This window comes from Pseudomonas sp. WP18, assembly GCF_036689585.1.
Lineage (GTDB): Bacteria > Pseudomonadota > Gammaproteobacteria > Pseudomonadales > Pseudomonadaceae > Aquipseudomonas > Aquipseudomonas chlororaphis_E.
On record NZ_CP144758.1, the window covers coordinates 6,039,553 to 6,152,618 of the forward strand.

The 113,066-nt window shown below is 63.5% G+C and carries 104 protein-coding genes and 3 pseudogenes (2 of these 107 only partly in view); 51 read left to right on the forward strand and 56 right to left on the reverse strand.

Translation table 11 applies throughout. From position 1 onward, the window contains the following. Positions 1-1,890 carry the 5' portion of a cytochrome c/FTR1 family iron permease gene (locus V5F23_RS27025; protein ID WP_047735795.1) on the reverse strand. 9 nt of this gene lie to the left of the window's left edge, so only the first 1,890 of its 1,899 coding nucleotides appear in the window; the start codon lies at positions 1,888-1,890; its stop codon lies off the left edge, out of view. Positions 1,891-2,206: 316 nt separating this feature from the next. On the opposite strand from V5F23_RS27025, the gene V5F23_RS27030 reads away from it, so the two are divergent. The 4 genes from V5F23_RS27030 to V5F23_RS27045 all read left to right on the forward strand — a co-directional run bounded on the left by V5F23_RS27030 (position 2,207) and on the right by V5F23_RS27045 (position 5,531). Then, positions 2,207-3,604 carry a lipoprotein gene (locus V5F23_RS27030; RefSeq protein ID WP_042731156.1) on the forward strand — a complete coding sequence of 466 codons (1,398 nt, stop codon included), beginning with the start codon at positions 2,207-2,209 and terminating at the stop codon, positions 3,602-3,604. Positions 3,605-3,623: 19 nt separating this feature from the next. Then, positions 3,624-3,995 (forward strand): YcfL family protein, encoded by a 372-nt coding sequence (locus V5F23_RS27035; RefSeq protein WP_042731148.1) that lies wholly within the window; start codon positions 3,624-3,626, stop codon positions 3,993-3,995. 201 nt (positions 3,996-4,196) lie between these two features. Further along, a complete protein-coding gene (gene lpoB / locus V5F23_RS27040) occupies positions 4,197-4,784 on the forward strand; it encodes a penicillin-binding protein activator LpoB (protein WP_042731147.1) in 588 nt (195 codons plus the stop codon). A gap of 3 nt (positions 4,785-4,787) precedes the next feature. Continuing rightward, the gene (locus V5F23_RS27045) at positions 4,788-5,531 is read left to right on the forward strand and encodes a hypothetical protein (protein ID WP_042731146.1); all 744 of its coding nucleotides are present in this window, start codon (positions 4,788-4,790) and stop codon (positions 5,529-5,531) included. A 173-nt stretch (positions 5,532-5,704) separates the two neighbouring features. On the opposite strand, the gene rhtB is transcribed toward V5F23_RS27045, so the two are convergent. The 3 genes from rhtB to V5F23_RS27060 form a co-directional block, all read right to left on the reverse strand. Beyond that, on the reverse strand, positions 5,705-6,337 hold the full coding sequence (rhtB, locus tag V5F23_RS27050; RefSeq protein WP_042732880.1) for a homoserine/homoserine lactone efflux protein: 633 nt from the start codon (positions 6,335-6,337) through the stop codon (positions 5,705-5,707). A 106-nt stretch (positions 6,338-6,443) separates the two neighbouring features. After that, positions 6,444-7,025, reverse strand: a complete 582-nt coding sequence (locus V5F23_RS27055) for a mechanosensitive ion channel family protein (protein ID WP_042732879.1) — start codon at positions 7,023-7,025, stop codon at positions 6,444-6,446. Beyond that, positions 7,025-8,935: an ATP-binding cassette domain-containing protein gene (locus V5F23_RS27060; protein ID WP_047735794.1), complete on the reverse strand. Its 1,911-nt coding sequence runs from the start codon at positions 8,933-8,935 to the stop codon at positions 7,025-7,027. Before V5F23_RS27060 ends, V5F23_RS27055 begins: the two co-directional genes overlap by 1 nt. Before the next feature lie 50 nt (positions 8,936-8,985). Here V5F23_RS27060 and V5F23_RS27065 point away from each other — a divergent pair, with 50 nt between their 5' ends. After that, entirely contained in the window at positions 8,986-9,450 is a 465-nt protein-coding gene (locus V5F23_RS27065; protein ID WP_042730377.1) for a TIGR02444 family protein, read from the forward strand. On the opposite strand, the gene V5F23_RS27070 is transcribed toward V5F23_RS27065, so the two are convergent. After that, a complete protein-coding gene (locus V5F23_RS27070) occupies positions 9,447-10,604 on the reverse strand; it encodes an AlgP family protein (protein ID WP_042730378.1) in 1,158 nt (385 codons plus the stop codon). The genes V5F23_RS27065 and V5F23_RS27070 overlap by 4 nt on opposite strands. A gap of 191 nt (positions 10,605-10,795) precedes the next feature. Here V5F23_RS27070 and V5F23_RS27075 point away from each other — a divergent pair, with 191 nt between their 5' ends. After that, the gene (locus V5F23_RS27075) at positions 10,796-11,461 is read left to right on the forward strand and encodes an FKBP-type peptidyl-prolyl cis-trans isomerase (protein ID WP_042730379.1); all 666 of its coding nucleotides are present in this window, start codon (positions 10,796-10,798) and stop codon (positions 11,459-11,461) included. A 58-nt stretch (positions 11,462-11,519) separates the two neighbouring features. Here V5F23_RS27075 and V5F23_RS27080 read toward each other — a convergent pair whose 3' ends face one another. The 8 genes and pseudogenes from V5F23_RS27080 to V5F23_RS27115 all read right to left on the reverse strand — a co-directional run. Then, positions 11,520-11,978, reverse strand: coding sequence for an Rsd/AlgQ family anti-sigma factor (locus tag V5F23_RS27080; protein ID WP_042730380.1), 459 nt, complete (start codon positions 11,976-11,978; stop codon positions 11,520-11,522). A gap of 175 nt (positions 11,979-12,153) precedes the next feature. Next, on the reverse strand, positions 12,154-12,696 hold the full coding sequence (locus V5F23_RS27085; RefSeq protein ID WP_042730381.1) for a disulfide bond formation protein B: 543 nt from the start codon (positions 12,694-12,696) through the stop codon (positions 12,154-12,156). Positions 12,697-12,952: 256 nt separating this feature from the next. Then, positions 12,953-14,200, reverse strand: a complete 1,248-nt coding sequence (locus V5F23_RS27090; RefSeq protein WP_042730382.1) for a heme biosynthesis protein HemY — start codon at positions 14,198-14,200, stop codon at positions 12,953-12,955. Continuing rightward, positions 14,197-15,330, reverse strand: a complete 1,134-nt coding sequence (locus V5F23_RS27095) for a uroporphyrinogen-III C-methyltransferase (protein WP_042730389.1) — start codon at positions 15,328-15,330, stop codon at positions 14,197-14,199. Before V5F23_RS27095 ends, V5F23_RS27090 begins: the two co-directional genes overlap by 4 nt. A gap of 84 nt (positions 15,331-15,414) precedes the next feature. Further along, a pseudogene (locus V5F23_RS27100) lies at positions 15,415-16,113 on the reverse strand (uroporphyrinogen-III synthase); the annotation flags it as partial. Then, positions 16,110-17,051, reverse strand: a complete 942-nt coding sequence (gene hemC / locus V5F23_RS27105; RefSeq protein WP_047735789.1) for a hydroxymethylbilane synthase — start codon at positions 17,049-17,051, stop codon at positions 16,110-16,112. The gene hemC and the pseudogene V5F23_RS27100, both read right to left, overlap by 4 nt. 138 nt (positions 17,052-17,189) lie before the next feature. Next, entirely contained in the window at positions 17,190-17,936 is a 747-nt protein-coding gene (locus V5F23_RS27110; protein ID WP_042730384.1) for a LytTR family DNA-binding domain-containing protein, read from the reverse strand. After that, positions 17,933-18,127, reverse strand: a pseudogene (locus V5F23_RS27115) (sensor histidine kinase); the annotation flags it as partial. The pseudogene V5F23_RS27115 and the gene V5F23_RS27110, both read right to left, overlap by 4 nt. A gap of 273 nt (positions 18,128-18,400) precedes the next feature. Here V5F23_RS27115 and argH point away from each other — a divergent pair. Then, entirely contained in the window at positions 18,401-19,795 is a 1,395-nt protein-coding gene (gene argH / locus V5F23_RS27120) for an argininosuccinate lyase (protein WP_042730385.1), read from the forward strand. A 130-nt stretch (positions 19,796-19,925) separates the two neighbouring features. On the opposite strand, the gene V5F23_RS27125 is transcribed toward argH, so the two are convergent. Continuing rightward, the gene (locus V5F23_RS27125; RefSeq protein WP_042730386.1) at positions 19,926-20,585 is read right to left on the reverse strand and encodes a glutathione S-transferase; all 660 of its coding nucleotides are present in this window, start codon (positions 20,583-20,585) and stop codon (positions 19,926-19,928) included. A 125-nt stretch (positions 20,586-20,710) separates the two neighbouring features. Between V5F23_RS27125 and V5F23_RS27130 the strand changes: the two genes are divergently transcribed. The 3 genes from V5F23_RS27130 (at position 20,711) to V5F23_RS27140 (ending at position 24,425) form a co-directional block, all read left to right on the forward strand. Next, positions 20,711-20,995: a hypothetical protein gene (locus V5F23_RS27130; protein ID WP_042730387.1), complete on the forward strand. Its 285-nt coding sequence runs from the start codon at positions 20,711-20,713 to the stop codon at positions 20,993-20,995. A gap of 163 nt (positions 20,996-21,158) precedes the next feature. Then, positions 21,159-21,404 carry a TIGR02647 family protein gene (locus V5F23_RS27135; RefSeq protein ID WP_041022651.1) on the forward strand — a complete coding sequence of 82 codons (246 nt, stop codon included), beginning with the start codon at positions 21,159-21,161 and terminating at the stop codon, positions 21,402-21,404. 177 nt (positions 21,405-21,581) lie between these two features. Next, a complete protein-coding gene (locus V5F23_RS27140; RefSeq protein ID WP_042730388.1) occupies positions 21,582-24,425 on the forward strand; it encodes a class I adenylate cyclase in 2,844 nt (947 codons plus the stop codon). 9 nt (positions 24,426-24,434) lie between these two features. Here V5F23_RS27140 and rnk read toward each other — a convergent pair whose 3' ends face one another. From rnk to cyaY, 3 genes are all read right to left on the reverse strand, one after another. Further along, on the reverse strand, positions 24,435-24,845 hold the full coding sequence (rnk, locus tag V5F23_RS27145) for a nucleoside diphosphate kinase regulator (RefSeq protein ID WP_047735787.1): 411 nt from the start codon (positions 24,843-24,845) through the stop codon (positions 24,435-24,437). Between the two features lie 294 nt (positions 24,846-25,139). Continuing rightward, a complete protein-coding gene (locus V5F23_RS27150) occupies positions 25,140-25,358 on the reverse strand; it encodes a DUF1289 domain-containing protein (protein WP_042731449.1) in 219 nt (72 codons plus the stop codon). Positions 25,359-25,362: 4 nt separating this feature from the next. Next, entirely contained in the window at positions 25,363-25,695 is a 333-nt protein-coding gene (gene cyaY, locus V5F23_RS27155; RefSeq protein ID WP_042731448.1) for an iron donor protein CyaY, read from the reverse strand. Between the two features lie 184 nt (positions 25,696-25,879). On the opposite strand from cyaY, the gene V5F23_RS27160 reads away from it, so the two are divergent. Genes V5F23_RS27160 through V5F23_RS27185 form a run of 6 tightly spaced genes read left to right on the forward strand, consistent with a single transcriptional unit; the run spans position 25,880 to position 30,487 of the window. Further along, positions 25,880-26,053: a lipoprotein gene (locus tag V5F23_RS27160; protein ID WP_042731447.1), complete on the forward strand. Its 174-nt coding sequence runs from the start codon at positions 25,880-25,882 to the stop codon at positions 26,051-26,053. A 9-nt stretch (positions 26,054-26,062) separates the two neighbouring features. Then, positions 26,063-27,310, forward strand: a complete 1,248-nt coding sequence (gene lysA, locus V5F23_RS27165) for a diaminopimelate decarboxylase (protein WP_042731446.1) — start codon at positions 26,063-26,065, stop codon at positions 27,308-27,310. Positions 27,311-27,314: 4 nt separating this feature from the next. Then, positions 27,315-28,145 carry a diaminopimelate epimerase gene (gene dapF, locus V5F23_RS27170; RefSeq protein WP_042731445.1) on the forward strand — a complete coding sequence of 277 codons (831 nt, stop codon included), beginning with the start codon at positions 27,315-27,317 and terminating at the stop codon, positions 28,143-28,145. A 13-nt stretch (positions 28,146-28,158) separates the two neighbouring features. After that, positions 28,159-28,884 carry a DUF484 family protein gene (locus V5F23_RS27175; RefSeq protein WP_042731444.1) on the forward strand — a complete coding sequence of 242 codons (726 nt, stop codon included), beginning with the start codon at positions 28,159-28,161 and terminating at the stop codon, positions 28,882-28,884. Positions 28,885-28,886: 2 nt separating this feature from the next. Beyond that, the gene (gene xerC, locus V5F23_RS27180) at positions 28,887-29,786 is read left to right on the forward strand and encodes a tyrosine recombinase XerC (RefSeq protein ID WP_042731443.1); all 900 of its coding nucleotides are present in this window, start codon (positions 28,887-28,889) and stop codon (positions 29,784-29,786) included. Then, positions 29,783-30,487 (forward strand): HAD-IA family hydrolase, encoded by a 705-nt coding sequence (locus V5F23_RS27185; protein ID WP_042731442.1) that lies wholly within the window; start codon positions 29,783-29,785, stop codon positions 30,485-30,487. The genes xerC and V5F23_RS27185 overlap by 4 nt, the downstream gene beginning before the upstream one ends. A 249-nt stretch (positions 30,488-30,736) precedes the next feature. Here V5F23_RS27185 and sutA read toward each other — a convergent pair whose 3' ends face one another. The 4 genes from sutA to glnK form a co-directional block, all read right to left on the reverse strand. Then, the gene (gene sutA, locus V5F23_RS27190) at positions 30,737-31,060 is read right to left on the reverse strand and encodes a transcriptional regulator SutA (protein WP_014340827.1); all 324 of its coding nucleotides are present in this window, start codon (positions 31,058-31,060) and stop codon (positions 30,737-30,739) included. Positions 31,061-31,162: 102 nt separating this feature from the next. Next, entirely contained in the window at positions 31,163-31,585 is a 423-nt protein-coding gene (locus tag V5F23_RS27195) for a secondary thiamine-phosphate synthase enzyme YjbQ (RefSeq protein WP_338497053.1), read from the reverse strand. A 212-nt stretch (positions 31,586-31,797) separates the two neighbouring features. Continuing rightward, the gene (locus V5F23_RS27200) at positions 31,798-33,132 is read right to left on the reverse strand and encodes an ammonium transporter (RefSeq protein ID WP_042731440.1); all 1,335 of its coding nucleotides are present in this window, start codon (positions 33,130-33,132) and stop codon (positions 31,798-31,800) included. Between the two features lie 33 nt (positions 33,133-33,165). Further along, positions 33,166-33,504: a P-II family nitrogen regulator gene (gene glnK, locus V5F23_RS27205; RefSeq protein WP_002555808.1), complete on the reverse strand. Its 339-nt coding sequence runs from the start codon at positions 33,502-33,504 to the stop codon at positions 33,166-33,168. A gap of 415 nt (positions 33,505-33,919) precedes the next feature. On the opposite strand from glnK, the gene V5F23_RS27210 reads away from it, so the two are divergent. Further along, a complete protein-coding gene (locus V5F23_RS27210) occupies positions 33,920-34,180 on the forward strand; it encodes an accessory factor UbiK family protein (protein ID WP_042731439.1) in 261 nt (86 codons plus the stop codon). Between the two features lie 39 nt (positions 34,181-34,219). On the opposite strand, the gene V5F23_RS27215 is transcribed toward V5F23_RS27210, so the two are convergent. Continuing rightward, on the reverse strand, positions 34,220-35,860 hold the full coding sequence (locus V5F23_RS27215) for a methyl-accepting chemotaxis protein (RefSeq protein WP_338497056.1): 1,641 nt from the start codon (positions 35,858-35,860) through the stop codon (positions 34,220-34,222). A gap of 353 nt (positions 35,861-36,213) precedes the next feature. On the opposite strand from V5F23_RS27215, the gene V5F23_RS27220 reads away from it, so the two are divergent. Beyond that, positions 36,214-37,707: a YifB family Mg chelatase-like AAA ATPase gene (locus V5F23_RS27220; RefSeq protein WP_123579226.1), complete on the forward strand. Its 1,494-nt coding sequence runs from the start codon at positions 36,214-36,216 to the stop codon at positions 37,705-37,707. Between the two features lie 6 nt (positions 37,708-37,713). Here the strand turns inward: V5F23_RS27220 and V5F23_RS27225 are convergent, their stop codons facing one another. The 3 genes from V5F23_RS27225 to V5F23_RS27235 all read right to left on the reverse strand — a co-directional run bounded on the left by V5F23_RS27225 (position 37,714) and on the right by V5F23_RS27235 (position 42,256). Next, entirely contained in the window at positions 37,714-38,928 is a 1,215-nt protein-coding gene (locus V5F23_RS27225; RefSeq protein WP_047735770.1) for an aldose 1-epimerase family protein, read from the reverse strand. A gap of 243 nt (positions 38,929-39,171) precedes the next feature. Beyond that, complete coding sequence (locus tag V5F23_RS27230) at positions 39,172-41,148, reverse strand: methyl-accepting chemotaxis protein (protein ID WP_338497062.1); 1,977 nt, start codon at positions 41,146-41,148, stop codon at positions 39,172-39,174. Between the two features lie 187 nt (positions 41,149-41,335). After that, entirely contained in the window at positions 41,336-42,256 is a 921-nt protein-coding gene (locus V5F23_RS27235; protein WP_042729000.1) for a LysR substrate-binding domain-containing protein, read from the reverse strand. 156 nt (positions 42,257-42,412) lie between these two features. Between V5F23_RS27235 and V5F23_RS27240 the strand changes: the two genes are divergently transcribed. Further along, positions 42,413-43,807, forward strand: a complete 1,395-nt coding sequence (locus tag V5F23_RS27240; RefSeq protein WP_042729003.1) for a NorM family multidrug efflux MATE transporter — start codon at positions 42,413-42,415, stop codon at positions 43,805-43,807. 106 nt (positions 43,808-43,913) lie between these two features. On the opposite strand, the gene V5F23_RS27245 is transcribed toward V5F23_RS27240, so the two are convergent. After that, positions 43,914-45,578, reverse strand: a complete 1,665-nt coding sequence (locus V5F23_RS27245; protein WP_042728999.1) for a bifunctional diguanylate cyclase/phosphodiesterase — start codon at positions 45,576-45,578, stop codon at positions 43,914-43,916. A gap of 275 nt (positions 45,579-45,853) precedes the next feature. Here V5F23_RS27245 and rep point away from each other — a divergent pair, with 275 nt between their 5' ends. Both rep and V5F23_RS27255 read left to right on the forward strand, forming a co-directional pair. Next, positions 45,854-47,863 (forward strand): DNA helicase Rep, encoded by a 2,010-nt coding sequence (gene rep / locus V5F23_RS27250; protein WP_042728998.1) that lies wholly within the window; start codon positions 45,854-45,856, stop codon positions 47,861-47,863. 55 nt (positions 47,864-47,918) lie between these two features. Next, complete coding sequence (locus V5F23_RS27255) at positions 47,919-48,491, forward strand: xanthine phosphoribosyltransferase (protein ID WP_042728997.1); 573 nt, start codon at positions 47,919-47,921, stop codon at positions 48,489-48,491. Positions 48,492-48,618: 127 nt separating this feature from the next. Here V5F23_RS27255 and V5F23_RS27260 read toward each other — a convergent pair whose 3' ends face one another. The 6 genes from V5F23_RS27260 to dadA form a co-directional block, all read right to left on the reverse strand. Further along, positions 48,619-50,541 (reverse strand): acetyl-CoA hydrolase/transferase C-terminal domain-containing protein, encoded by a 1,923-nt coding sequence (locus tag V5F23_RS27260; RefSeq protein WP_338497064.1) that lies wholly within the window; start codon positions 50,539-50,541, stop codon positions 48,619-48,621. Positions 50,542-50,681: 140 nt separating this feature from the next. Continuing rightward, positions 50,682-51,095: a c-type cytochrome gene (locus tag V5F23_RS27265; RefSeq protein ID WP_042728995.1), complete on the reverse strand. Its 414-nt coding sequence runs from the start codon at positions 51,093-51,095 to the stop codon at positions 50,682-50,684. A 184-nt stretch (positions 51,096-51,279) separates the two neighbouring features. Continuing rightward, a complete protein-coding gene (locus V5F23_RS27270; RefSeq protein ID WP_007932420.1) occupies positions 51,280-51,828 on the reverse strand; it encodes a cupin domain-containing protein in 549 nt (182 codons plus the stop codon). A gap of 128 nt (positions 51,829-51,956) precedes the next feature. Further along, entirely contained in the window at positions 51,957-53,030 is a 1,074-nt protein-coding gene (gene alr, locus V5F23_RS27275; RefSeq protein WP_047735766.1) for an alanine racemase, read from the reverse strand. A gap of 97 nt (positions 53,031-53,127) precedes the next feature. Next, complete coding sequence (locus V5F23_RS27280; protein WP_042728993.1) at positions 53,128-53,481, reverse strand: RidA family protein; 354 nt, start codon at positions 53,479-53,481, stop codon at positions 53,128-53,130. Then, positions 53,453-54,757, reverse strand: coding sequence for a D-amino acid dehydrogenase (dadA, locus tag V5F23_RS27285; protein WP_338497067.1), 1,305 nt, complete (start codon positions 54,755-54,757; stop codon positions 53,453-53,455). The genes V5F23_RS27280 and dadA overlap by 29 nt, the downstream gene beginning before the upstream one ends. A 156-nt stretch (positions 54,758-54,913) precedes the next feature. On the opposite strand from dadA, the gene V5F23_RS27290 reads away from it, so the two are divergent. Beyond that, positions 54,914-55,402, forward strand: a complete 489-nt coding sequence (locus V5F23_RS27290; RefSeq protein ID WP_003177284.1) for an Lrp/AsnC ligand binding domain-containing protein — start codon at positions 54,914-54,916, stop codon at positions 55,400-55,402. A gap of 50 nt (positions 55,403-55,452) precedes the next feature. On the opposite strand, the gene V5F23_RS27295 is transcribed toward V5F23_RS27290, so the two are convergent. After that, complete coding sequence (locus V5F23_RS27295) at positions 55,453-55,806, reverse strand: YkgJ family cysteine cluster protein (protein WP_338497070.1); 354 nt, start codon at positions 55,804-55,806, stop codon at positions 55,453-55,455. A 145-nt stretch (positions 55,807-55,951) separates the two neighbouring features. On the opposite strand from V5F23_RS27295, the gene V5F23_RS27300 reads away from it, so the two are divergent. Continuing rightward, complete coding sequence (locus V5F23_RS27300; protein ID WP_123579229.1) at positions 55,952-57,265, forward strand: FAD-binding oxidoreductase; 1,314 nt, start codon at positions 55,952-55,954, stop codon at positions 57,263-57,265. Between the two features lie 118 nt (positions 57,266-57,383). Here the strand turns inward: V5F23_RS27300 and V5F23_RS27305 are convergent, their stop codons facing one another. Continuing rightward, the gene (locus tag V5F23_RS27305) at positions 57,384-57,629 is read right to left on the reverse strand and encodes a DUF1127 domain-containing protein (protein ID WP_042728990.1); all 246 of its coding nucleotides are present in this window, start codon (positions 57,627-57,629) and stop codon (positions 57,384-57,386) included. Positions 57,630-57,805: 176 nt separating this feature from the next. On the opposite strand from V5F23_RS27305, the gene V5F23_RS27310 reads away from it, so the two are divergent. Next, positions 57,806-59,239, forward strand: coding sequence for a PLP-dependent aminotransferase family protein (locus tag V5F23_RS27310; protein ID WP_042728989.1), 1,434 nt, complete (start codon positions 57,806-57,808; stop codon positions 59,237-59,239). Positions 59,240-59,300: 61 nt separating this feature from the next. Beyond that, positions 59,301-60,866 (forward strand): phospholipase D family protein, encoded by a 1,566-nt coding sequence (locus tag V5F23_RS27315; RefSeq protein WP_042728988.1) that lies wholly within the window; start codon positions 59,301-59,303, stop codon positions 60,864-60,866. 27 nt (positions 60,867-60,893) lie between these two features. On the opposite strand, the gene V5F23_RS27320 is transcribed toward V5F23_RS27315, so the two are convergent. Continuing rightward, positions 60,894-62,036, reverse strand: a complete 1,143-nt coding sequence (locus tag V5F23_RS27320) for an MFS transporter (protein WP_123579231.1) — start codon at positions 62,034-62,036, stop codon at positions 60,894-60,896. A gap of 274 nt (positions 62,037-62,310) precedes the next feature. Then, on the reverse strand, positions 62,311-63,804 hold the full coding sequence (locus V5F23_RS27325) for an aldehyde dehydrogenase (RefSeq protein ID WP_042728986.1): 1,494 nt from the start codon (positions 63,802-63,804) through the stop codon (positions 62,311-62,313). Positions 63,805-64,043: 239 nt separating this feature from the next. Here V5F23_RS27325 and V5F23_RS27330 point away from each other — a divergent pair, with 239 nt between their 5' ends. Next, positions 64,044-64,406 carry a cupin domain-containing protein gene (locus tag V5F23_RS27330; RefSeq protein ID WP_042728985.1) on the forward strand — a complete coding sequence of 121 codons (363 nt, stop codon included), beginning with the start codon at positions 64,044-64,046 and terminating at the stop codon, positions 64,404-64,406. Between the two features lie 154 nt (positions 64,407-64,560). Here V5F23_RS27330 and rpmG read toward each other — a convergent pair whose 3' ends face one another. Together rpmG and rpmB are read right to left on the reverse strand one after the other, a co-directional pair. After that, entirely contained in the window at positions 64,561-64,716 is a 156-nt protein-coding gene (gene rpmG, locus V5F23_RS27335) for a 50S ribosomal protein L33 (protein ID WP_003177274.1), read from the reverse strand. 11 nt (positions 64,717-64,727) lie between these two features. Beyond that, on the reverse strand, positions 64,728-64,961 hold the full coding sequence (gene rpmB / locus V5F23_RS27340) for a 50S ribosomal protein L28 (RefSeq protein WP_007921114.1): 234 nt from the start codon (positions 64,959-64,961) through the stop codon (positions 64,728-64,730). A 437-nt stretch (positions 64,962-65,398) separates the two neighbouring features. Here rpmB and V5F23_RS27345 point away from each other — a divergent pair, with 437 nt between their 5' ends. Then, positions 65,399-66,985 carry an ABC transporter substrate-binding protein gene (locus V5F23_RS27345; RefSeq protein ID WP_123579232.1) on the forward strand — a complete coding sequence of 529 codons (1,587 nt, stop codon included), beginning with the start codon at positions 65,399-65,401 and terminating at the stop codon, positions 66,983-66,985. Between the two features lie 135 nt (positions 66,986-67,120). Here V5F23_RS27345 and radC read toward each other — a convergent pair whose 3' ends face one another. Beyond that, positions 67,121-67,795: a DNA repair protein RadC gene (gene radC / locus V5F23_RS27350; RefSeq protein WP_042728983.1), complete on the reverse strand. Its 675-nt coding sequence runs from the start codon at positions 67,793-67,795 to the stop codon at positions 67,121-67,123. A gap of 146 nt (positions 67,796-67,941) precedes the next feature. On the opposite strand from radC, the gene coaBC reads away from it, so the two are divergent. From coaBC to argB, 4 genes and pseudogenes are all read left to right on the forward strand, one after another. Then, positions 67,942-69,150 (forward strand): bifunctional phosphopantothenoylcysteine decarboxylase/phosphopantothenate--cysteine ligase CoaBC, encoded by a 1,209-nt coding sequence (gene coaBC, locus V5F23_RS27355; RefSeq protein ID WP_047735761.1) that lies wholly within the window; start codon positions 67,942-67,944, stop codon positions 69,148-69,150. Between the two features lie 6 nt (positions 69,151-69,156). Continuing rightward, positions 69,157-69,612 carry a dUTP diphosphatase gene (gene dut, locus V5F23_RS27360; RefSeq protein ID WP_047735760.1) on the forward strand — a complete coding sequence of 152 codons (456 nt, stop codon included), beginning with the start codon at positions 69,157-69,159 and terminating at the stop codon, positions 69,610-69,612. A 296-nt stretch (positions 69,613-69,908) separates the two neighbouring features. Continuing rightward, positions 69,909-71,267, forward strand: a pseudogene (locus tag V5F23_RS27365) (phosphomannomutase/phosphoglucomutase); the annotation flags it as partial. 26 nt (positions 71,268-71,293) lie between these two features. Continuing rightward, a complete protein-coding gene (gene argB / locus V5F23_RS27370; protein ID WP_053150277.1) occupies positions 71,294-72,199 on the forward strand; it encodes an acetylglutamate kinase in 906 nt (301 codons plus the stop codon). A gap of 188 nt (positions 72,200-72,387) precedes the next feature. On the opposite strand, the gene pyrE is transcribed toward argB, so the two are convergent. Beyond that, a complete protein-coding gene (pyrE, locus tag V5F23_RS27375; RefSeq protein WP_047735758.1) occupies positions 72,388-73,032 on the reverse strand; it encodes an orotate phosphoribosyltransferase in 645 nt (214 codons plus the stop codon). 82 nt (positions 73,033-73,114) lie between these two features. On the opposite strand from pyrE, the gene V5F23_RS27380 reads away from it, so the two are divergent. Beyond that, on the forward strand, positions 73,115-73,894 hold the full coding sequence (locus V5F23_RS27380; RefSeq protein ID WP_042731262.1) for an exodeoxyribonuclease III: 780 nt from the start codon (positions 73,115-73,117) through the stop codon (positions 73,892-73,894). A gap of 179 nt (positions 73,895-74,073) precedes the next feature. On the opposite strand, the gene V5F23_RS27385 is transcribed toward V5F23_RS27380, so the two are convergent. Further along, positions 74,074-74,442 (reverse strand): DUF4870 domain-containing protein, encoded by a 369-nt coding sequence (locus V5F23_RS27385; protein ID WP_042731263.1) that lies wholly within the window; start codon positions 74,440-74,442, stop codon positions 74,074-74,076. Between the two features lie 30 nt (positions 74,443-74,472). Continuing rightward, the gene (rph, locus tag V5F23_RS27390; protein WP_042731264.1) at positions 74,473-75,195 is read right to left on the reverse strand and encodes a ribonuclease PH; all 723 of its coding nucleotides are present in this window, start codon (positions 75,193-75,195) and stop codon (positions 74,473-74,475) included. Positions 75,196-75,444: 249 nt separating this feature from the next. Between rph and V5F23_RS27395 the strand changes: the two genes are divergently transcribed. From V5F23_RS27395 to V5F23_RS27420, 6 genes are all read left to right on the forward strand, one after another. Next, on the forward strand, positions 75,445-76,308 hold the full coding sequence (locus V5F23_RS27395; protein WP_053150284.1) for a YicC/YloC family endoribonuclease: 864 nt from the start codon (positions 75,445-75,447) through the stop codon (positions 76,306-76,308). Positions 76,309-76,320: 12 nt separating this feature from the next. Further along, positions 76,321-76,941, forward strand: a complete 621-nt coding sequence (gene gmk, locus V5F23_RS27400; RefSeq protein WP_047735756.1) for a guanylate kinase — start codon at positions 76,321-76,323, stop codon at positions 76,939-76,941. 166 nt (positions 76,942-77,107) lie between these two features. After that, complete coding sequence (gene rpoZ, locus V5F23_RS27405; protein WP_003177259.1) at positions 77,108-77,371, forward strand: DNA-directed RNA polymerase subunit omega; 264 nt, start codon at positions 77,108-77,110, stop codon at positions 77,369-77,371. A 60-nt stretch (positions 77,372-77,431) separates the two neighbouring features. Next, the gene (gene spoT / locus V5F23_RS27410; protein WP_042731267.1) at positions 77,432-79,537 is read left to right on the forward strand and encodes a bifunctional GTP diphosphokinase/guanosine-3',5'-bis pyrophosphate 3'-pyrophosphohydrolase; all 2,106 of its coding nucleotides are present in this window, start codon (positions 77,432-77,434) and stop codon (positions 79,535-79,537) included. A 24-nt stretch (positions 79,538-79,561) separates the two neighbouring features. Further along, positions 79,562-79,942 carry a RidA family protein gene (locus V5F23_RS27415; protein ID WP_014340863.1) on the forward strand — a complete coding sequence of 127 codons (381 nt, stop codon included), beginning with the start codon at positions 79,562-79,564 and terminating at the stop codon, positions 79,940-79,942. A gap of 55 nt (positions 79,943-79,997) precedes the next feature. Beyond that, complete coding sequence (locus V5F23_RS27420; protein ID WP_042731268.1) at positions 79,998-80,738, forward strand: hypothetical protein; 741 nt, start codon at positions 79,998-80,000, stop codon at positions 80,736-80,738. A gap of 33 nt (positions 80,739-80,771) precedes the next feature. Here V5F23_RS27420 and V5F23_RS27425 read toward each other — a convergent pair whose 3' ends face one another. Continuing rightward, positions 80,772-81,629 carry an NAD-dependent epimerase/dehydratase family protein gene (locus tag V5F23_RS27425; protein WP_042731269.1) on the reverse strand — a complete coding sequence of 286 codons (858 nt, stop codon included), beginning with the start codon at positions 81,627-81,629 and terminating at the stop codon, positions 80,772-80,774. Positions 81,630-81,816: 187 nt separating this feature from the next. Between V5F23_RS27425 and exbB the strand changes: the two genes are divergently transcribed. From exbB to V5F23_RS27455, 6 genes are all read left to right on the forward strand, one after another. Beyond that, positions 81,817-82,812, forward strand: coding sequence for a tonB-system energizer ExbB (gene exbB / locus V5F23_RS27430; RefSeq protein WP_042731270.1), 996 nt, complete (start codon positions 81,817-81,819; stop codon positions 82,810-82,812). A gap of 6 nt (positions 82,813-82,818) precedes the next feature. Beyond that, entirely contained in the window at positions 82,819-83,247 is a 429-nt protein-coding gene (gene exbD, locus V5F23_RS27435) for a TonB system transport protein ExbD (RefSeq protein ID WP_042731271.1), read from the forward strand. Next, on the forward strand, positions 83,244-84,002 hold the full coding sequence (locus V5F23_RS27440; RefSeq protein ID WP_042731272.1) for a TonB family protein: 759 nt from the start codon (positions 83,244-83,246) through the stop codon (positions 84,000-84,002). The genes exbD and V5F23_RS27440 overlap by 4 nt, the downstream gene beginning before the upstream one ends. A 267-nt stretch (positions 84,003-84,269) precedes the next feature. After that, positions 84,270-85,190, forward strand: a complete 921-nt coding sequence (locus tag V5F23_RS27445; protein WP_042732563.1) for a hydrogen peroxide-inducible genes activator — start codon at positions 84,270-84,272, stop codon at positions 85,188-85,190. A gap of 8 nt (positions 85,191-85,198) precedes the next feature. Then, positions 85,199-87,274, forward strand: coding sequence for an ATP-dependent DNA helicase RecG (gene recG, locus V5F23_RS27450; RefSeq protein WP_042732565.1), 2,076 nt, complete (start codon positions 85,199-85,201; stop codon positions 87,272-87,274). Positions 87,275-87,352: 78 nt separating this feature from the next. Then, positions 87,353-88,750, forward strand: coding sequence for an aminoacyl-tRNA deacylase and HDOD domain-containing protein (locus V5F23_RS27455; RefSeq protein ID WP_042732564.1), 1,398 nt, complete (start codon positions 87,353-87,355; stop codon positions 88,748-88,750). Positions 88,751-88,934: 184 nt separating this feature from the next. On the opposite strand, the gene V5F23_RS27460 is transcribed toward V5F23_RS27455, so the two are convergent. Next, entirely contained in the window at positions 88,935-89,312 is a 378-nt protein-coding gene (locus V5F23_RS27460; protein ID WP_042731541.1) for a hypothetical protein, read from the reverse strand. A gap of 501 nt (positions 89,313-89,813) precedes the next feature. On the opposite strand from V5F23_RS27460, the gene V5F23_RS27465 reads away from it, so the two are divergent. Further along, a complete protein-coding gene (locus V5F23_RS27465) occupies positions 89,814-90,191 on the forward strand; it encodes a DUF6124 family protein (RefSeq protein WP_042731540.1) in 378 nt (125 codons plus the stop codon). 558 nt (positions 90,192-90,749) lie between these two features. Here the strand turns inward: V5F23_RS27465 and tagQ are convergent. The 12 genes from tagQ to tagH form a co-directional block, all read right to left on the reverse strand. After that, positions 90,750-91,688, reverse strand: a complete 939-nt coding sequence (gene tagQ / locus V5F23_RS27470) for a type VI secretion system-associated lipoprotein TagQ (RefSeq protein WP_042731539.1) — start codon at positions 91,686-91,688, stop codon at positions 90,750-90,752. Between the two features lie 85 nt (positions 91,689-91,773). Further along, on the reverse strand, positions 91,774-93,519 hold the full coding sequence (locus V5F23_RS27475) for an SUMF1/EgtB/PvdO family nonheme iron enzyme (RefSeq protein ID WP_042731538.1): 1,746 nt from the start codon (positions 93,517-93,519) through the stop codon (positions 91,774-91,776). Then, positions 93,512-94,708: an FtsX-like permease family protein gene (locus V5F23_RS27480; RefSeq protein WP_042731537.1), complete on the reverse strand. Its 1,197-nt coding sequence runs from the start codon at positions 94,706-94,708 to the stop codon at positions 93,512-93,514. Before V5F23_RS27480 ends, V5F23_RS27475 begins: the two co-directional genes overlap by 8 nt. Then, complete coding sequence (locus tag V5F23_RS27485; protein WP_042731536.1) at positions 94,708-95,424, reverse strand: ABC transporter ATP-binding protein; 717 nt, start codon at positions 95,422-95,424, stop codon at positions 94,708-94,710. Before V5F23_RS27485 ends, V5F23_RS27480 begins: the two co-directional genes overlap by 1 nt. Then, the gene (locus V5F23_RS27490; RefSeq protein ID WP_338497082.1) at positions 95,424-98,516 is read right to left on the reverse strand and encodes a serine/threonine-protein kinase; all 3,093 of its coding nucleotides are present in this window, start codon (positions 98,514-98,516) and stop codon (positions 95,424-95,426) included. The genes V5F23_RS27485 and V5F23_RS27490 overlap by 1 nt, the downstream gene beginning before the upstream one ends. Then, on the reverse strand, positions 98,513-99,244 hold the full coding sequence (locus V5F23_RS27495; RefSeq protein ID WP_042731534.1) for a protein phosphatase 2C domain-containing protein: 732 nt from the start codon (positions 99,242-99,244) through the stop codon (positions 98,513-98,515). The genes V5F23_RS27490 and V5F23_RS27495 overlap by 4 nt, the downstream gene beginning before the upstream one ends. Then, positions 99,245-99,898 (reverse strand): type VI secretion system-associated protein TagF, encoded by a 654-nt coding sequence (gene tagF, locus V5F23_RS27500; RefSeq protein WP_047735748.1) that lies wholly within the window; start codon positions 99,896-99,898, stop codon positions 99,245-99,247. Further along, on the reverse strand, positions 99,895-103,395 hold the full coding sequence (gene tssM / locus V5F23_RS27505) for a type VI secretion system membrane subunit TssM (RefSeq protein WP_338497084.1): 3,501 nt from the start codon (positions 103,393-103,395) through the stop codon (positions 99,895-99,897). The genes tagF and tssM overlap by 4 nt, the downstream gene beginning before the upstream one ends. After that, the gene (locus V5F23_RS27510) at positions 103,392-104,696 is read right to left on the reverse strand and encodes a DotU family type VI secretion system protein (RefSeq protein WP_042731476.1); all 1,305 of its coding nucleotides are present in this window, start codon (positions 104,694-104,696) and stop codon (positions 103,392-103,394) included. The genes tssM and V5F23_RS27510 overlap by 4 nt, the downstream gene beginning before the upstream one ends. A gap of 6 nt (positions 104,697-104,702) precedes the next feature. Further along, positions 104,703-106,037 carry a type VI secretion system baseplate subunit TssK gene (gene tssK / locus V5F23_RS27515; protein ID WP_042731475.1) on the reverse strand — a complete coding sequence of 445 codons (1,335 nt, stop codon included), beginning with the start codon at positions 106,035-106,037 and terminating at the stop codon, positions 104,703-104,705. Positions 106,038-106,052: 15 nt separating this feature from the next. Next, entirely contained in the window at positions 106,053-106,559 is a 507-nt protein-coding gene (tssJ, locus tag V5F23_RS27520; RefSeq protein ID WP_042731474.1) for a type VI secretion system lipoprotein TssJ, read from the reverse strand. A gap of 68 nt (positions 106,560-106,627) precedes the next feature. Beyond that, positions 106,628-108,097 (reverse strand): type VI secretion system-associated FHA domain protein TagH, encoded by a 1,470-nt coding sequence (gene tagH / locus V5F23_RS27525; RefSeq protein ID WP_042731473.1) that lies wholly within the window; start codon positions 108,095-108,097, stop codon positions 106,628-106,630. A gap of 416 nt (positions 108,098-108,513) precedes the next feature. Here tagH and tssA point away from each other — a divergent pair, with 416 nt between their 5' ends. From tssA to V5F23_RS27555, 6 genes are all read left to right on the forward strand, one after another. Beyond that, positions 108,514-109,551, forward strand: coding sequence for a type VI secretion system protein TssA (tssA, locus tag V5F23_RS27530; protein ID WP_042731472.1), 1,038 nt, complete (start codon positions 108,514-108,516; stop codon positions 109,549-109,551). Between the two features lie 80 nt (positions 109,552-109,631). Beyond that, positions 109,632-110,138 (forward strand): type VI secretion system contractile sheath small subunit, encoded by a 507-nt coding sequence (gene tssB / locus V5F23_RS27535; RefSeq protein ID WP_003177230.1) that lies wholly within the window; start codon positions 109,632-109,634, stop codon positions 110,136-110,138. A 2-nt stretch (positions 110,139-110,140) separates the two neighbouring features. Next, entirely contained in the window at positions 110,141-111,637 is a 1,497-nt protein-coding gene (gene tssC / locus V5F23_RS27540; RefSeq protein ID WP_047735743.1) for a type VI secretion system contractile sheath large subunit, read from the forward strand. 208 nt (positions 111,638-111,845) lie between these two features. Beyond that, positions 111,846-112,334, forward strand: coding sequence for a type VI secretion system tube protein Hcp (locus V5F23_RS27545; RefSeq protein WP_042732852.1), 489 nt, complete (start codon positions 111,846-111,848; stop codon positions 112,332-112,334). An 81-nt stretch (positions 112,335-112,415) separates the two neighbouring features. Beyond that, positions 112,416-112,853, forward strand: coding sequence for a type VI secretion system amidase effector protein Tae4 (locus tag V5F23_RS27550; RefSeq protein ID WP_042732851.1), 438 nt, complete (start codon positions 112,416-112,418; stop codon positions 112,851-112,853). Next, positions 112,850-113,066, forward strand: the 5' portion of a protein-coding gene (locus V5F23_RS27555) for a hypothetical protein (RefSeq protein WP_042732850.1). The gene runs 230 nt beyond the window's last position; only the first 217 of its 447 coding nucleotides appear in the window; its start codon is at positions 112,850-112,852; its stop codon lies off the right edge, out of view. The genes V5F23_RS27550 and V5F23_RS27555 overlap by 4 nt, the downstream gene beginning before the upstream one ends.

Here is a 113,066-nt window from a genome sequence, read left to right on the forward strand (position 1 = left end):
CTGCACCTTGCGCTTCTCCGCCACCCAGCTACGGCCATACAGCACGACGATCGCCAGGATCGCCACCACTTGTGCGGCCAGCGAATAGGCATCGGCATGAATACCCAGCCAGTCGAAGTCGAAGAAGGCCACCGGACGGGTACCGAAGATCCCAGCCTCCTGCAACGCCTTCACGCCATGGCCGGCGAACACCACCGACAGCGCGCACAGCAACGCGGCGTTGATGCTGAAGAACAGCGCCAGCGGCAACTTCGCCGAGCCGCGCAGGATCACCCAGGCCAACCCGACCAGCAGGACCAGCGCTGTCGCGCCACCCGCTAACACCGCGTTGTGCCCGGCGGGACCTGCCTGCAACCACAGGGTTTCGTAGAACAGGATCACTTCGAACAGTTCGCGATAGACCGAGAAGAACGCCAGGATCGCGAAACCGAACCGGCCGCCGCCCCCCACCAGACTGCTTTTGATGTAGTCCTGCCAGGCCGCCGCGTGGCGCCGGTCGTGCATCCACACCCCCAGCCACAACACCATCACACTGGCGAACAACGCGGTGGCGCCTTCGAGCAACTCACGCTGGGCGCCGCTGACGTCGATCACATAGGCGGCCAGCCCCCAGGTTGCCAGGCCGGCCAGCAACGCCAGGCCCCAGCCGATGTTGACGCTGCGCACCGCCGATTGCTGGCCGGTGTTACGCAGGAACGCGAGGATCGCCGCCAGTACCAGAATCGCTTCCAGGCCTTCACGCAGCAGGATCAACAGCCCGGAGATATAGCTCAGCGACCAACTCAAGCCATCGCCGCCCAACAGGTCGGCGGACGCCTTGAGTTTCGCCTTGGCCGCATCCAGGCGCTGGGCAGCCTGCTCCACCGGCAAACCGTCCTGCAGCGACTGACGGTAGGCCATCAGGGCTTTCTCGGTGTCTTTGCGCACATTGGCGTCGACGTTATCCAGCGAGCTCTCCACCAGCTCGAAACCTTCCAGGTAGGCCGCTACCGACAGGTCATAGGCCTGGTCATGGTCACCGGCACGATAAGCCGCGATGCTTTTGTCCAGGGTCGCCGCGGTGTAGTCGAGCAACTGCGCCGGGCCGCGTTGCACCTGCGGGGGCTGCGCACGCTGGGCTCGGAAGGTGGCCGCCGCTGCTGGGCCCTGGGCGGCGAGGACTTCGGCCGGGGTCTGGCGGGCGAGGTCGGCCAGGTTGTAGGTCTGCTCGCCCTTGGCAGCGGCCGGGTCGGCGCTGAAGCTGGCGATGTAGGTGGCCAGGTCCCAGCGTTGACGGTCGTCGAGCTGATCGGCGAAGGCCGGCATGTCGGTGCCTTCGATGCCCATGCCGAGGGTGTTGTAGATCGCATAGAGGCTCAGGCGATCCAGGCGCTGGCCATCGCGCAGGTTGGCCGGCGGTGGCTCGAGGCCGACGCCGGCCGGGCCATCGCCGGCGCCGTTGGCACCGTGGCACACCGAGCAATTCTGGGCATACAGCGGCGCGCCACGGCTCGGGTCCGGGGTGATCACCGGCGCCTGGCTGACCTCATACGCCACCGCCAGCCGCGCGCCCAACTGCCGCGCCTGGCGGGCGACTTCGGCGCCCTCCTGGCGCTGGGTGATTGCACTGCGCAGGGCGCCGATGCCCTGGGTCAGCTCAGCCTTCTGCGGCTTGGCCGGCAGCCCGGCGATCAGCCCTTCCAGCGCCTGGGTGAATTCCAGCTGTTCACGGTACTCGGCCTCGTCGATGACCTTGCCTGCCTCGACCGTCGCCGGATAATCCGCCCCGATGTAATCCAGCAGATGCAGCGCCTGGGGGGCGCCTTCGACGGTGTCGGCCAACAGATAGGGGCTGCACAGGGCAAGCAACGGCAGTGCGAGCCAGGCCAGGAAACGAAGCGGGGCAGTCATGAATGACTCTCGATTGGTAATAAGAAGTAACACATTGTTCACTTCCAATGCCTTCGGCTCAAGGGCCGATGTGATTTAGGGGCATATTTTCATCGGATATTCACCCTTTGGAGGTGATGTCACAAAAACGGCATTTCGAAATTGAAAAGCCATTACATAGCCAAGCGCCACGTTTATAATCCCGCCGCCTTCTTATCGTTGGATGGCATAAGAGCTCCTCGCTTGATGAGGAACCGACAGCGCAGCGACGCCTGTCCGTGGGATCGTTCCAGCCCGACCCGCACACCCCCGGCTGCTATTCAGGGAAGAAATGTTCATGGCATCCCGTGCCGTTTTTTCGATCGCCCTCGGGGCGGTGACCTTGTTGTCCGGCTGCTCGGCCTTTCGCAACTACGATGGCGAACTGGCCCAGACCAACCAGCAGTTGGCTTCCGGCAATGTCGACGCAGCGCTGACCCTGCTGGAAAAGAACAACAGCAGCCAAGACAAAGACCTGCTGTATTACTTCGAGAAAGGTGAGCTGCTGCGGGCCAAGGGCGACCTGTCCGGCAGCCAGACCGCCTGGAACAGTGCCGACCAGCAGGTTGGCCAGTGGGAAGACGCGGTCAAACTCGACACGGCCAAGTACGTGGCGCAGTTCGGCAGTTTCCTGGTCAACGACAAAGTCCGCCGCTATGAAGGCTACGACTACGAAAAAGTCATGCTCACCACGCAGATGGCCCTGAACCTGCTGGCCGTGAACGACTTCGACGGCGCACGGACCCAGATCAAGAAAACCCACGAGCGCGAAGCGGTGATCGCCGACCTGCGGGACAAGGAGTACCTCAAGCGCGAGGAAGAAGCCGAGCAGCAAGGGGTCAAGACCGAGTACAAGGATCTCAAGGGCTACCCGGTGGCCAGCCTCGACGCCCCGGAAGTGGTCAGCTTGAAAAACAGCTACCAGAGCGCCTTCAGCCATTACCTGGCCGGTTTCGTCTACGAAGCCCTGGGGGAAAAGGACCTGGCTGCGCCGGGCTATCGCAAGGCCGCCGAACTGCGCCCGAACACGCCGCTGCTGGAGCAGGCCCTGCTCAATCTTGACAAGCCCGCCGCCAAGACCGACGACAGCGACGTCCTGATCGTGGTGCAGAGCGGCCTGGCGCCGTCCCGGGACTCGGTGCGCATTCCCCTGCCCCTGCCCATCAGCGGCAACCTGGTGATCACGCCGTTGTCGTTCCCGGTGATCAAGCCCGATACCTCCACGGCGACGTTCGCCCAGATCGGCGTCGACGGCCGCCAGATGGACCTGACTCAACTCAACAGCACCACCGCCATGTCCCGCCGCGCCCTGCGCGACGATATGCCCGGCATCATCCTGCGCACCACCGTGCGTGCGATCACCAAAGGCGTGGCGCAAAAGCAGATCAACGACACCAACCCCCTGGCCGGCCTGGCCGTGGGCCTCACCTCGGCGATCCTCGAGGGCGCCGACACCCGTACCTGGCGCACCCTGCCGGACTACACCCAGGTGGTACGCCTGCGCCTGAAGAAGGGCGAGCACCAGGTCACCCTGCCAAGTGCGGTGGGCGGCTCGGTGGTCAAGGTCAACGTGGATCAGCGCTACCAGGTCATCAGCCTGCGGGCGGTGGGCAACCAGGTTTTCGCCGGCGGCCTGGCGGCCCAGGTGATCCCGACTGCCACCCCGAGCGCGGTCGCCAGCCTCAAACAACCTTAAGAACGGAGTCTTTGTTCACATGCGTCTAAAACTGATCGCCGTCGGCGCCCTGGCCTTGCTGGCTGGTTGCGCCACCCCGCCGCCACCGGAGCCGGGCACCGCTGCCAGCAAGGTCGTGGCCATGGGCAAGACCAAGAACATCGTGGTCGGCGCCATGCGCGTGGCCCGGGAAAACGGCTACATGACCGTCAATGTGCAGCTGAGCAACACCAGCTACAACAACAAGACGATGTACTACCGCTTTGCCTGGCTGGGGCCGGAAGGCTTTCCGATTGCCGAGGAAGAAACCTGGAAGACCCTGACGCTGTATGGCGAGCAGACCAAGTTCCTCCCGGCCATCGCGCCAACGCCCAAGGCGGTGGACTTCCGGTTGGAAATCAATACGCCTTGAGGCCGGTTTCTGTCAGTCGAGCCAATGCCGATTCTGTGGCGAGGGGATTTATCCCCGTCGGGCTGCGAAGCAGCCCCCACCGCTCGCATCGGTAAGCCTGTCAGAGGGTGTCCAGCTGTTTATTTCGGGCTGCTGCGCAGCCAGCGGGGATAAATCCCCTCGCCACAAAAACCATTACGCCGACATTTGAGAGCACACCACATGTTCCTACGCATTTCCTCCCTCGCCCTCGCCGTCCTGCTGGTCAGCGGCTGCGCCAACAACTCGCCGGTACTGGGCAACAAGAACATCAGCTATGGCGACACCAAGGCCGTGGAAACCGTCACCAACGAGTTCGGCTCCACCGACCTGCAGATGATCGCCGAGTCCATGACCCGCTCCCTGGCCCAATCCGGTGTCCTGCAGGGCCGTCCGGTGGTTCAGGTCTACGACGTGAAGAACAAGACCAGCGAATACATCGACACGCGGGAAATCACCACCAGCATCAAGACCCAGCTGATGAAGACCGGGGCCGCGCGTTTCGCCAGCGACAACAACGCCATGGACAGCCAGGTCGACCAGCTCAAGCTGCAGAACCAGAGCGGTCTCTACAAGAAGAGCACCGTGGCCAAGACCGGCAACATGATCGCCGCCAAGTACCGCATCGAAGGCTCCATCAGCTCGATCGTCAAGCGCAGCAGCGACTACAAGGACGTTTTCTACAAGTTCAGCCTGCAATTGATCGACGTCGAGAGCGGTCTGGCCGAGTGGATGGACGAGAAAGAAATCCGCAAGACCACGGAGCGTTAAGCCATGCGCACATGGATTGGCATCATGGCCCTGGCCTGCGCGTTCACCGCGCAGGCGGCCCCGAAAGTCGCCGTCACCGACCTGGCGTACCAGGAGCGGGTGGAGGAATACATCCACACCGTTTCGGCCCAGAGCAACTTCCAGGCGAACGCCTACAGCGCCAGCGCTTCGTCGAGCTACGACGAAATGGAAGCCACCAGCAGCTACATCGAGCAGGGTGAATTGCGCAAGTTCACCGGCGACATCAAGGGCGAGATCCTGCGCAGCGGGATGTTCCAGCTGGTGCAGGGCACGCCGTACACCGCCTCGTCCAAGGGCGACGTCTATGACGTCATCAAGCGAATCAAGGCCGGGAACTTCAAGGGGGCCGACTACGTATTGTTCGGCACGGTGTCGGACATCGACTTCACCCGCGACATCAACGAGCTGGCGAACACCAACAGTTACTCGGCGGTGCTGGCGTTGACCCTGGTGGCGGACTTCAGCCTGATCAACACCAAGACGTTCGAAATCACCTCGGCGTTCACCGCCATGGGCGAAGGCCAGGACACCAAGCTGCTGAACCACCGGGACGTGCACATCAGCCTCAACCGCCCGCGGGTCGTGCGTGAAGTGTCCAAGGCCCTGGGGGAAGACGTGGCGCGGCAAATGAGCGAACAGCTCGGCGGCCCGAGCTACGAACAACCCCGCGAGCCCGCGCAGCGTAACAACCTGCCACGGGATACGGCGCCGGTGATCCTGCGCTAAGTCTTAGCGCCAATGGATGATGTTTCTGTGGCGAGGGAGCTTGCTCCCGCTCGGTCGTCCGACGCCTCGGGCGTAGCGACCGCAGGCTTTTGGGGCTGCTGCGCAGCCCAGCGGGAGCAAGCTCCCTCGCCACAGGTCCGCCGTGTCTCCAGTGCCTTTTCCGATAGAACGGATTACACCGCCGCCTTGCGAATCGTCGCCAGCAACCCTGCCGCGCCAATGAACAGCCCGGCAAACGTACGGTTCATCCGCCGTTGCTGTTTCGGGGTGCGCAACAGACGCAAGACCTTCGACGCCAACCCGGTGTAGCCGGCCATGACGATCAGGTCGACGCAGATCATGGTCGTGCCCAGGATCAGGTATTGCTGGATCAGGGGTGCGTGGGGGTCGATGAACTGCGGCAGTACCGCCAGCATGAACACCAGCGCCTTGGGGTTGCTGATGTTGACCAGGAAACCGCGAAACACCAGCGCCATGGGTTTGCCGATCGGCCGCACGGCCGCGTCATCGCTGATGTCGCTGGGAATGGCCCGCCACTGCTTGATGCCCAGGTAGACCAGGTACGCCACGCCAAACCATTTGATCGCATAGAACGCCGTGGCCGAGGCGGTGAGGATCGCCCCCACGCCGGCGGCAACGATGGCGATCTGCAGTGCCAGGCCCAGTTGCAGGCCCAGGGCATTCCAGTAGCCACGCCAGAAACCGTATTGCAGGCCGCTGGACATCGATGCAATGGCACCGGCACCCGGCGAAAGACTGATCACCCAGCAGGCGGCGAAAAACGCCAACCATGTTTCCAGCACCATTGCACACCTCGGCTCGAATTCGTCGAAACGAATACGCTAATGCGCCGCTGCACGGTTGACCACTGTTTTTTTCTGCTCGGGTTGAAGGGGGACTGCGAAGACCGCCCTACTCGACGAAACCGCCGACCGGGAATGCCTCGCTGCCACGCCAGCGCCGGACCGAACGCTGGAAGAACAGACTGTTGGGCACTTGCACCATGGAGCTGCCGGTGCCGAGCTCCTCAGGCTCGATCAGCGTGGTGTAGAGCAGGTTGATCGCCACCACCCGCCCCTTGATGCCGGGCTTGTCGGTGGCCTCCACCAACTCCACCACGTCCCCCAGGCGAAACGGGCCGACGGTGTAGATCAGCACGGCGCAGAGCAGGTTCGACAGCACACTCCAGATGGCGAAGAACGCCACCGCCGCCACCGCGACGAAGCCCGACAGGGCGGTCCACAGCACCGTGGCCGAAACACCCAGGCGCTCCAGCACGATCAACACCGCACTGCCCATGATCAGCCAGCGCAGCACACCCCGCAGGATGATCAGCAACTGCGGCGGGAAGGGATAGCGCTCGCCCAGGCGCGTGAGGGCGCGCGCCACGAAGCGCTGGGCAAAGTAACCGACCAGCAGGATCAGCAGGACTTGCACACCGAGCCAGATCGGCTCGATCCACATCACGGGAACAGGCAACGCCAGGGCTTCCATCAGGACAACGCCTCCAGCTCCGCTTGCAGGTTTTCCAGCACTTCCAGGGCTTGCATCCAGGCTTCCTCCAGCTCCGCTTCTCGAACTTTCAGCTTGGCCTGTTCGGCCAGCAGGTCACGCAACTCATCTTTGCGCGCCGCCTCGTAGAGACCGCTGTCACCCAGGCTGGTTTCGATTTTCTGCAGCTTTTCATGCAGCTTGCCCAGTTCGGCCTCGAGCTTGTCGGCCTCGCGCTTGTGGGGCGCCAATTGCTGGCGCAAGGCGGCTGCGGCCTGGCGCTGGGCTTTTTTGTCGGTCTTGTCCGGGTTGACCGGCGTGGTGCTGACCGGTGCGTTGCGCTGGCGATAGTCCACCAGCCAACGTGCGTAATCCTCCAGATCGCCGTCGAATTCCTCGACCTTGCCGTCGGCCACCAGGAAGAAGTTGTCTGTGGTGCTCTTGAGCAGATGTCGGTCGTGGGACACCACCAGCACGGCGCCACTGAATTCCTGCAAGGCCATGGTCAGGGCCAGGCGCATTTCCAAGTCCAGGTGGTTGGTCGGTTCGTCGAGCAGCAACAGGTTGGGCCGGCCCCAGGCGATCAGCGCCAACGCCAGGCGAGCCTTTTCACCACCGGAGAAATTCAGCACCGGCTCATCGATGCGCGCGCCACGGAAATCGAAGCCACCGAGGAAATCGCGCAGGGTCTGCTCGCGCTCGGTCGGCGCCAGGCGTTGCAGGTGCAGCAGCGGGCTGGCCTTGGCATCGAGAGAATCGAGCTGATGCTGGGCGAAGTAGCCGACCACGGTGTTCTCGCCACGGGTCAGGCGACCGCCCAACGGCTGGAGTTCACCGGAGAGGTTCTTGATCAGGGTCGACTTGCCGGCGCCGTTAGGCCCCAGCAGGCCAATCCGCGCACCGGGGGTCAGTTGCAGCTTGACCTTCTCCAGCACGGTCTTGTCGCCGTAGCCCAGGCGTGCGTCGGACAGGTCGATCAGCGGGCTGGAGATTTTTGTCGACTCGCGGAAGACAAAGTCGAACGGCGAATCCACGTGGGCCGCCGACAGCTCCTCCATCCGTTCCAGCGCCTTGATCCGGCTCTGGGCCTGGCGGGCCTTGGTGGCCTGGGCCTTGAAGCGGGCGATGTAGCTTTCCATGTGCGCACGCTGCGCCTGCTGCTTCTCATAGGCCTGCTGTTGCTGGGCCAGGCGCTCGGCGCGGGCGCGCTCGAAGGCGCTGTAGCCGCCACGGTACAAGGTCAGCTTGCGCTGATCGACATGGGCGACGTGATCGACCACGGCATCGAGGAAATCGCGGTCGTGGGAAATCAGCAGCAGCGTGCCCGGATAACCCTTGAGCCAGTCTTCGAGCCAGATGATGGCGTCGAGGTCCAAGTGGTTGGTCGGTTCATCGAGCAACAAAAGATCCGAGGGGCACATCAGGGCCTGGGCCAGGTTGAGGCGCATCCGCCAACCGCCGGAGAAATCGCCGACCTGGCGGTCCATCTGCTCATTGGTGAACCCCAGCCCGGCGAGCAATTTGCGCGCGCGAGCGTCGGCGGTGTAGCCGTCGGCGCTGTCGAGTTCCGAGTGCAGGCGGGCCTGGGCGGCGCCGTCGTGGGCCGCCTCCGCCGCCGCCAGGTCGCGTTGAACCTGACGCAGGCGCAGGTCGCCATCGAGCACGTAGTCCACCGCCAGCCGCTCGAGGGTATCGACCTCCTGGCGCATGTGGGCGATACGCCAATCGGCCGGCAGCATGCAATCGCCCGAGTCCGGGTGCAGCTCGCCGCGCAGCAAGGCGAACAGGCTCGATTTGCCGGCGCCGTTGGCACCGATGAGGCCGGCTTTGTGGCCGGCGTGCAGGGTCAGCTCGGCGTCTTCTAGCAGACGTTGCGGGCCACGCTGTAAAGTCAGGTTCTGAAGTCGGATCATAATGGCGGCGGAGTCTACCAGCTTCGCTCGCAACTGGCGCGAGTAGCACGATGTCCCCTGACCTTTGGCGTTTCTCCCTGGACCTCTATGCCAAGCCCGGCGTGGAAGCCGCCTGCCTGGCATCGCAAGAGGCCGGCATCAACGTGTGCCTGCTGCTGTGCAGCCTGTGGCTGGACCAGCGCGGCGTGCCCTGCAGCGAACCCCGACTGCACACGCTTAGACCGTTGGCCGAGGCCTGGGACGCCGAGGTGGTCAGGCCCCTTCGCAGCCTTCGCCGGCAATGGAAAACCATGGCCCAGCAAGACCCGGCGCTCGACAACCTGCGCGAACAGGTCAAGCGGCTGGAGCTGGAGGCCGAGCGGCGGTTATTGGAACGATTGGAAGCGGCGGCCAAGGATTGGCCACCGGCACAGCACGAGGGTTCAGCCCAATGGCTGCAAGCGCTGGCGGCGAGTGTCGAACCCGCGCACCACGACGCGCTGCATCAGCTGCGCGTCGTGGTGTCCGGCACTTAGGAAGCGCTGGTTGGGGTGCTGGTGCTCGGCGCCACGGAAGCGGACGGGCTGACTGCCGGCGCTGGAGTGCTGGCGGTTGGCGCAGGGGACGCTGCCGGAGCAGGCGCGGCGGTGGCCGGTTTGGCGGCAGGCGCAGCCGACGGTTTCGCGGCCGCTGGTTTTTTCACGGTGGGTTTGGCTGCTGGCTTGGCAGCAGTAGGCTTCGCAGCAGCTGGCTTGGCGGCCGCTGGCTTGGCAGCAGGTTTGGCCGCCGCTTTGGCAGGTGCCTTGGTCGCGGCAGGCTTGGCGGCGGGTTTTACGGCCGGCTTGGCTGCAGCGGGTTTGGCCGCCACTGTTTTGGTGGCTGCTGGTTTGGCGGCGGGTTTCGCGGCGGCTGTTTTGGCAGCGGGTTTTGCCGCCGGCTTGGCGACAGGTTTAGCGGCCGGTTTTGCAGCGGTGGTTTTCGTCGCAGCGGGTTTGGCAGCTGCGGTTTTTGCGGCAGGCTTGGCAGCCGGTTTAGCCGCCGGTTTTACCGCAGGCTTGGCCGCGACAGGCTTGGCGGCCGCGGTTTTTGCAGCCGGTTTGGCGGCCGCTTTAACGACTGGCTTTTTGGCCGCAGGTTTTGCAGCGCTGGCAGCGACGGGTTTGGCCGCTGGCTTGCTCGCGGTCTTGGCGGGTGCTTTCACAGCAGGCTTGGCCGCTACCTTGGCGGGCGTTTTTGCCGCGGCAGGTTTAGCCGCCGGCTTCTTGGCCGATACAGCAGCAGGCTTGGCGGCACGCAGTGTCAGCGCCTTGCCCGCAGCCTCTTGCACGCGACCTACGCCCTGGGCCAGTTTCAGGCTTTCCTGGGCATCGCGTTTGAGTTGGAGAATGTAGGCGCGGGTTTCGGACTGACGATCCTTCAAGGCGTCGAGCAGGTCTTCGAGTTCTTTCACGCCGTCCTTGGCCTTGGCTTGTGCCTTGGCCTTGCCGGCGGTGGCGGCGTCTTGCAGTTTGGTGCGCGACTTGTGCAGTTTTTCCTGCGCCTTGCCGCGTTGTTTTTCCAATTTGGCGAGCAGTTTTTCAGCATCAGCCATCGCTTGGGAGCAGGCATTTTCCAGATGCTCGAGCAAGCTGCCCGAGAGTTGTTGGAGCAAGTGCAACGGAGTGTTTACAGGCTTCTTGGTGGCCGACATGGTTTACCTCCTGACTGACGTGAGTGCGGCTCATACTAGACCTCTGCTGCAACCGCCGCTAGGGCATGTTGACAGTACACAAGAGGTTGCGTTGCAAGGTACGAAAAATCTTCTTCATCCGCGCCAGGGCAACCCACCTCTGCACCTGTCGGCACTGGCATAATCCCTCGATTCGAGGCCGGAGATCCCCCATGTTGCGTCACCTGTTCCTGTCCCTGTGCATGCTTGGCTCCATGGCCCAGGCCGCTGACAAAACCAACGCAAACGATGCCCACGACCTGGCCTACAGCCTGGGCGCGAGCCTGGGTGAACGCCTTCGCCAGGACGTGCCCGACCTGCAGATCCAGGCCTTGGTCGAAGGCCTGCAACAGGCTTACCTGGGCAAGCCGCTGGCCCTCAGGGATGAACGCATCGAACAGATCCTGGCCGCGCATCAAGCGCAACTGACAGCGCAGTCGCTGCCACCTCAGGACGCGAAGGCGTTGAAGACGGAGCAGACATTTCTCAACGAAGAAAAGAACCGACCCGGCGTCCAGCAACTCGCGGACGGCATCCTGCTGACGGAGCTCAAGCCAGGCAAAGGTGCGAAGGCAGGCCCCCATGGCAAGGTCCAGGTGTTGTACATCGGGCGGTTGCCGGACGGCACCGTATTCGACGCCAATCACCAGGCCCAGTGGTTCAATCTCGACAGTGTGATTGACGGCTGGCGCAGCGCATTGCCGCAGATGCCGGTCGGCGCGAAGTGGCGCCTGGTGATTCCTTCGACCCTGGCCTATGGCGCCGAAGGTGCCGGGGATGTGATCCCGCCGTTCACGCCGCTGGTGTTTGAAATCGAACTGCTCGGCGCGACGGGCTAAGGTCGCCCAAACGAAAAACGGTGCGCCACGCGCACCGTTTTTTCATGCCTGCAAACCTTCAGGCCTGGACTGCGGCTTCTTCCTTGTGTGCGTTGTGCAGCACTTCGATCAGGCAGTCTTCCAGCTCGAAACGCTCGTGCAGCAAGCCGCCCAACTCCTTGAATTTCTCAGCCACGCACTTGCCTTCATCGCACAGGTCGTTGAACGCCAGCAGCTTCTCGGTGATGACGTCGATGCGCGGGTAGATCTGCTCGGCGAGCTCCAGGCCACGCTTGTCGTTGAAGGCCTTGGCCTCGCCCGTCAGTTGTTCGTAGATCTCGAAATGACCGGCCGATACATAGTCGACCAGCACACCGCAGAACTCCTGCAAGGGCTTGCGGCTTTCGCTCAGCGCTTCAGGCTTGTCGCCGAGGACGTCATAGGCCCGCACCAGTTCGTGACGCTCCTGCAACCAGCGATCGATCAGCAGATGCACCCCACCCCAGCGTTCCTGAGCATTCTGACAACTTTCGAGCATGGTGATTTCTTCCCTTGTGAGTCATGCCCCTCGCAGCCTGCGCACACCTGGATAACCAGGGACAAGCCAGACACAACATGTTCGAGTGACACGATTCCGATGACACGTGCGGGCCAGATTATGCCCGCACGACTACCGCTTCAAGGTACGCAGGCGATAAAGTTCATACAAGTGTTTAATCCAGCACCCGGGCCCACTGCGACGTATCGCCGCCGAGTGGTCGTGCCAGAGCACTCCAGGCAAGGCGCAGCAGCAGATAGGTCATTGCGACGGACACGGCGAGAAAGAACAGCAAGCTCCATTCGGGGATGCTCAGGTCGAACAGCGTCCAGGTGATGTTCGCGCAATCGACCACCCCATCGAGCACCCGGCGCAACGCACACCACCAGGATTGCACCCCGGTCATGGGGGTGACGCAATCAGCCACCGACTGGACCGAACGACTCTGCATCAGGACCTGATGCCAGGCCAGCGTCATCCCCCCCGACGCGAACACCCACCCCAACGCCCCATAGACGATGCTGCCCGAACGCCCCGGGCCGTGCACGCAGGCCACGAGGCTGTTCACCAGCAACAACAGCAGGCACACCCGCTGCAAGACACACAGGCTGCACGGCGTCAGGCCGACCGAATATTCCAGGTAACTGGCAATGCCCAGCGCCAGGGCCGCGGCGATGGAAGCCATGAGAAACAAGAAGCGCGAGCAAGCCAAAAACATGGCGGTTCCGTAGCAGAAGAGACAAGTCGTTACGGTAGAGGAAAGCCCTCGGGCCTTTCAAGGCAGGCTCGCGCAGACACTTCACCAGGGATGTAGGGAATTCCCGACAGAGACAAAGGGACTTATTACAGCTCGCTGTAGGACTTTGCTAAGGGCACTGACAAAAGCCCTCCAAGCGATGGCTGATCATCGCTTGTAACGCAATAAAAGCCGTGGCGAGGGAGCGGCGCCCTCGCCACGATGACTCAGGCCATGCTCACGTCGACAGCACCTGCGCCGACACCGGCAGCGGCGCCGCCAGCAGGCGCTCATCGAGCAAGCCCAGTCCTTCCTGGAACAACTGATTGCTGCGCTCGGCGTCGCCCAACTGCGCCAACAGGCGCGCCAACTCTGCGCAGGCTTCGGGATTGCGCTGGATCCGCAGGCTGCTTTCCAGGTAATCCCGGGCCTTGCCCCACAAGCTGTTCTGCAGGCAGAGACGCCCCAGGGTCAGCAGCAGGCTCGGATCGGCCGGATGGTCCTTGAGCCAGCCTTCGGCCGTTTGCAGTTGCCGGACCGGATCACTGCCGCGGACCAGCCCGTACAGGCGCGCGAGATGGCTGTCGTAGTGGCGCTTGAGCGCGATGCGCAGCGCCTCTTCGGCTTCGATCTGCGCTCCCAATTGCCGCAACTGCTCGGCATACGCCAGCACCAGCGCCGGCTCCTGGCGCTGGGCGGAGGTCAATTGTTGCCAGGCCCGGTTCAACGATTGCAAGCCGACGCTGCCATCCTCTTCGCGGTGGGCCGCCAGGGTGAGGTTCTCGCCCCACGCCCGACGCTCCAGCTCAGCCAGTTCGGCGGCAGGCAAGACCTTGTCCTTGCGCAGCTCGGGCAGCAGCCGGATCACCGCCGACCAGTCGCCGCGCTGCTGATGCAGCCGTTGCAACTGGCGCAGCACCTGGATGTTATGTGGATGGCGTTCGTGCATGGCTTGCAGCGTCTCCAGCGCCCCCTCGGTGTCGCCCCGGTCGGTCTGCAACTGCGCGTGAGTCAGGGCAATGGCCAGTTCCGCCTGGGGCTGGCGCTCCAGGGCGCGCTCCAGCAGGCTGTCGCTCTGCTCGTAAAGCCCTTGTTCATTGGCCGCGCGGGCCGCACCGAGGTAATACAACAGGGGTTGGCGCTCGGCTTCGGCGGCGCGGTGCAAGTGCCGTTGGGCACTGGCCCAGCGACCTTCGGCCAGGTCCAACTGGCCGTGCTCGATCGCCACTTGCACACGTCGGCTGCGGTTGCGGCGCGACCACGGGTTGACCACGCCGCTGGAGGTGGTCACCAGCCCGATCAACGCAACCACCGCGCGCCACAGCAGCCAGAACACCGCCACCAGCGCCAGGGTGACCCACAGGCCGGCTTCGTAACGGAAGTTTTTGTACGCCACCAGTACGTAACCCGAATGCTCCGCGATGGCCACGCCCAGCAAAGCGGCGACGGCGATGACCACGAACACAATCACGTAGAGGCGCTTCATGGCGTGGCCTCCTGGGCGCCCGCCTTGGGCAGCGGCTTGACCGACTCTTCGGCATTGAGGTTGCGCCGCTCAAGATAGGCCTGGACGCTGCTCAGGGTACCCGTCAGGTCCGGCGTGACCACGGTCACCGGCTGGTTGGACAGCTCGGCCACGCGTTCGAGCATGATCTTGATCTGGGGGTTGTCCTGGTTGAAGTTGTTTTTCAGCACGTCCCGCGCCTCGGTCAGGGCCTGGGTGTACACCGGCGCCTGCCCATTGAGGGCCGCCCATTGGGCCTGCTCCAGCGCCAGGCTCAAGGCCAGGCGCACCTGCATCAGGCTTTGCCCGGCCAGGAGCGGACGGACGTTCTCATCGGCGTTGAAGTCGATGCGGATGTAACGCGAGATCTGGTCCCACCACTGTGCCCAGCGGCTGGCACCATCACCATCGGCCGTCAGGCCCAGCAGGGACTCGCCGCGATCCTTGTATTCCGGCGCCAGCTCGCTGAGCTGCAGCACCTGGTCTCGCAGGGCGCCCAGTTGCAGGAACAGTCCGGTGCGATCCGGCTGCTCGGTGCTGCGCAACGCGGCCAAGGTCTTGGCCAGTTGTTCGCGGGCGGCGAACGAACCGGGGTCATCCTGTTCGCGCAGGATTTCGTCGGCGCCCTGGACCAGCGCCTGGGCGCTGCTGATGTCCTGCAAGGCGGAAAGACGCAAGCTGGCCAGGCGCAGCAAATGCTCGGCCTCGGCCAGGCGCCAGTCCTTGCGGCTGGCACCGAGCACGGTTTCCAGGCGCTGGCTCAGGTGCTGCTGGTCACCTTGCAGCTGGGCTACCAGGCGACGACGTTCCTCCAGCTCTTCGGCGCCAGGCAACTGGGCCAGGCGCTCGGTCAGGCGCTGCTCATTGAGCTTGAGGGTCTGGGCCTGGTCGTTCAGCGCCTGGACCTGGGCGGACTGTTGCTGGTTGTTGGTTTGCAGGTGACGCACCTGCCACACACCCCAGCCGCCAACCGCTACGCCGGCGGCCCCGAGCAACAAGGCAAAAATAGCCAGCCCGTTGCCGCGACGCGGCGCCACCGGGGCCGGGGTTTCAACCGGCGCGTCGAGCACCGGCTGGTCTTGATCTGCTTTTGGCAAGGCTGTTTCGCTCACGTATCCATCCTTCGCATTAGAAAACGGCACGGAGTGTTCCCGTAACGCCGCCAGCAAAGCCGCGGCGCTGGCGCCACGGCAATCCACAACTGTTCGGGTCCCGGCGGCACGCGCCATCTCGGCAACCCTTGGGCTTGGCACAAACAACGGTAGCCGCGCCAGCGTCGGCCAGGCATCGCCGGCCAACCGCTGCAGATGCTCCAGGCCCTGCCCACTGCTGACCACCAGTGCGTTCAAGCGTTCCGCTTCAACCCGCGCCGACAGCTCACCTTCGGCGTAATGAGGAATGTCGCGTCGGTACAACTCCAGGTAATCGACACTAGCACCTTGCTCGCGCAAACGCTCTGCCAGCAAGCCGCGCCCGCCTTCGCCACGCACGATCAAGACCCGCGGATCGGGCCGGCTGACAGCCTGGCGCAACGCGGGAAGTTCGAGCAAGGCTTCGCTGTCGTCACCGTTGTCGGGATAAAACACCGTGAGGCCGGCGTCGGCGAGAATCTGCCCGGTGGCCGCCCCCACGCTGAACCACGGCTGATCGGGCGGCTCGGGCCAGAGCAGGCGCAGTTGTTCGATGCACAGGCGGGCGGCGGGCTTGCTGACCACGATCACGGCACAGTATTGGTCCAGGGATTGGAGCATCGCCCGCCCCGCATCCGACAGCGGGATCGGCTCGATCGCCAGCAACGGCAGGCTGCTGCTGAAGATACCGGCATCAGCCAGGACAGCCGCCAAGGCCGACGACTCATCCTGCGGCCGTGTGAGCAGCAGCCGCCACCCCGTCACGCGTGGCCCGCCTCGCCGTAGACCGCCTTGAGAATGTCGGCGGCGCCCTGGCTCAGCAGGTCTTCGGCCACGCGCACGCCCAGCGCCTCGGCATCGCGATGCGGCGCCCGGGCCTCGGCACTGAGCAACCGGCCGCCATTGGGATCGCCCACCAGGCCACGCAACCAGACCTGCTCGCCTTCCAACACGGCGTAACAAGCGATCGGCACCTGGCAACCGCCGTTCAGATGCTTGTTGAGGGCGCGCTCGGCGAATACCCGGGTGGCGGTGTCTTCATGGTGCAACGGCGCCAGCAAGGCATGGATGTCGCTGTCGGCGCTGCGGCACTCGATGCCCACGGCGCCCTGCCCACCTGCTGGCAGGCTGTCGTCGACGCTGATGGCCGAGGTGATACGGTCTTCGAAACCCAGGCGGATCAGGCCGGCGGCGGCGAGGATGATCGCGTCGTACTCGCCGGCGTCGAGCTTGGCCAGACGCGTGTTCACGTTGCCACGCAGGAAACGGATCTGCAGGTCCGGGCGGCGCGTCAGCAATTGTGCCTGGCGACGCAGGCTGGAGGTGCCCACCACACTGCCGGCAGGCAATGCCTCGAGGCTGGCGAACGTGTTGGAAACGAATGCATCGCGCGGGTCTTCCCGCTCGCAGATGCAAAACAGGCCCAGGCCTTCGGGGAAGTCCATGGGCACGTCTTTCATCGAGTGCACGGCGATGTCGGCTTCGTTGTCCAGCAACGCGGTTTCCAGTTCCTTGACGAACAGGCCCTTGCCGCCAATCTTCGACAGGGGGGAGTCGAGCAGCTTGTCGCCGCGACTGACCATGGGCACCAGGGTCACGACCAGCCCGGGATGGGCGGCTTCCAGGCGGGCTTTGACGTATTCGGCCTGCCAGAGGGCCAGGGCACTTTTACGGGTGGCGATGCGGATCTCGCGAGGGGACATGGATCAATCCGTACTTAAAAGATACGGCAGATAATAACAGTTCAGCCAGAACCGCTTTGATTTGAATCACGACCCCAAGGCCTCCCTGGCCGTCATTGTCCTGGGAAAGGAATGTCTGGAACGCCCCCGCGAACCGGGCTAAAGCTGCTGCATCATCTTGCGCACGCCGGCCACGTGTCGTCGGCTGACGATCAGCGCATCACCGTTGAGGCCTTTGAGGAAAAGCTGGAAATGCCCCAGGGGCGTGCGTTGCAAACGCTCGATCCGCTCGCGGGCCACCAGGGCATTGCGGTGGATACGAACAAAGCGTTCGCCGAACTCGTCCTCAAGGGCCTTGAGTGGCTCGTCCAGCAACACCTCGCCACTCTCGTGGCGCAAGGTCACGTACTTGTGATCGGCAATGAAGTAGACCACCTGGTTCAACGGGATCAACTCAATGCCTTTGCGGGTGCGCGCGCTGATGTGGCTGCGCGGGCCGCTGCCACTTTCCGCTGCCGGGCGGGTCAGCGCCGCCAGTTGCACCCGGTTGGGTCGCTCGGCCTTGCGCAAGGCATCGGGCAAGGCCTCGGACGCCACCGGCTTGACCAGATGGCCGACGGCGCTGGCCTGCAGGACCTCGGGCGGAAAATCGTCCCGGGTGCTGCAGAACACCACCGCAGGCGGCGACTCTCGTTCGCACAACTTCGCCGCGACCTGCAGGCCATCCAGGCCAGGCATGCGAATGTCGAGCAGCACGATATCCGGCTTGTGGCTGTCGATAAGGGCCAATGCCTCTTCGCCATTGGTGGCGCTCGGCTCCAGGACACTGTAACCCTCGAGCTCGCCAACCATTCGGCTCAGGCGCTCGCGGGCCAGTGGTTCGTCATCAACGATCAGGACATTCATATTGCGCTGGATTCCTGCGTGAGTCTCGCACAAGGATAGCGTAGACAGGGGAAGTGACATCCGTCACCGCGATCCACGCTAAGACTCGCCCGAGGGCCAAAAAGTGCCGCGAGGCGGTCGCCTATCTTTACCAGCGCTTGCCTACCGATGCTCGAGGCCTGTTGTCGCACGGCGTCGCCGTAGGGATTGTTCGTTTTCGATTTGACCAATATTGAGCACCCCCTGGTTGATTCGGCAGATTCGCCATGAATGAAAAAAAGCAAACACCTATCGTCCACTGTAGACGGTTGCCACGACGATATTGCTCAATCGGAAAATATCGTTGCGCGCAAAACCGGGTCCGAACGCCCGGCCCACGGGTAAAAAACCTGCCGACCAGTGTCAGCGCCAGCCCTGGCAACCCTGTTATCATCCGCCGCAGCCTTCAACCGCTACTTTTTCCACAGCCGATCACGAGCGAATTCATGAGCACTGACAAGACCAATCAGTCCTGGGGCGGCCGCTTCAGTGAACCCGTCGACGCCTTCGTCGCCCGCTTCACCGCCTCCGTCAACTTCGACCAGCGCCTGTATCGCCACGACATCATGGGCTCGATCGCCCACGCCACCATGCTGGCCAAGGTCGGCGTGCTGACCGATGCCGAGCGCGACAGCATCATCGACGGCCTCAAGACCATCCAGGCTGAAATCGAGGCCGGCCAGTTCGACTGGCGCGTCGACCTCGAAGACGTGCACATGAACATCGAAGCGCGCCTGACCGATCGCATCGGCGTGACCGGCAAGAAGCTGCACACCGGCCGCAGCCGCAACGACCAGGTCGCCACCGACATCCGCCTGTGGCTGCGCGACGAGATCGACCTGATCCTGGCCGAAATCACCCGCCTGCAAAAAGGCTTGCTGGAGCAGGCCGAACGCGAGGCCGAAAGCATCATGCCGGGCTTCACGCACCTGCAGACCGCGCAACCGGTGACCTTCGGGCACCACATGCTGGCCTGGTTCGAAATGCTCAGCCGCGATTACGAACGCCTGGTCGACTGCCGCAAGCGCACCAACCGCATGCCCCTGGGCAGCGCCGCGCTGGCCGGTACCACCTACCCGATCGACCGCGCCTACACCGCCCAACTGCTGGGCTTCGACGCCGTGGGCGGCAACTCGCTGGATAACGTCTCGGACCGCGATTTCGCCATCGAATTCTGCGCCGCCGCGAGCATCGCGATGATGCACCTGTCGCGTTTCTCCGAAGAGCTGGTGCTGTGGACCAGCGCGCAGTTCCAGTTCATCGACCTGCCCGACCGCTTCTGCACCGGCAGCTCGATCATGCCGCAAAAGAAAAACCCCGACGTCCCGGAGCTGGTGCGGGGCAAGAGCGGTCGGGTCTTCGGCGCGCTGATGGGCCTGTTGACCCTGATGAAAGGCCAACCACTGGCCTACAACAAGGACAACCAGGAAGACAAGGAACCGCTGTTCGACGCCGCCGATACCCTGCGCGACTCGTTGCGGGCCTTCGCCGACATGATCCCGGCCATCAAGCCCAAGCATGCGGTGATGCGCGAAGCGGCCCTGCGTGGTTTCTCCACCGCCACCGACTTGGCCGACTACCTGGTGCGCCGTGGCCTGCCCTTCCGCGACTGCCATGAAATCGTCGGTCACGCCGTCAAGTACGGGGTGGACAGCGGCAAGGACCTGGCGGAGATGAGCCTGGACGAACTGCGCCGCTTCAGCGACCAGATCGAACAGGACGTGTTCGCGGTGCTGACCCTCGAAGGCTCGGTCAATGCCCGGGACCACATCGGCGGCACCGCGCCGGCGCAGGTCAAGGCAGCGGTCGTGCGCGGCCAGGCGTTGCTCGCCAGCCGCTAAAAGACGAAAAGCTTCGCGAGCAAGCCCGCTCCCACAGTCGATCTCCAGTGAACGCAGGCTCTATGAGCTGATGGAGATCCAATGTGGGAGCGGGCTTGCTCGCGAAGGCATCCGCTCAGACGCTACACATTCACTTCTTGGCGGCGACCTTCGCCAAAAACTCCGGCATCCCCGCGTCCCTGTCCGCGGCGATGCGCTGCACGTGCGGATTTTGCCCCAAGCGCTCCATCAACGCCTGGGCCGCGGGCAGTTCGGCCAGCAGGTCAATATCGAACAACTTTTTGCCCACCTGTAAGGCGGGCGAAACACTGTAGAGAAAATACAGGTCGGCAATGCTCAGGCTGTCGCCCGCGACATAGGGCGAGAATTTGCCGTGCCTGCCCAGCGAAGCGAACCCCAGCAGCAGTTCGGCCTTGGCCTTTTCCTTGACCGCATCGGCCACCGACATGCCGAAGAAGGCCTCGGCATAGCAGGCCCGAGCGGGCAGTTCGATGTACAGCTCGATCTCCCTGCACAGGGCCAGTATCTGGGCGCGCTCGTACGGATCGCTGGGCAGCAGGGCCTTGCCCTGCTGGGTTTGCTCGATGTATTCGAGGATCACGCTGGTTTCGCTGATGAAACCTCGCTCGGTCTTGAGCACCGGCACCTTGCCGCGCGGGCTGATGGCAACCACTTCGGGGGCCTGACTGCCGTAGAACGACACTTCCTGGAAGGGCACGCCCTTCTCCAGCAGTGCCAGCTTGACCATGTTGTAGTAATTGCTGACGCAGAAACCATAAAGCTCGAGCATTACAGATGCCTCCAGGCCGGTGGGGGTTGGCAGCCTAGCGTTATAGACTGCGCGGACGTTTCTCGCCAGGCGCATCACGGCGCTGAATGCAGGTAAACTGGCGACCTTTCTGACAGGAGCCGGCCATGAGCGAGCCAACCGATATCGATAACGACGAAGAAGAATTCGTTGAAAACACGCTGATCCAGGCCATCGAAAACCAGATCGAAAGTGACAATCCGCCTGCGGCCAAAGCCACTTTCAACAAGTTGACCCTGGTCGGTTATGAGCGCGAAGACATCCTCAACCTGATGGCCCATGTGCTGGCAGTGGAGATCGATGCGATCCTGGAAGAAGACCGCCCGTTCGATACCCAATGGTACGAAGCCGCACTGCGCGCCCTGCCTGAGCTGCCGCCGGAAAAGAACTGAACGACAGGTGCAGATGCTCCTGTGGCGAGGGGATTTAGCCTGACAGAACACTGGCCCCCCTCCCCAAAACAAAAAAAGCATGACCCTGGCACTGGACAGCTCGGCCGAGTGCGCTCACCTTAGTGACGCTGTCGACCCAATTCCTAGAAAGTCTGGAGTCCTTATGTCGCTTACCCCTGAGTTGGTTGCCGAACTGGAAATCCTTGCACTCTTCAACCTGGACAGTTCCCAGGAAGGCCTGAAAATTCATCAGACCGCTGCCCCCAAGGCCATTGCCGCCGCCCAACGCCTGTATGAAAAAGAACTGATCACCCAACCCGACGGTGGTTACCTGACCAGCCTGGGTCGGGACGCCGCGCAGAATGTCCAAACCGTCCTGACGATTCTCAGCGTCCAAGAAGCCGCCTGATTCGCCCCTGTCGCCCACGGAAATCTGCCTGGCCGGATTTCCGCAGGCGCAGGCGTCTTGCGTGAAAAATCTGACATCCCAATCGACTTTCAGCTTAAGAATTCCCGAGCCCGGACGCTAAACTGCCATCACCCCCTGATTTCCCACGTTCGACGCCGCGAGCCGGTTTGAGCCGACATGACCCGCAACCATGAAATACGCCCTGATCTGGACGAGGGAATCGACCGCAAGGTCCTGAGCCAGTTGCGCGCACGTTTTCTCAAGCTCAACAGCGTCCGGATGGAGCGCGCCCTGGAAGGCCTGTCCCCGCGCCAGCAAGGCGTGCTGACGCTGTTGCCACTGTTCTTCCACGTCAACCATCCGCTGCTGCCTGGCTACGTCTCCGGCAGCACGCCCGCGGGGCTGTCGAACTACGAACCCGATGCCAACGTGCTTGCAGAGGCCCAGCGCCTGACCCGTTCGTTTTCCTACAAGCCGCGCCACGGCAGCAATCCGCCGCGACCGATCCATGGATTGTTCCTGATGGGCAGCCTGGGCACCCTGGCCCAGGCCGACCAGAGCGACATGGACGTGTGGGTCTGCCACGGCCCGGACTTGAGCGACGACGAACTGGCCGAGCTGCGCAAGAAATGCCAGTTGCTGGAAACCTGGGCCGCGACCCAGGGCGCCGAGGCGCACTTTTTCCTGATCGACCCGGTGCGCTTCGTGCGCGGCGAGCGCGACAACCAGCTCAGCTCCGACGACTGCGGCACGACCCAGCATTACCTGCTGCTGGACGAGTTCTACCGCACCGCGATCTGGCTGGCCGGGCGCACGCCTATCTGGTGGCTGGTGCCGGTCTACGAGGAAGACAACTATGAGCAATACACCCATACGTTGCTTTCCAAGCGTTTCATTCGCGCCGACGAGACCCTGGACCTGGGCCATATGGCCTACATCCCACCGGGAGAGTTCATCGGGGCCGGGCTCTGGCAGTTGTTCAAGGGCATCGAATCACCCTACAAGTCTGTGCTCAAGCTGCTGCTGACCGAGGTGTACGCCAGCGAACACCCGGATGTGCGCTGCCTGAGCCTGCGCTTCAAGCAGGCGGTGTTTGCCAACCGCCTGGACCTGGAAGAGCTGGACCCCTACATGGTGGTCTACCGCCGCCTCGAGGAATACCTCAATGCCCGTGGCGAACCCGAACGCCTGGAGCTGATCCGCCGGGCGTTGTACCTGAAGGTCAATCGCAAACTCACCGGCCAGGTACGCAGCGGCGGCTGGCAACGGGTGCTGCTCGAGCGCCTGGCTCGGGAATGGGGCTGGGACCAGCGGCAACTGGCGCTGCTGGACAGCCGCAGCCAATGGAAAGTGCGCCAGGTCAGCCATGAGCGGCGGGCCCTGGTCAACGAGCTGACCCACAGCTACCGCTTCCTGTCCCAGTTCGCCCGCACCGAAAAGACCGTCAGCCTGATCAACAAGCGCGATCTCAATGTCCTTGGACGACGGCTGTACGCGGCGTTCGAGCGCAAGGCCGACAAGGTCGAGTTCATCAACCCCGGCATCGCCCCGGACCTGGCCGAAGACACCCTGACGCTGGTCCAGTCGCCGAACAAGAAAGAGCCTGGGCAAAACCAGTGGGGCTTGTACAACGGCAGCCTCAACGCCCTGGAGTGGGAGAACTTCGCGCCGATCAAGCGCAGCCGCGAGCTGCTGGAGCTGTTGACCTGGTGCCATCGCAACGGCGTGATCGACAGCAGCACGCGCCTGGCCTTGCACCCCGGTAGCAGCGACCTGAGCGAGTTCGAGCTGTTCAACTTGCTGGGCAGCCTGCAACAGTCCATCGCCCTGCCTCTGGCCACGGTCGACGAAGAGCGACTGCTGCGCGCCAGCGTACCCAGCGAAGTGCTGATCCTGGTAAACGTCGGCGTCGATCCGCTCAAGCACCACCGCGACCTGAATATCCTGATGACCACCGAGCGCACCGACTCCCTGAGTTACGCCGGGGTCCGGGAAAACCTGGTGCTGACCCTCGACCAGGTCACGCTCAACAGCTGGAATGAAGTGCTGGTCAACCGTTTCGACGGAGAGCATGCGTTGCTCGATTGCTTGCGCGACTACCTCAACGACCTGCCCGCCACGCAAAACCAGCCGCGCTTGCAGGTGCGCTGCTTCTGCCACAACCGTGCCCAGTTCATTGCCCGCCGGGTCGAAGAGGTCTTCGAAACCGCGCAGACCCTGCTGCTGAGCCGGCTCAACTACCGCTACCTGCTTCAGGTCCAGCAGCACTATCACGTGCTGGAATTGCTGCCCGGCCAGGTCAATCACGTGGCGCTGGGCAGCCAGTCGGCGCTGATGGATTACCTGGGCGAGGAACTGAGCGCCTACAGTCCGCTGCACCTGGACTCGATGGCCCTGGAAGACCACGACCTGGCGCTGGTCCTGCCCATGGGGCAGCCCGAGTGCATCCAGGTGTTCTACCGGGTCAACGACGACGATGCCGATCTGTACGTGCTCGATGAGCTCAATGCCCTGTGGCAGCAACGCTTGCCGTATCACGATGAGCACAGCCTGCTGGTGCCTTTGCAGCGCTTCCTGCAATCGGTGCTGTACCGCCGCGACGCGCTGCTGCCGATCGAGGCCGCCCAACCGCTGCCCCTGGAAACCCTGTACTACCAGCTCCTGCCGTCAGGCCCAGGCCGGGCGCGGCGGATCGAATCGCGGCAAGCGCCGCAGACACCGCAGAACAAACCGTTCTATGATGTGCAGGCAATCATCGGCAAGGCGACCCACGGGCAGGTGCACGTGACGCTGTATTGCGACCAGCAGGAGTTTTCCGAATTGGAGCATGGCGACCAGCTGTTTCGCGTGGTCGCCCGGGAGATCGTCGAGCAGCGCCGCGAGGCCCAGCGCTATCGCTGCTACATCACCGACCTGGACCTCTCGGGGCTGGTGGGTGACGGCGCCTGTTCAAGCAATCTGTACCTGCGCTACAAGGCCGACCTCGAACGCGCGCTGAACGAGGCGCTGGCCCTGGTCTGAGGGCTCGCCTCAGAGGTGGAAGTCACCGCCGGCCTCGGGCTGGTATTCGACGTCCAGCAAGGTCAACTTCAGCGTCTTGCCACCCGGCGCCGGCCAGTCGATGTGCTGGCCGACCTTCAGGCCCAGCAAGGCGCTGCCCACGGGCGCCAGGATCGAGATCTTGCCTTCGTCGGCATTGGCGTCCTGTGGGTAGACCAGCGTCAGGTGATAGTCCTTGCCACTGCTCTCTTCACGGCAGTGCACCCGCGAATTCATGGTCACGACATCGGCCGGCACTTCATCGTGGCCCACCAGGGCCTCGGCGCGATCCAGTTCGGTCTGCAACGCGATGACGCCGGGCAAGGTGTCATCAAGGCTGTCGATCAGGCGCTCCAGACGCTGTACGTCCAGGCGGGTAAGGGTGATGGCAGGTGCGGTCATGATTCAGGCAGACTCCTTTCTTCTGCACGAAAAAAGCAAAACCCCGCCACAAGAAGACGGGGTTTTCACGGGGCCTCGATGAGTTGAGGCGTTGCCGGACACTACCACAGCTCAATAAATAAACAACCCACAGGCGGCTGCACTGTTTGCGTCAGAAGTAAACTATTGTGGCGAGGGGATTTATCCCCGTTGGGCTGCGAAGCAGCCCCAAAGTGCTCTATCTGGCACACCGAGGCGTCAGGTTTCAGGGCTGCTTCGCACCCCAGCGGGGATAAATCCCCTCGCCACAAATGATTACACTTGGGATTTGCGTCTGGCCGCCTCGGCACAGATCACCCGCCGGCGCGCGTCGTCGGCCGAGCGCCATTCACGGATATCCTCCACATGGCGGAAACAGCCGAGACAGACTTTCTGCTCGTCCAGCTTGCACACGCTGGTGCACGGCGATGGCACGGCAGGGCTGACGTTGCTGTAGAGCGGCTTGGGCGGGCGCGCCGCAGCGGTCTGGCTCACGCTGTCAGAGGCCTTCGAAATCGAGCTTCACCCCAGCCTGCGCCTCGACAATGCGTTCGAGCATCTCACCCAGCTGCTCCTCGCTCTTGTCGCACATCCAGCGCTCGCTTTCCTCGTCGTAGTCGAAGTGGAAGCCGCCGGACACCGCCGCCAGCCACAACTGGCGCAACGGCTCCTGGCGACTGAAGATCAACTGGCTGCCGTTCTCGAACTTCACGGTGAGCACACCGGCGGAGCTTTCCAGGTCGATGTCCAACTCGCTGTCGTCGAACACATCTTCCAGCGTTTGCTGGGTCGCATCGACCAAATCGTGGAAACGGGCTTCAGTCAAACTCATTGCGGCAACCTCGAAAATGTCAGCTCATGCTCAAGCGCCGCAAGATACGGGCGCTGCCTGATGATTGCAAAGGATAACCCATCGACGCCCCCCAGCGCCGCCGGACGGGCGCCCCGTTGCATAGGCAAGGCGCCGGGTGGCCGGTATACTCCGGCGCAATTAACGCATTTTCAAGGATTTCGCCATGAAGCGCCTGATCTCTTCCCTTGCTGCGCTCGTCGCGGTTGCCTGCCTTGTAACAGCTTGTGGTCAAAAAGGTCCGCTGTACCTGCCTGACGAGAGCAAGTCCCCTGAAGAGCAGGCCAAGTCGTCGCAGTCCAAGTCCCACGCGCACGACACCCACACCACCACTTACTAAGGGAACGCCATGGACGTTTTTAACTACCGTGGCGGGGAGCTGTTCGCGGAAGGGGTTGCCCTGTCCGCGATCGCCGAGCGCTTTGGCACGCCGACCTACGTTTATTCCCGCGCCCATATCGAAGCCCAGTACCTGGCCTTCGCCGATGCCCTCGCTGGCATGCCGCACCTGGTCTGTTTCGCCGTCAAGGCCAACTCGAACCTGGGCGTGCTCAACGTCCTGGCGCGCCTGGGCGCCGGCTTCGACATCGTTTCCGGTGGCGAACTCGAACGCGTGCTGGCCGCGGGCGGCAGCGCCGACAAGATCGTCTTCTCCGGCGTCGGCAAGACCCGTGAAGACATGCGCCGCGCCCTGGAAGTGGGCGTGCACTGCTTCAACATCGAGTCCACCGACGAGCTGGAGCGCCTGCAAATCGTCGCCGCCGAGCTGGGCGTGCGCGCGCCGATCTCCCTGCGCGTGAACCCGGACGTCGACGCCGGCACCCACCCGTACATTTCCACCGGTCTCAAGGAAAACAAGTTCGGCATCGCCATTGCCGACGCCGAAGACGTCTACGTGCGCGCTGCCCAACTGCCGAACCTGGAAGTGCTGGGCGTCGATTGCCACATCGGCTCGCAGCTGACCACCCTGGAACCCTTCATCGATGCCCTCGACCGCCTGCTGGCGCTGGTCGACCGCCTCGGCGACTGCGGCATCTACCTGCGTCACATCGACCTCGGTGGCGGTGTCGGCGTGCGCTATCGCGACGAACAGCCGCCGCAGGTGGCCGAGTACATCAAAACCGTGCGTGAACGCCTCGAAGGGCGTGACCTGGCGCTGATGTTCGAGCCAGGCCGCTACATCGTCGCCAACGCCGGCGTGCTGCTGACCGAGGTCGAATACCTCAAGCACACCGAGCACAAGGATTTCGCCATCGTCGACGCGGCCATGAACGACCTGATCCGTCCGGCGCTGTACCAGGCCTGGATGGACGTGACCGCCGTGCGCCCGCGCGATGGCGCGACCCGCAACTACGATATCGTCGGGCCGATCTGCGAGACCGGTGATTTCCTGGCCAAGGGTCGGGAACTGGCGCTGGAAGAAGGCGACCTGCTGGCCGTGCATTCGGCCGGTGCCTACGGTTTTGTCATGAGCTCCAACTACAACACCCGCGGCCGCTGCGCCGAGGTGCTGGTGGACGGTGACCAGGCTTTCGAAGTGCGTCGCCGCGAGACGGTAGCCGAGTTGTTTGCCGGCGAAAGCCTGCTGCCGGAGTAAAACCATGCTGCTGCGTTTTACCAAGATGCACGGCCTGGGCAATGACTTCATGGTCCTCGACCTGGTCAGCCAGCACGCGCACATTTTGCCCAAGCACGCCAAGCTCTGGGGTGACCGGCACACCGGCATCGGCTTCGACCAGTTGCTGATCGTCGAGGCGCCGAACAACCCGGACGTGGACTTCCGCTATCGGATCTTCAACGCCGACGGTTCGGAAGTGGAGCAATGCGGCAATGGCGCGCGCTGCTTCGCCCGCTTCGTGCTGGACAAGCGCCTGACCGCCAAGCGACAGATCCGCGTCGAGACCAAGAGCGGCATCATCGAGCTGGATGTGCGCAACGACGGCCAGATCAGCGTCAACATGGGCGCCCCGCGCCTGGTGCCGGCGGACATTCCGTTCAAGGCACCCGCCCAGGCGCTGAGTTACCAGGTCGATGTCGAAGGCACCCCGGTGGAACTGGCCGCGGTGTCCATGGGCAACCCCCATGCCGTGTTGCGCGTGAGCGATATCAACAGCGCGCCGGTGCATGAGCTGGGACCGAAAATCGAACACCACCCACGCTTTCCAGCACGGGTGAACGTCGGTTTCCTGCAAGTCATCGACCGTCACCGCGCGCAGTTGCGCGTGTGGGAGCGCGGCGTCGGGGAAACCCAGGCTTGCGGCACCGGAGCCTGTGCGGCCGCAGTTGCGGCGATCAGCCAGGGGTGGATGGATTCGCCTTTGCTGATCGACCTGCCTGGCGGGCGCCTGTCCATCGAATGGGCAGGCCCTGGCCAACCGGTGATCATGACCGGCCCGGCAGTGCGCGTATACGAAGGACAAGTTCGTCTTTGAGTGAGCCAACCCCATGACCGACAAGCCACAGGTTCCAGCGACGCCGCCCGACGACACTCCGAGCCCGCTTCCAGAAGCCGCGGCCGTGGCCGCCTACCTGGAGGCCCACCCGGACTTCTTCGTCGGGCACGAAGAATTGCTGGCAACGATGCGCATCCCTCACCGGCGCGGCGACACCGTGTCGCTGGTGGAGCACCAGATGAAGATCCTGCGTGAGCGCAACATTGAAATGCGCCACCGCCTGTCCCACCTGATGGACGTGGCACGGGACAACGACCGGCTCTTCGACAAGACCCGTCGGCTGATCCTGGCGCTGATGGACGCCAGCACCCTCGAAGACCTGGTCATGAGCGTCGAAGACAGCCTGCGCCAGGATTTCCAGGTACCCTTCGTCAGCCTGATCCTGTTCGGCGACAACGCCATGCCGGTGGGCCGCTGGGTGACCCACGCCGAAGCGCAGACCGCCATTGGCGGCCTGCTCACGGAGAACAAGAGCGTCAGTGGCAGCCTGCGCGAACATGAACTGGACTTCCTGTTTGGCGAAGAACAACGCAAACAGATCGGCTCCACCGCCGTCGTCGCCATCGCCCACCAGGGCGTGCACGGCGTGCTGGCCATCGCCAGCCGTGACCCGCAGCACTACAAGAGCTCGGTGGGCACGCTGTTTCTGAGCTACATCGCCGAAGTCACCGGCCGCGTGCTGCCTCGGGTCGCCGGTTCGCTGCGCTCGGTACGCTGACCATGGAACGGCAACTGGACGCCTACTGCGAACACCTGCGCAGTGAGCGCCAGGTGTCGCCCCACACGCTGGCGGCCTATCGCCGCGACCTGGAAAAAGTGCTGGGCTGGTGCCAGAAGCAGAACATCGGCAGCTGGTCGGCGCTGGACATCCAACGCCTGCGCAGCCTGGTCGCTCGCCTGCATCAACAGGGGCAATCGTCCCGCAGCCTGGCGCGCCTGCTCTCGGCGGTGCGTGGCCTGTACCAGTACCTCAACCGCGAAGGCCTGTGCGATCACGACCCGGCCACCGGTCTGGCGCCGCCCAAGGGCGAACGCCGACTGCCCAAGACCCTCGACACCGACCGCACCCTACAATTGCTCGAAGGCGCCGTCGAGGAAGACTTCCTGGCGCGGCGGGACCAGGCGATTCTCGAGCTGTTCTATTCCTCCGGCCTCCGGCTCTCGGAGCTGACCGGGCTGAACCTGGACCAACTGGACCTCGCCGACGGCATGGTCCAGGTGCTCGGCAAAGGCAGCAAGACCCGCCTGCTGCCCATCGGCCGCAAGGCCCGCGAGGCGCTGGAACAATGGCTGGCGCTTCGGGCGCTGGCCAATCCCGCCGACGATGCGGTCTTCATCAGCCAACAGGGGCGGCGCCTCGGCCCGAGGGCGATTCAGCTACGGGTCAAGGCCGCCGGCGAACGCGAGCTGGGCCAGAACCTGCATCCGCACATGCTCCGGCATTCCTTCGCCAGCCACCTGCTGGAGTCCTCGCAGGACTTGCGCGCCGTCCAGGAACTGCTCGGCCACTCGGACATCAAGACCACACAGATCTATACCCACCTGGACTTCCAGCACCTGGCGACGGTCTATGACAATGCCCACCCCAGGGCCAAACGCATCAAGGGCGACGAATCATGATCATCAAGCTCATCACTTTCGACCTGGACGACACCCTGTGGGACACCGCCCCGGTGATCGCCAGCGCCGAGGCCGTCCTGCGCCAATGGCTGACCGATAACGCACCGAATCTGGGCGGCTTGCCAGTGGAGCATCTGTTCTCGATTCGCGAGCAGGTGTTGCGCGAAGAACCCGGCCTGAAGCATCGCATCAGTGCGTTGCGCCGGCGCGTGCTGTTCCGTGCGTTGCAGGAAGCCGGCTATGACCAGTGGCAAGCGTCGGAGCTGGCGGACCAGGGGTTCGAGGCGTTCCTGCATGCCCGCCATCAGTTGGAGATCTTTCCCGAGGTACAGCCCACCCTGGAAATCCTCGCCAATCAGTTCAGCCTGGGCGTGGTCACCAACGGCAACGCCGACGTGCGCCGCCTGGGGCTGGCCGATTATTTCAAGTTTGCCTTGTGCGCCGAGGACATCGGCATCGCCAAACCCGACGCCCAACTGTTCCACGAAGCCCTGCAACGCGGCGGTGCCACGCCCCAGACCGCCGTGCACATCGGTGACCACCCCGGCGACGACATCGCCGGTGCCCAGCAAGCCGGCCTGCGGGCGGTGTGGTTCAACCCGACGGGCAAGGCCTGGGATGCCGAACATGCGCCAGATGCGGAGATTCGCAGCCTGACCGAACTGCCGAGGTTACTGGCCGGGTGGCATAGCCAACCCTGAACCCTGCCTCACAGCCGCCAAACCCTCTGTGGGAGCGGCTGTGTCCCGCAGCTCCCCGCCTGGCAAAGAAATCTGTGGGAGCGAGCTTGCTCGCGATGACGGCGGCACGTCCAACATCAATCCCAACAGACCCATCGCTATCGCGAGCAAGCTCGCTCCCACAGGGACTGCGTCTGGCCCGGAATAGAATCGCCCCCATGAAAAAGCCCGCAGCGACGGCGGGCTTTTTCAGCAAGCAAGAAGCAGAACTCAAATAGGGCGGCTGCCGTATTTGTTGTCGGGTTTCTTGGGCGGGTCGGCGACCACGTTGGCTTCCACTTCCTGCACCTTTCCACCCCGGGCCAGGAATTCTTCCATGGCCTTGGCGAGTGCGTCACGCTCCTTGTTCTTGGCCTCTACGCTCGGCAACTCGTCGACCGAAACCGCTGCCTTGGCCTTGCCTTTGGCGGTGGGAGCCGGGACATCGGCACCATCGTCATCGGCAACGTCTTCAGCTGCCGCCTCCAGGCCTTCTTCGGTCTCGTCTTCGTCGCCTACTTCGAGGTCGTCGTTTTCCAGATCATCGTCGCTCATGTTCTACCTCATGACTTGCGAAAAGCAGATTAGTTATAGCCCAGCTTCGCCATCTGTTCGAAGGCTGCCAGAAAAAATTCAACATCCGCCGTCAACCAGCGGTCATGCCCCACCGTATAGCGTGGCGAGGACTTTACGAGCACCGCCATGATCACGGTGCTCGCCCAGATAAACACCTTGCCAGGTCCCCAACGCCAGCCGTCCAGCCGTCACCGGCAGGGTCAGCTGACAACCGAGCACGCTCGCCTTGAAGTGCGCCGGGAGGTCGTCCAGGCCTTCGTCGTTGTGCTCGTAATCGGCGGTTCCTTGTGGGATCAGCCGATTGAAAAATCGTTCGAAGTCTCGACGTACCGCCGGATCGGCGTTCTCGTTGATCGTCAACGAAGCCGAGGTGTGCTGCAGCCACAGATGCAACAGACCGACACGGCACGCCCGGAGTTCAGGCAGGCCGGCGAGCAACTCGTCCGTCACCAGATGAAAGCCCCGGGGCCGTGCCCGCAGGGTAATCAGCGTCTGTTGCCACATACACTTCTCCGCACGCTCGGCGCGCATTCTAGCGCGCTCTGAAAAAAAACAAAGGGCCTAATATTCTTGCCTCCATGTAAGCCTTTGGCGGCAGAAAAGCCCATGTCGCCTATACAACAAAAGGCGTCGGAAAAACCGGCCTGCCTTATGGGCAGTGACAAATTCCAGGCAAAAAAATGCCCGGCGAACCGGGCAATTTTTAACGCGTGCACTTACAGGTTGTAGCCACGCTCGTTGTGTTGCGCCAGGTCCAGGCCCACCGCCTCTTCTTCCTCGGAGACACGCAGACCCATAACAGCGTCCAGCACCTTGAGGATGATGAAAGTGACGATCGCGGTGTAGATCACCGTGAAGCCCACGCCTTTGACTTGAATCCATACTTGTGCGGCGATGTCGGTCACGGTGCCGAAGCCACCCAGGGCCGGGGCCGCGAACACGCCGGTGAGGATCGCGCCGAGGATACCGCCGATGCCGTGTACGCCGAAGGCGTCCAGGGAGTCGTCGTAGCCAAGCTTGCGCTTGAGGGTGGTGGCGCAGAAGAAGCACACCACGCCCGCCGCCAGGCCGATGACCAGGGCGCCCATCGGGCCCACGGTGCCGGCCGCCGGCGTGATGGCCACCAGGCCCGCGACCACGCCCGAGGCGATGCCCAGCGCGCTTGGCTTGCCGTGGGTGATCCACTCGGCAAACATCCAGCCCAGTGCTGCCGCAGCGGTGGCGATCTGAGTCACCAGCATCGCCATGCCGGCGGTGCCATTGGCGGCGACGGCGGAACCGGCGTTAAAGCCGAACCAACCGACCCACAGCATGGCCGCGCCCATCAGGGTGTAGCCCAGGTTATGCGGTGCCATCGGCGTGGTCGGGAAGCCCTTGCGCTTGCCCAGTACCAGGCACGCCACCAGACCCGCGATACCGGCGTTGATGTGCACCACGGTGCCGCCGGCGAAGTCCAGCACGCCCCAGTCCCACAACAGGCCGCCGTTACCGGACCAGACCATGTGCGCGATCGGCGCGTAGACCAGGGTGAACCAGATGCCCATGAAGACCAGCATGGCGGAGAACTTCATGCGCTCGGCAAAGGCACCGACGATCAGGGCCGGGGTGATGATGGCGAACGTCATCTGGAAGGTGATGAACACCGCTTCCGGGAACAGTGCCGTTGGACCGGTGATGCTCGCCGGGGTCACGCCCGCCAGGAACGCCTTGCCCAGGCCGCCGATGAAGGAGTTGAAATTGACGACGCCCTGTTCCATGCCGGTGGTGTCGAACGCGATGCTGTAGCCATAGATGACCCACAACACACTGATCAGACCGGTAATGGCAAAGCACTGCATCATCACGGAAAGAAGGTTTTTCGACCGGACCATGCCGCCATAGAACAGCGCCAGGCCGGGAATGGTCATGAACAGAACAAGAATGGTGGCCGTCAGCATCCAGGCGGTGTCGCCGGAGTTGAGGACGGGGGCTGCCGCTTCTTCCGCCATGGCCAGGCCAGGCATTACGAAGGACAACAGGGCTCCTAGCCCTGCGAATTTACGCAGAGTCATATTGTTTTCTCCTGGGGCGTTGGGTTTGGCGGCTTAGATGGCGTCGGTATCGGTTTCGCCGGTACGGATGCGAATAGCCTGTTCCAGATTGACCACGAAGATCTTTCCGTCACCGATCTTGCCGGTGTTGGCGGCCTTGGTGATCGCTTCGATCACACGGTCCAGATCCTTGTCGTCAATGGCGACATCGATCTTCACCTTGGGCAGGAAATCGACCACGTATTCCGCGCCGCGATACAGCTCGGTGTGACCTTTCTGCCGCCCGAAGCCTTTGACCTCAGTAACGGTAATGCCCTGCACGCCGATCTCGGACAACGACTCGCGCACGTCGTCCAACTTGAACGGCTTGATGATGGCAGTGACTAGCTTCATGAAACTCTCTCCCGAATTGGTGGACTTGCCCCAGGAAAACAAACCCGACTCAAGTCTAAGCGCAGTGCCTGGCTTTGTAACGCGTCGTCGGCCCAAGTTGCCCGACAGGTGCCAGCTAACCGATCCTGGCGAAGCTCCCCGCTTCGCCTGCTGCACTGCATTCGTCACAGCGACTGCATCAGTGCATGGGTCATCAGCCTCTAAGCAGAAACCTTGCCATCTGTGCCCAAACCCTCTGTTTTCAATCCCTTACCCCACACCTGTACCTGCATCACGTGATGAACCGCGGCGATACGCACAACAACAGTGCGAAGACGCCCGCCCGCGTGCGCGAAAAGCGTGCATCCCCGGCTGCGGGAATTGACTATAGACACTGCGTGGTACACTGCCCGCCATCGTTTTCAGGACACTTGCCATGCTTGCGCCAAAAGACCTCCTCGACGCCCTGAGCGGCCATGCCGCCCGCCTCATGAGCGGTGACACGCCGTTGCCCAAGAGCGAAATCGAAAGCCAGCTCAAGGCCTTGCTGCAAAGCGGGTTCAGCAAGCTGGACCTGGTGAGCCGGGAGGAATTCGACAGTCAGATGGTGGTGCTGGCCCGCACCCGGGCGCGCCTGGAAAGCCTGGAGGCGAAGGTCGCGGAGCTGGAAGTGCGACTGGCGCCGACCGCGGAGTAAACCGCCCGGAGCCACGCCCCGGCGCGCATGCGTCGGGGATTAGAGACGAAAGCGGCTGACCAGCGTATTGAATGACAGCGCCAGGCCGGACAGCGCCTGGCTCGACGCATTGGTCTGGTTCGCCCCCGCCGCGGTCTGGGTCGAGAGATCCTGGATGTTCACCAGGTTGCGGTCCACCTCACGGGCCACATGGGCCTGCTCCTCGGACGCCGTGGCGATGACCAGGTTACGGTCGTTGATCTGCGCGATCCCATCGGCGATCTGCTCCAACGCCTGGCCAGTGGCCCGGGCCAGGCCCTGGGTCTGGGTGACCAGCGCCTGGCTCTTGCCCATGGCATCGACCGCGCCGTCGGCTCGGTCCTGCACCGCGAGGATCATGCCCTCGATCTCACCGGTAGACGCCTGGGTGCGCGCCGCCAGGGCGCGAACCTCGTCGGCAACCACAGCAAAGCCACGCCCCTGTTCCCCGGCCCGGGCCGCCTCGATGGCCGCGTTGAGGGCCAACAAATTGGTCTGCTCGGCGATCCCCCGGATCACGTCCAACACCTTGCCGATATCACGCACTTGTACCGCCAGGTCTCGGACCAGCCCGGTGGACGAGGTGATTTCCTGGGTCGCATGATCGATCGCCTGCACCGCGCTGCGCGCCTGGTCACGTCCGCTGCTGGCCTGGGCACTGGTCGCTTGGGACGCCTGGGAAGTGGACACGGCATTGCGGGCGACTTCCTCCACCGCTGACGTCATCTCGGTCACGGCGGTGGCCGCCTGTTGGATTTCATCGTTCTGCCGGATCAAGGCGCGACTGCCGTCGTCAGTGACCGCCGTCAATTCCTCGGCCGCGGAGGCCAACTGGTCCGAAGCACTGGCGATCTGCTGGAGCGTGGTCTTCAGGCTGGCCTGCATGTCGCCAAGGGCCGCAAGCAACTGGCCGGCCTCGTCACGGCGACGACGGGTGATGTGCTGGGTCAGGTCGCCTTGGGCGATGCGCTCGGCACAGTCGAGTGCGACGGCAATCGGCTGGCTGATCACGCGGCTGATGAACATCCCCAGCAACAGCGCCGCGACAAACGCGATGGCGATGCCGCTGTACAGGATCGTCCGGGCCGACACCTCCTGGCGGGCGGCGTCCTGGGCGCTTTCGCTGATCTGGCGATCATTGGAGTCGATCATGATGGTCAACTGGTCCATTACCTTGCGGTAGGTTTTCTGCAAGTCGCCCAGCAGCAGGGCACGCCCGTTCTCCAGGTCGCCGGCCGCCATCATCGCCACGTATCGTTGCACCATGGCCTGGTAGACCGGCCAATCGCGGGCCACCTGGTCGCCGGCCAGGCGCTCATCCTCGGCCAGGCGACCTTTGCGGTACTCGGCCAATGCCTGTTCGCTGGCCAACTGATTGGCTTTCATCGAGGCCAGGAATTCATCCTTCATGCTTTGCGGGGCATTGCCGGCGGTGGCGACATACAGGCGGTACATGTCACGCGTCTGGCCAACGGCCTTGGTCTTTGTCTGCGCCGTATTGGCGACCGACACCAGGTTGGTGTTGAACACGGTCTGCAAGCGCGCGGACAAGGTCGCGACGCCGCTGACGCCCAGCATGCCCACGGCCAGAGTGATGAACGCACACAGGACGAACGAGGTGATCAGCTTGGTCGAGAATTTCGCGTCATTGATCCAGTTCATCGGGGTCTCATGGAGCGCCCTTGAGCGCCCCTTCAGGTGGGTATTCCCCCGCCCCGGGTCACGCCAGGCAAGGAGCTAATGGCTCTTTGCCATTTTCGAAAAATGTTACAGCCCGTAAAAGATTGCCAACAATGGACGGCGGCGCATGAGCGTATGGATTTTTCAACGATCACGCGGCCACCCCGCATCGATGCCGGGGCACTCCAAGGGCGCGTCGCGATGCCAGGCGCAGTCATCGTCCTGCAACATCTCGCCAAGATTTGCGCCTTCAACGGTCGCGCTTGAACGCCATTGCGCGACTAACCTTCAGGGGCCGCAGGATGCGGCTTCCCTATTCACTCAAGGAACGATTCATGTCGCTTGCCATCGTCCACAGCCGCGCCCAGGTGGGGGTGGAGGCTCCCGCCGTTACCGTTGAAGTTCACTTGGCCAATGGCCTGCCGTCGCTGACGATGGTCGGCCTGCCCGAAGCGGCGGTGAAGGAAAGCAAGGACCGGGTCCGTAGCGCGATCATCAATTCTGGGCTCAATTTCCCGGCGCGGCGCATCACCCTCAACCTGGCCCCGGCAGACCTGCCCAAGGACGGCGGGCGCTTCGACCTGGCCATTGCCCTGGGCATCCTGGCGGCCAGCGTGCAAGTGCCGACGCTGACCCTGGACGACGTGGAATGCCTTGGCGAACTGGCGCTGTCCGGCGCGGTGCGTCCGGTGCGCGGGGTGCTGCCCGCAGCGCTGGCGGCGCGCACGGCCGGGCGCACGCTGATGGTGCCCCGGGCGAACGCCGAGGAAGCCTGCCTCGCCTCAGGATTGAAGGTGATCGCGGTAGATCATCTGCTTGAAGCCGTGGCCCACTTCAACGGCCACACCCCGGTGCCGCCCTATGTGTCCAACGGCCTGCTTTGCGCCAGCAAGCCCTACCCCGACCTGAATGAAGTACAAGGCCAGGTCGGGGCCAAGCGGGCCTTGCTGATTGCCGCCGCCGGGGCGCACAACCTGCTGTTCAGCGGGCCACCGGGCACCGGCAAGACCCTGCTCGCCAGTCGGCTGCCAGGCTTGCTGCCGCCCCTGGCCGAGAGCGAGGCCCTGGAAGTCGCGGCCATCCAGTCGGTGGCCAGTTGCGTGCCGCTGAGCCACTGGCCGCAGCGCCCGTTTCGCCAGCCCCATCACTCCGCCTCCGGCCCGGCGCTGGTGGGTGGCGGATCCAAGCCACAACCCGGGGAAATCACCCTCGCCCACCACGGCGTGCTGTTTCTCGATGAATTGCCGGAGTTCGACCGCAAGGTCCTGGAAGTGTTGAGGGAGCCGTTGGAGTCGGGGCACATCGTGGTATCCCGCGCCCGTGACCGGGTGCGTTTTCCCGCTCGCTTCCAATTGGTGGCGGCGATGAATCCTTGCCCCTGCGGCTACCTGGGCGAACCCAGCGGCCGTTGCACCTGCACGCCGGACATGGTGCAGCGCTATCGCAACAAACTCTCGGGCCCGTTGCTGGACCGCATCGACCTGCACCTGACCGTCGCCCGGGAAGCCACGGCCCTGAACCCCAAGCGCGAATCCACCGACGACACTGCCAGCGTCGCCGAGCAGGTGGCCCAGGCGAGAGAACAGCAGCACCGACGCCAGGGTTGTGCCAATGCCTTCCTGGACCTGCCGGGGCTGCGCCGGCATTGCAAGTTATCCACACCCGACGAAGCCTGGCTGGAAACCGCCTGTGAACGACTGACCTTGTCGCTACGGGCGGCGCACCGTCTGCTCAAGGTCGCCCGGACACTGGCCGACCTTGAGCAGACGGTGAACATTCGCCGTGAGCACCTGGCTGAAGCGTTGCAGTACCGCCCCGCGACAGCGTGAGCCGCATCAGGGCTTGGTCAGGTCCACCAGCGGCGTTTCGCGCACTTCGGTTTTCTGGCCGTTCTGGATGGTCTCGATGCGCTTGAGGGCCTTGTCCACGGCACCCTTGTCCGCCAGCAGGCTGTAGTGGATCTGGAACTGCCGGTGTTCTTTTGGCCCGATGGTCGGCACCAGGCCCAGCGGGCGTTGATAGTGGCGGTTATAGGAAAAACTGGTACCTGGCTCCAGCCCGGTCACGTAGCCCTGGCCTTGGGTGTCGGTGTTTTTCCACAGGGAGAACACCGGGAGCGTGGCGGTGTTGAAGCCCACCGAGACACCGAGGCTGCCGGCCTTGTTGTGCAGCACGGTGAGCGTGTCGCCCTTGGCGTCGGCGTAGGGCACGACGTTGTAGACGGTTTCATCGTAATCCTTGGTGGGTGCGCGGTAGGTCTGCCAATCGGCCAGGTCGCCCTTGGCCTTGTCGTTGAACGGCGAGACCTGCTTGACCGGGGCCGCGAACCGCGCACCCTGCTCCAGGAATGGGGTGCTGAAATTGCTGTGGTACAGGGCCTGGTATTCCTTCGGATAATCACCGTTGTTGGTGAGCGTGTCGCTGAGCGCGAACGTCACGCTGCCGGGCTCGGTCACCAGTTCGGTCTGTACCGAGAAGTCGACCTTCTTGAACGCCTGCTCCTTCAACTCACCCCGCAGGGTGATGGCGTAAGGCGGTTTTTCATCGATGTGCAACGTGACCTTGTTGGCCGGGATGTTGGCAGCGCGACCATGCAGGGTCAGCAGCTCGCCGTTATCCGTGCCGGGGTGGCCGACCCACTCGTAGCCGCAGCGGGTGACCAGCTCGTTGAAACCTTCGAGCCAACCCAACCCGCCGCGGCCGTTGAGCTCGATGAAGGCCGGGTTGACGACTTCCTTGACCGGAGAGTCCCAGCCCATGCGCACACTCCCCACCGAGGCCTGCAGCACGTTCATGCCCCGGGTCGGCACGACAGAAAGCTTCAGGGTGCCGTTGTCGATGTCGACAACGCTGACGCCTTCCTGGCGACCACCGTGCAAGGTGCGCATCGTCACGGAAAAGGGTTTGTCGGTCTTCACGCCCAACTGCTGGCTGGTGACTTGCCAGGGTTGAGCGGCTTTATCGGTGTCCAGCAGGACGTAGTCCCACGCCATGGCATGGGATGCAGCGCCCAAGGCGCCGAGGGTGACGAACAGTTTGAGCGGAGTCATGGACTTGGCCTTTTATTGGAGTTGTGCGGTTTTTATAGACTTGAAGAAACGTTTCAGCAAGCCTAAAAACGCGCACAACCCCAAAAAAGGAAAGCATCGTAACGGGTGGGAGCGAGCCTGCTCGCGACAGCGAGGACTCCGCAAAAGCAGAGGCTGACCATAACGCTGCCTTCGCGAGCAGGCTCGCTCCCCCACTGGACAGCAGTGATCGGGAGCACGCTTGCTCGCGGCAGGCGCCAGGGTTCAGCGGAACCGATCAACCTCTTGGCGCAGGTCCTGGGCCAGTTTTTCCAGTTCCTTGGCGGTGAGGGCCAGGTTGGAGACGACCTGGCGTTGCTCACTGTTGGCCATGGCGATGCTCTGCAAGTTGCTGCTGAGCAAGGTCGCGGTGCTGCTTTGTTCCTGGGTGGCGGTGGTGATGGCGGCGAATTGCTGACCAGCCGAGCGGCTCTGCTCGTCGATGCGTGCCAGGGCCGAAGCAACGTTGGCGTTACGCGACAGGCCTTCCTGCATGAGCAGGTTGCCTTGCTCCATGGTGCTGATGGCGTTGCCGGTTTCCTGCTGGATGCTGTTGATCATGCCGGAAATCTCGTCCGTGGCCTGCCGGGTACGAGACGCCAGGCTACGGACTTCATCCGCCACCACGGCAAACCCACGCCCCTGCTCGCCGGCACGGGCGGCTTCGATGGCGGCGTTCAGGGCCAGCAGGTTGGTCTGCTCGGCGATCGAAGTGATCACGCCAACAATGCCGCCGATTTCCTGGGAACGCTGGCCCAGGGTATTGATGACCGTGGCGGTGCTGTTCAGCGCGCCGGCGATCTGCTCCAGGGACGAAGAGGCTTCGTCCATCGAGGTCCGGCCGATCCGCGTCTGCTGGGCGTTTTCCTGGGCCAGGCGTTCGGTGTTGCCCATGTTGTCGGCAATGTTCAACGACGTAGCGCTGAATTCCTCCACCGCGCCGGCCATGCTGGTGATTTCGCCGGACTGCTGCTCCATCCCCTCGTACGCACCGCTGGACAACCCCGACAGGGCCTGGGCCCGGCTGTTGACCTCCTGGGAGGCCTTGCGGATGTGCTCGACCATGGTCGACAGGGCCTGGCTCATCTGATTGAACGCACGGGCCAGTTGGCCGATTTCGTCGTGACTGGACACGTTCAGGCGCACGCTCAGGTCGCCGGCACCCAACGCTTCGGCCTGGCGCACCAGGTCACCCAGGGGGGCCAGCTTGCTGCGCAGCAGCCACATCGCCGCGCCGACCGCCAGCAACATCGCCAGCAAGCTGCCAATGGCCAGTTGCGTGCCGACGCTCCAGGTCACTTCGCGAATCTCAGCCTTCGGCATGCTCGCCACGACCGCCCACGGTCCGCCTTCGAACGGCACCGCGACGCTGTAGAAATCTTCGGCGGTGTCGCTCCAGAACGCGCCCTTGCCCGGCGTTTTCACCAGGCCCACGACCGTCGTCACCGCCGAATCGAGCGCCTGGACGCCCGCCGGTGGCACCAGCCATTTGTTTTGCTCATCCAGCAGGGCCAGCGAGCCGGTCTTGCCGATGCGGAAACGCTTGAGGTTCTCGAACTGCGCGTTCTGCGCGTCGGTGTAGTCGAACCCCACATAGAGCGCGGCGATGATCTTGCCGCTGCTGTCACGGACCGGGCTGTACTGGGTCATGTAGTAACGACCGAACAGCAGGACACGGCCGATGTAGCTCTGCCCACCCATCAGGCGGGCGTAGGCCGGGCTGGCATGATCGAGCACGGTGCCGATGGCGCGCGAACCGTCCTGCTTGGCCACCGACGTGCTGATGCGGATGAAGTCGTCGCCGCTGCGCACGAATATCGTGGCGGTACCGGCGGTCATCTGCTTGAACTCGTCAACTTCCTTGAAGTTGTTGTTCAGCATTTCGCCGCCCAGGTCCAAGCCGGGGGTCTGCACGCCTGCCACGGTCACCGACTGGTCCGGGTGCACGCTCAGGCCCGCGCTGAAGCGTTTTTCGAACAGGCCGGCCAAACGCTGCGTGCTCTCACGCAAGGTGCCGTGGAACGTATTGAGCTGGTCGGCCATCAGGCGCGCTTCGCTGGCCAGGTGTTCTTCACGGGTGGCGAGGTTGGCGGTGTCCAGCGAGCGCAAGGCGAAGACGGTACTGCCGGAGATCACGATCGCCAGTATCACGGCGAGGGCAAGGCCTAGCTGTGAGGCGATCAGGGCACGGGGTTGGGACATGACGGCTCCTGGCCGAGACTCTGGATCATCCTGATCACGTCGCACGCTCGGCATTATTTCGAAATAAGGTAGGTGGTTTGCCCTTTCTGAGCGAGGGTTCCATGTTCACGGATTCGGCAGCGCCACCGAATACTTGAGCGATCTGGAAGGAATAATGCCAAGTGGCTAGCACCTGAAGTGCAACGTTTCAGCCAAGACGCTCCACCGCAGGCAGTTGCATGGCCTTGACCTCGCTCTGGAGAAAATCACTGAGCCGCCGCAAACGGTCACCTCCCGGGCGGGTTTTCGGCCACACCAGGTAATAGTGCTCACCGCTGGCGACAGCGGTCGGCCAGGGCAGACTCAAGCGCCCCTGGGCCACATCCTCGGCCACCATCAGCAGATCCCCCATGGAGACACCGTACCCACGCGCGGCGGCAATCATGCCCAACTCCAGGGTGTCGAACACTTGTCCGCCCTTGAGCGACACCTGGTCGGACAAGCCCATGCGCTCCAGCCAACTGCGCCAGTCTCGGCGATCCGGCGTGGGGTGCAGCAACTCGGCCTTGGCCAGTCGCTGCACATCCCAGGGTTGATCGTTCAGCAGATTCGGCGCGCCCACCGGAATCAGTTCCTCGGGAAACAACAGGCTGGCCTCCCAGTCCACGGGAAAATGCCCGTTGCCCAGCAAGACCGCGCAATCGAACGGCTCGGTGTTGAAGTCCACCGCATCGATGTCCATCCAGGCGCTGGTCAGTTGCACTTCGTTGCCGGGCTGCAAATGCCGGAAGCGGCTCAAGCGCGCCAATAGCCAGCGCATGGTCAGGGTCGAAGGCGCCTTCATCCGCAAGATGCCGTCTTCACCGTGCAAGGTATGGCACGCCCGCTCCAAGGCCATGAAGCCGTCGCGCACACCCGGCAACAGCAACCGCGCCGCTTCGGTCAGTTGCAGGTTGCGCCCGCTGCGATGAAACAAGCGACAGGCGAAATGCTCCTCCAGCGTACGAATATGCCGGCTGACCGCGCTCTGGGTAATCGACAGCTCCTCAGCGGCGCGAGTGAACGAGCTGTACCGCGCCGCCGCTTCGAATGCCCGCAGCGCATAAAGAGGGGGAAGACGACGAGACAAGGGAAAAACTCCGGGAGCGATTGGCACACCCTAACAGAACTTCAGCTGCATGAGTTTTAATCATGTCAGCGATCGTTTTTATCCTTTTGTGCAGACCGTCGTGAACGCCGAGAATCGTTGCTTTACTGCCTCATTCGAACAGGGAGCGTGATGATCATGCGGCATCCGGTGCGTACCGAACTCTGGGCCATCCTGCGGTTGGCGGGGCCGCTGATTGCCTCGCAGTTGGCGCACATGCTGATGGTGCTCACCGACACCGTGATGATGGCGCGCCTGAGCCCTGAAGCCCTGGCTGGAGGCGGCCTCGGGGCAGCCAGTTACTCGTTCGTGTCGATTTTCTGCATCGGTGTGATCGCGGCGGTGGGGACGCTGGTAGCGATCCGCCAAGGCGCGGGAGACATCGAGGGCGCCACCCGCCTGACCCAGGCCGGGCTATGGCTGGCCTGGCTGATGGCGCTGGTGGCGGCTTTGCTGTTGTGGAACCTCAAGCCGGTGTTGCTGCTGTTCGGCCAGACTGAAACCAATGTGCTTTCCGCCGGCCAGTTCCTGCTGGCGCTGCCGTTTGCCCTGCCCGGCTACTTGAGTTTCATGGCCCTGCGCGGCTTCACCAGCGCCATTGGCCGGGCCACGCCGGTGATGGTGATCAGCCTCGGCGGCACGGTAGCCAATTTCCTGCTCAACTACGCCCTCATCACTGGCCTGTTCGGCTTGCCGAAACTGGGCCTGATGGGCATCGGCCTGGTCACGGCGATCGTCGCCAACGGCATGGCCCTGGTGCTGGCCTGGCACATCCACCGGCACCCGGCCTATCGCGCGTACCCGTTGTTGGACGGCCTGTTTCGCCCCAACCGTCAATACCTCAGGGAACTGTGGCGCCTGGGCCTGCCGATCGGTGGCACCTACGCCGTGGAAGTCGGGCTCTTTGCGTTCGCGGCGCTGTGCATGGGCACCATGGGCAGCACACCGTTGGCGGCGCATCAGATCGCCCTGCAGATCGTCTCGGTGGCATTCATGGTCCCGGCGGGCATGTCCTATGCCATCACCATGCGCATCGGCCAGCACTATGGCGCCGGGCAGTTACCCAAGGCGCGCCTGGCCGGGCGGGTCGGGATCGGCTTCGGCGCGGCGGTGATGCTGGCGTTCGCCATGGTCTTCTGGCTGCTGCCCCACGCGTTGGTCGGCCTGTTCCTGGACCACAATGACCCGGCGTTCGCCGAGGTGATCAACCTGGCGGTGAGCCTGCTGGCGGTGGCGGCGTGGTTCGAACTGTTCGACGGCGCGCAAACCATCGCCATGGGCTGCATTCGCGGGCTCAAGGACGCCAAGACCACCTTCCTGGTTGGCCTGGGCTGTTATTGGCTGATTGGTGCGCCGGCGGCGTGGTGGATGGCTTTCCACCTGAACTGGGGCGCAACCGGTGTCTGGTGGGGCCTGGCACTGGGCCTGGCCTGTGCGGCCGTGAGCTTGACGCTGGCGTTCGAATGGAAGATGAAGCGGATGATCAGGGGCGGGTCGGGATCGCAGAGTTTCGCGGCCATTCAGGTCGACTGACAGCCGTTGTGGGAGCGGGCTTGCTCGCGAATGCGGTGTGTCAATCAAAGTCTCCCTGACTGAACCGGCGCATTCACGAGCAAGCCCGCTCCCACAGGGTATCGTATCAAGCCGTGACCTCGGTCGACTTGCCATCGAACGTCAGGTACTCCACCAGTTCGGGCAACGGCAACGGTTTGCTGATCAGGAAGCCCTGCACCTGATCGCAGCCGAAGCCCCGCAGCAAATCCAGTTGTTCCGGGGTTTCCACCCCCTCGGCCACCACCTCCAGCTTGAGGTTGTGGGCCAGGTTGATCATGGCGTGGACCAGCTTGCGGTTTTCTTCGCGTTGCTCCATCCCGCCGACGAAGCTCTTGTCGATCTTGAGCAAGGCAATGGGCAGGCTGTTGAGGTGCACGAACGAAGAGAACCCGGTGCCGAAGTCATCCAGGGAGAAGCGCACGCCCAGTCGCCCCAAGGCGTCCATGGTTTGCCTGACCAGTTCGCTGCGGCGCATCACGGCGGTTTCGGTCAGTTCGAATTCCAGCCACTGGGCCTCGACACCCCGTTCGGCGATCAACCGGCTCAGGGTTGGCAGCAACTGGCTGTCCTGGAACTGCCGGAACGACAGGTTGACCGCCATGTGCAACGGCGCCAGCCCGCGCTCGCGCAGTGCCTGCATGTCCCGCAGCGCCCGGGAAATCACCCAGTAGCCCAGCGGCACGATCAGGCCGCTCTGCTCCGCGAGCGGCACGAACTCGCTCGGCGGCAGCAGGCCACGTTCCCCGTGACGCCAGCGTACCAGCGCCTCCAGGCCCACGATGTTGCCGCCATCGAGGTTCAGCCGGGGCTGGTAATGCAACTCCAGCTCGTCGCGACGCAACGCCCGGCGCAGTTCGCTTTCCAGGTCGGCGAGGCTGCGAGCATTGCGGTTGATCCGCTCATTGAAGATATGAAAGGTACAGCCCTGGGTGCTCTTGGCCTGCTGCATGGCGATGTGGGCATGCCACATCAGCGGATCGGCGCCGGCCTGGGCCCGGGCGTGGGCGATGCCCAGGCTACAGCCGATCAGCAGGCTTTCGCCGTCTATCCAGTAGGGTTCGGCCATGGCCTCGGTGATGCGCTCGGCCATCCACTCGGCCCGCTGCGGCGCGCGCCGGGTGTCGATCAGCAAGGCGAATTCATCGCTACCCAGCCGCGCCAGCCGGTCACCGGCCTCGAGCGCGCCCTTGAGTCGCGACACCACCTGCAGGATCAGGCGATCACCGGCCTGGTGGCCGAGGGCGTCGTTGGCGTGGCGAAAATTGTCCAGGTCCAGGTGCCCGAGGGCCAGGCCGCGGCCGTCGTTTTCAGCCAGGCGCGCCGCCAGCAGGGTCTGGAAGCCCTGGCGGTTGGCGATGCCGGTCAGCGGGTCCTGCTCGGCGAGGCGCTGCAAGGTATTTTCCAGTACCCCGCGTTCGCGCACATGCCGTAGGCAACGGCGCAGGGTCGCGGTGTCGAGGGCATCACGCACCAACCAGTCACTGACACCATCTGGGACCGTCGCAGGCTCATGCTCGAGCAACAGAATCGTGGGCAGACGGCAACGGCCCGGCGCCGGCTGCAATGCGGTGATCGTCAGCAGCACGGCGTTGCGATTGTCTTCGAACAGGCTGCTGACGGACTCCCAGCTCGGTGCGCTGATCAGGACGACCGAGGGCCCCATGGGTGCCAGGCACTCGCGCAAGACCGCTGACCACTCAGGCGTTTCGGCCAATAACAGCAAACGCAAGGGTTCGACAGGCGTTGACAAGCTGACTCCCTAGACTCTGCAAGGTGGTTGGCGCGGGGCATTATGACCTGCCGACGGGCAATGACCAATGCTACTGGTTCTCAAACACGTGCTTTCGGTAGATTTTCTTCTACGCGAAGTCGTACGTTAGACGCAAATTCGCCCCATATCCTGCGTTAAAGTGGCAGAAGCGGCAAATGACAATGCTGTAGGGGTCACAAGTCGGACAGAGCAGCACAATTCTGTGAGCCTGTTAAAATGCCGGCCCATTTTGCAAACGACTCCCTGACCCTGTCATGTCCCGACTCAATCCCCGGCAGCAAGAAGCCGTGAACTATGTCGGCGGCCCTCTTTTGGTGCTCGCCGGTGCAGGCTCCGGCAAGACCAGCGTGATCACCCGCAAGATCGCCCACCTGATCCAGAACTGCGGCATCCGTGCCCAGTACATCGTCGCCATGACCTTCACCAACAAGGCCGCCCGGGAAATGAAGGAGCGGGTCGGCACCCTGCTGCGCAGCGGCGAAGGCCGTGGCCTGACGGTCTGCACGTTCCATAACCTGGGCCTGAACATCATCCGCAAGGAGCACGCGCGGCTGGGCTACAAACCGGGCTTCTCGATTTTCGACGAGACCGACGTCAAGGCCTTGATGACCGACATCATGCAGAAGGAATACTCGGGCGACGACGGCGTCGACGAGATCAAGAACATGATCGGCGGCTGGAAGAACGACCTGGTGCTGCCGCCAGAAGCCCTGGAAAACGCCCGCAACCCCAAGGAACAGACTGCCGCCATCGTCTACGCCCACTACCAGCGCACGCTCAAGGCGTTCAACGCGGTGGACTTCGACGACCTGATCCTGCTGCCGGTCAAGCTGTTCCAGGACCACGCCGACATCCTCGAAAAATGGCAGAACAAGGTCCGCTACCTGCTGGTGGACGAATACCAGGACACCAACGCCAGCCAGTACCTGCTGGTGAAGTTGCTGATCGGCAAGCGCAACCAGTTCACCGTGGTGGGCGACGATGACCAGTCGATCTATGCCTGGCGCGGCGCCCGCCCGGAAAACCTGATGCTGCTCAAGGAAGACTACCCGTCGCTCAAGGTGGTGATGCTGGAGCAGAACTACCGCTCCACCAGCCGCATCCTGCGGTGCGCCAACGTGCTGATTTCCAACAACCCCCACGAGTTCGAAAAGCAACTGTGGAGCGAAATGGGCCACGGTGACGAAATCCGCGTGATTCGCTGCCGCAACGAAGACGCCGAGGCCGAACGCGTGGCCATGGAAATCCTCAGCCTGCACTTGCGCACCGACCGGCCCTACAGCGACTTCGCGATCCTGTATCGCGGCAACTACCAGGCCAAGCTGATCGAACTGAAACTGCAGCACCACCAGATCCCCTATCGCCTGTCGGGGGGCAACAGTTTCTTCGGGCGCCAGGAAGTGAAGGACCTGATGGCCTACTTCCGCCTGATCGTGAACCCGGACGACGACAACGCCTTCCTGCGGGTGATCAACGTCCCACGCCGGGAAATCGGTTCGACTACCCTGGAAAAACTCGGCAACTACGCCACCGAGCGAAAGATCTCGATGTACGCCGCCACCGACGAGATCGGCCTGGGCGAGCACCTGGACAGCCGTTTCACCGATCGCCTGGCGCGGTTCAAGCGCTTCATGGACAAGGTCCGCGAGCAGTGCGCGGGCGAAGACCCGATTTCGGCGCTGCGCAGCATGGTCATGGACATCGACTACGAGAACTGGCTGCGCACCAACAGTTCCAGCGACAAGGCGGCCGACTACCGCATGAGCAACGTGTGGTTCCTGATCGAGGCGTTGAAGAACACCCTGGAAAAGGACGAAGACGGCGACATGACCGTCGAGGACGCCATCGGCAAACTCGTGCTGCGAGACATGCTCGAGCGCCAGCAGGAAGAGGAAGATGGCGCCGAGGGCGTGCAGATGATGACGCTTCACGCGTCCAAGGGCCTGGAGTTCCCTTACGTGTTCATCATGGGCATGGAAGAAGAGATCCTGCCGCACCGCTCCAGCATCGAAGCCGACACCATCGAGGAAGAACGGCGCCTGGCCTACGTCGGCATTACCCGGGCTCGTCAGACGCTGGCCTTCACCTTCGCCGCCAAGCGCAAGCAATATGGCGAAGTCATCGACTGCGCGCCCAGCCGCTTCCTCGATGAACTGCCGCCGGACGACCTGGCCTGGGAAGGCAACGACGACACGCCGACGGAAGTCAAAGTGGTGCGTGGCAACAGTGCCCTGGCCGATATACGTGCGATGTTGAAGCGTTAGAATCGACTACTTTTTACTGACCCCAGGCGCCGCCGGCGTCATCAGAGGAGGCTTCATGGAAGCCCTGCACCAGAAAATCCGCGAACTCGGCATCGTGCTTTCCGATCAAGTCCTGAAAGTCGACGCGTTCCTGAACCACCAGATCGACCCGCAGTTGATGAAGCTGATCGGCGACGAATTCGCCGCGCTGTTCAAGGATTCCGGCATCACCAAGATCGTTACCATCGAAGCCTCGGGCATTGCCCCGGCGATCATGACCGGCCTGAACCTCGGCGTGCCGGTGATCTTCGCCCGCAAGCAGCAATCGCTGACCCTGACGGAAAACCTGCTGTCGGCCACCGTGTATTCGTTCACCAAGAAGACCGAAAGCACCGTCGCCATCAGCCCCCGGCACCTGACCAGCAGCGACCGGGTGCTGATCATCGATGACTTCCTGGCCAACGGCAAAGCGTCCCAGGCGCTGATCTCCATCATCAAGCAAGCCGGCGCCACCGTGGCCGGGCTGGGAATCGTGATCGAGAAATCCTTCCAGGGCGGCCGTGCGGAACTGGATGCCCAGGGCTACCGCGTCGAGTCCCTGGCCCGGGTGAAATCCCTGGCCGGTGGCGTGGTCACCTTCATCGACTGATCGCCCACCGCCTATCCCTTGTGGGAGCGGGCTTGCTCGCGAATGCGGTGTATCAGCCAGAGATATGTCGACTGAAACTCCGCATTCGCGAGCAAGCCCGCTCCCACAAGGGGACCCCGGTTAGGCCCTATTGTGCAGTGGCCTTGAGCCCCGCCAGCAACAAGCGCTGGAACAAGTCCTCCTTCAGCCCCTCGGTGCTCGCCAGTTGCATCCGCTCCAGATGCTCGGGGTACAGAGAGGGCTCCGGGGCATCCAGCGCGGCCTTGCCCAGCTCCAGCATCTCGCTGAGCTTGAACTTGCTCTTGAGCCAGTTCAGCGCCCGCAGCAAGTCCCGCTCTATCCCATCGAAGTCGCAGCCCAGCGGGTATTCGGGGAACAGGTTCGGATGCCGTGCCTGGATCGCCTGCAAACGCTCTGGCGTGTTGTCGGCGAACCGTGGATCGAGGCGGAAATCCTTCGGTAATTTGCCGGCATTCTGGGCCTGTTCGATCAGTCCCGGCTGAAAGCGTGAATCGCTGATATTCAGCAGTGCCTCGATCACCGCGGCATCGGTCTGGCCGCGCAGGTCGGCGATACCGTACTCGGTCACCACGATGTCCCGCAGATGCCGGGGAATCGTGCAGTGGCCATATTCCCAGACAATGTTCGAGCTGATCTCCCCGCCCGCCTCACGCCAACTGCGCAACAGCAGGATCGAACGCGCGCCTTCCAGTGCATGGCCCTGGGCGACGAAGTTGTACTGCCCGCCCACGCCACTGAGCACTCGCCCATCCTCCAACTGATCGGCCACGCCGGCGCCCAGCAGGGTCATGGTGAAGACCGTGTTGATGAAACGTGCGTCGAGTCGCTGCAGTCGCTTGAGCGGCTCCTGGCCGTACAACTCGTTGATGTAGCTGATGCGGGTCATGTTGAATTCGAGCCGCCGGGCATCGGGCAACTCATGCAGGCGCTGGTAGAAACTGCGCGGGCCGAGGAAGAATCCGCCGTGTATGCAGACGCCGTCGGGTTGCGCGGCCTCGTCGAGGGTGCCGGCGTTGGCCTGTTCCTGGGTGGCTTCGTCGGGGTAGACCTTGCGCCGGATGATCCCGGCTTCCGCCAGGACCAGCAAACCGTTGACGAACATCTCGCTGCAGCCATACAGCCCTTTGGCGAACGGCTGCACCCCACCTTCGCGTTCGATCAATTGTGCCCACTGGCTGAGATTCAGGTCCGTCAGCAACGCCTGGTAGCCGGCATTGTCCGCCTGGCGCGCCAACAAGGCGGCCGTCAATGCATCGCCCATGGCGCCGATGCCTATCTGCAACGTCCCGCCGTCACGCACCAGCGTGCTGGCGTGCAGGCCGATCAGGTGATCCTGGAAGCCCACCGGCATGTTCGGCGTGGAAAACAGCGTGTGATTGTCTTTCTCGTCGATCAGCAGGTCGAAGCCGTCGATGCCGACTTCGGCGTCACCCGGCATGTAGGGCAAGTCGCTGTGCACCTGGCCGACCAGTAGGATGGTCTCCCCGGCTGCTCGCCGCTTGGCGATCATGGGCAACAGGTCCAGGGTGATGTCCGGGTTGCAGCTCAGGCTCAGGAGGTCCGGGTGTTGTGGGTCGCTGGCCACCAGTTGCGCCACCAGGTTCAACCCGGCGGCATTGATGTCCCGGGCCGCGTGGCTGTAGTTGCTGCTGACGTAGTCTTGCTGGGCCGGCGCGCTGTTCAACAGGCTGCCGGGCTGCATGAAGAACTGCTGGACGCGAATATTGGCCGGCAGGTCGCCTTGATGCAGCGCCGAGAGGTAATCCAGCTCCGGGTAGTCGCCGAAAACCCGCTCGATGAATGGTTCGAGGAAGCGTTTTTGCAAGCCGTCGCCCAGGTTCGGCCGCCCCAGGCTCAGGGCCGTGTAAATCGTCAACTGGCGCTCGGGCAATTCAGCGATGCGCCGGAACAACGCATTGGCGAACAGATTGGGCTTGCCCAGCCCCAGCGGCATGCCGAGGTGGATATGGGCGGGCAGGCGCTCAAGCACGTCCTCCACCGCCTGCTCGATTGAACACAACTGCACCATCCGACCCTCCGAGACATTGCCCTGAATGTGGCTTGGACCGAACTTGCCGGGTCTTGGTTGCGCCGAACCGCTCGCAAGGGTTGTTCACAGGCGCAAAAAAGCCGCTCGTAAGCGGCTTTCCTGTGGCAGGTGGCAGCGAATTACAGGCCGGACATCTCTTTGATGGCGCCCTTGAGCTCGTCATCCGTGCAATCGGCGCATGTGCCTTTCGGCGGCATGGAGTTGATGCCGGTAATCGCCTTGGCGAGGATGCCGTCGAGCCCGCCCTGATGATCAGCGCGCTCTTTCCACGCTGCCTTGTCGCCAATTTTCGGCGCGCCCAGCAGACCGGTGCCGTGGCAAGCATTGCAGTGCTTGGCAATCACGTCTTTCGGCGCCTTGGCGCCTCCCGCACCACCTGCGGCGGCGGCGACTTCCATACCCTTGCATTCCTGCCCCTGAACGCAGACCTGGCCGACGGGTTCGAGGCGCTTGGCGATTTCGTCGTTGGTCGCCGCTTGGGCGCTGACTGCCCATAGGGCCAATGCGGTTGCTGGTACAGCCAGCATTTTCATAATTAGGTTCACGCGTACACCCTCAATGGTGGCTAGTCACGCCTGCGGCCACGGTTTGCAGGCGGGCGCAAGTATAGCGGTAAGCCCGTCACACTGAAACAACCCTAAAGTCACAAGGGTCTTGTTCGTGGTGACCACTTACCCCCCCGGGCGCCTCTGCCGTGTGGGCTTGGCGCCTCTTTCCTTAGAAATTGGCCGGTGTGGCTGCGCTGATCAGTCGCGCCGGCGCATCGAACGGATTACGAAAACGATGAGGCTTGGTGCTTTCAAAATAGTAGCTGTCGCCCGCCTCGAGCACGAACGTTTCCAGACCCACCACCAACTCCAGCCGCCCTTCCACCAGGATCCCGGTTTCCTCGCCCTCATGGGTGAGCATTTCCTCACCGGTGTCGGCGCCAGGCGGGTAGATTTCGTTCAGGAAGGCGATCGCTCGGCTCGGATGGGCCCGGCCCACCAGCTTCATGGTCACGGCGCCGTCGGAGATGTCGATCAGTTCGTTGGCTTTGTAGACGATCTGGGTCGGTTTCTCCTGAAGGATTTCCTCGGAGAAAAACTCGACCATGGACATGGGAATCCCGCCAAGGACCTTGCGCAGCGAGCTGATCGAGGGGCTGACGCTGTTCTTCTCGATCATCGAAATGGTGCTGTTGGTGACGCCCGCACGCTTGGCGAGTTCACGCTGGGAAAGGCCTTTGAGTTTACGAATGGATTGCAGTCGTTCACCGACGTCCAATGCTGGAGCCTCCAGGGAATCAGGTTGTGTGGAAAGTGAGCGTTATCATGGCGACAGCGTTCAGTATTTACAACACTTTGACCCGAATCCTGTGCGGCGAAGCGACTTTCGGTAGGGCACGCCGGGCATCAGCGCCCGGAATAGAGCCGTGGCACCCGTCGCAGGTTGCAGAAAATCTGGTAAGGAATCGTGTCGGCGGCCTTCGCCACGTCGCTGGCAAGCACGTTCCTGCCCCACAGCTCCACGGTCGAACCCAGCCCGGCCTGGGGGACGTGGGTGAGGTCGACGCACAACATGTCCATCGACACCCGCCCGACCAGTTGGCTGCGCTGCCCCGCCACCAGCACCGGCGTACCCGTGGGCGCCTGGCGCGGATAGCCGTCGGCGTACCCCATGGCAACCACTCCGACCCGGGTCGGTTGCGTGGTCACGAAGCGGGCGCCGTAGCCCACGGGCTCGCCGGCAGGCAATTCGCGCACGCTGATGATCTTCGACTCCAGGGTCATCACCGGTTGCAGGCGCGCAGCGACTTCGTTGGGCTCCTCGAACGGCGTGGCTCCGTAGAGCATGATGCCCGGCCGTACCCAGTCGCTCGGCATCTGCGGCCACCCGAGCACGGCAGGGGAATTGCGCAGGCTGATCTGCGCCGCCAGCCCTTGGCGAGCCGCTTCGAAGACTGCCAGTTGGTGAGTGCTGCTGGGATCGTGCAGCTCGTCGGCCCGGGCGAAATGGCTCATCAGGACGATCTTCGCCACATTGCCACTGGCCAGCAGGCGACGATAGCCGGCCTGGTAGTCCGCCGGGTGCAAGCCGACCCGATGCATGCCGGAGTCGAGTTTGAGCCAGACCGTGATCGGTTTGCTCAGCCGTGCCTGCTCAAGCGCTTCGAGCTGCCAGAGCGAATGCACCACGCACCACAAGTCATGCTCGATGATCAGCGACAGCTCATCGGCTTCGAAGAACCCTTCCAGCAACAGGATCGGCCCGCGGATCCCGCCGGCACGCAGTTCCAGGGCTTCTTCGATGCACGCCACGGCGAACCCGTCGGCCGTGTCCTGCAGCGCCTCGGCGCAGCGCACCGCACCATGCCCATAGGCATCGGCCTTGATCACCGCCAGGGCCTTGGCCCCGGTGACTTCGCGGGCCAATTGGTAATTGTGACGCAGGGCTTGAAGGTCGATCAGGGCACGGGCAGGACGCATGGCGGCAGGCTTCTAGGCGGTCATGAATAAAAAACCGGTGCTGGCCGAGGGTGCGAACCACCGACAGCACCGGAAGAGGGATCTGTTTGACTGAGGCTTAAGGCAGCGCGGCCACCACCGACAACTCCACCAAGATTTGCGGCTCGCACAGCTTGGCTTCCACCGTGGCACGGGCCGGGGCGGTGCCCTTGGGCAGCCATTGGTCCCAGACGGCGTTCATGCCGGCGAAGTGAGCGTCGATGTCCTTCAGATAGATCGTCACCGACAACAGGCGGCTCTTGTCGGTCCCGGCCAGGTCGAGCAACCGCTCGATGTTGGCCAGGGTCTGGCGAGTCTGCTGTTCAATACCGGCGCTCATGTCGTCGCCGACCTGCCCCGCCAGGTAAACGGTGCCGTTGTGCACGACCACCTGGCTCATGCGGTCATTGGTGAGCTGGCGCTGGATTGACATGTTTCGCAGACTCCTTTTTTTGGCTGCCATAACGGGAAATATCGAGGCCTTCTGCGCTGATCTGCGGCTTTTTCTTCGCCATCAGGTCGGCCAGCAGACGGCCGGAACCACAAGCCATGGTCCATCCGAGGGTGCCATGGCCGGTGTTCAGGAACAGGTTCTTGAACGCGGTGGCGCCCACGATCGGCGTGCCGTCCGGGGTGGTCGGGCGCAGGCCGGTCCAGAAGCTGGCCTGGGCCAGATCGCCGCCCTGAGGATAAAGGTCGCCCACGATCATCTCCAGGGTTTCACGCCGACGCGGGTTGAGGGACAGGTCAAAGCCGGCGATTTCAGCCATGCCGCCCACGCGAATGCGGTTGTCGAAACGGGTGATCGCCACCTTGTAGGTTTCGTCAAGAATGGTCGAGGTCGGCGCCATCGACGGGTTGGTGATCGGGACGGTCAGGGAGTAACCCTTGAGTGGATACACCGGCGCACGAATCCCCAGGGGCTTGAGCAATTGCGGCGAATAGCTGCCCAGGGCGAGGACGTAGCGGTCGGCGGTTTCCAGCTTGCCGTCGATCCACACTCCGTTGACGCGATCGCCGGCGAAATCCAGGCGTTGGATGTCCTGGCCGAAGCGGAACTGTACGCCGAGCTTCACGGCCATTTCCGCCAGGCGCGTGGTAAACAGCTGGCAGTCGCCGGTCTGGTCATTGGGCAAGCGCAGGGCTCCGGCCAGGATGTCCGTGACGTTGGCCAAGGCCGGCTCGACCCGGGCGATGCCTGCGCGGTCGAGCACTTCGAAAGGCACGCCCGACTCTTTGAGCACCGCGATGTCTTTTGCCGCGCCATCGAGCTGGGCCTGGGTGCGGAACAGCTGGGTCGTGCCCAGGCTCCGGCCTTCGTAGGCGATGCCGGTTTCGGCACGCAGCTCATCGAGGCAGTCGCGGCTGTACTCGGAGAGGCGGACCATGCGCTCCTTGTTGATGGCATAACGGCTGGCGGTGCAGTTACGCAGCATCTGCGCCATCCACAGGTACTGGTCGATGTCGGCAGTGGCCTTGATGGCCAGCGGCGCATGGCGTTGCAACAGCCACTTGATGGCCTTGAGCGGCACACCTGGCGCGGCCCACGGTGAGGCGTAGCCCGGCGACACCTGCCCGGCGTTGGCGAAGCTGGTTTCCATGGCCGGCGCCGGCTGACGGTCGACCACCACCACTTCAAACCCGGCTCGCGCCAGGTAGTAAGCACTGACGGTACCGATGACGCCGCTACCCAAGACCAGAACGCGCATGTTGTTGCCCTCATCGCGGATAACCGCTGACGTTTTGTTGTACATACCTTCGATGGACGCAGTGTAAAAAAGAATAGCCAGTGCTTTTCACTATATAACTGCCTATATTTGGCGAGAATTCTCGGCAAAAACCCTTTTCACGGAGGCGCATCACCTGTGCGTACCAATACCCAGACCAAGCGTGAGCTGGACAAGATCGACCGCAACATCCTGCGCATCCTCCAGGCGGACGGGCGGATCTCCTTCACCGAACTGGGGGAAAAGGTCGGCCTGTCCACCACGCCCTGTACCGAACGGGTGCGGCGCCTGGAGCGTGAAGGCATCATCATGGGCTACAACGCACGGCTCAATCCCCAGCACCTGAAGGGGAGCCTGCTGGTGTTCGTGGAAATCAGCCTCGACTACAAGTCTGGCGATACGTTTGAAGAATTCCGACGCGCCGTGCTGAAATTGCCCCACGTGCTGGAATGCCACCTGGTGTCAGGCGATTTCGACTACCTGGTGAAGGCACGGATTTCCGAGATGGCCTCGTACCGCAAGCTACTGGGGGACATCCTGCTCAAGCTGCCCCATGTGCGCGAATCCAAGAGCTACATCGTGATGGAAGAGGTGAAGGAAAGCCTGAGCCTGCCGATTCCGGATTGAGGCCCTTCGCGAGCCGGCTCGCGAAAAGGCACTCGAGGATTCACCCACCGTCAGACCAGCACCTGGCGATTGGACGCCATATATTGATGGATCTGCCGCTCGACCCGAGGATGAATCAGCTCCACCGGTCGCCGCCCGTTGGGGCATGGCAAGGTCGCCGTCGTACCGAACAGCCGGCAGATCAGCGGTCGCTCGTCATACACGGTGCAGCCGTTGGGCCCCAGGTGCACGCAATCGAGCGCCTCGAGGGCAGTCTCCTGCTCGGCGCGGGTCTTGCGCGGCAAACGGGCCATTTCTTCCGGCGAGGTGGTCACCGGACCACAGCAGTCGTGGCAGCCGGGAACGCACTCGAACGAGGGAATCTGCTGGCGCAGCGCGCGGATTTTCTGACTGTTGCAACTCATGAAAACGACTACCGACGAGGACACAGAACGATTCTGCCCTAAAACCCTCATCCCAGACACCGCCAGCCGACCGCTGTTGCCCGGGGATGAATCCGCGGCTTATGCTCCGTCAAATTTCTCAAACACCACAATCAGGATTACGCACATGAACGCCCGTGTTCAGCAACCGGTCCCGAGCCACGCGCACGCCGCCTCCTATTACGCCGCCAGCAGCTTGCCGCAACCGGACCATCCGTTGCTGCAGGGCGAGTGCGTGGCGGACGTGTGCGTGGTGGGCGGCGGGTTTTCCGGGCTGAACACCGCCATCGAACTGGCCGAACGCGGCATGAGCGTGGTCCTGCTGGAAGCCCACAGGATCGGCTGGGGCGCCAGCGGCCGCAACGGCGGCCAGTTGATCCGGGGGGTCGGCCATGGCCTGGAGCAATTCGCCCCGGTCATCGGTGCCGACGGCGTCCGTCAGATGAAACTCATGGGCCTTGAAGCCGTGGAAATCGTCCGACAACGTGTCGAGCGTTTTCAGATCCCCTGCGACCTGACCTGGGGATACTGCGACCTCGCCAACAAGCCCGGCGACCTGGAAGGTTTTGCCGAGGATGCCGAAGAACTGTGCAGCTTGGGTTATCGCTACCCGACCCGGCTCCTGCAAGCACACGAAATGCACAGCGTGGTGGGTTCGGACCGCTACGTCGGTGGCCTGATCGACATGGGTTCGGGCCACCTGCATCCGCTGAACCTGGCCCTGGGCGAAGCCGCTGCCGCGCAACAACTTGGGGTCAGGCTGTTCGAGCAGTCGGCGGTCACCCGCATCGATTATGGCGCCGAAGTAAAAGTGCACACCCGGCACGGTTCGGTCCGCGCCAAGACACTGGTGCTGGGCTGCAACGCCTACCTCAACGGACTCAACCCAGAGCTCAGCGGCAAGGTGCTGCCCGCCGGCAGCTACATCATCGCCACCGAACCCCTGAGCCACGCCCAGGCCCAGGCCTTGTTACCGCAGAACATGGCGGTGTGTGACCAACGGGTGGCACTGGACTACTACCGTCTCTCGGCGGATCGTCGCTTGCTGTTCGGTGGCGCTTGTCATTATTCAGGTCGCGACCCGCAGGACATCGGCGCCTACATGCGGCCGAAAATGCTCAAGGTGTTCCCGCAATTGGCGAACGTGAAGATCGATTACCAGTGGGGCGGGATGATTGGTATCGGCGCCAACCGATTGCCACAGATCGGCCAGCTCAAGGACCAACCCAACGTGTATTACGCCCAGGCCTACTCCGGTCATGGCGTGAACGCCACGCACCTGGCCGGCAAACTGCTGGCCGAAGCTATCAGTGGGCAACAAAGCCGCGGTTTCGACCTGTTCGCCCAGGTGCCGCACATGACCTTCCCTGGCGGCAAGCACCTGCGCTCGCCGCTGCTGGCGCTGGGAATGTTATGGCACCGGTTGAAAGAGTTGGTTTAACCCAAAAAACCGTGGCGAGGGAGCTTGCTCCCGCTCGGTTGCGCAGCGACCGCAAAATCTCAGGGTTGCTGCACGACCCAGCGTGAGCAACCGCCCTCGCCACAAGTTCCTTATCGTTTCAACCCCGCCAGAACGGCTTGAGCCCCTCTTCCCGCGCCTGCTCCCGGTCCAACCCGATGTCACGCAACTGTTCGGGTGTCAGCGTCAATAAGGCTTTGCGTGTATGCAGGCGCAACCAGAACAGGTCCCAGCGGCTCAGGTGGGCCGGCGCATTGCGCGACATCGTGTTGCGCAGCCCCTTATCCTGCCCTGCCACCAGTTCCTGACTGTGTAACGTCAGCCGCACATCGCTCAAGCCGTTCATTTTTGTCGCTCCTGTTTACTTGGGTAGCCAGAGGTTCCATGATGTGCGAACGGCAGAAAGCGATACAGATTCAATCGTTTTGTTTTACTTCCATACAGATTGAGCCTTTCGCGCACTGAATCGTCGTTTTCCAACCCAACTGTATTGGTTGCCGTAGTCCTCCTCGAGAATGCGCCATGACTCTCTACGTGAACCTCGCCGAATTGCTCGGCACCCGCATCGAACAAGGCTTCTACCGCCCGGGCGACCGGCTGCCATCGGTACGAGCGTTGAGCACGGAGCACGGCGTCAGCTTGAGCACGGTGCAGCAGGCCTATCGCGTGCTGGAGGACAGTGGCCTGGCGATGCCGAAACCCAAGTCCGGTTATTTCGTACCGGTCAGCCGCGCGCTGCCGGACCTACCGGTGGTGGGCCGTCCCGCCCAGCGGCCCGTGGATATTTCCCAGTGGGACCAGGTGCTGGAACTGATACGCGCGGTGCCGCGCAAGGATGTGGTGCAGTTGGGACGGGGCATGCCGGACATCAACTCGCCGACCATGAAGCCGCTGCTGCGCAGCCTGGCGCAGATCAGTCGTCGGCAAGACATGCCAGGGCTGTATTACGACAACATCTACGGCAACCTGGCGCTGCGTGAACAGATTGCCCGGCTGTTGCTGGATTCAGGTTGCCAGTTGGGCGCCAACGATCTGATTGTCACCACCGGCTGTCACGAAGCGCTGTCTGTCAGCATTCGCGCCACGTGCGAGCAAGGCGATATCGTCGCCGTGGACTCCCCCAGCTTCCATGGCGCCATGCAAACCCTCAAGGGCCTGGGCATGAAGGCGCTGGAAATCCCCACCGACCCGCTCACCGGTATCAGCCTGGAGGCCCTGGAACTGGCCTTGGAACAATGGCCGATCAAGGCCATACAGTTGACGCCCAGTTGCAACAATCCGTTGGGCTACATCATGCCGGAAGCCAACAAACGCGCCCTGCTGACCCTGGCACAGCGCTTCGACGTGGCGATCATCGAAGACGATGTGTATGGAGAACTGGCCTACACCTACCCACGCCCCCGCACGATCAAGTCCTTCGACGACGATGGCCGGGTCCTGCTCTGCAGTTCCTTTTCCAAGACCCTGGCCCCTGGCCTGCGCGTGGGCTGGGTCGCGCCCGGCCGGTACCTGGAACGGGCGCTGCACATGAAGTACATCAGCACCGGCTCCACCGCCCCACAGCCCCAGATCGCCGTGGCCGAATTTCTCAAGGGCGGGCATTTCGAACCACATTTGCGCCGGATGCGCGCGCAATACCAGCGCAATCGCGACGTCATGATCGATTGGGTCAGCCGCTATTTTCCGCCAGGCACCCGCGCCAGCCGGCCCCGGGGCAGCTTCATGCTATGGGTCGAACTGCCGGAAGGCTTCGACACCCTCAAGCTCAACCGGGTCCTGCATGATCAGGGCGTACAGGTCGCCGTCGGCAGCATCTTTTCCGCCTCCGGCAAGTACCGCAATTGCCTGCGGATGAACTACGCTGCCAAGCCAACGGCCCAGATCGAAGAGGCCGTGCGCAGGGTGGGCGCCGCCGCTATCGCGTTGTTGAACGAAACCCAGCGCGACGCCGTCTGATCTGTACGCCGGGAAGCGGCATCCAACAGCCCATCAACGCAATCGAGCGGAACGATCCTACGTGAGATCCAGACCGATCCTGCCAGCGCTACTGCTAGTCGCCTCGCTGCTGGGCGGCTGCGCCAGTCTTGATGTCACCCGCGAGCCCTCCCAGGCACTACCGGCCAGCGAATCCTCCTTTGGCCGCTCGGTCCAGGCCCAGGCGGCGCCCCATGAAGGGCAGTCGGGCTTTCGCCTGCTCCCCGACAGTACCGACGCGTTCATCGCCCGGGCCGAGTTGATCCGCCACGCCCAGAGCAGCCTGGACTTGCAGTACTACATCGTCCACGACGGCATCAGCACCCGGATGCTGGTGGACGAATTGCTCAAGGCCGCGGACCGCGGTGTGCGGGTGCGGATCCTGCTGGACGACACCGCCAGCGACGGCCAGGAAGAAACCATCGCGACCCTGGCCGCCCACCCACAGATCCAGGTCCGCCTGTTCAACCCCTTGCACCTGGGCCGGGCCACCGGGGTGACCCGCGGCCTTGGACGCCTGTTCAACCTGTCGCTGCAACACCGGCGCATGCACAACAAGCTGTGGCTGGCAGACAACAGCATGGCCATCGTCGGCGGCCGCAACCTGGGGGATGAGTATTTCGACGCAGAACCCAACCTGAACTTCACCGACATCGACCTGCTCGGGGTCGGGCCGGTGGCCGAACAACTGGGCCACAGCTTCGACCAGTACTGGAACAGCGCCCTGAGCAAACCCATCGAACAGTTCCTGTCCCATCGCCCCACGCCCAAGGACCTGGCCGACAGTCGGGCGCGTCTGCAAGCGTCCCTTGAACAGACCCAAAAGGAAAATCACGCGCTCTACCAGCAACTGACCACCTACAAGACCCAGCCACGCCTGGACACCTGGCGCAACCAGCTGATCTGGGCCTGGAACAAGGCGATGTGGGACGCGCCGAGCAAGGTGCTGGCCAAGGACGAGCCCGATCCGCAGTTGCTGCTGACCACTCAACTGGCGCCGGAGCTGACGGGCGTCAGCAAAGAACTGATCATGATTTCCGCCTACTTCGTCCCAGGCCAGCCAGGGTTGGTCTACCTGACCAGTCGCGCCGATGCGGGCGTGTCGGTGAGCCTGCTGACCAACTCCCTGGAGGCCACCGATGTGCCGGCGGTGCATGGCGGGTATGCGCCGTACCGCAGGGCCTTGCTGGAGCACGGTGTGCGCCTGTTCGAACTGCGCCGACAACCGGGCGAAACCGGCGGCCGCCCGCACCTGTTCTACAGCAGGTCCTACGGCGAGTCGGACTCGAGCCTGCACAGCAAGGCGATCATTTTTGACCGGCAGAAAGCCTTTATCGGTTCGTTCAATTTCGACCCGCGCTCGGTGCTGTGGAACACCGAGGTCGGCGTTTTGGTGGACAGCGAAGCGCTCGCCGGCCAGGTGCGTGAGCTGGCCCTGCAAGGCATGGCCCCGGCCTTGAGTTATCAGGCACGACTGAAGGACGACACCCTGGTCTGGACCACCGAAGACAACGGCACGCTACACGACCTGGACCACGAACCCGGCAGTTGGTGGCGCCGCTTCAATGCCTGGTTCGCCAAGACCGTCGGCCTGGAGCGGATGCTGTAGCCCGCGTTATCCGGCGTAGCGAAGTGATCACGCCGCTTGCGTGGCGCCGAACGCACCCTGGCGCAATAACAGGATCACCAGGCCGAAGGCCCCCGCCGCCATGAACAAGGGCAACGCATGCCCACTGATCCACTGGCTGCCGGCCCCCGCTGCCAGCGGACCGACCAGGCAACCGATCCCCCACAACTGCGCGACATGGGCATTGGCCCGCACCAGCGCATCGTCACGGAAACGCTCGCCGATCAGAATCAGCGACAGGGTAAACAAGCCACCTGCGCTGGCGCCGAACAGGATCCACAGGGGCCAGATCAACGGCGTATCGATCAGTACCGGCACCGCCAGGCTCGATAGCATCAACAACACCGCACAGCCGGTGAACAAGGTGCGGCGGGACATGTAGTCGGCCAGGGCGCCAACGGGCAATTGCAGTAAGGCATCGCCCACCACCACGGTGCTGACCATCGCCAATGCCACCTCGGCACTGAAGCCCTGGCGCAGGCAGTAGACCGGCAGCAATGTCAGGATCATCGCTTCGAAGGCGGCGAACAACGACACTGCCCAGCCAATCGCCGGCAAGCTTCGGCAAAACGCCCACAGGTCGCCCAACGTGACATTGCCGGCCTCGCTGCTGGGCGCGCCGCTGCGCCCCAGCAACAACAGCGGTGCAACCAAGAGCAGGCCGACGCCCACCCAGAAGCCATAATCGTGATCGGTCCCCAGCACGCCGAGCAGCAACGGCCCGGACAACTGGCTCAAGGCATAGCTGCAGCCGTACAACGCCACCAGACGTCCGCGCCATTGTTCAACGACCAGTTGGTTGATCCAGCTCTCACCGAGGATGAAGACCAGGGTCAGCACCACGCCAATCAACAGGCGCAACACCAGCCAGACCGGATAACTGGGCATCAGCGCCAGCAAGCCGATCGACAGCGCGCCGCCCCACAGGCACAGGCGCATCAACGCGGCTGTGCCAAAGCGCGCAGCCAGCCGGCTCGACACCTTGGCCCCCAGCAACACGCCCACCGCCGGCATGGCGGCCATGACGCCGATGGCGAATGAACCATAGCCCCAGCCTTCCAGGCGCAACGACACCAGCGGCATGCTGACGCCCAAGGCCAGGCCGACGCTCAGGACAGACGCCAACACGGCGAAGTAAGTCGCCCAACGCATTTGCACGCTCCTGTGGAGGGTTATCGGTGCAGGTATCACTCAAAATATTGTGGGAGCGGGCTTGCTTGCGAAGGCGGAGTGTCAATCAACTAGCTGTTGAATGTTAAACCGCTTTCGCGAGCAAGCCCGCTCCCACAGGGGATGTGTCTACCGCAAATCTTGCGCTCATCCTCGACCAATGTGGGAGCGGGCTCGCTCGCGAAAGCGGGGTGTCAGTCAACTTAGCCGTTGATGTTAACCGCCTTCGCGACCAAGCCCGCTCCCACAAAAGGGGTCAGAGCTTGATCCAGGTCGCCTTCAGCTCGGTGTATTTGTCGAAGGCATGCAGCGATTTGTCACGACCGTTGCCCGACTGCTTGAAGCCACCGAACGGTGCAGTCATGTCGCCGCCATCGTACTGGTTGACCCAGACGCTGCCGGCGCGCAGGGCCTTGGCGGTCAGGTGAGCCTTGGAAATGTCCTTGGTCCACACCGCCGCCGCCAGGCCATACGGCGTATCGTTGGCAATCTGGATCGCTTCTTCGGCAGTGTCGAAGGCAATGACCGACAGCACTGGGCCGAAAATTTCTTCCTGGGCGATTTTCATGGCGTTGCTCACGCCGTCGAAAATCGTCGGCTCGACGTAGGTGCCGCCGGTTTCCTCGAGGATCCGCTTGCCGCCCGCCACCAGCTTGGCGCCGTCACTGTGACCGGCTTCGATGTAGGACAGCACGGTGTTCATCTGTTGGGTATCCACCAGGGCGCCGACGTTGGTGGCCGGGTCCAGCGGATTACCCGGCTTCCAACCCTTGAGGGCCTCGATCACCAGCGGCAGGAAGGTGTCCTTGATGGAGCGCTCCACCAGCAGGCGCGAACCGGCGGTGCAGACTTCACCCTGGTTGAAGGCGATGGCGCTGGCGGCGGATTCGGCGGCGGCCTGCAGGTCGGGGGCGTCGGCGAACACGATGTTCGGGCTCTTGCCACCGGCTTCCAGCCAGATGCGCTTCATGTTGGATTCGCCAGCGTACACCATCAACTGCTTGGCGATTTTGGTGGAGCCGGTGAACACCAGCGTATCCACGTCCATGTGCAGGCCCAGGGCCTTGCCGACGGTATGTCCGTAGCCGGGCAGCACGTTCAGCACGCCCTTCGGAATACCGGCCTCGACCGCCAGGGCAGCGATACGCAGGGCCGTCAGCGGGGATTTTTCCGACGGCTTGAGCACCACCGAGTTACCGGTGGAGAGGGCCGGGCCGAGCTTCCAGCAGGCCATCATCAACGGGAAGTTCCACGGCACGATAGCGCCCACGACCCCGACCGGCTCGCGCGTCACCAGGCCCAGTTGATCGTGGGGCGTCGCCGCCACTTCGTCGTACAGCTTGTCGATGGCCTCGCCGCTCCAGCTCAACGCCTGGGCCGCGCCAGGCACGTCGATGTACAGCGAGTCGCTGATCGGCTTGCCCATGTCGAGGGTTTCCAGCAGGGCCAACTCTTCGGCGTTCTGCTTGAGCAGGCTGGCGAAACGAATCATGGTGGCTTTGCGCTTGCTGGGCGCCAGGCGCGACCAGACGCCGGAATTGAAGGTTGCGCGGGCGTTTTCCACGGCACGCTGGGCGTCGGCCACGTCGCATGCGGCGACTTTGCCCAAGAGGCGGCCATCGACCGGGCTGAGGCAATCAAAGGTTTCGCCGGACACTGCATCCGTGTATTCACCGTTGATGAAAGCGCGGCCTTCGATCTTCAGGTCGCGGGCACGTTGTTCCCAGTCGGCACGAGTCAGGGTGGTCATACGAGTGTCCTCCTCTTATTGAGTCAGAACGCCGCGCAACGCAGCGCTCAAAGAATTCTGCCCGGCCAGCCTGTTCGGCGCTGTTTTCGGCAGAGGGCACCCGCCACCCTAAACCAGCGGCCGGTGAAGTTTCAATATATTTGACATAGCGGTGGCAAACCGCCTTGCGATGTTCGTTTTAATAAACATAGACTCTGACTCTTCCAGCCATTCGCGCCGTCATTCACGGGGATTACCGCATGAGCATCCAGGACATCGTCGATTTCAGCCACGCCACCACTGCCGCCGACCGCTACCGTCCGGACCCGGCCAAGGTACTCAAGGGCGATCCCGAACAGGCGGTGTACAACCACTACAACAGCCCGTGTGGCCAAATGAATGCCGGTGTCTGGGAAGGCGCCGTGGGCCAGTGGACGGTCAACTACACCGAGCATGAGTATTGCGAAATCGTCCAGGGTGTTTCCGTGCTGCGGGACAACGATGGGAACGCCAAGACCCTGCGCGCAGGTGACCGCTTCGTGATCCCGGCGGGCTTCAAGGGCACCTGGGAAGTGCTGGAACCGTGCCGCAAGATCTACGTGGTGTTCGAACAGAAGGCTTGAAGCCTTGGGATCAAGGGTGCATCGCCCCACACGGGCCATGTGGTGCCTTTGTGGGGGCGAGCTTGCTCGCGAAGAGGCCCGGACAGCCAAAAAAACCAACAAAAAAGGCCCGTATCGTGAGATACGGGCCTTTTTTGTAAGAGGGAAAAATCAATTACTTGATTTTGCCTTCCTTGTAGATCACGTGCTTGCGAACAACCGGATCATATTTCTTGATCTCGATTTTGTCCGGGGTAGTACGCTTGTTCTTGTCGGTAGTGTAGAAGTGACCAGTACCGGCGCTCGAGATCAAACGAATCAATTCACGCATGATTAGCTCCCTTAAACCTTGCCATCGCGGCGAAGTTCGGCAAGCACGACATCAATGCCGCGCTTGTCGATGATACGCATGCCTTTGGCAGATACGCGCAGACGTACAAAACGTTTCTCGGACTCAACCCAGAAGCGGTGATGCTGCAGGTTCGGCAGGAAACGACGACGGGTTTTGTTGTTTGCGTGGGAAATGTTATTCCCAGTCACCGGACCCTTACCGGTAACTTGACAGACTCTCGACATGCCTCAGCCCTCTAAAACCACATGCCCAACCCGGCATGGGTTGGCCGCTTAATCTCTCAGTCATTTGGCGCCAGGCGCCGCGTTTCTTTAAGGGTCTTACCGGCTACACCTACAGTGAAGGAACCGGGCCCCTAGAAAAGAGCGCTGCTTTATACCAGAAAGACCACGGTGCAACAACAACCGATGTGATTTGTCTTTGCGGCAGAACACCGCCCAACCGTCCGGGACGGCTGGGGCAAAGGCCGGCGCAGCCCGTGACCGCTCGTCGCTGCGCGCAGGTTTTTTTCACCTGCGCCAGGTTTGAGCCCATCACGCACCGCCACAGGGTGCCGGAAAATGCAAAAAGGGGATAGTCATTTGCCAGCGAGCCCACTAGGGTAGGCCTTTTCCAGACTGCACTCGCAGATGGGCCTTCGACTTGCACAAGGAAACTGCTCATGCGCCTCGCTGCCCTACCATTGTTGCTCGCCCCTCTGCTGATCAGCCCATTGGCCCAGGCGGCCGCCTTGAGTGTTTGTACCGAGGCGAGCCCGGAAGGGTTCGACGTGGTCCAGTACAACTCGCTGACAACCACCAACGCCTCTGCCGACGTGCTGATGAACCGCCTGGTGGACTTCGACACCGCCAGCGGCAAGGTGGTCCCCAGCCTTGCCAAGAGCTGGGAGATCTCGACCGACGGGCTGACCTACGTGTTCAAGCTGCGCCCCCAGGTCAAGTTCCACCACACCGACTACTTCACGCCGCGTCGCGACCTGACCGCCGAGGACGTGAAATTCAGCTTCGAGCGCATGCTCGACCCGGCCAACCCCTGGCACAAGGTGGCCCAGAGCGGCTTCCCCCACGCCCAGTCCATGCAACTGCCCACGCTGATCAAGAAAATCGACGCGCTGGACCCGTTAACCGTGCGTTTTACCCTCGACCATGCCGATTCGACGTTCCTGGCAACGTTGAGCATGGGCTTTGCTTCTATCTATTCGGCTGAATACGCCGACCAATTGATGAAGGCCGGCACCCCGGAAAAGCTCAACAACCAGCCGGTCGGCACCGGCCCGTTCGTTTTCAACCGGTTCCAGAAGGACGCGACGATCCGCTACAAGGCCAACGACGCCTATTTCGACGGCAAGCCCCAAGTGGACCCACTGATCTTCGCCATCACGCCGGATGCCAACGTGCGCTTGCAGAAACTGCGTCGCAATGAATGCCAGATCGCCCTGTCGCCCAAGCCACTGGACGTGCAGGCCGCGCGCCAGGAACCGACGCTGGCCGTGACCCAGACCGACGCCTTCATGACGGCCTTCGTGGCGATCAACAGCCAGCACCCGCCACTGGACAAACCTGAGGTGCGCCAGGCCATCAACCTGGCGTTCGACAAGGCCAGCTACCTCAAGACCGTCTTCGAAGGCACTGCGCAGGCCGCCAACGGCCCCTACCCACCCAACACCTGGAGCTACGCCAAAAACCTGCCCGGCTACGCCCACGACCCCGCCAAGGCTCGCGAACTGCTGGCCAAGGCCGGTTTGAAGGAAGGCTTCCAGACCACCCTCTGGACCCGCCCTTCCGGCAGCCTGCTGAACCCGAATCCGAGCCTTGGCGCCCAACTGCTGCAATCGGACCTGGCGGAAATCGGCATCCAGGCCGAAATCCGGGTGATCGAATGGGGCGAGTTGATCCGTCGGGCCAAGGCCGGCGAACACGATCTGCTGTTCATGGGCTGGGCGGGCGACAACGGCGACCCGGACAATTTCCTCACGCCGCAGTTTTCCTGCGCGGCGGTCAAGTCCGGCACCAACTTCGCGCGTTACTGCAACCCCGACCTGGACAAACTGATCAGCGCCGGCAAGACCACCGGCGAGCAAGGCGTGCGCGCCAAGCTCTACGAGCAGGCCCAGGCACAGATCCAGCAACAGGCCCTCTGGCTGCCCCTGGCTCACCCGACGGCCTTCGCCCTCACCCGCAAGGAAGTGCAGGGTTATTCGGTCAGCCCGTTCGGTCGCCAGGACTACGCCAAGGTCACCCTCAAGTAACCACCTGTATGCATTGAAACCTGTGGGAGCGGGCTTGCCCGCGAAAGCGGTGGGTCAGCCAGCACGGATGTCGCCTGACACGACCTCTTCGCGAGCAAGCCCGCCCCCACAGAGTTTGCCATTGCCAGATCGCGGCTACATCCACCCGTACTCCACCATCGACAGCGGCTCCCCATCGCCGACGATGAAATGATCGAGCACCCGCACGTCAATCAACTCCAGCGCTTGCTGAAGGCGCCCGGTGAGCACCCGGTCGGCCTGGCTCGGCTCGGTATCGCCGGAAGGATGGTTGTGACACAGGATCAACGCGGCGGCATTGTGGGCCAGGGCGCGCTTGACCACTTGCCGTGGATAGACGCTGGCGCTGTCGATCGAGCCGCGAAACAGCGCCTCATAGGCCAACACCCGATGCCGGGAATCCAGGAACAGGCAGCCGAACACTTCATGGGGTTCATGGCGCAACACGGCCTTGAGGTAGTCGCGTACAACCAGCGGGCTCTCCAGCACCGACTCTCGTCGCAGGTCCTGGGCCAGATGTCGGCGCCCCATTTCCAGGACCGCTTGCAACTGCGCGAACTTCGCCGGCCCCAAGCCCAGTTGCATGCTGAATGTACGCAGGTCGGCGTCCAGTAAACCGCGCAGGCAACCAAATTGATGCAGCAGGTGTCGAGCCAGGTCTACTGCACTCTTCCCGCAAACCCCGGTTCGCAAGAAGATCGCCAACAACTCGGCATCCGAAAGACTCGCCGAACCCAATTGCAACAACTTCTCCCGCGGGCGCTCGGCCGCCGGCCAATCTCGAATACTCATAGGACCTCCTGGTCTGTGGCGCACCGCTGTTCCATAGCGGTCGCTGTGATATCGTAGCCCATCTTTTTTGCAGGCGATTCGCACCCTGGCAGGCTGTTGCCGAAGGGTTCGCACTGCACTGACCACTGAAATCGAAAGGCAGGCCTATGCAGCGGCTGTATCGGAAACGCATCGTTCTGGGCGTCGGCGGCGGCATTGCTGCCTACAAGAGCGCCGAGCTGGTTCGCCGACTCATCGACCAGGGCGCGGAAGTACGGGTCGTGATGACCCGCGGCGGCAGTGAGTTCATCACCCCGCTGACCATGCAGGCACTGTCCGGCCACCCGGTTCACCTGGACCTGCTCGACCCCGCGGCCGAGGCAGCCATGGGCCATATCGAACTGGCCAAGTGGGCCGACCTGGTGCTGATCGCCCCGGCGACCGCCGACCTGATCGCCCGCCTGGCCCAAGGCATCGCCGACGACCTGCTCACCACCCTGGTGCTCGCCACCGACGCCGTGGTGGCCGTCGCCCCAGCCATGAACCAGGCCATGTGGCGCGATCCGGCCACCCAGGCCAACCTGCAATTGCTCGAAAGCCGTGCACTGAAGGTCTTCGGCCCGGCCTCCGGCAGCCAGGCCTGCGGCGATGTCGGCATGGGCCGCATGCTGGAAGCCACCGACCTGGCCCAATGCGCCGCCGACTGCTTCCAGCGCCAGGCCCTGACCGGCAAACACGTGCTGATCACCGCCGGCCCGACCCAGGAAAACATCGACCCGGTGCGCTACATCACCAACCACAGCTCCGGGAAAATGGGCTTCGCCCTGGCCGAAGCCGCGGTGGAAGCCGGCGCCCGGGTGACCTTGATCACCGGCCCCGTGCACCTGCCCACGCCGGACCGGGTCACGCGCATCGACGTCGTCAGCGCCCGGGACATGCTCGCGGCGTGCGAAGCCGCCATCCCCTGCGACCTGTTCATCGCCTCGGCAGCGGTCGCGGACTACCGCCCCGAAGTCGTCGCCCCACAGAAATTGAAGAAAGACCCTACGAGTGGTGACGGCCTGCTGCTGCAGATGGTGCGCAACCCGGACATCCTTGCCAGTATCGCCACCCGCCCCGACCGGCCGTTCAGTGTCGGCTTCGCCGCCGAAACCGAACACCTGCTCGATTACGCCGCGCGCAAGCTCAAGGACAAGAACCTCGACTTGATCGTCGCCAACGACGTCGCCAACCCGAGCATCGGCTTCAACAGCGAGGAAAACGCCTGCAGCGTGATCGATCGCCAGTTGCACGCCACCCTTTTCGCCCAGACCAGCAAGGGCAAGATTGCCCGCCAGCTGATCACCTTCATCGCCGAACGTCTGAACCAGGTTTAAATCTCCATGCACGCTCTACAAGCCAAGATCCTCGATCCACGCATCGGCAACGAATTCCCGTTGCCGCAATACGCCACGCCCGGCTCCGCCGGTCTCGACCTGCGGGCGATGCTCAAGCAGGACACCCTCCTGGAACCGGGCCAGACCCTGCTGATCCCGACCGGCCTGTCGGTGTACATCGGCGACCCGAACCTGGCCGCGCTGATCCTGCCGCGCTCGGGCCTGGGCCACAAACACGGCATCGTGCTGGGCAACCTGGTGGGCCTGATCGACTCCGACTACCAGGGCGAGCTGATGGTGTCGTGCTGGAACCGTGGCCAGACGGCCTTCAACATCGCCGTGGGCGAACGCATTGCGCAACTGGTGCTGGTGCCAGTGGTGCAGGCTCATTTCGAACTGGTCACGGAATTCGACGAGAGCCAACGCGGCGCCGGCGGTTTCGGCCACTCCGGCAGCCACTGAGCCGGCGGTTCGTGGCCGGGCGTGCTGCCCGGCCCGTTTATTAAGCTTCTGTTTCAGGGCGAAAAATGCGCAATGGCTTTCTGCTAGGTTTCCCATCCGGAATCAATGTATTAGGCGACCGAGCTCGGGATAACGCTATCTCATGGCATTTTCCCACCACGAACTCTCTGTCAAAAACGCCGTCATACCCTTCAGCTTGAGCCTGCCGACGCCCCTCGTCGGCCTGTCCAGTCACCCTCTGATAGAGCGCCCCGCCCATGAACACCCCAGCTGCAATCGCCCCGATCTTCCCTGACAGCATCTTCCGCGCCTACGACATCCGTGGCGTAGTACCGGAAACCCTCACCGCCGAAACCGCCTACTGGATCGGCCGCGCCATTGGCTCCCAGAGCCTGGCCCAGGGCGAACCGAACGTGTGCGTCGGCCGCGACGGCCGCCTGTCCGGCCCCGAGTTGGTCGCGCAATTGATCAAGGGTATTGCCGACAGTGGCTGCCACGTCAGCGACGTGGGCCTGGTGCCGACGCCGGCGCTGTACTACGCCGCCAACGTCCTGGCCGGCAAATCCGGCGTGATGCTCACCGGCAGCCACAACCCATCGAACTACAACGGCTTCAAGATCGTCATCGCTGGCGACACCCTGGCCAACGAGCAGATCCAGGCCCTGCACACCCGCCTCAAGACCAACGACCTGAGCAGCGGCAAAGGCAGCGTGACCCAGGTCGACATCCTTGGGCGCTACAACGATGAGATCGTCAAGGACGTGAAGCTCGCCCGTCGCCTGAAAGTGGTGGTCGACTGCGGCAACGGCGCCGCCGGCGTGATTGCCCCGCAACTGATCGAAGCCCTGAACTGCGAGGTCATCCCGCTGTTCTGCGAGGTGGATGGCAACTTCCCCAACCATCACCCGGACCCGGGCAAGCTGGAAAACCTGCAAGACCTGATCGCCAAGGTCAAGGAAACCAACGCTGACCTGGGCCTGGCCTTCGACGGCGATGGCGACCGCGTCGGCGTGGTCACCAACACCGGCAGCGTCGTGTTCCCGGACCGCCTGCTGATGCTGTTTGCCAAGGATGTCGTGGCGCGCAACCCGGATGCCGAGATCATTTTCGACGTCAAGTGCACCCGTCGCCTGGTGCCACTGATCAAGGAATATGGCGGTCGCCCGCTGATGTGGAAGACCGGTCACTCGTTGATCAAGAAGAAAATGAAACAGAGCGGCGCCCTGCTGGCCGGGGAAATGAGTGGCCACATCTTCTTCAAGGAGCGCTGGTTCGGTTTCGACGACGGCATCTACAGCGCCGCGCGCCTGCTGGAGATCCTCAGCAAGGAGCCCTCCAGCGCCGAAGACCTGTTCGCGACCTTCCCGAACGATATTTCTACGCCGGAAATCAATATCCATGTGACCGAAGAGACCAAATTCAGCATCATTGATGCACTGCACGACGCTCAATGGGGCGAAGGCGCCGAACTGACCACCATCGACGGTGTGCGGGTCGACTATCCCCAGGGTTGGGGCCTGGTGCGCGCGTCCAACACCACGCCGGTGCTGGTCCTGCGCTTCGAGGCCGACAACGAAGCCGAACTGCAGCGCATCAAGGATGTGTTCCACACCCAACTCAAACGTGTTGCACCTGATCTTCAACTACCGTTCTGATTTTTGAAGCACCACCGGAGCCCTGAATGACCCTCGAACGCGAAGCCGCCGCCAATACCGCCAAGGTCCTGTCCGAAGCGTTGCCTTACATCCGACGCTATGTCGGCAAGACCCTGGTGATCAAATACGGCGGCAACGCGATGGAAAGCGAGGAGCTGAAAACCGGCTTCGCCCGCGACATCGTGCTGATGAAGGCCGTGGGCATCAACCCGGTGGTGGTGCATGGCGGTGGCCCGCAGATCGGCGACCTGCTCAAGCGCCTGGCGATCGAAAGCCATTTCATCGATGGCATGCGTGTCACCGACGCGCAGACCATGGATGTGGTGGAAATGGTCCTGGGTGGCCAGGTCAACAAGGACATCGTCAACCTGATCAACCGCCATGGCGGCAGCGCCATCGGCCTGACCGGCAAGGATGCCGAACTGATCCGGGCGAAAAAGCTCACCGTGACCCGCCAGACCCCGGAGATGACCCAGCCGGAAATCATCGACATCGGCCAGGTGGGCGAAGTGGTGGGCATCAACACCGACCTGCTGAACCTGCTGGTCAAGGGCGACTTCATCCCGGTCATCGCGCCTATCGGCGTGGGGGCCAACGGTGAGTCGTACAACATCAACGCCGACCTGGTGGCCGGCAAGGTGGCCGAGGCACTGAAAGCCGAGAAGCTGATGCTGCTGACCAACATCGCCGGCCTGATGGACAAGTCGGGCAAGGTCCTGACCGGGTTGTCGACCCAACAGGTCGACGACCTCATCGCCGACGGTACGATCTACGGCGGCATGCTGCCAAAGATCCGCTGCGCGCTGGAAGCGGTACAGGGCGGCGTCGGCAGCTCGCTGATCATCGATGGCCGGGTGCCGAATGCGATCCTGCTGGAGATCTTCACCGATACCGGCGTGGGTACGTTGATCAGCAATCGCAAGCGTTCTTAAGCGATTCCGGTAAAAAAAGACCCCGCTCAACCTGGTTGAGCGGGGTCTTTTTTTCACGGTTTACCGGTCAAGGCAAACTTATGTGGGAGCGGGCTTGCTCGCGAAAGCGGCAGGTCAGTCAACACAAGGTTGAATTTGCCATCGCATTCGCGAGCAAGCCCGCTCCCACAAGGGATTGTGCAAGCCGATCAGACGCCGAACTGCGCCCGATAAGCCTCAACCGCCGGCAAATGCTGTTTGAGCTGGGGGTCATCAGCCAAGAATTCCAGCACCTGGGTCAGCGACACAATGCTGATCACCGGAATGCCAAAGTCGCGCTCCACTTCCTGGATCGCCGACAACTCACCATTGCCACGCTCCTGGCGGTTCAGCGCGATCAGCACGCCGGCGGCCTTGGCGCCGTCCTGGGAAGCGATGATCTGCATCACCTCGCGAATAGCGGTACCGGCGGTGATCACGTCGTCAATGATCAGGACATCGCCGGTCAGCGGCGCGCCCACCAGGCTGCCGCCTTCACCGTGAGCCTTGGCTTCCTTGCGGTTGAAACACCAGGGCAGGTCGCGCTCGTGATGCTCGGCCAGGGCGACGGCGGTGGTGGCGGCCAGCGGGATGCCTTTGTAGGCCGGGCCGAACAGGACGTCGAACGCAATACCGCTCTCGACGATGGCCGCTGCATAGAAACGCCCCAGCTGCGCCAGGGCCGAACCGCTGTTGAACAGGCCGGCGTTGAAGAAGTACGGGCTGGTGCGTCCGGACTTGAGGGTGAACTCACCGAAGCGCAAAACCCCGCGATCGATGGCAAAACGAATGAAATCGCGCTGATACGCCTGCATGAAAAAAGCCTCAAATACCGCGGATTTAGCTAAATAGGTACACGCCGTGTATCATACACGCACGTGATTTTTGGGGCCATTTATGCGGATCATCAGTGTGAACGTCAATGGTATTCAGGCTGCAGTCGAGCGTGGTTTGCTCAGTTGGCTGCAAGCACAGAATGCCGACGTCATCTGCCTGCAGGACACCCGCGCCTCCGCCTTTGAACTGGACGATGCAGCCTTCCAACTGGATGGTTACTTCCTTTATGCCTGCGATGCCGAAGTCCCCGCCCAGGGTGGCGTGGCTTTGTACTCGCGGCTGCAACCGAAGGCTGTCATCAACGGTCTCGGTTTCGAGACGGCGGACCGCTACGGGCGCTACCTGCAAGCCGATTTCGACAAGGTCAGCATCGCGACCTTACTGCTCCCTTCGGGGCAGAACGGCGATGAAGATTTGAATCAGAAATTCAAGTTGATGGACGACTTCGCCCGTTATCTTGATAAACAGCGACGCAAACGTCGCGAGTACATCTATTGTGGCTCGCTGTACGTGGCGCAACAGAAGCTGGATATCAAGAACTGGCGCGACAGCCAGCAATCTCCTGGCTTCCTGGCGCCGGAACGGGCCTGGATGGACGAGATCATTGGCAACATGGGCTATGTCGATGCCCTGCGCGAAGTCAGCCGCGAAGGCGACCAGTACAGCTGGTGGCCGGACAGCGAGCAGGCCGAGATGCTCAACCTCGGCTGGCGTTTCGACTACCAGTTGCTGACGCCCGGCCTGCGCCGCTTCGTGCGCAGCGCTCGCCTGCCGCGCCAGCCTCGGTTCTCGCAGCACGCGCCGCTGATCGTGGACTACGACTGGACGCTGACGATCTGAGTGTCGTTTCGCAGCCACAAAAAAACCGACAGTCGATGTCGGTTTTTTTGTGGCCACTGAAAATCAACGGTGGGAGCGAGCTTGCTCGCGATGACGATGGATCGGCCAACATCGATATTGAATGAACAGCCGCAATCGCGAGCAAGCTCGCTCCCACAGGGCAAGGCGCTAGCTGATCGTTATTTGACCAGCCGCCAGGTAAACGGATACCGATACGGCTGCCCTTCATTGGCCTTGACCCCGGCGATGATGGTCAACACCAACGCACCAATGGCCACCAGACCGAACAGGAAGAAGCCAATCACCACGATCATCAGCAGCAGACTGATCGCCGAGGCGATCGCCACGGTGATCTGGAAGTTCAGCGCTTCCTTGCCTTGGGCATCGATGAACGGGTCGGACTCACGCTTGAGCTGCCAGAGCACCAGCGGCCCGATTAGCGTACCGAACGGAATCCAGATCCCCAGCAAGGCGGACAGGTGACAAAACATTGCCCATTGACGCGCCTCTTTGCTCGGCTGGGGCAGCAGGACTGGCTCATCACTCATGTCGCTCTCCTTGTCTGAAGCGTGAATCGATCAGTCAGCCAGGGCGGCCTTCTGCAATTCGAAGATCTGACTCATGCCGTTCTTCGCCAGTTCCAGCATAGCGTTCAATTCTTCCGGCTGGAACGGCGCGCCTTCGGCGGTGCCCTGCACTTCGATGAAGCCGCCGGCGCTGGTCATGACCACGTTCAGGTCGGTCTCGGCAGCCGAGTCTTCCAGGTAGTCCAGGTCCAGGACCGGCTCGCCCTGGTACATGCCCACGGACACCGCGGCGATCATCTGCTTGAGCGGGTCGCCGCCCTTGAGGCCGCCACGCTTCTTGATCACTTTCAAGGCATCGACCAACGCGACCATTGCGCCGGTGATGGACGCGGTGCGGGTGCCGCCGTCAGCCTGGATCACGTCGCAATCGACGTACAAGGTCACGTCGCCCAGCTTGGACATGTCCAGCGCGGCGCGCAGCGAACGGCCGATCAGGCGCTGGATTTCCAGGGTGCGCCCGCCCTGCTTGCCACGGCTGGCTTCGCGCTGGTTACGCTCGCCGGTGGCCCGCGGCAGCATGCCGTACTCGGCGGTCAGCCAACCCTGGCCCTGGCCCTTGAGGAACCGCGGCACGCCGTTCTCGACGCTGACGGTGCAGATCACCTTGGTATCACCGAATTCGACCAGTACAGAGCCCTCGGCGTGTTTGGTGTAGTTGCGGGTAATGCGGATCGAGCGGAGCTGATCGGCAGCGCGACCACTTGGACGTTTCATAGGGAACACCTGTACTGAGGACGGAAAACTGCCGGCATTATAAAGCCGTGTGCCGCGCGAGGGCAGTTCTAAAAAGCCGGCGCGACGAGTGCAGCCTCTCAAACGCCCGGCCGACGGGTTGCAGCGCTTTGTCACAGGCACGGTTTGGGGGCACACGCTTCACTGCGCTACAATCCTGCGCCTTTGCTGCCCGCCGGGCTCAATCCACAGATTCTCAGGTCGTGTCGGCCTGCAATGCGAGGAACCTCCATGGTGCACAGCATGACCGCCTTCGCCCGCGTCGAAAAAGCCGGGGCTCAAGGCACGCTGAGCTGGGAACTGCGCTCGGTCAACAGTCGCTACCTGGAACCGCACCTGCGCCTGCCCGAATCCTTCCGCGACCTGGAAGGCGGCGTGCGTGAAGCGCTGCGCCAGGGCCTGTCCCGGGGCAAGCTGGAATGCACCCTGCGCTTTACCGAAGAAAGCACCGGCAAACCCTTGCAGGTGGATCGCGAACGCGCCGCGCAACTGGTGGCTGCCGCCGAAACCGTTGCCAGCCTGATCAGCAACCCCGCCGCCCTGAACCCGCTGGAAGTACTGGCCTGGCCCGGCGTGCTGGTGGGTGACGCCAGCGATCCGCAGGCACTGAACGCCGAGGCCCTGGCGCTGTTCAACCAAGGTCTGAAGGAACTCAAGGCCGGGCGTGAGCGCGAAGGCGCGGAACTGGCCCGGCTGATCAACGAGCGCCTCACCGCCATTGAAGAAGACGTCAGCACCCTGCGCGAACTGGTTCCGCAGATGCTCGCCACCCAGCGCCAGAAAGTCCTCGACCGCTTTGCCGACATGAAGGCCGAGCTGGACCCGCAGCGCCTGGAACAGGAAATGGTCATGCTCGCGCAAAAAAGCGACGTGGCCGAAGAACTGGATCGCCTGAGCACCCACATCATCGAAGTCCGCCGGGTGCTCAAGTCCGGTGGCGCGGCCGGTCGCCGCCTGGACTTCCTGATGCAGGAACTCAACCGCGAAGCCAACACACTGGGCTCCAAGGCCTTCGACCCGCGCAGCACCCAGGCTGCGGTCAACCTCAAGGTGTTGATCGAGCAGATGCGCGAACAAGTACAGAACATTGAGTAAGGCTAACCCGACATGACCCACAGCACCGGCACCCTGTACATCATTTCCGCGCCTTCGGGCGCCGGCAAGACCAGCCTGGTCAAGGCCCTGATAGACGCCGAGCCGCAGATCCGCGTCTCCGTGTCCCACACCACCCGCGCCATGCGCCCGGGCGAAGTGAACGGGGTGAACTATCACTTCGTCGACCGCGAAGAGTTCGTGAGGATGGCCGAGCACGGCGACTTCCTCGAGCGCGCCGAAGTCTTCGGCAACCTGTACGGCACCTCGCAGAGCTACCTGCAGCAGACCCTGGACGAAGGCCACGACCTGATCCTGGAAATCGACTGGCAAGGCGCCGAGCAGGTGCGCAAGCTCATGCCCCAGGCCCGCTCGATCTTCATCCTGCCGCCAAGCCAGCAAGCCTTGCGCCAGCGCCTGACCAACCGTGGCCAGGACAGCGACGAGATCATCGAAGGGCGGATGCGCGAAGCGGTCAGCGAAATGAGCCACTACGTCGACTACGATTACCTGATCATCAACGACGATTTTGCCCACGCGCTGGACGACCTGAAGGCGATTTTCCGCGCCAGCCAGCTGCAACAGAAACGCCAGCAGCAGCGTTTCGGTAAATTGCTGGCCGAACTGCTGGGCTGAGAAGCCCTTCCCAAAACCGCTGCGACGGCTTTACATTGGTACTCGCAGCGCGCCGAGGGCTTGCTCAAAAAATCAGCGCTTCCCTAAACGCTGGTGTTTTTTTAAACTGTCGAGTCCGCTTGCCCAACCGGGCAGCGCGCATATTGCATTCGCTCCGAGGAATACCATGGCCCGCGTAACCGTTGAAGACTGCCTAGAACACGTGGAAAACCGCTTTGAGCTGGTCATGCTCTCTACCAAGCGTGCCCGTCAACTGGCCACCGGCGGCAAAGAGCCATTGGTCCAGTGGGAAAACGACAAGCCTACCGTGGTAGCGCTGCGTGAAATCGCCGAAGGCCTGATGAGCTACGAGTTCATCGCCAACGCTGAAATCGTCGAGGACGAACCGCTGTTCGCAGCGTTCGAGGACGAGTCCAACGAGGCGGTCTAAGCCTATGCCTGGTCGACGTAGCACGGCGCGGGGTCACAGCAGACGGCAGGAGTCATCATCATGCCGAGCATAGACGCCCTCGCCGATCGCTTATCGGCCTACCTCGGCACGGACCAGGTCAACCTGGTCCGCCGAGCCTATTTCTACGCCGAACAAGCCCACGACGGCCAGCGCCGCCGCAGCGGCGAGGCGTACGTCACGCACCCGCTTGCCGTGGCGAACATCCTGGCCGACATGCACATGGACCATCAGAGCCTGATGGCGGCCATGCTCCATGACGTGATCGAAGACACCGGTATCGCCAAGGAAGCGCTGCAGGCGCAGTTTGGCGAAACCGTGGCCGAGCTGGTCGACGGGGTCAGCAAGCTGACCCAGATGAACTTCGAGACCAAGGCCGAGGCCCAGGCCGAGAACTTCCAGAAAATGGCCATGGCCATGGCCCGCGACATTCGCGTGATCCTGGTCAAGCTCGCCGACCGCCTGCACAACATGCGCACGCTGGAAGTACTGTCCGGCGAAAAGCGCCGCCGCATCGCCAAGGAAACCCTGGAGATCTACGCGCCCATCGCCAATCGCCTGGGCATGCACGCCATCCGTATCGAGTTCGAAGACCTGGGCTTCAAGGCCATGCACCCGATGCGTTCGGCGCGGATCAACCAGGCCGTCAAGCGCGCCCGGGGCAACCGCAAGGAAATCGTCAACAAGATCGAAGAGTCCCTGAGCCATTGCCTGGCCATCGACGGCATTGAAGGCGACGTCAGCGGGCGGCAGAAGCACCTCTACGGCATCTACAAGAAAATGCGCGGCAAGCGCCGGGCCTTCAACGAGATCATGGACGTCTACGCGTTCCGGATCATCGTCGACAAGGTCGACACCTGCTATCGCGTATTAGGCGCCGTGCACAATTTGTACAAACCGCTGCCGGGGCGCTTCAAGGACTACATCGCGATCCCCAAGGCCAACGGCTACCAGTCGCTGCACACCACGCTGTTCGGCATGCACGGCGTACCCATCGAAATCCAGATCCGCACCCGCGAAATGGAAGAGATGGCCAACAACGGCATCGCGGCCCATTGGCTGTACAAATCCAGCGGTGACGAACAGCCCAAGAGCACCCACGCCCGGGCCCGGCAATGGGTCAAGGGCGTATTGGAAATGCAGCAGCGCGCCGGCAACTCCCTGGAATTCATCGAGAGCGTCAAGATCGACCTGTTCCCCGACGAGGTCTACGTCTTCACGCCCAAGGGCCGGATCATGGAGCTGCCCAAGGGCTCCACGGCCGTGGACTTTGCCTACGCAGTGCACACCGACGTCGGCAACAGTTGCATCGCCTGCCGGATCAACCGCCGCCTGGCCCCGTTGTCCGAACCGCTGCAAAGCGGCTCCACGGTGGAAATCGTCAGCGCCCCCGGCGCCCGGCCGAACCCGGCGTGGCTCAACTTCGTCGTCACCGGCAAGGCACGCACGCACATCCGCCACGCCTTGAAACTGCAACGCCGCTCCGAGTCGATCAACCTCGGCGAACGCCTGCTGAACAAGGTACTGAACGGCTTCGACAGCTCGCTGGACAAGATCCCGACCGAGCGCGTGCAGGTGATGCTCCACGAATACCGCCTCGAGCTGATCGAAGATCTGCTCGAAGACATCGGCCTGGGCAACCGCATGGCCTACGTCGTCGCCCGCCGCCTGCTCGGCGAAGGCGAACAGTTGCCGAGCCCCGAAGGCCCGCTGGCGATTCGCGGCACCGAAGGCCTGGTGCTCAGCTACGCCAAATGCTGCACACCGATCCCGGGCGACCCGATTGTCGGCCACTTGTCCGCCGGCAAGGGGATGGTGGTGCACCTGGACAACTGCCGCAACATCAGCGAAATCCGCCACAACCCGGAAAAATGCATCCAGCTCTCCTGGGCCAAGGATGTCACCGGCGAATTCAACGTCGAGCTGCGGGTCGAGCTGGAGCACCAGCGCGGCCTGATCGCCTTGCTGGCCAGCAGCGTCAACGCCGCCGACGGCAATATCGAGAAAATCAGCATGGACGAGCGCGATGGTCGCATCAGCGTCGTCCAACTGGTGGTCAGCGTCCACGACCGCGTGCACCTGGCCCGCGTGATCAAGAAACTGCGCGCCCTGACCGGCGTCATCCGCATCACCCGGATGCGCGCGTAGCCTGTTCATTACAAGGAGTCATTCATGACCAAGACCGTTATCACCAGTGACAAGGCCCCGGCCGCCATCGGCACTTACTCCCAGGCGATCAAGGCGGGCAACACCGTGTACATGTCGGGCCAGATCCCCCTGGACCCGAAAACCATGGAGCTGGTGGAAGGCTTCGAAGCCCAGACCGTGCAGGTCTTCGAAAACCTCAAGGCCGTGGCCGAGGCCGCTGGCGGTTCATTCAAGGACATCGTCAAGCTGAACATCTTCCTCACCGACCTGAGCCACTTCGCCAAGGTCAACGAGATCATGGGCAAGTACTTCGACCAGCCTTACCCTGCCCGCGCGGCCATCGGCGTGGCAGCCCTGCCGAAGGGCGCCCAGGTTGAGATGGACGCGATCCTGGTCATCGAGTAATCAGGCCGGCGCAGCGTCCCCCGCTGCGCCGTTTTCGTCTTGAAAGGATTCCACCATGCGCAATGCGCTTGCTCTTTCGCTGGTCGCCCTGTTCCTGGGCGGCTGCGCCAGCGACCCTGCCGACCGTGACATCAGCGGCACCTGGATCAACCAGGCCGCCATCGACGCTGCCGCCAAAGGCGGCCCGCTTCGCGAAGCGCTGCAGGCTTATGGCCCGAACCTGGAATGGGACATCAACACCCGGGCCGGCCAGGCACGCTACACCAACGGTTTTGAAAACGTCGAAGGCAAGTTGCTGGGCGAAGAAGACGGGGCATGGAAAGTCGACTTCTACGGCAGTTCCGCCAGCGAACTGAAACGCGACGGCGACCAGTTGAACCAGGCCGCCAACGAGAACGAACCGCAGCAGGTGTTCGACCGCGCACAAGTCCAGGTACCGGACGGCGCCCCCATCGGCGCCAGCTTCGAGCGAGCGCTGTACGCCGCCTACCTCGGCGGCACTTGGCGCATCGTCAACGGCCCCGGCCAAGGCGCGATCGTGCAGTTCCAACCCGATGGCCAGGTCAGCGGCCTGCCGGGCGCTGATCGCTACGCCCTGTGCCTGGCGGGCGATTGCGCCTCCATGAGCGGCGGCAACGACAACATCTGGCTGCAACAGAACGGCCAGGGCAACACCTGGATCTTCGCCCGCGACGGCAAGAAACTGGAAATCTTCCAGACCATCAACGCCGCGCTGGCCGATGAAATGCCGTCGTTCACGCCCGGTGACCGGCGCTGGGTGCTGGAGAAGCAGTAGCCCGCTCCCACAGTTGTTCTGGGGCTATGGAATTCAGCAGCGCCCTTCCAGGATCGCCGCATACCCCTGGCGAAAACTCGGATACTGCGGCGTCCAACCCAACGCCTTCGCCCGGGCATTGCTGCAGCGCTTGCTGCCGGCACGCCGTACGCTGGCGTCTTCGGCCCATTGGGTGACGCCCATGTACTCACGCAACCAGCCCACCACCTCGGCCAGCGGCGCCGGAGCGTCGTCGACCCCGATGTAGCAATCGTCCAGCCTCTTGCCCTGGCGATCCGCTTCCAGCAGGAATGCCAGCAAACCCGCTGCATCGTCGGCATGGATGCGATTGGCGTATAGAGGAGGGTCGACGACAACGCGATAGCCCTGGCGCACCTGGCTCAACAGCCACTCACGGCCTGGGCCATAGATGCCGGTCAGGCGCACGCGACTGGCGGGAATGCCGCTGTCCAGCGCCACTTGCTCGGCTTCAAGCATCAGCCGGCCGGAATACCCCTCCGCTTCGGTAGGCGAGTTTTCGTCGACCCACTCGCCCTTCTGCTGCCCATAGACACTGCTGCTGGAAACAAACAGCAGGCGCCGTGGTTGCTGGCCGTGCTGCTTCAACCACCCCAGCACATGCTCAAGCCCCTCGATGTAGGCCGCTCGATAGCCCGCCTCGTCATGGTCGGTGGCCGCGGCACTGTACACCAGGTAATCCAGCGGCCCGGTGGGCCAGTCGGCCGGGCACTGCGCGCTGAACAGATCACCGGTCACACCGTTCACTCCGGCGGGCAGGTGCGCGACCGTACGTCGCAGGCCATGGACCTGCCAGTTTTCGGCCACCAGCCGGCGAGCCAACCGGCCGCCGATATCGCCGCAGCCGGCGATTAAAACAGAAGGCGCGGACATCAACATCTCCTTTGGTAAAGCCGCAGACTAGCCTCGCAAAGGGATGAGCGGCTAGCAATGAAGGAAAAAAAGATACTCTATTACTTTTGTTAACAAGAATTACTTGCAATAATGCACGCCACTTTTGTTCTCGGCCCCACGAGGCCTGGAAGAACATCCATTTTTTTTCCTCTCAGGTCCGGCCAGCATGAAACACGCCCTATTATCCGCTTCGCCAACCAACCGACCTCGCGCCTGGCGCGCCATGGCAGCCCTGCTGCTCGGCCTGCTGCTGGCACCTGCCGCCGCCTTCGCCGATCAGGCCGCCCCTGCGACCGTCAATGAGCCCGCGGCCAATACCCAGGCAGACGTGCCGAGAAACCCCGACGGCAGCGTCGACACTTCATCCTTGCCGCCTGAAGTGCAAAAGGCTCTGGCTGGGCTCGGTGAAGCCGCCAAGCAGATGGAAGAAGAACAAAAGGCCGACAACTCACTGGGCATGGCCCATGACCTTTCGCCCTGGGGCATGTACAAGAACGCCGACATCATCGTCAAGATCGTGATGATCGGCCTGGCCATCGCCTCGATCATCACCTGGACCATCTGGATCGCCAAAGGCTTCGAGCTGCTGGGCGCCAAGCGCCGCTTGCGGGGCGAGATCGCCGCGCTGAAAAAGGCCACCACCCTCAAGGAAGCCAGCGCCACCGCCGCCAAGGAAGGGACGCTGGCCAACCTGCTGGTCCATGACGCGCTCGAAGAGATGCGCCTGTCGGCCAACAGCCGCGAGAAGGAAGGCATCAAGGAGCGCGTGAGCTTCCGCCTGGAGCGCCTGGTCGCCGCCTGCGGTCGTAACATGAGCAGTGGCACCGGCGTGCTCGCCACCATCGGCTCCACCGCACCGTTCGTCGGCCTGTTCGGCACCGTGTGGGGCATCATGAACAGCTTCATCGGCATCGCCAAGACCCAGACCACCAATCTCGCCGTCGTGGCCCCCGGCATCGCCGAGGCCCTGCTGGCGACCGCATTGGGCCTGGTCGCGGCGATCCCGGCCGTGGTCATCTACAACGTCTTCGCCCGCTCCATCGCCGGCTACAAGGCCCAGGTCTCCGACGCCTCGGCCGAAGTCCTGCTGCTGGTCAGCCGCGACCTCGACCACCTGCCACCCGAGCGTGGTTCGCAACCGCACATGGTGAAAGTGGGGTAATCGGCCATGGGCCTGCATTTGAAAGAAGGCGCAGACGACGATCTGGCCGAGAATCACGAAATCAACGTCACGCCGTTCATCGACGTGATGCTGGTCCTGCTGATCATCTTCATGGTGGCCGCTCCGCTCGCCACCGTGGACATCAAGGTCGACCTGCCGGCCTCTACGGCCAAGCCATCGCCGCGCCCGGAAAAACCGGTGTTCCTCAGCGTCAAGGCCGACCAGCGCCTGTTTCTCGGCGAAGACGAGGTCAAGACCGAGAACCTCGGCGCGACCCTCGACGCCAAGACCCAGGGCAAGAAGGACACGACGATCTTCTTCCAGGCCGATAAAGGCGTGGATTACGGCGACCTGATGAGTGTGATGGACGCCCTGCGCGGTGCCGGCTACCTGAAGGTCGGCTTGGTCGGACTCGAGACGGCGCCGAAGAAATGATCACGACGCGCCAAAAGCTGACGCGTTACAGCGGTAGCCTGGCCGTGGTGCTGGGCGTGCATGCGCTCGCCATTGCGCTGACGCTGAACTGGACGTCCCGCCCGCCCATCGAGCTGCCGCCCCAGGCGATGATGGTCGAGCTGGCGCCGGTGCCCGCGCCACCCCCGCCGGCGCCGCCGAAAGTCGTCACCCCGCCAAAACCGCCAGAGCCGGTAGAGGAACTGCCACTGCCCAAGCTTGCCGAAGCGCCGAAGGCGGAAATCGCCGTGCCCAAGCCGGTCAAGCCCAAGCCCAAGCCGCAACCGCCCAAGCCGAAACCGGTGGAAGAGAAGAAACCCGAACCGCCGAAGGAACAACCGTCGGAGCAGAAGCCGAGCGACACCCAGCCAACCCAGGCGCCGACCGAAAAATCGGCGCAACCGGCCCCTGGTCCTTCGCCGGCGCAAATGGCGGCCAAGGCCAGTTGGCAAGGCACGCTGCTGGCGCACTTGGGCAAGTACAAGAAGTACCCGCCCCGGGCCCAGCAGATGAACAAGGAAGGCACCAACCGCCTGCGCTTCGTGGTGGATGGCAACGGCAACGTGTTGTCCTTCGAACTGGTGGGCAGTGCCGGCACGGAGTCGCTGGACAGGGCCACCCTGGAAATGATCCGCCGCGCCCAGCCACTGCCCAAGCCACCGCCTGAGCTGCTGACCAACGGCACCATCGAACTGACGGCGCCGTTCGTGTACTCCATCGACAAGCGCCGGCGCTGATATTGCAAGCCTCTGTAACAGAGGCTTGTGACTTTGTGGCGAGGGGATTCATCCCCGTTGGGGCGCGAAGCGGCCCCAAATACAGCGGGCACGATCTTTCAGCCTGCCTCAAGCGTCTCATCATGGGGCTGCTTCGCACCCCAACGGGGATGAATCCCCTCGCCACACACCAACATTAGCCAGTGTCCCACCGCGCCCGCAGTCTGATAACGTGCGTCTATCGATTGCAGCCGGTATGCTTGGCTCGCAACTTCACGGACGCTCGCCATGACCCTCACAGAATTACGCTACATCGTCACCCTCGCCCAGGAGCAGCACTTCGGCCATGCGGCCGAGCGTTGCCATGTCAGCCAGCCGACGCTGTCGGTGGGCGTGAAGAAGCTCGAAGACGAGCTCGGCGTGCTGATTTTCGAGCGCAGCAAAAGCGCCGTGCGCCTGACGCCGGTGGGTGAAGGCATCGTTGCCCAGGCGCAGAAAGTGCTGGAGCAGGCCCAAGGCATCCGTGAACTGGCCCAGGCCGGCAAGAACCAGCTGACCGCCCCGCTGAAAGTCGGCGCGATCTACACCGTCGGCCCCTACCTGTTCCCGCACCTGATTCCACAACTGCACCGGGTCGCCCCGCAGATGCCGTTGTACATCGAAGAGAACTTCACCCACGTGCTGCGCGACAAACTGCGCAACGGCGAACTGGACGCGATCATCATCGCCCTGCCGTTCAACGAAGCCGACGTGCTGACCCTGCCGCTCTACGACGAGCCGTTCTACGTCCTGATGCCGGCCCAGCACCCCTGGACCCAAAAGAAAACCATCGACGCCGGCCTGCTCAACGACAAGAGCCTGCTGCTGCTCGGCGAAGGCCACTGCTTCCGCGACCAGGTGCTCGAAGCCTGTCCGACGCTGACCAAGGGCGGCGAAGGCGCCAAGCACACCACGGTGGAGTCCAGTTCCCTGGAAACCATCCGGCACATGGTGGCTTCCGGCCTGGGCATCTCGATCCTGCCGCTGTCGGCAGTGGACAGCCATCACTATGCGCCGGGCGTGATCGAAGTCCGGCCGCTGTCGGCGCCTGTGCCGTTCCGCACCGTTGCCATTGCCTGGCGTGCCAGTTTCCCGCGGCCCAAGGCCATCGAGATCCTCGCTGACTCGATCCGCCTGTGTTCCGTGGCCAAGCCGCCTGCGGCCAAGTAAGCCGTGCCATGACTGAGCTGTCGAACGTACCGGTCACGGCACTCAAGGGTGTCGGTGAAGCGATGGCCGAGAAACTGGCCAAGGTCGGCCTGGAAAACCTCCAGGACGTGCTGTTTCACCTGCCGCTGCGCTACCAGGACCGCACCCGCGTAGTGCCCATCGGCCATTTGCGGCCGGGCCAGGACGCCGTGGTCGAAGGCACGGTCAGCGGCGCCGACGTGGTCATGGGCCGCCGTCGCAGCCTGGTGGTGCGCTTGCAGGACGGCACTGGCGGGCTCAGCCTGCGCTTCTACCACTTCAGCAATGCCCAGAAGGAAGGCCTCAAGCGCGGCACGCGGATTCGTTGCTACGGCGAAGCACGCCCCGGTGCTTCGGGGCTGGAGATCTACCACCCGGAATACCGCGCCATCACCGGCGACGAACCACCGCCGGTGGATGAAACCCTGACCCCGGTCTATCCGCTCACCGAAGGCCTGACGCAGCAGCGTCTGCGCCAATTGTGCATGCAGACCCTGACCCTGCTGGGGCCCACCAGCCTGCCCGACTGGCTGCCCACCGAGCTGGCGCGTGACTATCAACTGGCGCCGCTGGCCGACGCGATCCGCTACCTGCACAACCCGCCGGCCGATGCCGATGTCGACGAACTCGCCCTGGGGCACCATTGGGCCCAGCATCGCCTGGCCTTCGAAGAACTGCTGACCCATCAACTGTCCCAGCAGCGCCTGCGCGAAAGCATGCGTGCCTTGCGCGCACCGGCCATGCCCAAGGCCACCGAGCTACCGCCCAAGTACCTGCGCAACCTGGGTTTCAGCCCTACCGGTGCGCAACAACGGGTCGGCAACGAAATTGCCTACGACCTCAGCCAGCCCGAACCCATGCTGCGGCTGATCCAGGGCGATGTCGGCGCCGGCAAGACCGTGGTGGCCGCCCTCGCCGCGCTCCAGGCGCTGGAGGCGGGCTACCAGGTGGCGTTGATGGCGCCCACGGAGATCCTCGCCGAGCAGCATTTCATCACCTTCCAGCGCTGGCTCGAACCGTTGGGCATCGAGGTCGCCTGGCTGGCCGGCAAGCTCAAGGGCAAGAACCGCGCCGCCGCCCTGGCGCAGATCGCCGAGGGCGCACCCATGGTGGTCGGCACCCACGCGCTGTTCCAGGACGAAGTGCAGTTCAAGAACCTGGCCCTGGTGATCATCGACGAACAGCACCGCTTCGGCGTGCAACAGCGCCTCGCCCTGCGGCAGAAAGGCGTTGGCGGGCGGATGTGCCCGCACCAGCTGATCATGACCGCCACGCCGATCCCGCGGACGCTGGCCATGAGCGCCTACGCCGACCTCGACACCTCGATCCTCGACGAACTACCGCCCGGGCGCACGCCGGTCAACACCGTACTGGTGACCGACACCCGGCGGGTCGAGGTGATCGAACGGGTGCGCAGTGCCTGCGCCGAGGGTCGGCAGGCCTATTGGGTGTGCACGCTGATCGAAGAATCGGAAGAGCTCACCTGCCAGGCGGCCGAAACCACTTACGAAGACCTCACCGCCGCCCTTGGTGAACTGAAGGTCGGGCTGATCCACGGCCGCATGAAACCCGCCGAGAAAGCCGCCGTCATGGCCGAATTCAAGGCCGGCGCCCTGCAACTGCTGGTGGCTACCACGGTGATCGAGGTTGGGGTCGACGTGCCTAATGCCAGCTTGATGATCATCGAGAACCCCGAGCGGCTGGGCCTCGCACAGTTGCACCAGCTGCGCGGTCGGGTTGGCCGGGGCAGCGCCGCCAGCCATTGCGTCCTGCTGTACCACCCACCGCTGTCGCAGATCGGACGCCAGCGGCTGGGCATCATGCGCGAAACCAACGACGGCTTCGTCATCGCCGAAAAAGACCTCGAATTGCGCGGCCCTGGCGAAATGCTCGGCACGCGCCAGACCGGTCTGCTTCAATTCAAGGTAGCCGACCTGATGCGCGACGCCGACCTGCTCCCCGCCGTGCGTGACGCCGCCCAGGCGTTGCTGGAACGCTGGCCCGCTCACGTCAGCCCGCTGCTGGACCGTTGGCTGCGACATGGGCAGCAATACGGCCAAGTGTGAGCACGCTCTCAGTTTCCGGACCCGCGTGCCGGACAAGCTGGTTATACTGACCAACTTGTAGGAAAACGGATACAGACCATGACAGAAGCTGCCCTAGCCCCCGAATCCCCGCACGCTCCGTCTGTTATTCGGCTGCTGCTCGAGAAATTGGGCATCGGCTATGACGAAGTCCTCGAACGGCCCGGCCTCAACCCGGCCCGCAAGGTGCAAGCGGTCCTGTTGCACGATGCCGTTGGCGCGCTCATGGTGCTGTTCCCCCAAAACCAGTTGCTGGACCTCAATCGCCTGGCCGAGCTGACCGGCCGCAAGCTCACCGCAGTGCCCACCGAGCGCCTGGAGAAAATGCTCGGCAAACACAGCCTGAGCCTGCTGCCCGGCCTGCCGGCGCTGACCAGCTCGCCCTGCCTGTACGAAGAAAGCCTGCTGCGCGAGCCCAAGCTGCTGATCAACTCAGGCGAGCCGGGGCTGCTGCTGGAAATCACCAGCGAAGCCTTCAAGACCATGCTCTCCAAGGCCAGCGCCGCGGCATTCGGCGAAGCCACGAGCAACATCACCCCCAACCTGGACCGCCCGCACGACGACCGCGCGGAAATCACCCAGGCGGTGCAAGCGTTCACCGCGCGGCGCATCCAGCAACGGCTGGAAGAGACCATCGAGATCCCGCCGCTGGCCGAAACAGCGCAAAAAATCATCAAGCTGCGGGTCGATCCTGACGCCACCATCGATGACATCACCGGCGTCGTCGAGACCGACCCGGCCCTGGCCGCACAAGTGGTGAGCTGGGCCGCGTCGCCGTACTACGCCTCGCCAGGCAAGATTCGCTCGGTGGAAGACGCCATCGTCCGGGTACTGGGCTTCGACCTGGTGATCAACCTGGCCCTGGGCCTGGCGCTGGGCAAGACCCTGAGCTTGCCCAAGGACCATCCGCAACACACCACGCCGTACTGGCAACAGTCGATCTACACCGCGGCCGTCATCGAAGGCCTGACCCGCGCCATGCCACGCGCCCAGCGCCCTGAAGGCGGGCTGACCTACCTGTCCGGCCTGTTGCACAACTTCGGGTACCTGCTGCTGGCCCACGTGTTCCCGCCGCACTTCTCATTGATTTGCCGGCACCTGGAGGTCAACCCGCACCTGTGCCACAGCTACGTGGAACAGCACCTGCTGGGGATCAGCCGCGAGCAGATCGGCGCCTGGCTGATGCGCTACTGGGACATGCCCGACGAACTGGCCACTGCCCTGCGTTTCCAGCACGACCCGCACTACGACGGCGAGTACGCCGCCTACCCGAACCTGGTGTGCCTGGCGGTGCGCCTGCTGCGTGCACGCGGCATCGGCTCCGGCCCGGACGAAGAGATTCCCGATGCGCTGCTCGAGCGCGTTGGGCTGACGCGGGAAAAGGCCAACGATGTCGTCAGCAAGGTGTTGGAGGCTGAGGTGTTACTGCGGGAGTTGGCTTCGCAGTTTCATGGCTGAACACTGCGCCTGAGCCAACCTGACGAGCGCAGGCGATGAGCTTCTGTGGCGAGGGAGCTTGCTCCCGCGCGGCTGCGCAGCAGTCGTCAATCAACGTGGTGCGCACCCTTTGGCGCATCACGCGCCCCATTTGGGGCGGCTGCGCCACCCAGCGGGAGCAAGCTCCCTCGCCACGGGGCTGTGGCTAGGCTTTCGGTTTCTTCGGCTTCAGATACCGGGTCAACCCCTGGAACCAGATCACCAGCGCCGGATTGCCCTTGATCTGGATCGACTTGTCCTGGATTCCCGTCATGAACGCCAGCTGCTTGTTCTTGGCCTGCATCGTCGCGAAACCATAAGCCGCGTCCTTGAACGCGATGGCGAACGCCGGCGTCGGGTAAGTACCAGACTGGCTGGTGATGCGCTGGTTCTTCACGGTGAAATGCCGGGCCACCTTGCCGTCCAGGGTTTGCAACTGGAACACCAGCTCCTTATCGCCCAACTGCTGTTGAAACGCCGGGTTGGTCCGGCTGGCCTTGCCCATCAGCAAGCCCAGCATCCACAGCAGGAAACGAAATTTCATCGACAGCGCCTCGTAAAGAAAGATGAATGCAGGCGCAGTTTAGCGATTCTTTGGCGGAACGCCATCATCGGATCGCTTTAGCAGGAGATCAGCCTTTTTTTCCGCATGATGACTACCAAGTCACGAAAATACTCGCATGTAAGAGGCTTCTGTAGGTGCTGCCGAACAATGCGAATTTTCGGTCCTTTCCCCGTCCTGGTTCTCGGACATTTCCTGCAAGACGCCGGGCTATCGATGAACTAGGCAGCCTTTCGGAGGCCCGCTAACCTTTGGCCGTCATCGCAAAAAACGGTGACACGGACGTGCAAGTCCGGTTTGGTACGCAATTGGTTATGGCTATTGACCGAGCATTTTTCTATGCTCGCGTCCCGTTATGGCGATTGTGCGTGGGAGACCTTCGGGTCTGCCGGCGGTACCGGACCGGTCTTGCACACCTACGCACAGTTGCCACCTCTTCGAATGCAAGCGAATGGTCGGCAGCCCCAACTCTGGTACATAGATATGGTCAAGCATTCTCCCAATCCGCCGAACTCGGCAAAGTCCCGCGCCGAAGCCCTCGAAACCAAAAAGGACGAAGACGCCGCCACCCGCGCCCTCGACTACTACCTCAATCCCAAACCCTCCCCGCCTGAAGCCGACAAGAACCAGCTTTTCATCGTCGCCCCTCACATCGACACCGAAACCCTGCTGGCCAACGCCTCCGAAGACCTGCTCTCTATCAGCACCCTCGCCGCCGACCTGGCCGATGACGTAGAAGACTCACGCCGCAGCGTCGCCCTGGCGATCAGCCGCATGGCGGATGGGGTTCAGTTGCTGGTTGAGCGGGCGCTGGATCGTCTGGAAGCGCAGGAGGCATCGGCGCTGGCAGGCAAGGGGTAATTGCAAGCCGGGCCGCTCCCACAAGTGGATGAAGTACAACCGGGAGAGGTAGGTCGGCTATAAGGCCGCCTTCGCGGGCAAGCCCGCTCCCACAATGGATCGGCGTACACCCGAGAGAGACAAGTCGGCCGTAAACCGCCTCGCTTTGGCTTTGGCTTTGGCTTTGGCTTTGGCTTTTGATCTTGAGGCCCCGTTAACCACGATGGCCGAACGCAGGTGTTGCGCAGTGGGCACCTCGGCATGGATGCCGAGGTAGCCGCGCTGGGCCATGGATGGCCCTTCGCGGCGGGCCCCACGGAGCAATGCCGGAGTGAGGGAACACCTCGCCTTAGGCGAGGTGCCAAGTGGTGGGGCGAGACCTTTTGGTTACTTTTGGGGCGTTTGCCAAAAGTGACCCGCTGTAAGAGCGGAACCCTAAGTGGCCGTTACCGCAGCAATGGATCTGTACCCAAAAACAAAATCCAGACCATAAAGCAGCCTTCGCGGGCAAGCCCGCTCCCACAGACTTTTCATGCGGTGATCACGCCGCAAAAGACGTGATCACCAGCAACCACTCAATCAAACATTCGGGCAAGGCACCGGTGCCCAGTCGCCCAGGTCCGGGTTCTTGCACATGCTGTTGACCTGGCTGGTACCCGCGCTGGCAACCTGCTTGCTTTCAGCCTGCTTGGCCTTGGCATCCTGCAGGGTCTTCTCGGTGGCAACGGCTTCCTTCGGAACCGCTGGCAGCTCTTTCTTCTTCGCCGGCTGAACCTTGGCCTTGGTCTTGGTTTTGGTCGGTGCCACGACTGGCGTGGTGTCGGCGGTGGCCACGGTGACAACGTCGGTACGCTGCACGCCTACCTGCTGCAGGTCTTTCTCGTAAGCCTGGGTGTAGTTGTTCAGGTCTTCAGCCGCCTTGCCGTTGACCGCGACGATCAGGTCGTTGGACTCTTTCAGGCCGGCGACGATTTCCGCCAGGCGCTTGCGGCCTTCGGCGTCGTTGACGGTCTTGGCCTTACGGTCGGCCACCAGCTTGGTGAACGCGCTCTGGTAGCACTGTTGCGAAGCCTTGGCGTACGCGGTGCTGCGGTCGATGTCCGAAGCGCTCTTGTTGACGTCAGCGGCGTAGGAGGCGATGCGCTGGTTGTCATCGGCGATCTGCTTCTGGCGCTCGGTGTAGTAACCGGCGGCGCCACCGGCCAGGGCACCGCCCGCGGCACCGATGGCAGCATTGCGGCCACGGTCTTCCTTGTCGGCGGTCAGGGCGCCCAACAGCGCACCGCCCACGGCACCGACGGCCGCACCGGTGACCACGGACTTGGTCATGTCACCCTCGGTGGAACGCAGGTGCTGCACCGGCTCGTAGCAGTTCGGGTAGTACTCGACCTTGGTGCTCGACGCGACCTTGGACGTCGGCGAAGTCGCGCAACCGGTCAATACAGTGCTGAAGCCTACAGCGACCAGCAGCAAGTGACGCTTGGAAACCGAAGCAAAAGGTTTACGGGAGAAAAGCATAGTTGTGTTCTCGTTTAAGTTTTGACCAGCTCAGCGCGGCCCCATCGCCGCCTGAGTCCCTTCCAAGCTCGCTAACAACGAACGCTCAAGACCGCTGAGCGCTCGATGCGAGCAATTCCTTCAATATCGCCGCCGGGTCGGCTCGTTTTTGCTGACGATAATCCCCGACATGGCGAACGAATAACGTGGCACGCGCCACCAGGCTCTTGCCCAGTACCGGTTTGCGCTCCAGCTCTTCCTTGACGCGCTGGAATTGCGCCTGGATCACCGCGTCGGTGTAGCGCGTGCCGGTGGCCAGGTTGTCGATGTAGATCGCCACGGCGCCCTCCAGCGCACTGCGACCGTTGTCGATGGCCGTGGCGAACAATTGCGCACTGGCGTCGTCCTTGGCATCCAGGGCCGCCTGGCGACTGTTCTGCAGATTGGTCAGGCGGATGTTGTAGTTGTTGACGGTCTCGGCCACCAGGGCCGATGACTGGATCAGGTTGCCGGCCGCTTCCTCGCGTTGCTGGGCGATGAGCGAAACGTTGCGCTTGAGCTCTTCGTTGACCAGCCCCAGCTCGGCTTGCAGGCGCGGGTCGACGCTGGCGGCGATGATGCTGTCCAGGCGTTTGGTCGGGTCCTCGGCATCGTCGATGGCGTCCGTCAGGGACGCGAGGCGCCCTTCTTTCTGCCATTGGGCAAACAGTTCCTTGTAGCGCGAACGCGGCGCCGACAACGCCCCGACCGCCACCCGGAAGCCGGTGGTTTCGTTGCTCTGCTCGGTGCCGTCGGCGGCGAACAGCGGGTACTCGCGACGCATCCCGGTGAACAGCGTGCCCTCGCCTTCCAGGTAGTTGCCACCCTTGACCACGAAGCCGCCATAGGCGCCCTGACGGCGCCCGGCGTGCACCAGTTGGAAAGACTCCTGGACCATTTCGGCGGCGTTGCCCACCACGTCGAACAGGCCGATGGGGTTGGGCAGCTTGGTGCCGATCGGCATCAGCCGTGCGGCCTGGCCGGTGCCACCGGCGACCTGGTTGAACACCGCCCAGTCGGCCAGCGGCCCGTCGCTTTCGCTGCCTTCCAGGCGCCGGGGGAACAGTCGCCCTTCCAGGTCCTGGCGGCTGACCGCCTGCCCGCCACGGGCGGCGAACTCCCACTCGACTTCGGTGGGCAGGCGCACGAAGCCCAGCCCGCCGTCCTCAGCGGAAGTGCCGCGGCCGCTCACCGGCAGCAGGTCCTTGTGGTACTTCATCAGCCAGGCGCTGTACACCGCCGAGAAACGCTCAGCCTCGAACTTCGACAGTTTCACCTTGGGCAGCCGACCGGCCACGCCTTGGGGCAGGTCGGCCTGCAAGGCCTCGCAGGCCGGTGCCGGTTCGCCGCTGGCCAGCGACTGGGCCTGGGCCATGACCTGGGCGTACTGGCGCGCGGTGACTTCGTACTTGCCGATGAAGTACAGCATCGGCTTGAGCGGCGTCTTGGCGTCGGTCTTGGGCATCAATGGCGTGATGGTCTTGTTCCAGTCCTTGGGCAGGTCCTTGAGGGTGAACTGGCCGTTGATGAAATCGCGCCGGTAACCGGAAATGAACGACTGCTGGTAACCGGCCTCGCCCTCGCTGAACGGGTAGCCGAGGCTGATCTCGCGGTCGTCGAGGGTGCCCTGGGCCAGGATATAGACGTAACGGAAGACCATCTGCCCTTCGCAAGGCAGCGGCAGGCTGACGTCATCCGGCAACGGCTTGGGGTTGTCCAGCTTGTCGCTGGCCTCGTCGGCACTCGCCGAATGAGGCAGGGCAACCAGGCCCGCCAGGCTCAACGCCACGGCGGCGGCTAATAACTTATACATCTCGGATTCCTTCACTGGCCTGGATGCGCGCCACACGCCAGCCACCGCATGCCGCCGCCACGGCGCTGACGCCGAGCACGGCCACCAGGGCCAACAGGTAGTGGCGCAGCAGCAGATGGCTGGCGTATTCGCCCGGCAGCTGCGCAAATAGATAATTCAGGCCCGACTGCGCCAGGCCATACAGCCCGGCGCTGAGCAGGGCCGCAAGCCCGGCACTGTAAAGCGCCTGCAACACCACGAACAACAATAGCGCAGCGGTGGACACCCCCAGCAGGCGCAACACCGACAATTCCCGGCGCTTGCGCTCGACGGCCGCCAGGGCCCCGGCGAAGATGGCCGCGAAGGCGCCGGCCAGGGCCAGCCCGGCGATGATCCAGAAAACGATCGACAGATTGCGGCTCAGCGACTGCACCTGGGCGATGGTCTGGGCCTGGGTCGACACCAGCAGGTGCTGCGCGGCGAAATACTGGCGCAGCGGCTCGACGTCAGCGAGGCCGCGGGCGTACAGCCGGAACGCCGGGTACACCCGTTGCCCCGCCACACCCGGCACTTCGCCGGGCCAGTTGAACGCCGGCACCGCGCGACCGTCGCGATAGTCCTCGGCCGCCTCCAACAAGGCCAGCGGGGCGAACAGGCCGTCCCGGGCGAAGGCTTCCAGCGGCAGCACGTGCATCACCTGGACCTGCGTGCGCTGCGCCTCGCTGCGACCGGCCACCTGGCGGCCGAAACTGGCCTGCAACCAATCGCCCGCCTTGGCCCCGAGTTTTTCCGCGGCAGTCTGGCTGAGCACCACCTGGTCCAGCCCCTGCGGCACCGGCAGACGCTGGAGCAAGGGGTCATCGGCTGCCGTGGGGATCATTTCCACGGTGACCGGCGAAGCGTCGCGGCTCAACTCGGCGGTCGCGGCGATCTGTCGGGTGCGCGGCAAGGCGAAGGCAACGTCGCCACGCTGGCCCAACTGCTCGATGAACTGGGCGCTGAAGCGGCCACCGCCCAGGGGGATGATCTCGCGGGTGGCCGGGTCGTTCTGCAACCGCTCGGTGAGGCTGCTGACCAGGCCGAACTTCAGCCCGAACAACACCAGCAAGGGCGCCACCACCGCCACCAGCGCCAGCACCGAGCACGCCGACAGCCACGCATCGTTGCGGTAATCCTGCCAGGCCAGGGAAGCCACCAGCGTGCTGCGCATCAGCAAGCCTCCCCAAGCGTGGCGGTGACGCCGCCGTCGGCATCGCGACGACAACTGATGCGGCGCACCTGCAAGCCGCTGGCACGGGCCAGCGCCTCGTCGTGGGTGGCGACGACACAGCAGACGCCGTGCTCGCGGGCCTGGGCCACCAGCAGGTGCATCACACGCTCGGCGTTCAAAGGGTCGAGGGCGGCGGTCGGTTCATCGGCCAGCAACAGCCGAGGACCGTGGGCCAGGGCCCGAGCACAACTGACGCGCTGGCGCTGGCCGACGGACAAGTCCGCCGGTTTCTTGTCCAGTTGGTCGGCGATGTCCAACTGCCCGGCCAGGCGCGTCACGCTGCCGTCGTCCTTCAAGCCAAGCAGCTTACGCGACAGCTCGATGTTGCCGCGCACGTCCAGAAAACCCAGCAGGCCACCGGTTTGCAGCACGTAACCGAGGTGCTGGCTGCGCAACTGCGCCAAGGCGCCCTGCCCGGAGCCGCGCCACAACCGGGCGATGTCCAGTGGCGTGTTGGCGGGCGTGAAGTCGAACCGCCCGGCCTGGTCAGGCGCCGACACCAGGGCCAGCAGGTCGAGCAGCGTGCTCTTGCCGCACCCACTGGGGCCAACCACCGCCAGTTGCTCACCGGCACGCAATTGCAGCCGTGGGATCACCAGGCTGTAGCGCTGGCTGCCAGCGCCTCGGCTCTTGTGCACCGCGGTCATGTCGAGCATCACGGCAGCGTCGACAACGGAACGCGGTACAAGGCATCACCCGGCTCGGCATCGCCGAAGCGCACCCAGTTCGCCAGGTCGTTGTGGAAGGTTTCGTAGAGACGGATTTTCGAATCCAGCTCGTCGATGAAGTCTTCCTGCTCGGCCACGCTCAAGGACAACCACAAGTCCTGGGTCATGTTCAGCGACTTGCTGCGGTACGGCAGTCCTTCCAGGTATTCGCCGAGGATCCCGCCGTCGGCGAGGTTGCCGCCCTTGCGCAAGGCCGACGGGTCGCGACTCATGTAGGCACTGGCGCTGGCGATTTCCTGGAAGAAGTCCTTCGGCGAGCTCTGGGTCTTGCGGGCCGCGTCAACGATCAGCTTCAGCGATTGCTGCAGGTCGTTGAGTTGCAGCTTGGTCAGCATCACGCACACCTGGAACGCCGGCAGCGCCGGGTTGGTCAGGTCGCGATCGGCGGTCCAGGCGCTGACCAGTTGCGGCGCCTGGCTGGCGCTCTTGCGCCCCAGGAAATCCATGTGCATCGCGTAACCGACCGCCGCCGACTTGTCGGCCAGGCTCGGCGCGGCGCTCAACTGCGGCACGCTCTGTTCCTTGTTGCTGCGCACTTGATGCACCAGGTCGGCGAACACCGTGCCGATCTCGTCGACGCGCTCGCCGAACTTGCGCACATCGGCGCCCGGCACCGGAATGTACAAGTCGCCGATCTGCGGGTTGGCGTCGGCGGTCAGGGTACGGTACTGACTCTGGGCACCGGCGTGGGTCTTCTTGCCGGCGTCGCTGAGCAGGTGCAGGGCGTAGATCTTGATCTGCTTGCCCAGCGCCGCCTGGCGCACCTCGGCTTCGTTCATCTGCGTCGCGGCAAAGGGGTCGTTCTTGCGCAAGGCGCCGGCGTCGGTGACGAGCAGGATCAGGCGCCCGCCATAGCCGGACCAGTCCATGCCCTCCACCGCTTCCATGACCCCGGCAAACGCGTCTTCGTTGAACGAATGGCTCGACACCGTGGACGCCTTGACCTGGCGCGCCAGGTCCATGAAGCGCTGCGGGTCGCGGCCCTGGTCCAGGGTGATCAGGGTCTTGGCCACGTACTCCAGGCCTGGGGTTTTCTTGACACTGCTGCGAAAACCCACCATGCCGAAACTGACACTGTCCAGCTCGCCACGCTCGGCGATCCGGGCCTGTAACTGATGCACCACGTCGCGCACCTGGTCGATGTACGGCTGCATGGACACCGTGGTGTCCACCACCAGCACCACGGCGGTGCGGAACGCGTCGGCGTTGGCATTGAGGATCGGCGTGTTGCCGGACGCCGCCTTGGCCGTATTGCCCGGGTCGATAGACGCCACGTTCAGCAACTGCACCGGCTGGCCGTTCTCGTCGAGGCTCTCGCGGGAGTCGAAGATCGGCAGCAGGTAGAACTGTTTCTCCGGCACGGCGCTGGCGGCCGGCTCCAGGGCCAGCACCTGCTGGTTGTCGGACGGGCTCTGCTGGGCTTTGAGCAGCACATTCCTGGCGGCGGAGGGGTTTGCCAGCAGCTTCTCCACTTCGCCGGGCTGGCGCAGGAACATCACCGGCGCGCGGCCGGAACGTTCGGTGAACTTGAGCACCAGGCTCTGCTTCCAGTCGCTGACCTGGGCGGCCGGCAACCAACCGTCGCTGCGGCCATCGGTGGCGGCGCCCACACGCACCCACGGGCTGCCGTCGACGTCTTTGCGCTGATAGACGTACAGCACCGAGAACGCCGGCAGGTCCTTGCCGGGCGCGGCACCCGGCGCATCGGCCAGTTTTGCCCCCGGCTTGGTCAGCACCCGCTGGAACAGGGTTTTCTTGCCGGCCATCAACAGCGGACGCTGGCCACCGTCGGCCTCGGTGGCCACGGGTGGGCTTACCGGCGGCTTGGCCGCTGGGGTTTCGGGCGTCTTCACCGGGGGTGTTTCCGGCGCCTTCACCGGGGGCTTGCTCGACGAAGGCGTGGAGGCCACCGGGGGCTTCGCCGCTTTGCCGTCATCACCGGACAACCACCAATAACCCGCGCCGCCCAGCGCCAGCGCCACGGCCACCGCGACGGCGGCCAGGGCGAACACCGGGGTCTTGCGGGCCGGTGCCACGGGCGGACGCGGCGGCGGGCTCACCGGCGGTGGCGTCGGTGTTGGCTGGGGACGGGACGGCGGCTGCGCGGGGCCGCTCGGGATGTCGATGGACACCGGCGTCAATCCCGCCAGGTCCTCGCCCACGGGCTTGGTCGTCGGCAGCGGCAACGGCCGGATCAGCGTCGCCTCATTCGAATCCGCGGGCAGGTTGTCCAGCGCCCGTAGCAGGGCCGCTGCATCCGGGAAACGCTCCGCCGGATCCTTCGCCAACAGCTTGCGCAGCACGTCCTGGTAACGGCCGTGGTGCACCGGCAATTCCGGCAACGGCTCGGTCAGGTGGGCCAGGGCCGTGGACAGCGCGTCATTGCCGGTATACGGCAGCTTGCCGACGAGGATTTCATAGAGCACCACGCCCAGGGCATACAGGTCGGCGCGGCCGTCGATGTCCTGCCCGCGGGCCTGTTCCGGGCTCATGTAGCTCGGCGTGCCGACGGCGAAGCCGGCCTGGGTGAACTGGGTGCGGTCGTCCAGGGACTTGGCGATGCCGAAGTCCGAAAGCACCGCCGTGCCGTCGGCGCGGAACAGGATGTTCGCCGGCTTGACGTCGCGGTGCACCAGGCCCAGGCCATGGGCGTAGCCCAGGGCCGAGGCGATCTGGCGGATGTAGATCAGGCCCTGCTCCGGCGTCAGGCCCGCGGCGATGCGTTCCTTGAGCGTGCCGTTGGGCAGGTATTCCATCGCCATGTAGTACAGCTCACCGACATTGCCGATGTCATGGATGGTGACCGTGTGCGGGTGCGACAGCCGTGCCAGGGTCTTGCCTTCGCGCAGGAAGCGCTCGCAGAACGTCGGGTCGGCGGCCAGCGCGGCGGCCATGACCTTCAGCGCGACCTTGCGCTCCAGCGAGCGCTGGGTCGCCAGGTAGACACTGGCCATCGCGCCTTCGCCGATCTCGCCTTCGATGTCGTAGCCGGGGATCTGGATGTTCAGGGCAGGGTTCATGACGGCACCTTCACGACCACCACGGTGATGTTGTCCGGCGCACCGCGCCTAAGGCCCAGGGACACCAGGCTGCTGGCGATTTCGCCGGGGTCGTCATGGCTCAGCACTTCGCGGATCTCTTCGTCTTCGACGGTCTTGGTCAGCCCGTCGCTGCACAGCAGGTAGCTGTCGCCCGGCACCAGCAGCAGTTCGACCATCGCCAGGTTCAACTGCGCCTCGACGCCGATGGCCCGGGTGACAATGTTGGCTCGTGGATGCACCCGGGCCTCGGCTTCGCTGAGCAGGCCACTGTCCTGCAGGTCCTGGACGTAGCTGTGGTCTCGCGAGATGCCCTCCAGCACGCCGTCGCGCAGGCGGTACAGGCGACTGTCGCCGGCCCACAGGCACATGCCGCGCAGGTCGCGCGTCGCCAGCACCACCACGGTGCTGCCCATCATGGTCACGCCACGGTTGGCGGTTTCTTCACGTACGGCCGCGTTGACCCGCAACAGGTCGCTCTGCAACGCCGCGACGTACTCTTCCAGCGAACGGCCCACGGCAATGCCACGCAGGCTGTCGACGATCAGGCTGCTGACGTAGTCGCCCGCCGCGTGCCCGCCCATGCCATCGGCGACCACCCACAAGCCGTGCTCCGGCAGGTCCAGGCAGGCGTCTTCGTTGACCTGGCGGACCATGCCGACATGGCTCTTGCTCGCAGACTTGAATGCTTTTCCGGCACTTGGACGCATCTACACAACACCTTCTTGGCCAAGCAAAAATTGCGCAAAATCAGCGGCGGCCGGCAGGCCCTGGCAGCGCATCAGGCCAGGCGCGATGCGCTCGGAACCCTGGCCCCACCACAGGCTCGCGCCTTCGCAGGCCGACTCGGCCAGGGCGCTCATGCGCCGCTGCGGGTCGGTGGCATCGAAGCGATGCAGGCTGGCGAACCGGCCGCCCGGGGTGCGCGGCAGGTACATCGGGCTGCCGAGGCTGTCCAGCTCGGCGCCGAACGCTTCGAAACTGGCCTCCACGTTCAACGTGCTCAGCAACAGGTTTTCCACCCGTTCAAACCAGTCGTCCGCACCGCCAACCACGGACGCAGGGTCGGCGTCGGGCTCCAGCAACACCGCCACCGTCAACGGGAAATACCGTCCGACCCGGTCGATGCTCGGCATCACCACCCCAGCCGCGGCGTCCGGCCCACACACACCGGGCGCCACCAGGAACCGCCACAGCGGGCTGACCAGATAAGCATCCAGCCAGCGCTCGCCGAGGCTGCTCTGGCTGGCGAGCAGGCCCGCCGCCAGCCACGAATCCCACGGGCCGATGAAGCTCTGGGGCAAACCACGGCTGACGAAATCTCCACGGCTGGCCAACTTTCCATAGAAGCCCGGCGTACTCATAGCCGCTCCGGCAGGCTGAAGCCGCTGAGCACCCGGCTCTTGAACGGGTTGAAGGCGCTGTTGGCCCGCAGCTCGTAGGAAGCACTGGCGTTATCGACCCGCAGCCGCAGGTTGAAGCGATCCGGCGAGTTGCCGGCGGTCAGGTCCGATTGCTCCAGCAGCCGGAACCAGGCCCACGGCCCGTCCAGGGTGATGCCGGAGCGGCCGCTGGAAGACGGCGGCATGATCGAGATCCGCACCACGCCGATGCTGCCCGGGTTCGGCCATTGCATGGCGGTCGGGCGGCTCGGGCCGTGGTCGTAGCTCAACTGCTGGCCATCGAGGTCGAGCAAGAATTGGGTGATGGTCGAATCCATCGCCACCGGCTTGAGCTCGAAGCGCACCATCGGCTGGGTCCCGCCGGAACGGAAGAACGCATCGCGAATGGCCGCCGCGCGCTGGAAGGTCTGCAGCACGCCCGGGGCGATGCCGAGTTTCTGCGCCGCGCCCGGCTGCCAGCGCCAGGTCGGGGTGGAGGTGTCCACGTAGGGTTGCAGGTACTTGCGGAAATAGTTGTCCATCACCCCGCCGACGCCGAAAAACTGGCCGAAGTCGTCGAGGGTCGCGTCCCGCGCACTGCCCGGCGACATCGGGTACCGCCCGGCCAGGGACTGGCGATAGATGTTCACCACTTCGCTGGTCCAGGCAGCGTTCAGTTGGTTGCGCACCCCGCCCATCATGCTGTTGGTGGTGGAATTGACCACCGACTTGACCAGCCCCTGCACCAGTGGTGGCTGGCGTTCGGCATTGAGACTGACCCGAGTAGCGGCCGCCTGGGCCTGGTTCTTGGCTTCGCCGAGCAAGGCGTCGCCGCTGGCGCCCACCATGGCGCTGACCTGCACGTACAGCGCGTTCATGTCGGCCAGCAGGCCATCGATGGCCGCCGGTTCGCCTTCTTTCTTGCTGACGATGCTGTTGAGCTCGGCAAAGTGCGCCGTGATCGGATCGTCATTGGCCTGGGGCGCGTCCTGCGGTGCCTGCTCCTGGCCGAGCAAACTGCCCAGGCGCTCCTTGAGTTTGTCCACCCCGCCCTCCGCCGGCGCGCCCTGGGCGGCCAGCAGGCGCTCATCCTGTTGCAGGTCGGTTTCCTTCGCCACCGCCACCAACAGCTTTTTCAACGGCGAGGTCGGCCCGGAAATCACCCGCAGCACATCGGCGGCCTGGGCCACGCTGGTGATCGGCACGAAGTCGATATCGGCCAGCAGGGCGTCCCATTGGCGCTGGTAGTCTTGGAAGTACAGGCGCCGCACGTCCGCCGCCAGGCTGGCGACGTTCTGCTGGTCGGCCTGCTCAAAGCCCAGGACCCACTGTTCCTCAGCCAGAGTCCCGGCCTGGCTGAGGCCGGTGAGCAGAAAGCCCTGGCGGTAGCCCTTGACGGTGAAGAATCCGCTCAGCGGCTCGCCCAACGGCTTGCCGCTCTTGCGGCTGAACACCAGCGCAGCATCACGTCCGGCGGCTTCATTGATGCGGAAGTCCGGGATGCCGTCGGGCAGCTTCTGCCGCTTGATCCGGTCGTAGACCCGTTGCGCCACGGGCAGTTGCTGCAACTGGCGACGCAGGTCTTCGATCAGGCGCGGGTCCAGGCGCGCCGTCGGCGGACGCCGCTCGAACAGCGCCTGCAAGTGCTCGTTCAAGGCCGCACGCTGTTCGGCCGGCAGGTCGCGCGGCAGGGTGCGGTCCCAATCCAGGGCTATCCAGGCCTTGATGAAGTCGGCATCGTAATGTTCGGTGTCGGCGAGCATCAGGTAGGCCTTCAGGCCTTCGTAGAGGAAATCCGAATTGCCGCCGCTGTGCAGTTGCTCTTCGATCCGGGTCAGCAGGCGCGGCCCGAACACGGCGATCAGCAGCTTGCGGTACACGCTGCCGGACTCGGCTTCGAGCATGTCGCCCTGGTACAGCCCCAGGCCCTCGGCCCAGTCGGGAGCATCGTCGGCCAGGTGCTTGACCGCGTTGAGCAGCGGCAACACCGCCAGCACATCGCGTTGGGCCGGGCTGAGGTTCTGCACGGTCTGGCCCAGCGGCGCGACCTTCTGGTCGACCTGGGCAATGTACGCCTGGTTGGCGCGGTAGCTGACCCACCACAAGGTCCCGACCACCAGCACCAGGACCACGGTGGAGGCCAGCACGCCTCGGGCGATCCACTTGCGCCGCCGTTCGACCTTGGGATCGACGCCCACCAGCCCACGCTCGGCGAAGGCCACGGCGGTGAACAGTTTTTCGATGAAATAGCTGCGCCCGGTACCGGTCTGGCGCGCCAGGTGCTGGCGGTCCAGGTTCATGCTCTGGGCCATCGAACCGATCAAACGGTCGATCGGGCTGCCTTCCTGGGTGCCGCTGGTGAAATACACGCCACGCAGCAACACCCGCTCTTCGAAAGCGTTGGGCTTGAACACGCCCTCCAGGAAGCTTTGCAGGCAATCCTTCAAGGCGCCGAACTGCTGCGGGAAACCGTAGATCAAGTCGCGCCGCGCCGGGTCGCGTTCTTGCTGCAGGCGTTCCACCAGGCGGTCGTTGAGACGCTGCTCGAGGCCGGCGAATTCGCTTTGCAGGTGCGCCAGCGGGCTGTCGTTGCCCTTGCCATCGTCCAGGGCGAAGGTCATGCCCCAGACCTGGGCGCGCTCTTCCTTGCTCAGGGTATCGAAATACTCCATGAACCCCGGCACCAGGTCGAGCTTGGTCAGCATCAGGTAGATCGGGAACCGCACGCCCAGTTGGGTGTACAGCTCCTGGATACGCAGGCGGATCGCCGCGGCATGGGCGGCGCGCTCGGCCTCGCTGCCCAGCAGCAGGTCGGAGAGGCTGATGGCGATGAACGCGCCGTCGATCGGGCGACGGGCCCGCTGCTTCTTCAACAGGCCGAGGAAGCCCAGCCACGCGGCCTTGTCCACGGTCGTGTCGCTATCCTGGGTGGTGTAGCGGCCGGCGGTATCGAGCAGCACGGCCTGGTCGGTGAACCACCAGTCGCAGTTGCGCGTGCCGCCCACGCCACGTACCGCACCGGCGCCCAGTTGCGCGGCCAGCGGGAAATGCAGCCCGGAGTTGACCAGCGCCGTGGTCTTGCCCGAACCCGGTGGGCCGATGATCACGTACCACGGCAGCTCATAGAGGTTGCGGCGTTCGTCACCGCCCAACTTGGCTTTCTTGAGCAGCGCCAGGGCTTCGTCCATGCGTTGGCGCAGGGTTTCCAGCTCTTCGGCGGTGGCGATGCTGGTGGGGTCGGGTGGCGTCTGCTCGGCCAGGCTGCGCATGACTTCGGCAGCCTGGCGACGGGCCTGGATGATGCGGAACACGCGGTAGGCGATCCACACCGCGAACACCAGGATGATCAGCGCCCAGCGCCGGCCTTCGGGCACCAGCCAGTCCAGCAGCGGGCCAACGAACCAGATGATCAGGCTCAGGGCGATCAGCCCCAGCAACGGGATGACCCAGCGGATCATAAAACTGAAAAACGCCTTCACTCGACCCCCTCCGCCAATACGGTGATTTCAACCCGACGATTGCGCGCACGGCCCTCTGCCGTGGCGTTGGAAGCCAGCGGCTCGGTGTCGCTGCGGCCTTCGGCGCTGAAGCGCTCGGGCTGGCCAGTCTTGGCCGAAAGAATGTCCAGCACCGAGCGCGCCCGTGCTTCGGACAGCGCCCAGTTGGACGGGAACCGCAATGTGGCAATCGGACGGTTGTCGCTGTGGCCGGTCACCAGGACCTGGCCCTTGACCTTGCGCACGGCATCGGCGATGCGCAGCATCAACGGTTGGAAATCGTCCTTGATGCTGGCGCTGCCCGAGGCGAACAGCTCATCGCCCCGGATGGTCACCACCGAACGGTCGACGGCGTCTTCCACGGCAATCCGCCCGGCCTTGATCTCATCGGCCAGGAAACCGGCCAGGCGTGGTCGCTCGATCAGTTTCGGCTGCACCACGGGACGGTCGATGGTTTGCACCGGGATTTCGCCCAGAAAGTGAATGTTCTTGAACACCGGCTCGGCATCGGAGGCCAGCTTCATGCGCAGGCCGAACAACAGCGCCAGCAGCAGCGCCGCGCCAATGGCCACGGCTATCCACGGCGGCATGAACTGCGCCAGTCGATCACGGGCCACGGTGACACCGCGCCAATGGGGCGACAGCTCGCGTTCATATTCGCCACGGGCGCTGCGGATCACCGCGCTGGTGCGCTCGCGCAACGCTTCCAGTTGGCTGCGACCGTCGTTCATCACCCGGTAGCGCCCCTCGAACCCAAGGCACATGCACAGGTACAAAAGCTCCAGCAGGTACAGGCGTTCCCGCGGGCTTTGCAGGCAATGCTCCAGCAGCTGGAACACCTTCTCGCCGCCCCAGGCTTCGTTGTGCACAGTGATCAACAGGCTTTGCTTGCCCCAGTCACTGGTACCACCCCACGGCGTGCTCAATACCGCCTCATCCAGCGCGGTGCACAAGGCGTAGCGCGCCAGCAGCACGTCGTTGCGCACCACGCCGGCGGCCTCGGCACGCTCTTCGAACTGACGCAGGTAGGCCAGCAGTTGCGCGCGCAAGCTGGCCGGGGCCGGGTGGGCGATGGTGTTGCGCAGGCGCGTCAACAAGGCCAGCAGCGGGCCAGCGGCGCTTTCCAGCGGGTTGAGTCCCTGGGCCTTGCCGGTCAGCACCGGCGCGGCCGGCATCGACAGGGGCGCGGGGGCCGGTTGCGGGCGTCCCGGGTCCTGGCGGAAGGGGTCCGCGCCACGGCCACCGGGCGTCGGCATGAACTGGGTACGATCGTCGTTGCTCATCGCGGTTTATCCTCGGATCGCCCAGAAAGCCAGGTTCAAGCCCGGGAACTGACCGGCGATGTGGAACGCAAAGCCGCCGGAGTTGCTCAGTTGCTGCCAGTGGTCGCTGCCGCGGTCGAGCTCGTAGTAGGTGGAACCGGCGTGATACGGCAATTGCCGTGGCGCCACCGGCAACGGCAGCAGGCCGATGCCCGGCAGTTGCAGGTTGACCAGGTCGCGGATGTGTTCCACCGAACCGACCTTGCTCTGCTGGCCGAAACGGCTGCGCAGGGTTTCGGCGGGGACATCGGCGCGCACCACCAGGATGAAGCTGGCGCTGTCGAGCAGGGTCTTGTCGGCCAGCATCGCCACGTGGATGCCGTAGGCTTTCTCGACAATCGGAATCGGCGTCGCCTTGCTGTCGATCAGCATCGACAAGGCTTCGCGCAGCGCTTGCATCACCGGGGCGAAACTCAACGCCAGGTCATCGTGCTGGTACTGCGGGTATTCCTGCGGTCGGCGCCCGGAAGCGGTGAAGGTCGAGAATTCCCCGGCCAGGGCCACCAGCTCGCTGTAGAACCGCTCGGGGTGCAACGGGCTCAACTGGCTCAGGTGCTGGATCAGCGGCTGGGCACGGTTGACCAGTTGCAACAACATGAAGTCGGCGATCTCCGAGGCGCCACCGGCGCCGGATGCCACCACCCGCCCGGCCAGGGCTTCGCCACGCTGGTGCAGCAAGCCCAGCAACTCACTGCGAAACGCCGCCAGGGGCTTGGAAGCGATGACATCCAACAGCGGCGGGATGTACGTGTCGTCGAGCACCAGCGCCCGGTCGGCGCGTTTTTCCTTGATGCGCACCACGCCGATGGCCGCGTAGTCGCCGATGCCATCCTCGGCGGTCAGCAAGCGCAGCGCGCGGGCCCCCAAGGCCACCGGGGCACGGTTTTCGAAGGGTGCGTTGTCGTCGCGCACTTCACTGACCTGGCTGATGTAGCGCGCGGCGCCCAGGGCCTCGCCTTCATCGACGGTGTCGCGGGCACCGGCACGCTTGAGCGGCAAGGCCAGGTACACCAGGCCATCGCGCAGGTTGTCGTCGATGTTCAGCGGGGTCGGCGCCAGGTCATCGTGGGGGATGTTGAAAGGCGTGCCGTCCGGCAACAGGCCCCGTGCCGAGATGATCGCCAGCTTGCCCTGGGCCAGCAGGCCCTGGTCGATCAGCAATTCGGAAAACCCCCAGGCGCCGGCCGACAACGGTCGGCTGCGCGCGTCGATAAGGTTTTCCAGGTAACGGTCGTGCTGTTGGAAGTGCTGCGTTCCAATGAACATGCCTTCCGACCAGACCACGCGATTGTTCCAGGACATGGGGGCTCCGATTGCTTATTGGGCAGGGCTGGATGGGGGGACGACGACGCTGCTGCGCACGGCGCGCACGTCGAGGCTGATCTGGTATTCGGTGTATTGGCGCGGCGGGACATTCAAGACCGTGCGCCAGAGCGACTGATCCAGTTCGCGATAGCCCACCAGGATGCCGATGTGGCGCGTGGCCGGGTCGAGGTCACGTTGCAGGCTCAGTTGCTGATCGGGCTGGATCAGCACCTCGTCCTGGTCGATCAGGTCGGCGCCCAGCGTCGCCTGGGCCCGTTCGGCCAGGGCGAAATAATCGGCGCGGCCGAAGGTGGCGGCATTTTTCAGTTCGAAAATGCGCACCCGCACCGGGGCCGGCTGGCCGGTGGCGCCGGGGTTGAGGCCGGCAATGGCATGCAAGTGCAGCTCGACGGCGGCGGTGTCGGCTTCAGCCTCTTCGGGCTGGGACTTGGCCCCATCCTTGGCGCACGCCGTCAACAGAAGCGCGGTGGCGACTGCGAGTAAAAACCTGGGAATCATCCTGCGTCCTCAATGACGTTTGAGCTATCCGTTGTGTGCTTGTGGTTATTGTTATGGGACGACGACGCTCAACGGCGTCGCTGTCGTGTGCTGTGTTCTTCGTAGGCGCGGCTGAATTCACGGCCGAACAAGTCCTGGAAATCCTCCTGGGCCTCCCGGGAAATATTGCTGTAGAGCTCGGTGAACTGCTGCCAGTACTGGGCTTGCCGCGAGCCGCTGAAAATACCCGAAAGGCCGCCGGGCTTGCCCATGCGTTCTTCCAGTTGCGCCGGCTCGAAACGCGCCAGCAGATGCTTGATGGCGGCTTCCACCCCGGCCATCACCGCCAGTTGGTGCGCACGCAGGTCATCGAAACTGTCCCGCACCGCTGCGTCCGGCGCCATGAACGCCTGGTTGCCATGGCGCAACAGCAGCAGCATCGCTTCATCGACGTTGGGGGCGAACTTCAGCGGGTTGTTTTCCACCGGCTGGATCATCGTCTGCTGGATACGGAATTCACCCTTGAGGCTGCTGCGAGCGCGCAAGACATCGATCAACCCTTCGACCATCAACCGGTAGCTGCGACCGATGCTTTCCATCTGTGCCTCGGCCTGGGCCTTGTCCAGGCGCAACTGGTCCAGCCCGGCGCCACGCAGGAACGCTTGCAGCAGGTCGGGCTGGAGGCTATCGACCGGGGCCGCCGGCGCTTCAGCGCGGGGCACCGGTGCGTCAACGCGAGTGACCGGCGCCTCAGGCAGCGGCACGGGCTCGACGGGTACGGCCACCGGCGGAACCGGCACGGGGGTCACGGGGATCGGTATCGGCTCGATGATCGGCGGCGCCACAGGCGGCGCAACGGCGACAGGGGGCACCGCTACGGGTGCCGGCTTGTCGCTGAACAGGTCCCAGTCTTCCGGGATCACCGAGCCAGGATTGACCGCTACCGGCTCGACCACGGGCGGCGGCGCAGGCCGTGGGATCGGCGTCGGGGGACGGAAATCGTGCTGTTGGGCGGGCACATGATCGGGCTGGGTGGCCGGCGCAATACTGGAGGGCGCCAGGAAATCGAACAGGTCCGGCAAGGTGTCCATGGCCGACCCGCCCTGGAAATGCGCAGGCGACGTCATCGGCATCGACACCGGCATGGGGGCAGGCGCCGCGGCGCCCTGGCGCCCCATCAAGGCTTCGAAGCTGCTGGGTGATTCGGCAAACGGGTTGCTGTCGGTGACCGGCAGGTTGAAGTCGACGCGCGCCTGGATTTCATAATCGCCGATGCGGATCACTTCGCCATCCTGCAATGGCTCGCTGTTGCCTTTGCGCAAGCGAACGCCGGCCTTGACCAATTCCACACCATTAGTGCTGTTATCGGTCAAATAATAGCGCCCGTCCTTGTATTGAATAACGCAATGTTTGCCGGATACCAGGCGCTCCGGGTCCGGCAATACCCAATCATTATCGGAATTACGGCCAATTGCCATCACCCCCTGGTCCATGGACTTTTCAGAACACTGACCCGGGGTAATCTTGTGATAACTAGTGATAGTCAAACACAGCGGCATCTCGCCTCCTTGCTGAATACTTCTGCGCACGTCTTCGCGCGTGGGCGAGCCGGCGGAGAACTGCCCCGGCGACACGCCAAAAACCTTGCAAACCACCGCGAAACGGCTTTTTGCCAGCATGATGACTGATCTTAACCGGCCTGCATGACAAAAAACCGCTCTCGGTACCTACCTCGACCTGCCAGTCGCGTGGGTTGTTAAGCGCCTCACAACTGTAACAGAGTCGAAATAGCTTACCTTGACAAGCGATAAGTACTACACCAAAAATGCACAACTTCTTGAATATCAATGATGGCACTTTAAGATCATAGCGCATCTATCGGGCCATTACCGTCAAGAGACATGTGAAGTTCCATCCGGAACTTGCGTGAACTGCCCGACTTCATTGTGCACGGGCGATAGGGAGATCGATCCAAGTGGATGTGCCTTTGCTGCTCGCCGCCGTTTCCGCGAACTCGCCTTGCGGTGAAGACCTGGAATATGACGCGGATTTCTTGCGCCTGGAACGCGATTCCCGAGGCCAGCCCGAGCGCAGCATGGGCGACTCGATCCTGCCTGCCGAACCCCCTGAATGGCGCAGCATCCAGCAACAAAGCCTGGACCTGTTGCAACGCAGCAAAGACCTGCGCATTACCCATTTCCTGCTGCAAAGCTCCCTGGCCCTCGAAGGCCTTCCGGGGCTGGCCAGCTCGCTGACCCTGATCAGCGAATTGCTCAAGCAATACTGGGCCGACCTGCATCCGCGCCTGGATGCCGATGACGACAACGACCCCACCGTGCGCATCAATGCCCTCGCCGGCCTGACATCCGACATGACCATTCGCCTGGTGCGCGAAAGCATCCTGGCCCGCTCGCGCACCTTCGGTGCCGTCAGCCTGCGCGCCGCCGCCAACGCCAGCGGCCTGCAAAGTTTCGCCGACGAAACCCTCGGCGCCGAACAACTGGCCGGCGCCCTGCGCGACAGCGATGCCGAGCAACTGGAGATCACCCGTGCGGCCTTGTCGCAAGCCCGCAGCGCCGCCGAAGCCATCGAACAGCAGGTCAGCGACCAGGTGGGTTCGGCCCAGGGCGTGGACCTCGGCCCACTGAAGCAGCCGCTCAAGATGGCCTTGCAGATCCTCGGTCAGTTCGCCCCGCAAAGCGACGACGCCGCGCCAGTCGACGAGGACAGCGCGCCCGACGAGCTAGATGGCGCCCCTTCCAGCGGCGCGGTCACCAGCGTGCCAGGCGCACCGCGTGCCGCCAGCGGCGAAATCGCCAACCGCGACGACGTGCTGCGCAGCCTTGATCGGATTCTCGCTTACTACACCCGTCACGAGCCCTCCAGCCCCCTGCCGGTGCTGTTGAACCGGGCCAAGAATCTGGTGCACGCCGATTTTGCGGCAATCGTGCGCAACCTGATTCCCGACGGCATGAGTCAATTTGAAAACCTGCGCGGCCCAGATAGCGAATAAAAGCGAACGGATCACGCAGTCACGTCACCGGTACCACCGATGACGCCAACACCGTCGCTCAAGCGACCAGGAGCAGCAACGTGGCGAAGCAAAGTTCTCAGAAATTCATCGCGCGCAACCGCGCGCCTCGAGTGCAGATCGAGTACGACGTCGAGCTCTACGGCGCCGAGAAAAAGGTCCAGTTGCCCTTTGTCATGGGGGTAATGGCTGACCTCGCCGGCAAGCCCGCCGAGCCTCTGGCCCCGGTGGCCGATCGCAAGTTCCTCGAAATCGACGTCGACAATTTCGACTCGCGCCTCAAGGCCATGCAACCGCGCGTGGCGTTCCATGTGCCCAACGAGCTGACCGGCGAAGGCAACCTGAGCCTGGACCTGACCTTCGAAAGCATGGACGACTTCAGCCCCGCCGCCGTGGCGCGCAAGGTCGACTCGCTGAACAAGCTGCTCGAAGCGCGCACCCAACTGGCCAACCTGCTGACCTACATGGACGGCAAGACCGGCGCTGAAGAAATCATCATGAAGGCGATCAAGGACCCAGCGCTGTTGCAGGCCCTGGCGAGCGCGCCGAAGCCAGCACAGGACCAATGATCATGACTGACAATACCGCCCGCGAAGGCGTCCAGAACCTCGGCGCGACCGAAGAGACCAGCGAATTCGCCTCCCTGCTGCTGCAAGAGTTCAAGCCCAAGACCGAACGCGCTCGCGAGGCCGTCGAGACGGCCGTGCGCACCCTGGCCGAGCAGGCCCTGGCGCAGACTGACCTGGTGTCCAACGACGCCATCAAGTCGATCGAATCGATCATCGCCGCCATCGACGCCAAGCTCACCGCCCAGGTCAACCAGGTGATCCACCACCCCGACTTCCAGCAGCTGGAAAGCGCCTGGCGTGGCCTGCACTACCTGGTCAACAACACCGAGACCGATGAGCAGCTCAAGATCCGCGTGCTCAACATCTCCAAGACCGACCTGCACAAGACCCTGAAGAAGTTCAAGGGCACCGCGTGGGACCAGAGCCCGATCTTCAAGAAGATGTACGAGGAAGAATACGGCCAGTTCGGCGGCGAACCTTACGGCTGCCTGGTGGGCGACTACTACTTCGACCAGTCGCCACCGGACGTGGAACTGCTGGGCGAACTGTCGAAAGTCTGCGCGGCCATGCACGCCCCGTTCATTTCCGCCGCCTCGCCAACCGTGATGGGCATGGGCTCGTGGCAGGAACTGTCGAACCCGCGCGACCTGACCAAGATCTTCACCACGCCCGAGTACGCCGGCTGGCGTTCGCTGCGTGAATCGGAAGACTCGCGCTACATCGGCCTGACCATGCCACGCTTCCTGGCGCGCCTGCCATACGGCGCCAAGACCGACCCGGTGGAAGCCTTCGCCTTCGAAGAAAACACCGACGGCGCCGACAGCTCCAAGTACACCTGGGCCAACGCCGCCTACGCGATGGCCGTGAACATCAACCGCTCGTTCAAGCACTTCGGCTGGTGCTCGCGCATCCGTGGCGTGGAGTCTGGCGGTGAAGTGGAAAACCTGCCGGCCCACACGTTCCCGACCGACGACGGTGGCGTGGACATGAAGTGCCCGACCGAAATCGCCATTTCGGATCGCCGTGAAGCGGAGCTGGCGAAGAACGGTTTCATGCCGCTGCTGCACAAAAAGAACACCGACTTCGCGGCCTTCATCGGCGCCCAGTCGCTGCAGAAGCCAGCCGAGTACGACGACCCGGACGCCACCGCCAACGCCAACCTGGCCGCGCGCCTGCCGTACCTGTTCGCCACTTGCCGTTTCGCCCATTACCTGAAGTGCATCGTGCGCGACAAGATCGGTTCCTTCAAAGAGAAGGACGAGATGCAGCGCTGGTTGCAGGACTGGATCCTCAACTACGTCGACGGTGACCCGGCGCACTCCACCGAGACCACCAAGGCCCAGCACCCTCTGGCGGCGGCCGAAGTGATCGTCGAGGAAGTCGAAGGCAACCCGGGTTACTACAACTCCAAGTTCTACCTGCGCCCGCACTACCAGCTCGAAGGGCTGACCGTGTCGCTGCGCCTGGTATCGAAACTGCCGTCGGCCAAGGGCGCGTAAGCAACAGTATTTGTCGGCAGGCCTGTTCCTTGTGGGAGCGGGCTTGCTCGCGAAGGCGTCGGATCAGTCGACATCGGCGTTGGCTGCCCCACCGCATTCGCGAGCAAGCCCGCTCCCACAGGTACGGTGTTTCGGCTGACATCCAAAGAAGTTTCGCAAGGTCAGCGTCAACCAAACAATGTGGTTAGAAACCACACAGGGAGAAAACATGGCTGTTGATATTTTCATCAAGATCGGCGACATCAAGGGCGAGTCCATGGACAAGGCCCACAAGGACGAAATCGACGTCCTGAACTGGAGCTGGGGCATGTCCCAGTCCGGCAACATGCACACCGGCAGCGGTGGTGGTGCGGGCAAGGTGAACATCCAGGACCTGTCGTTGACCAAGTTCGTCGACAAGGCCTCGCCGAACCTGATGATGCACTGCGCCAGCGGCAAGCACATCGACAAGGTCAAGCTGACCGTGCGCAAGGCCGGCGGTGAAAGCCAGGTCGAGTACATGATCATCAACCTGGAAGAAGTGTTGATCACCTCCCTGAGCACCGGCGGCTCGGGCAGCGATGATCGCCTGACCGAAAACGTCACCCTGAACTTCGCCAAAGTGCTGGTGGACTACCAGCCGCAGAAAGCCGACGGCACCAAGGAAGGCGGTCCGGTCAAGTTCGGCTGGAACGTGCGTCAGAACGTCAAGGTGTAATCGAACACGCCCCCGGTGCCCTGCGCCGGGGGTGTTTGGTGCTTGCTCGAATCCAATCCTTTTGCGCGCGGTATCTGAGTCATGGCCAAGCCTTCGTTTATCAATTTGTGGAACAGCTATCCAACGGTCAAGAACCCATGCGATCAGCCCTGGGGCAACCAGTGCGCTATCCGCATGAGCGTCGCGTTGAATGGCGAGTTGACTATCAAGGTCAACAAGTCGACTTACACCGAACCCAAATGCAATCATGAGCATGCCCGTGGCGCCGAGTCGCTGGCGAACTGGCTCTGGCGGCATCATTTAGGACGTCCGACCATTCTGAGTGGGAGTGCAGCTGATCGGCTGACGCTCAGCCAGAAGACCGGAATCGTTTTTTTCAAAGACTGCTTTGCCCGTGCGGGCGAGGCCGAAAGCGGGCGCACAGGCGATCATATTGATCTGTGGAATCGTGGCCGGACCAAAGGCTTCTTTGATGGCGACTTTATGTCCAAACAGGTCTGGTTCTGGGAGTTGACATGATAGGGCCGACGCTGCGAGCGACACTGTTGTGCGGTTTGCTAATCAGCTTGAACGCTTGCGCCGAAGCCGACCCTGACCGTCTCGATGCACCCGCTCGCACCCAAGGTACATTCGCTGGCCAGGCGCTCAAGCTGGTAGACCTGAACGGCCAATGCGCAGTGTTGAAACCGGACCAGACGCACTTGGTGTTGGGCATGGAGTGGCCGTGCTACT

What these genes read in the sequence shown, in the direction of transcription:
- V5F23_RS27030 (WP_042731156.1), top strand. Translation starts at nt 2,207, where the DNA reads ATGGCATCCCGTGCCGTTTTTTCGATCGCCCTCGGGGCGGTGACCTTG.
- V5F23_RS27035 (WP_042731148.1), top strand. Translation starts at nt 3,624, where the DNA reads ATGCGTCTAAAACTGATCGCCGTCGGCGCCCTGGCCTTGCTGGCTGGT.
- lpoB (WP_042731147.1), top strand. Translation starts at nt 4,197, where the DNA reads ATGTTCCTACGCATTTCCTCCCTCGCCCTCGCCGTCCTGCTGGTCAGC.
- V5F23_RS27045 (WP_042731146.1), top strand. Translation starts at nt 4,788, where the DNA reads ATGCGCACATGGATTGGCATCATGGCCCTGGCCTGCGCGTTCACCGCG.
- rhtB (WP_042732880.1), bottom strand. Translation starts at nt 6,337, where the DNA reads ATGGTGCTGGAAACATGGTTGGCGTTTTTCGCCGCCTGCTGGGTGATC.
- V5F23_RS27055 (WP_042732879.1), bottom strand. Translation starts at nt 7,025, where the DNA reads ATGGAAGCCCTGGCGTTGCCTGTTCCCGTGATGTGGATCGAGCCGATC.
- V5F23_RS27060 (WP_047735794.1), bottom strand. Translation starts at nt 8,935, where the DNA reads ATGATCCGACTTCAGAACCTGACTTTACAGCGTGGCCCGCAACGTCTG.
- V5F23_RS27065 (WP_042730377.1), top strand. Translation starts at nt 8,986, where the DNA reads ATGTCCCCTGACCTTTGGCGTTTCTCCCTGGACCTCTATGCCAAGCCC.
- V5F23_RS27070 (WP_042730378.1), bottom strand. Translation starts at nt 10,604, where the DNA reads ATGTCGGCCACCAAGAAGCCTGTAAACACTCCGTTGCACTTGCTCCAA.
- V5F23_RS27075 (WP_042730379.1), top strand. Translation starts at nt 10,796, where the DNA reads ATGTTGCGTCACCTGTTCCTGTCCCTGTGCATGCTTGGCTCCATGGCC.
- V5F23_RS27080 (WP_042730380.1), bottom strand. Translation starts at nt 11,978, where the DNA reads ATGCTCGAAAGTTGTCAGAATGCTCAGGAACGCTGGGGTGGGGTGCAT.
- V5F23_RS27085 (WP_042730381.1), bottom strand. Translation starts at nt 12,696, where the DNA reads ATGTTTTTGGCTTGCTCGCGCTTCTTGTTTCTCATGGCTTCCATCGCC.
- V5F23_RS27090 (WP_042730382.1), bottom strand. Translation starts at nt 14,200, where the DNA reads ATGAAGCGCCTCTACGTGATTGTGTTCGTGGTCATCGCCGTCGCCGCT.
- hemC (WP_047735789.1), bottom strand. Translation starts at nt 17,051, where the DNA reads ATGTCCCCTCGCGAGATCCGCATCGCCACCCGTAAAAGTGCCCTGGCC.
- V5F23_RS27110 (WP_042730384.1), bottom strand. Translation starts at nt 17,936, where the DNA reads ATGAATGTCCTGATCGTTGATGACGAACCACTGGCCCGCGAGCGCCTG.
- argH (WP_042730385.1), top strand. Translation starts at nt 18,401, where the DNA reads ATGAGCACTGACAAGACCAATCAGTCCTGGGGCGGCCGCTTCAGTGAA.
- V5F23_RS27125 (WP_042730386.1), bottom strand. Translation starts at nt 20,585, where the DNA reads ATGCTCGAGCTTTATGGTTTCTGCGTCAGCAATTACTACAACATGGTC.
- V5F23_RS27130 (WP_042730387.1), top strand. Translation starts at nt 20,711, where the DNA reads ATGAGCGAGCCAACCGATATCGATAACGACGAAGAAGAATTCGTTGAA.
- V5F23_RS27135 (WP_041022651.1), top strand. Translation starts at nt 21,159, where the DNA reads ATGTCGCTTACCCCTGAGTTGGTTGCCGAACTGGAAATCCTTGCACTC.
- V5F23_RS27140 (WP_042730388.1), top strand. Translation starts at nt 21,582, where the DNA reads ATGACCCGCAACCATGAAATACGCCCTGATCTGGACGAGGGAATCGAC.
- rnk (WP_047735787.1), bottom strand. Translation starts at nt 24,845, where the DNA reads ATGACCGCACCTGCCATCACCCTTACCCGCCTGGACGTACAGCGTCTG.
- cyaY (WP_042731448.1), bottom strand. Translation starts at nt 25,695, where the DNA reads ATGAGTTTGACTGAAGCCCGTTTCCACGATTTGGTCGATGCGACCCAG.
- V5F23_RS27160 (WP_042731447.1), top strand. Translation starts at nt 25,880, where the DNA reads ATGAAGCGCCTGATCTCTTCCCTTGCTGCGCTCGTCGCGGTTGCCTGC.
- lysA (WP_042731446.1), top strand. Translation starts at nt 26,063, where the DNA reads ATGGACGTTTTTAACTACCGTGGCGGGGAGCTGTTCGCGGAAGGGGTT.
- dapF (WP_042731445.1), top strand. Translation starts at nt 27,315, where the DNA reads ATGCTGCTGCGTTTTACCAAGATGCACGGCCTGGGCAATGACTTCATG.
- V5F23_RS27175 (WP_042731444.1), top strand. Translation starts at nt 28,159, where the DNA reads ATGACCGACAAGCCACAGGTTCCAGCGACGCCGCCCGACGACACTCCG.
- xerC (WP_042731443.1), top strand. Translation starts at nt 28,887, where the DNA reads ATGGAACGGCAACTGGACGCCTACTGCGAACACCTGCGCAGTGAGCGC.
- V5F23_RS27185 (WP_042731442.1), top strand. Translation starts at nt 29,783, where the DNA reads ATGATCATCAAGCTCATCACTTTCGACCTGGACGACACCCTGTGGGAC.
- sutA (WP_014340827.1), bottom strand. Translation starts at nt 31,060, where the DNA reads ATGAGCGACGATGATCTGGAAAACGACGACCTCGAAGTAGGCGACGAA.
- V5F23_RS27195 (WP_338497053.1), bottom strand. Translation starts at nt 31,585, where the DNA reads ATGTGGCAACAGACGCTGATTACCCTGCGGGCACGGCCCCGGGGCTTT.
- V5F23_RS27200 (WP_042731440.1), bottom strand. Translation starts at nt 33,132, where the DNA reads ATGACTCTGCGTAAATTCGCAGGGCTAGGAGCCCTGTTGTCCTTCGTA.
- glnK (WP_002555808.1), bottom strand. Translation starts at nt 33,504, where the DNA reads ATGAAGCTAGTCACTGCCATCATCAAGCCGTTCAAGTTGGACGACGTG.
- V5F23_RS27210 (WP_042731439.1), top strand. Translation starts at nt 33,920, where the DNA reads ATGCTTGCGCCAAAAGACCTCCTCGACGCCCTGAGCGGCCATGCCGCC.
- V5F23_RS27215 (WP_338497056.1), bottom strand. Translation starts at nt 35,860, where the DNA reads ATGAACTGGATCAATGACGCGAAATTCTCGACCAAGCTGATCACCTCG.
- V5F23_RS27220 (WP_123579226.1), top strand. Translation starts at nt 36,214, where the DNA reads ATGTCGCTTGCCATCGTCCACAGCCGCGCCCAGGTGGGGGTGGAGGCT.
- V5F23_RS27225 (WP_047735770.1), bottom strand. Translation starts at nt 38,928, where the DNA reads ATGACTCCGCTCAAACTGTTCGTCACCCTCGGCGCCTTGGGCGCTGCA.
- V5F23_RS27230 (WP_338497062.1), bottom strand. Translation starts at nt 41,148, where the DNA reads ATGTCCCAACCCCGTGCCCTGATCGCCTCACAGCTAGGCCTTGCCCTC.
- V5F23_RS27240 (WP_042729003.1), top strand. Translation starts at nt 42,413, where the DNA reads ATGCGGCATCCGGTGCGTACCGAACTCTGGGCCATCCTGCGGTTGGCG.
- rep (WP_042728998.1), top strand. Translation starts at nt 45,854, where the DNA reads ATGTCCCGACTCAATCCCCGGCAGCAAGAAGCCGTGAACTATGTCGGC.
- V5F23_RS27255 (WP_042728997.1), top strand. Translation starts at nt 47,919, where the DNA reads ATGGAAGCCCTGCACCAGAAAATCCGCGAACTCGGCATCGTGCTTTCC.
- V5F23_RS27260 (WP_338497064.1), bottom strand. Translation starts at nt 50,541, where the DNA reads ATGGTGCAGTTGTGTTCAATCGAGCAGGCGGTGGAGGACGTGCTTGAG.
- V5F23_RS27265 (WP_042728995.1), bottom strand. Translation starts at nt 51,095, where the DNA reads ATGAAAATGCTGGCTGTACCAGCAACCGCATTGGCCCTATGGGCAGTC.
- alr (WP_047735766.1), bottom strand. Translation starts at nt 53,030, where the DNA reads ATGCGTCCTGCCCGTGCCCTGATCGACCTTCAAGCCCTGCGTCACAAT.
- V5F23_RS27280 (WP_042728993.1), bottom strand. Translation starts at nt 53,481, where the DNA reads ATGTCAATCCAGCGCCAGCTCACCAATGACCGCATGAGCCAGGTGGTC.
- dadA (WP_338497067.1), bottom strand. Translation starts at nt 54,757, where the DNA reads ATGCGCGTTCTGGTCTTGGGTAGCGGCGTCATCGGTACCGTCAGTGCT.
- V5F23_RS27295 (WP_338497070.1), bottom strand. Translation starts at nt 55,806, where the DNA reads ATGAGTTGCAACAGTCAGAAAATCCGCGCGCTGCGCCAGCAGATTCCC.
- V5F23_RS27300 (WP_123579229.1), top strand. Translation starts at nt 55,952, where the DNA reads ATGAACGCCCGTGTTCAGCAACCGGTCCCGAGCCACGCGCACGCCGCC.
- V5F23_RS27305 (WP_042728990.1), bottom strand. Translation starts at nt 57,629, where the DNA reads ATGAACGGCTTGAGCGATGTGCGGCTGACGTTACACAGTCAGGAACTG.
- V5F23_RS27310 (WP_042728989.1), top strand. Translation starts at nt 57,806, where the DNA reads ATGACTCTCTACGTGAACCTCGCCGAATTGCTCGGCACCCGCATCGAA.
- V5F23_RS27320 (WP_123579231.1), bottom strand. Translation starts at nt 62,036, where the DNA reads ATGCGTTGGGCGACTTACTTCGCCGTGTTGGCGTCTGTCCTGAGCGTC.
- V5F23_RS27325 (WP_042728986.1), bottom strand. Translation starts at nt 63,804, where the DNA reads ATGACCACCCTGACTCGTGCCGACTGGGAACAACGTGCCCGCGACCTG.
- V5F23_RS27330 (WP_042728985.1), top strand. Translation starts at nt 64,044, where the DNA reads ATGAGCATCCAGGACATCGTCGATTTCAGCCACGCCACCACTGCCGCC.
- rpmG (WP_003177274.1), bottom strand. Translation starts at nt 64,716, where the DNA reads ATGCGTGAATTGATTCGTTTGATCTCGAGCGCCGGTACTGGTCACTTC.
- rpmB (WP_007921114.1), bottom strand. Translation starts at nt 64,961, where the DNA reads ATGTCGAGAGTCTGTCAAGTTACCGGTAAGGGTCCGGTGACTGGGAAT.
- V5F23_RS27345 (WP_123579232.1), top strand. Translation starts at nt 65,399, where the DNA reads ATGCGCCTCGCTGCCCTACCATTGTTGCTCGCCCCTCTGCTGATCAGC.
- radC (WP_042728983.1), bottom strand. Translation starts at nt 67,795, where the DNA reads ATGAGTATTCGAGATTGGCCGGCGGCCGAGCGCCCGCGGGAGAAGTTG.
- coaBC (WP_047735761.1), top strand. Translation starts at nt 67,942, where the DNA reads ATGCAGCGGCTGTATCGGAAACGCATCGTTCTGGGCGTCGGCGGCGGC.
- dut (WP_047735760.1), top strand. Translation starts at nt 69,157, where the DNA reads ATGCACGCTCTACAAGCCAAGATCCTCGATCCACGCATCGGCAACGAA.
- argB (WP_053150277.1), top strand. Translation starts at nt 71,294, where the DNA reads ATGACCCTCGAACGCGAAGCCGCCGCCAATACCGCCAAGGTCCTGTCC.
- pyrE (WP_047735758.1), bottom strand. Translation starts at nt 73,032, where the DNA reads ATGCAGGCGTATCAGCGCGATTTCATTCGTTTTGCCATCGATCGCGGG.
- V5F23_RS27380 (WP_042731262.1), top strand. Translation starts at nt 73,115, where the DNA reads ATGCGGATCATCAGTGTGAACGTCAATGGTATTCAGGCTGCAGTCGAG.
- V5F23_RS27385 (WP_042731263.1), bottom strand. Translation starts at nt 74,442, where the DNA reads ATGAGTGATGAGCCAGTCCTGCTGCCCCAGCCGAGCAAAGAGGCGCGT.
- rph (WP_042731264.1), bottom strand. Translation starts at nt 75,195, where the DNA reads ATGAAACGTCCAAGTGGTCGCGCTGCCGATCAGCTCCGCTCGATCCGC.
- V5F23_RS27395 (WP_053150284.1), top strand. Translation starts at nt 75,445, where the DNA reads ATGGTGCACAGCATGACCGCCTTCGCCCGCGTCGAAAAAGCCGGGGCT.
- gmk (WP_047735756.1), top strand. Translation starts at nt 76,321, where the DNA reads ATGACCCACAGCACCGGCACCCTGTACATCATTTCCGCGCCTTCGGGC.
- rpoZ (WP_003177259.1), top strand. Translation starts at nt 77,108, where the DNA reads ATGGCCCGCGTAACCGTTGAAGACTGCCTAGAACACGTGGAAAACCGC.
- spoT (WP_042731267.1), top strand. Translation starts at nt 77,432, where the DNA reads ATGCCGAGCATAGACGCCCTCGCCGATCGCTTATCGGCCTACCTCGGC.
- V5F23_RS27415 (WP_014340863.1), top strand. Translation starts at nt 79,562, where the DNA reads ATGACCAAGACCGTTATCACCAGTGACAAGGCCCCGGCCGCCATCGGC.
- V5F23_RS27420 (WP_042731268.1), top strand. Translation starts at nt 79,998, where the DNA reads ATGCGCAATGCGCTTGCTCTTTCGCTGGTCGCCCTGTTCCTGGGCGGC.
- V5F23_RS27425 (WP_042731269.1), bottom strand. Translation starts at nt 81,629, where the DNA reads ATGTCCGCGCCTTCTGTTTTAATCGCCGGCTGCGGCGATATCGGCGGC.
- exbB (WP_042731270.1), top strand. Translation starts at nt 81,817, where the DNA reads ATGAAACACGCCCTATTATCCGCTTCGCCAACCAACCGACCTCGCGCC.
- exbD (WP_042731271.1), top strand. Translation starts at nt 82,819, where the DNA reads ATGGGCCTGCATTTGAAAGAAGGCGCAGACGACGATCTGGCCGAGAAT.
- V5F23_RS27440 (WP_042731272.1), top strand. Translation starts at nt 83,244, where the DNA reads ATGATCACGACGCGCCAAAAGCTGACGCGTTACAGCGGTAGCCTGGCC.
- V5F23_RS27445 (WP_042732563.1), top strand. Translation starts at nt 84,270, where the DNA reads ATGACCCTCACAGAATTACGCTACATCGTCACCCTCGCCCAGGAGCAG.
- recG (WP_042732565.1), top strand. Translation starts at nt 85,199, where the DNA reads ATGACTGAGCTGTCGAACGTACCGGTCACGGCACTCAAGGGTGTCGGT.
- V5F23_RS27455 (WP_042732564.1), top strand. Translation starts at nt 87,353, where the DNA reads ATGACAGAAGCTGCCCTAGCCCCCGAATCCCCGCACGCTCCGTCTGTT.
- V5F23_RS27460 (WP_042731541.1), bottom strand. Translation starts at nt 89,312, where the DNA reads ATGAAATTTCGTTTCCTGCTGTGGATGCTGGGCTTGCTGATGGGCAAG.
- V5F23_RS27465 (WP_042731540.1), top strand. Translation starts at nt 89,814, where the DNA reads ATGGTCAAGCATTCTCCCAATCCGCCGAACTCGGCAAAGTCCCGCGCC.
- tagQ (WP_042731539.1), bottom strand. Translation starts at nt 91,688, where the DNA reads ATGCTTTTCTCCCGTAAACCTTTTGCTTCGGTTTCCAAGCGTCACTTG.
- V5F23_RS27475 (WP_042731538.1), bottom strand. Translation starts at nt 93,519, where the DNA reads ATGTATAAGTTATTAGCCGCCGCCGTGGCGTTGAGCCTGGCGGGCCTG.
- V5F23_RS27480 (WP_042731537.1), bottom strand. Translation starts at nt 94,708, where the DNA reads ATGCGCAGCACGCTGGTGGCTTCCCTGGCCTGGCAGGATTACCGCAAC.
- V5F23_RS27485 (WP_042731536.1), bottom strand. Translation starts at nt 95,424, where the DNA reads ATGCTCGACATGACCGCGGTGCACAAGAGCCGAGGCGCTGGCAGCCAG.
- V5F23_RS27490 (WP_338497082.1), bottom strand. Translation starts at nt 98,516, where the DNA reads ATGAACCCTGCCCTGAACATCCAGATCCCCGGCTACGACATCGAAGGC.
- V5F23_RS27495 (WP_042731534.1), bottom strand. Translation starts at nt 99,244, where the DNA reads ATGCGTCCAAGTGCCGGAAAAGCATTCAAGTCTGCGAGCAAGAGCCAT.
- tagF (WP_047735748.1), bottom strand. Translation starts at nt 99,898, where the DNA reads ATGAGTACGCCGGGCTTCTATGGAAAGTTGGCCAGCCGTGGAGATTTC.
- V5F23_RS27510 (WP_042731476.1), bottom strand. Translation starts at nt 104,696, where the DNA reads ATGAGCAACGACGATCGTACCCAGTTCATGCCGACGCCCGGTGGCCGT.
- tssK (WP_042731475.1), bottom strand. Translation starts at nt 106,037, where the DNA reads ATGTCCTGGAACAATCGCGTGGTCTGGTCGGAAGGCATGTTCATTGGA.
- tssJ (WP_042731474.1), bottom strand. Translation starts at nt 106,559, where the DNA reads ATGATTCCCAGGTTTTTACTCGCAGTCGCCACCGCGCTTCTGTTGACG.
- tagH (WP_042731473.1), bottom strand. Translation starts at nt 108,097, where the DNA reads ATGCCGCTGTGTTTGACTATCACTAGTTATCACAAGATTACCCCGGGT.
- tssC (WP_047735743.1), top strand. Translation starts at nt 110,141, where the DNA reads ATGACTGACAATACCGCCCGCGAAGGCGTCCAGAACCTCGGCGCGACC.
- V5F23_RS27545 (WP_042732852.1), top strand. Translation starts at nt 111,846, where the DNA reads ATGGCTGTTGATATTTTCATCAAGATCGGCGACATCAAGGGCGAGTCC.
- V5F23_RS27550 (WP_042732851.1), top strand. Translation starts at nt 112,416, where the DNA reads ATGGCCAAGCCTTCGTTTATCAATTTGTGGAACAGCTATCCAACGGTC.